Source organism: Acetobacterium sp. KB-1, assembly GCF_003260995.1.
In the GTDB taxonomy this organism is placed as follows: Bacteria; Bacillota; Clostridia; order Eubacteriales; family Eubacteriaceae; genus Acetobacterium; species Acetobacterium carbinolicum.
In genome coordinates this window covers 576,714-692,056 of record NZ_CP030040.1, presented here as the reverse complement: position 1 = coordinate 692,056, position 115,343 = coordinate 576,714, and the positions used below count along the sequence as shown (strand labels likewise).

The following is a 115,343-nucleotide window of genomic DNA, read 5'->3' as shown; positions in this document are numbered from 1 at the left end:
GTTAGCCAATTTACAATCATCTGGTTAGCACTGATTATCAAGGTAACGTTTCCTCCGGATTCGTTGAAATCCTTTTTGAGTTTAGCTAATTCTTCGATAAATCCATGATGTAATTTTTTTTGTTCATCGATGCCCGGATAGTTTATTTTGGTCATATAGGCTTCTTCATCTTTAAAATGTTGTTTGGTATAATCATCAAGAAAATCAAACATCTGAGCAATAACTTCCTTGGATTTTCCGGTTTTTCCGGCTTCAAAAAGTTGATCCGCTTTTTCAAACCAAATTTTATGTTGTGCATCAATGTTTTCTACACCAACTGATAATGCTGGTGTCCATACAATAGCCATAATTGTTCTCCATTCTAAATAAGATTTATTCCATTATAGACTTTTTCTTCTTGACTGACAAGAAAATTTTTAAATTAGCGAATTTGCTGGTGTAAATCGACTCTTAATTCCGACAAAGCGTGGGTATCTCCTATGAAATTCAGTATTTACTTTAGCCGCTGGCTGGGGTAAACTAGTTTAAGGTTTCGCCTGTTAGTCTGTCAGAAAGGCAAGGGGAGAAACAATGAAAACAGGATAGAGGATGTGAAAAATGATTCAAATCACCGAAAAAGAATTTGCCATGTTAACGGAATATATTCATTGTGAATATGGCATCGAGCTAAAGAAAGAAAAACAACTCCTACTTATGGGTCGGCTTCACAAGCTACTTGTCGAGTTGGGGTTTGATAGCTTTACAGACTATTATCATTATTTGATTTCTGATAAAACGGGTGAAGCCAGTTCAGTGTTAATCGATAAGGTTTCAACAAACCATACTTTTTTTATGAGAGAACCAGAGCACTTTGAGTATTTTAAAAATACGGTGCTGCCCAATTTGAAGATAAAAAAAGAAGAACAGAACAACCGCGATATTCGGCTTTGGTGTGCAGCCAGTTCCACGGGCGAAGAGCCCTATACTTTGGCAATGCTTATGGCTGACTATTTTGGATCAAGTGCCCATCACTGGGACAAAAAGCTACTGGCAACGGACATTTCAAATAAGGTATTGGATGTAGCTAAAAAAGGGATCTATGATAAAGAGCGTCTTCAGGTGTTGCCACCTAACTGGAAATTAAGGTATTTCAAGAACTATGATAGCAGTCAAATGGTGGTGGTGGATGAAATCAAAAAAGAAGTCATTTTTCGACGGTTTAACCTGATGACCCCCAACTTTGTTTTTAAGAAGAAATTTGATGTTATATTTTGTAGAAATGTCATGATATATTTTGATCAGACGACAAAGGATCGACTGGTTGAGAAAATGTACAATTATACAGAACCAGGGGGGTATTTATTCATCGGTCACGCAGAATCACTTAATCTTAAACAGACGAATTATAAATTTATTATGCCTGCTGTGTATCAAAAACCGTATTAAGTTTTAGCGGCATAAAAACATGATAATTAACCAGAAGGAGAAATGGCTTAATGGAAGATCTAATAAAAACGGAAACTGGAAATCAGATAAAAAAAAGATATCGTTTAAAAAATCATCTTTTGCCTCAATCGGAAAGGATGGATTGGCCGTCTTATCTGACGATTGACCGGAGTGTCAAGCCAAAAAAGAAAACGGTTTTGGAACTCACGCATGAAGCACTGCTTAAAGTTTATGGTGCATCAGGAGTGTTGGTTGATAAGATCGGGAATATTCGCTATGTTTATGGACATACCGGGCTTTTTCTGGAACCTGCGCAAGGTTATTCCGGTGCAACCAATATTCTGAAAATGGCCCGGCAAAAATTGCGTCGTGATTTAAATAAAACCTTGCATCTGGCAATAACCCGGCAGACGACATCAAGTTCTGCTATTATCCAGATTAAACGAAATGGTGAAACCATGAGTGTCTTAATCCGAGTAATACCGCTTCTAAAAAAGGCGTTAAAGGGACAAGACGATGATTTTTATCTGGTTATTTTTGAAAAAAAAGCGGACCTGAAGGTGGAAACAGAACGGAGTGGTTTTATGCTAGAGAGTGCGAATTCGCAATCTGAACAGCGTCTCTTGACTTTGATCACCGACGAAATCGAAGTGACTAGAACAAAGTTGTCAGATCTAAAGTCAGAGTTTGAAAATACTCAGTTGGAACTGGAAGTTTCCAGAAATAAGTTACATTCAGTTAAGTTAAATATTGATATGGCTGAAACGGAATTACAAACACTACGAAATAAAATAAGTGGCTCTAAGGAGGAACGCCAACTTCTTAGTGATGGACAGCAAAGTTCTATTACTGATAAAGAAGTAGTTGTGTCAGTGCAGCAAACCCAAATCGAGGAGCAACGCCCATTTGGTGAAGAACTGGCCACAATTAAAAATGAATTGTCAATGGCAACTGAGGCATTGGAACAGAAAAAAAACGCATTTGAAAAAATGAATCAAACATTTAAAGCAACGTCGGGTGAACTTTCTTTTATGGAGCGGCAAGAAAAGACTGAATCAGAGAATGGCCCGGATTTGGAGCCAACAACACAGGTCGCAGATATGGCAGAAAATGTCGTCGAACCCGTTTTTCCAAAGACAACAGGTCTAAATTTTGGAAGTGAGTCCGAGCTACTTGATAATAATATTGAAAAAAGTGAATTGCGTTTTAAAGATGCAGCAGAATTTCAGGCGGCTGCAAACCACGGATACCGGCATGACAATGGGATAAAGTCTGTGTACATCCCTGAGGGGGTTGACACAATTAAGCGAAGTATGTTTTATAAATGCACCCAACTGGAGAAGGTCAGCTTTCCTAACTCCCTAAAATTCATTGAAGGATTTGCGTTTTACGGTTGCGAAAAACTTGAAAATATAAATCTCGATACGTGTAAGGTGTTGGAAGTGATTGGAACTTCCACGTTTGAAGGATGCGTATCAATGGCGGAGTTGGGGCTTCCAGACTCACTAATTGAAATTGAAGAAGCCGCGTTTCTTGGTTGCCGAACAATGGAAACGATCGCGTTTCAAGAAAATTGTCAGTTGGAAATATTAGGAAGTCATGTTTTTAAGGATTGTGAAAAATTAAAGCAAATCAGCCTTCCAGATCAAATCAAACACATTGGCATTAGCTGTTTTTATGGCTGTCGAAGTCTAACAAAAGTTCGCCTGCCTAAAGAACTGGAGACGTTGGGAGAGTATGCTTTCTTTGGGTGCGAGGCACTAACTGAGATTGAACAAACAAACAAACAATTACTCAAGCAACCTGGTTTTTCAGTCGGATTACCTGAAGGTATCAAGATCTTATAAACTGAGCGTCGCGAATTTTTGCATATTTCTAAGATCGAGATACCTCAAATCCGCCAGACAGAATTTTTACTGGTAAAAGATTAATAAAATATAACAGAAAAAAGTAGAATCTGATACATGGAAATGTTACAATTATAAAGTGTACCCTGCTTAGTCGGGATACAAATTGATTGAATCTAAGATTAAAATAATTTTGGAGGTTGAGGCTTAGTGAGTAAAAATATGAGCGTAGTTAATATTGATACAATGAATGAAGATAATCGAAAAAAGCTTGAAGAACAATCATTTGAAGAGGCTGTGCTAGCTTTGACTGAAAAGTTGGAGCTGGCAAATAGTCTGCTGAAGACCATTCTCGAAACCACTCATGATTTTCTGGTGTTTGGACTGGATCGGGAATACCGATACTTGAGTTTCAATAATCGACATAAAGCAATGGCGAAGGAACAATGGGGGGCTGACATCACCATTGGCACAAGAATTTTAGACATCATCGATAACTCTGAAGAACGTGAGAATTTAAAGGCTTTTTTTGATCGGGTTCTGGCAGGTGAACAATTTTCATCTCTTGAAGAATACGTGGGTGAAAATGAAAGTGTAGTTATGGGGAAAAATCATTGGGCTCCAATCAAAAAGAGCAATGGTGAGATTATCGGTATTGTTTGTTTTATTCAGGATGTGACAGAAAACAAGAATTTCATAAAAGATATGCTAAATGAAAAAAATAGTCTGGATCAGGATATGGAATCACTTTCTTTTTATGACCAACTAACTGGCGTATACAATCGTAGATTCTATGAAAAAGAACTTGAGCGAATGGATAATAATCAGTATTACCCACTATCAATCATTTTTATGAACATTAATGGGATGTCCAAAGTCAATAATGAGTATGGTCACGCAGTAGGCGATATTCTAATGAGAAAAGCGGTTCAGGTGCTTAAATACGGTGTTCGGGGAGATGATGTTGTTGCCCGTTACGAAGGTGATGAATTTGTTGTATTGATGCCACGAACTGAAGGTGCTAAGGTTGAACGAGCGTTAGAACGATTTAAAAAGAATATGGATGAGGTTAAAGTTCAATCCATAAAATTATCGGTTTCCTTTGGATTTTATACTAAGTATGATGAGATCGACAATATTGAAGATGTAATAAAAACCGCACAAAGACAACTGGAAAGACAAAAATCGATAGATTATATTTAACTAAGTTGATGTTCTGTCAAGATAAAATGAATAAAGCAATATGCTGTTAATAAGATTAAATCACAACTGCGCGCGCCGCCCCCTTGGCTGATGCGCGCTTTTTTTGCAAAAAAAAGATACAGTCATTGAAGTAATGAAATAAACATGATTATTGATTGCTGATATTGATTATTTTAAATCGCTAGGTTAAAATAGTAGCAACTCATTAAAAATGGTACAAGGACAAGATTTGCTATAAGAATAACAATAAATGATTTAGTCCTTTGATACTTTGATAGATCGCGAAAAAACTCTGAAATGTTAGAGAGGGATAATATGAGCCAGGAAATCGGTACTTTGTTACGAGATCTGATTAAAGAAAAGAATGTGACTAATTTTTCACTTGCTAAAGAGATTGGTGTAGATCGCTCAACATTTCAGCATTTTTTATCCGGAAGGCGAAAACTAAATTTAGAAGACCTTCGAAAGATAATGATCGCTCTAAACTTAAACAAGGATAAAAAAAAGCAGTTATACGCACTCTATGAGAAAGAATATGATGATCATGAAAATATGATAAACAGTCATGATATTTTTTCTCTATACAGTGAAATCAATAATCAGATTATTCAGGAAAAAAGCTGGATAGAATCGGAGGAGTTTCTGGTAAAGAACCAACTAACTTCTGAAAAAGCTCGGATTATCAAGGGACAGCTAAAAATTGAAGGAATCATCCGCAGCTGTTTTATGGAAGAAATGGAAAGACGAACAGATGGCAATGTGATTATGTCGATAAATTTTAAACATTATTTTCTCTATGAATTGATCATACGCGCAAGTAGGCAAAATAAAGGCGGACAAGTACAAAATATCATTCCTTTAGTTAATAAAAAGAATCTTGGTAATAATCTTGATATTTTAAAAAGGGTTCTTATATTAAAAAGCCTTGAAAACATTGATTATGAGCCTTATTATTTTTATTCCGGAACTAAAATTTATGATGATATCAGCATTATTGTTCCTAATTATTTTATCACGTCTAAACAGGTGATTACCATTGATCGGGATTTCGAAAGTGCCATCATTTATGAAGACCTGGAAATAATTGATTATTACCGAAGAAAAGCTCGATTCATTCTCAGTAAATGTACATCGTTTGCTAAAAAAGAATTGTTGGAGTGGACAGATTGCCTGTTGCCTTCCTTTGAGAAAATTAAAAAAAATAATACTACAGAGAAATACATCGCTTTTGATCAGCTAGAACATCTCCTTGACAAAACGCTCAAGCAAGGTAATAAAGATGACAGCGTTAATCAATTCAAATTTCAGGAAAAAGGCGGTGCCAACTTTTCTGATTATTTTGTGCTGAGAAATGGCCTGATTTCTGGTGCTGGAAATCTAAGCATCCGTTATCTGGTCAATGATGAACAGGTCGAATTTATTCTGATTAATGAGAGGAACAAGAGTATTCTGAAACTCATCATCAATGAAATAGGAATAGTGACTATTTTTAGAGAGTTTTTTAATTACCTTCCACGCAGCGTCCATGTCTGTTCTAAAGCGGAAATTAAAAACAGTCTGCACAATATCCGTAGTGTTACTAATAATTTAGAGAATAATTAATCAGGACTTGACAAGACAATACAATCAATGTAAAATACTCAACATAGAGTATAGGAGGTGTACGAATTGACACGCGTGCTTGTTTTGGGACTACTTGATGTACAACCGATGTCTGGCTATGATATTCAGCAGATGCTGCGAATATCTGATGCAGAACGTTGGGGTGGTGTGCTTATTGGCTCCATTTATCACGCTTTAAAGAAAATGGAAAAGGAAGGGCTGGTCGCTGTTGAAAGCATTGAACAAACTGGACATCGGCAAAAGGCGATTTACAAAATAACCGTAACGGGAAGAGAACATTTAGCCCAATTGGTGGAAAACACTTTGGAGAACTCATCCGTTAGTTATCCATCAACCATCTACTCCGGTTTGTCGTTCATTGAAAAAATACCCCGCGAAAAAGCTTTGGCAGCACTTAATAATCAATTAGTCGCGTTGAAAAAAGAATATGATGCACTTGAGAGTGGGTACCGTCTCAAAAATATCGCCATGCATCAGAATATACCCCCAATGACGAAACTGATCTTTGACAATATGTATGCGATTGTCAACCAACAAAGATCTTTTGTTGAAAATGCCATAAAATTACTGGAAGCCCAGGAAATAAACAAGTAAAAATTTCTCCCTCATGTAGAGGGAGAAAAAAATAGCCGCATACTCAATAGAGAGTATACAAAGTTAAGTAAGGAGAGAATGATGAATTTGATTGAAGGAAAAAAATTGTTTAAAAGTTTTAAAAGCAAAAAGGTTATTCAGGGAATTGATTTCGAAATCAAGCAAGGTGAAATTTTAGCTCTGGTTGGCCCCAATGGGGTGGGGAAATCAACTACAATCGCCATGTTGCTGGGTATATTACCACCTGATGCAGGTTCAATATCTTATTGGCGAGATGATTATAAAGCGTATATTGGCACCCAACTTCAAAGCACCCCTTTTTTTGAGGGATACTCTGCAGAGGAAAACCTCAGACTATTCGGAGCTTTGTATCACACTAATCTGAGTGATGAGGAAATGAAAAATAAACTGGTTGACTGTCATTTAGAGGATACTGGAAAAACCCCGGCAGTTAAGCTCTCCATCGGTCAACAGAAAAGGCTGGCCATCGGTGTTACTACAGTTCATCACCCTGAATTGATCGTTTTGGATGAACCGACTGCCGGGTTGGATCCCCGCTCACGGTACGAAATAAAGGAAATGATTCATGGCTTGGCAAAGAATAACCAATCTGTGCTTTTTTCTTCTCATGATATGGAGGAAGTGGAAAAATTAGCGGATCGTCTGATTTTTATGAACCATGGAAAAATAATGGATCAGGGAAAGCCAGAAGAGTTGATCAAAAAACACCAGGTTAATAATTTGGAAATGCTTTATTTAAAACTTACTGAAAAGAATTAAGGAGAAAAAAATGAATACAATCTTCAACCTTTCGCTCAAATCTGCAGCACGTGAACCGTTTTTACTGTTTTGGTCTATTCTTTTGCCAATTGGTGGAATGCTTATATTAGGTTCACTCGTCGGTAACATCGACTATTCTATTAGAATCACAACCGGTATGATGGCGATGGGTATTTTATTTTACTCTTTTACTACTACGGTGTTTTCACTGCTTAGCCAAAGAAGACGAGGTGTTTATCAATTATTGAAAGTAACACCTATGCCCTTATCCCGTTATGTCATCAGTGTTTCAGGAGCCTGGACGCTGGTTTTAATGATCTGCGCGATGCTGGTTTTGTTTGTTGGTACCGCCTTCTTTCATCTTGACCTAAGAATTCTCAATGTGATAAAGATGGGGATAATCTGCATGTTAGGTGCAATTGGGTATATTTTTCTAAGTTTCTTTGTCTCCGGGCTATGTAAAACTGATGCGCAAACTAGTATTGTCTCTAATCTAATTACGATGCCCTTGTTGCTAGGTAGTGACGCTTTCTATTCGTTGGATGCTACGCCAGCTTGGGTCAAAACGATCGTTTTAGTGAATCCCTATCAGTGGTTACTTAATGGACTTCGCAGTGGGCTTCTTGGAAACAATCGAGATTGGCTTATTAGTGTGATGGTATTAAGCGCTTTTCTTGGTATTTCCTTATTTTTGGCAGTGAAATCACTTAAAGTAGTAGAAAATTAATAATATTTAAGAAACTTCGAAAACTCTTGACGGTTTTAAATTGCGCGGTATAATAATAGCGTACAATTAAATAACGCAAAGGAGAAATGATATGATATATGATTTTACAGTAAAAGACACCACTGGTGTGGATGTATCAATGAAAGATTATAAAGGTAAAGTTTTGTTGATCGTGAATACAGCCACGGGATGCGGTCTTACTCCGCAATATGAGGGCCTCCAGGATCTTTATGATAAATATAAGGAACAAGGTTTTGAAATTCTTGATTTTCCTTGTAATCAATTTGCAAACCAGGCTCCAGGTACCGATGGTGAAATAAAAAGTTTTTGCGAAACACGTTTTGGCGTAACATTTAAAATTTTTCACAAAATAGACGTTAATGGAGAAAACGCTGATCCACTTTTTACCTACCTAAAGAAGGAAAAAGGTGGGATGCTGGGTTCAAATATTAAATGGAATTTCACTAAGTTTTTAATTAATAAAAAGGGAGATGTGGTTAAACGATTTGCCCCAACTGACACTCCTGAAAAAATTGAAAATGACATTAAGAAATTGCTAGGAGAATAGTCTTTCACTAGAAAAATTGCCTGCAATGAAATTGTGAGGTATAATGAACTAACTAACTTTTCAAAGGAGTGATTGACTTGGATAATGAACAACTTAAACTGGAAAACCAATTGTGCTTTCCACTATACGCCACCGCTAAAGAGGTGGTGAAACGCTATAAACCCTATTTAGAAGAAATAGGCTTGACCTATACCCAATACATTGCCATGATGGTCTTGTGGGAACACAAAACGATCAATGTTAAAACCTTGGGAGAATATTTATATCTTGATTCAGGGACATTAACACCGTTACTTAAACGATTGGAATCAGCTGGTTTGATTGAGCGAAATCGAGATTCGAATGATGAGCGCAATGTTATCATTAAGCTGACTCCGGAAGGAGCAAAACTAAAAGAGTCGGCCAGTGAGATTCCGGAGAAAATCAAGCAATGTCTGCCAATCACAGAAGAAGAAGCAATGACTTTGTATCGATTACTATACAAAATACTCAAAAATAAGTAATATTTATAATGTGTATATAAAAATGTCCAGTTGTTAAGACTGGATATTTTTGTGCTTTTATTTTATGATTATCGAGATAATTAGAAAATAACTAAACTATTCTCTTGATTAAGGTATTAGAATGTGTTAATGTGTAACCAATTAGCAACTAAAAGCGGATAGTGAATATTTCACGGTAATGATACCAACGATATTCAATTGGATACCGGTAGCACACACATTGATACCGTGGACGATTCACAAATCAATACTGGCTATTCATGGAATGATACTGCTGCCTTATAATGTATATCAGGGAATAAATATCCAATATTCCTTAATACATTATAAAGGAGGACATAAATATGTCCAGAAAAATTGCCGTGAAGCTCATTATGGAATTGCGTGCTAATGGGCTTTCGCAATCATCAATCGCACGCAGCCGACACATGTCAAAAACTTCTGTTAATGAAGTTTTCCGTATTGCTGAAGAACAGCATCTTTCTTATGATGAGATCAAAGACCGGTCTTCAGACGAAGTCTATCATCTGTTCTTTCCGCATAAACATGCTGAAGAAACCGTTTATGCGCTGCCGGATTATGACTATGTTCATAATGAGTTGACCAAAGTGGGCGTCACCCTCAAAATTCTCTGGCAAGAGTATCGGGATCAATGCACTGCCACGTCACATCTCAACGTTGGTTATACGAAATTCTGTAATGGTTATCGCGATGAAGTGGCGCGTAAAAAGCTAACCAATCATCTGACCCATAAGCCGGGTGTGATCGCCGAAGTTGACTGGAGTGGCAAAACCCAAAAGCTGATTGACCAGGTGACCGGTGATGAGATAAAAGTTTATCTCTTTGTTGGCACCTTGCCTTACAGCCAGTATACCTATGTTGAACCATGTTTAGATATGAAACAAAATACCTGGCTCAATTGTCATGTGCACATGTATGAATACTTTGGTGGTTCAACGGTTCGCACGGTTTGTGATAATCTCAAGACGGGTGTTGTTACGCATCCCAGGGAAGGTGACATCATTCTCACTGAAGCTTATGAAGCTTTGGGTGATCACTATTGCACGGCTATTATGCCCGCCCCGGTGCGAAAACCAAAAGCAAAGGCTTCGGTTGAAGGCAGCGTTGGTAAACTCGCCACGGCGGTGATTGCCAAACTTCGAAATAATGTCTACTACACCCTTGCCGACTTGAGAGTCGATGTCCTGGCGGCTCTCAAAGTGTTTAATGACCGGCCTTTCCAGAAACGGCAAGGCAGTCGTACTGAAATCCACGACACCATTGAGCGCACCTGTTTGAGACCATTACCGGTGCATCCCTATGAGCCAGTTACCTGGTTTTACAACAATAAAATCTATTCGGATTGTCATATCGTTTTTGAAAAGAATCATTATTCCTGTCCTTATCAGTTTGCGGGTAAAAAAGCCGATTTACGTGTCGGTGATTCATTTATTGAGATTTATTGCCACAATGAGCGGATTGCCAGTCATCATCGTTTCCCATACTATACCATTGATGGTTGGTCGACTCATGATGAAGATTTGCCTGAAAGTTTTAAACAGGCGGAATGGAATCAGGAACGTTTTATGAAAGAAGCACAGAGCATCGGTGCTTCAACTTTGGCGGTGATTCAGCTGATTTTCGAAAATACCCGGCTCCCGGAAAGAGCTTTTAATCCGTCAAAGTCGGTACTGAAACTGGCTAAAAAATATTCGGCGGTACGGCTTGAAAATGCCTGCGAAATGGCCCTCAAAACGCTTCGTTCGCCGAGATACTGTCAATACCGTTTTAAAACTTCCCAAAATAAACGGTAAAAATTACCCATTAGCATCGTTCGATTCGTTTTCATATAGGCTGACATCATAAAAGCCAGCCTTTTTCTTTTCCCTAATCCGATAGCTGTCACCTTTGATATTGATCGTTGTGGAATGATGCAGCAGTCGATCCAGGATCGCCGTTGCAACGACATTATTTCCGAACACATCACCCCAACTACCGTAGGACTTGTTGGAAGTCAGAATGATTGAGCCTTTTTCATAGCGATTGGAAACAATCTGAAAAAAGTAATGAGCCACTTCATCATCCATGGCCGCATAGCCAACTTCATCAATAATCAGGATATTGGGTTTATTCAGTGTTTTAAGTTTGCGATGAATGCGCCCGGAAACAATATTTTCCTGAATCATTGAAATCAGTTCATGTGCACTGARAAAATAAGCAGTATAGCCACTTTTGATCGCACAAACCGCCAGACCTACGGCCAGATGAGTTTTGCCAACGCCGGGCGGGCCCAAAAACACGACATTTTCGGAACGTTCCACAAAGGCGAGCGTTTTCAGTTCATTTACCTTACGCTGATTGGCACTGGGCTGGAAATCAAAGTCAAATGAATCGATGGCCTTGATATAGGGAAATTTTGCAAGTTTCAAGTTCGTCGTAGTTGTCCGTTCTCTTTTTGCATCAATTTCTGCCCAAAGCAGCTTGTCCAGAAACTCCAAATAGGATATACTATCCTTGGAAGCTTCTTCAGCATGGTGGTCATAAACGGCGGCCATATGCGTGAGATTCAGACGATCAAAAGCTTCCTTCAGGTGATGGGTTACCATATGGTCACCTCACTGRCTAAARAATMATAGACTGCGAGCGGTCTTTGATGCACTTTGGGCGATTGATCTGGAATCATAAGCGGTGCTTTGCGGGCTTYGGCKKTAYGGTTTTGACTGTTCAATCCTTSAAARTGCYTTTTCATTTTTTGAACCTGATGTTTTTGAGCCGGTTTCCGGTAACCTTCAATCAAAGCACCAGTTTCATCATAGATTTCAATCGTTCCATTTCTCAGATCCCGCACACCGACACGGTGACCAACAAAGCGRAAKGGAACGGAAAAATAATTGGACTGATAACTGATCATACAATCATTCATGACCTTCCTGCTGACCAGATCCACAGAAAGAAACGGTTCGGTATTAACGGGTTTCAGCTGTTCTTCCTTCAGTCTATCACGGGGAATTTTGTGAATTGTCTGATGAAGCCTGACGTTACATTTCGTATCCAGCCAGAGTCGAGCCTGTTCATTGAGGTCAGTTAGATCGGAAAAGCTTTTGACTCTGGGCCAGAAGTTGCCGCGTACATATCGGACCCCGCGTTCCACCTTGCCCTYRRAACGGGGCAGATAAGGCCGATGCCGAACCGGAATAAAATGGTGATGCTCGGCAAATCGCAAAAACCGCTGATTCCATTTATCGTTGCCGGTTTTGTGACTGTGGGCAACAACAGTTTTCATATTGTCATACAGAATGCTCTCTGTTACACCACCAAAATAGGCAAATGCCCGTTCATGGCAACCGATTAATGTGTCAAATTTCGAACTCTCCGTAAACTCAAGATAATAATTTCTGGAATGCCCTAAAACCATGATGAAGGCATACAATTTTTTGAGCTTTCCATCGGGCATCGTGACAACGAATTCTCCCCAGTCAACCTGGGCCTGTTTGCCAGGGGGCGTTTCATAGCGGATTGATGCTTTGGCTAACACTTTTTCGCGATATGGTTTCATGAATTCCCGAAGAATCGTCATTTTCCCCTGGTACCCGTCGGCTGCAATTTCATCAAAAATCACAGCGGCATTGACACAGCCTTCRTTCATTCGTTCCAGGATATAATCTTTAAACGGATCAAGCTTTCCTTGCCGARACTGACGTTTCCGATATGCTGGCGGTTCGTTGTGCTTAAGCCAGTTGCTGACCGTTTTTCGATCAACACCCATTTCTCTGGAAATCTGCATGATTGACATTCCCTTGTTCTTTAAACATTTGATCATGTAATACTCCTCAATTGTAATCATTCGGTTGTCCTCCTTATCTTTAAGAAGAAACATACCGTGTTTTTGGGGAATTTTCAACCGTTTATTATGGGTATTTTAACACCGATTTTGACAATACAAACATCTCGAACCGATATTAGCCGCTGGCGAAGATATCCTTTATGCCAAAGACCGGGATGCCGCTCATCAAGCTGAAACAGCGAGTACCACCGGTTTTATCCGTGGGGCATCTTACTACGGCGGTTACGACAATGATTAATGACGAAACCCGACGCAAACTCCGCGAAATTCAGCTTGAGGAAATGATTCAGGTGATTGACAGACAGGCCAAAGATACGATTTATGCCACCCTCTCTTTTGACGAACGCATGAAAATGATTGTTGATTATGTTTATCAGGAAAAGCACAACAAGCGTGTTGCAAGCCTTATAAAACGGGCTCGATTCAGAATTCCGAATGCCGCCATTCAGGATGTTTTCTTTGCTGAACGACATCTTGATAAAGATCTGATTCTGGAAATTGCTACCGGTACTTTTATCAGCAACAATCAGAATATCATCATTTGCGGGTTCACTGGCTCGGGAAAGTCGTATCTGGCTTGTTCCATTGGAAAAGAAGCCTGTAAACAGGGCATTCGCACCCGGTATATTCGCTTGCCCGACCTTCTGATGGAATACGGCGAAGCAAAGAACCAGCCGAATGGGCAAAGCAGGGAACTCAAAAAATATACGAACTATCCCTTATTGATCCTTGATGAATGGCTAATTACTGATCTTTCTGATGATGAACTCCATTTTCTTTTTGAACTGGTCGAACGCCGTTATGACAACGGTGCTACCATTTTCTGCACGCAGTATAAGATCGAGGAGTGGCATGCTCGTCTCGGTGGTGGTGTTCTGGCTGATTCTATTATGGATCGCATTATACATGGTGCTCACATTGTCAGCTCAGGCAGTATAAATATGCGTGATTTTGTATTAAACCTTTAATGAACCCATTTTAGGGAATGCCGGTATTACCGGTATCATTTTGTGAACCAATGGTATCATCTCAAGTACTGCCAGTATCATTAGCGTGTACTGGCGGTACTCTTAGCGTGAAATAATCAGATAGTAGATATAAATATTAACACAAGGAGAAATTATCATGGAAATGGACTTAAAAGACCACGAGATAACAGCAGATATTCTTAAAGCACTAGGCCATCCAGTGCGGCTTTGCATTACAAAAGGACTGATTGCAAATGGACGATGTAATGTTTCTTATATGGAAGAATGTCTTGAAGTATCTCAGTCAGGTGTTTCTCAGCATTTGTCAAAATTGAAGAATGCGGGAATTGTTAAAGGCTTCCGAACGGGTAATGAAATTTATTATGAAGTCATCAGTAAACCGGCAAAAAATATTATTCAAGCATTGTATGGAGAAGATTTATAGTCTGCGGCAGGATCAGGGTAATTAAACAAATAAATTAAAAAACGAAGTGTTCAAGAACCACTTATCTTCTAACAGGATTGTCTAAAGACAATGGTGTGTAAGTTTAAGATAATGATTAAGTGAACACTTTTTTATTAAAAAAATCAAAAGAAGTTTGACAATTTGGAATAATCATACTATAATTAAAACACAAATTATTAGTTAGGAGTTATTCTTAATCATGAAAAGTAAAAAAATACAAATGTATACAGACATGATCCGTAACGTAGGTTTAAAAGCCACACCACAACGAATTAGTGTGTTAAAGATGTTGTCAGAAATGACATCTCATCCCAGTGCAGATATGTTGATGGATGCCCTTGAAAACCAAGGATATGTAATGTCAGTAGGAACAATTTATAATATATTGGAAACATTCTCAGAAAAAGGCCTGATTCTAAAATTGAAGGATAATCAGGAAGTGATGCGTTTTGATGCAAACACACAGTTTCATGTACATATATACAACAAGGAAAACAATGGTATCTGCGATTACTATGACCCCGAACTAGAAATTCTGCTAGCAGATTATTTTAAGAATAAGTTGCCGGAAGATGTTTCTCTGAATCGCATGGAAGTATCGCTTTTTGCTTGAGATTATTTCAAGTTGCTTTTATATGCAATCAAAAAAGAATAAATTTTTACATCTAGAAAGCCTGATGCCAAAACATCAGGCTTTTGAATTTTTTGAGATTATTCAGAATGACAAATATTTATCATGAATGATTATTGACAAGTATTTATTCCAGTTCTATAATTTAGACATGATCTTAATAGGAATGATTCTTTTAAAGATATTATTTAATTTAAGATCAGTTGTTTATACAAATATCTAAAGAATAAATTATTGGAGGGTTTCATATGAATTCAAATTTTAGCTGTAAAACCTGTGCAAGTGCTGATCAAAAGCTGGAGACGTTTATTTCCAATCTCAGCGTCGACACATCCCATCACCGGATGGAAGGACAAAGTGTCAAATGTGGCTTCGGTCTACAGGGAATCTGTTGCCGTCTCTGTTCTAATGGACCATGTCGAATCACACCCGACGGACCAAAAGGCGTTTGTGGTGCCACCGCCGATACCATAGTTGCCAGAAACTTTTTGAGAGCAGTTTCTGCTGGTTCCGGATGTTATATTCATATTGTCGAAAATACTGCGCTGATGCTCAAGAAGACTGCAGCTAGCAAAGGGGTATTAAAAGGCAAGTTGGCGTTAGCGAAGCTGGCAGATATATTTGAAGTGGATGAAGCTGATGAATATGCTCGTGCCGAAAAAATTGCCGATATGGTCTTAGCTGATTTATATAAACCCGACTACATAAAAATGGAACTGGTTGAAAAAATGGCCTATAAACCACGTTTCGATCGTTGGAAAGAACTGGGGATACTACCGGGGGGAGCGAAATCCGAAGTATTTGCCGGTGTTGTTAAAACATCCACCAATTTAAATTCGGACCCCGTCGATATGTATCTGAATTGTTTAAAATTAGGTATTTCTACTGGTCTTTATGGTTTAACGCTGACCAATCTGCTAAATGACGTGATGCTTGGGGAACCTTCCATCCGTCTGGCGCCAGTGGGTTTACGGGTTATTGATACCGATTATATTAATATCATGATCACTGGCCATCAGCATTCCTTATTTTCATACTTACAAGATCGATTGATTCAGGATGATGTCATAAAAAAAGCTAAAGCAGTGGGTGCCAAAGGGTTTAAATTGGTCGGATGTACCTGTGTTGGTCAGGACCTGCAGTTGCGTGGTGAGCATTATCAAGAAGTCTTTAACGGTCATGCCGGTAATAATTTTACCAGCGAAGCGATTCTAGCCACTGGCGCGATTGATGCGGTATTATCAGAGTTTAATTGTACCTTGCCGGGGATCGAACCGATCTGTGATGAATTAAAAATCAAGCAGATCTGTCTTGATGATGTTGCGAAAAAAGCTAATGCCGAAATGAAACCTTTTATTTTTGAAGAAAAAGAAACCCAGAGCAATGAGATCATTGATTTAGTGATCGCTGCCTATCAGGCTAGACGAGGAGTTATTACTCTGAACATGGCTGCTGACCACGGAAACGATGATACTTTAACTGGTGTCAGTGAGGGTTCCCTTAAATCATTCCTGGGAGGAACCTGGAAACCACTCATCGACCTAATTGTCAAAGGTGAAATAAAAGGGATTGCTGGTGTTGTAGGCTGTTCAAGTTTAACTGCTGGCGGCCATGATGTGCTGACAGTTAACCTGGTCAAAGAATTGATTGCTAAAGATATTCTGGTTTTATCAGCGGGCTGTTCATCTGGTGGGTTAGAAAATGTTGGCTTGATGTCACCTTCAGCGGCATCTCTGGCTGGACCAAAACTGCGAGCTGTCTGTGAAAGTTTAGGGATTCCGCCAGTCTTAAACTTCGGTCCATGTCTGGCAATTGGCCGTCTAGAACTTGTTGCCACTGAACTGGCTGAAGCCATCGGAGTTGATTTACCGCAATTACCACTGGTTTTATCAGCACCACAATGGTTAGAAGAACAAGCTCTGGCCGATGGTGCCTTTGGTTTAGCGCTGGGACTACCGCTTCATTTAGGATTGCCACCGTTTGTTACCGGAAGCCCAGTGGCGGTTCAGGTGTTCACCCAGGATATGCTGAATTTGACCGGCGGACAACTGATCATTGATGACAATGCTAAATCAGCAGCCGAAACGCTCGATGCGATCATTGAAAAGAAACGCAAGGAATTAAACATCTAAGGAGGTGTAATCTATGAAACGAATCATCATTGATCGCGACAAATGCGATGGTTGTCTTAACTGCAACATCGCCTGTATCAGTGCCCATGAGGAAGGTAGTAATTTTTACACCGTAAACATGCAAAGTCCTGATGCTGAGACCCGTAATTTTATTAAGTTTGACACCCAAAAGGGATATCTGCCAATTTTCTGCCGACACTGTGATGAGCCGGAATGTGTGCTGTCCTGTATGAGCGGCGCCCTGGAAAAAGATCCCGTAACCGGACATGTACAGTATGATGAAAGCAAATGTGCGGCTTGCTATATGTGCGTGATGAACTGTCCCTATGGCGTTTTAAAGCCAGATAGTAAAACCCGAACCAAGGTCATTAAATGTGATTTCTGTGACGATAAACCGGACGGACCCAGCTGTGTCAAAGCCTGTCCCAAGAAAGCCATCGAAGTGAAAGAGGTAAGCCTATGAAAATCGTTATTATCGGCGCCAGCGCAGCCGGAATCAGTGCAGCTAAAACAATCAAAGCCTCAGAACCAGTTACCGAAGTGGTGATTATTTCTAAAGAAGACAGCGTTCACTCACGTTGTATGCTTCATAAATTTTTGGGTCATGAAAGAGATGCCAAAGGGATCAGTTTTATTGCTGAAGACTTCTTTGAAAAAAATGGGATAACCTGGCTTAGTAACACCACCGTGATTGGGCTGGATGCTCAGAAAAAGACGGTAAAAACCCATGACAATCGGGATATCAACTATGACAAGCTGCTAATTGCCACCGGAGCTTCCTATTTCATCCCACCGATCCCGGGACTCCGGGAGTCAAAAAACGTCTATGGGTTTCGTGATTTAAAAGATGCCCAGTTGTTAGATAGCGAGTGTAATACAGCTCGAAATGCCGTCGTTATCGGTGCTGGTCTGGTTGGTATGGACGCCGCAGTAGCGTTGCTCGCGCGGGGTTTGAAGGTAACCGTTATCGAAATGACGCAGTCTGTGATGAGTTTACAGCTTGATCAAAAATCGGCCGAGGCGTACCAACAGCTGTTTGAAAAAAACGGGACTGAGTTTGTTTTAGCGGATAAGGTGGTTTCAGTCGATGTTGACGAGGTTGGTCGGGGAAAAACCATCCATCTTGCCAGCGGAAAAGCGATTCCTGCTGATGTCATTGTTATTGCGGCCGGAGTACGACCTGCTTTTAACTTTACCGAGGGATCTGGTATTACAACTGACCATGCCATTTTAGTAGGGGATGATCTTAAGACGAATATCGACGATATTTATGCCGCCGGAGATGTCACCGGAATTGCCGGGATCTGGCCTAATGCCATGAAACAGGGACGGATTGCCGCAATCAACATGCTGGGTGAAAAACTCTTGTATGAAGATCGCTATGCCCTTAAAAATACAGTTAATTTCTTTGGGCTCACGACCCTATCCCTGGGAAACATCAACCCGGAGGTCGAAGAAAATTGCGATATCTTCATACGGGAAGACCGCAATAATTACCAGAAAATTGTCATGAAAAAGGGCGTCGTTCAGGGGGTCATAATCCAGGGAAATATCGGCGGAACAGGATTCTGGCAATACCTGATTAAGAATAAAATTGATGTTTCCAGTAAAAACAAAGATGTCTTTGATTTGAGCTATGCCGATTTTTATGGTCTAGACCAGAGTACTGGGGAATATAACTACGCTGTTTAAAGACACAGTTCTCAAATATCTTAAGATATTTGAGAACTGCTTTTCATTTTATTTCTTTTGGTGTATACTACATTGAAGTAAAAATTATAAGAAATATTTGGAGGAAATAATGTCAGAAACAGCAAATCCGATTGTAAAAATTGAAATGGAAAATGGCCAGACTATGGAAGTGGAACTCTATCCCGAAGTTGCTCCAATAACTGTTGAAAACTTTTTAACCTTAGTCAATGATGGCTTCTATAATGGATTGATCTTTCATCGGGTCATTCCTGGCTTTATGATTCAAGGCGGATGCCCTCAGGGCAGTGGTATGGGTGGTCCGGGACACACGATTAAAGGTGAATTTTCTGGCAATGGTGTCGTGAATGATCTGAAGCATGTGAAAGGCGTAATATCAATGGCTCGTTCCGGGATGCCAGATTCTGCCGGCTCCCAGTTTTTTATCATGGTCGATGATGCACCATTTTTAGATGGTCAATATGCGGCTTTCGGTAGGGTGATTTCGGGAATAGAAACAGCGGACGCGATCGTTGTGGTTGATCGGGATCGATCAGATAAACCGCGTGAAGATCAGGTAATTAAGAAAATTGAAGTTGTATCCTAAATTATATTTTGAAATCATTCTGTTTTTATGATAAAATAAAATAAAAAGGATGTGAGCGCAATGGCAAAGTATTGTCCAAAATGTTATGCCGGTATCGGTGCAGATGATGCAGTGTGTAGTAATTGTGGAAATGTGTTGAAGGAAAATACCAGTGAGATAGAAGATTTCACGGCAGGTGTTTTCGATAATGAAAATATTTCTCAGGATGTTACCGGAAAAGAAATTCCTGGTGAAATCTCAAATGAAGAAATCTTATCTCACGAAATTGTCGAGGATGAAATCATTGCTGATGGTATTGTTGAGGAAGAAATCATTGTCTCGGAAACGATCATAACCACTCCAGATCCTGCTCAGACCTCGTCACAATATCAGGCTCCACCGGAACGTCAGGCGGCCCCGGAAAATTCCGAAGTGCCCATGACCCTGGGTGACTGGATGCTGACGCTGCTGTTGCTGTACATACCAATCGTCAATATTGTGATGCTGATTATCTGGAGTGTTGATTCCAAAACTAGTACCACAAAAAAACACTTTGCTTGGGCAACCTTGATCTTTATGGGAATTGGCATTGTTCTTGCCATCATTTTTTCTAGCATTGTGGTGGCCATTGTTGCTTCAATGATGCAATCCATGTACTATTATTAAAACTTATCCCGATCAAACAAAAGAACCGTCAACTGGCGGTTCTTTTGTTTGTATTAATATAAGGTGGGGATCAGTAATCAACTGGATCTTCCACGCAGCCAATAATGGCGTTTTTAAATGCTTCACAAGCGGTTCGGCAATTGGATTGGGTACCGGTGAGGATGGCACCGCTCAGATTTGAATTAGTCGGGGGACTAAAAAATTTCACAACTTCCACATCGGCAACCGTTAAGGCTTCATCGATACCGACAATCCCTTCAAGAGCTGGGGCAAAGAGGAACGCAATGGATGATCCGATTGGCAGGTCATAGGTTTTTGAAAAATACTTGCCGATTTTGGGTACCAGCTGGGCATAAATTAGGTTGCTGTCATCGTCATTGACGCTGTAGACGCTGGCCTTGTTTTCGGCATAGTCCCGGATATAACGAAGTCCGCTTTCTACGTCAGACACGGTGGGTCCGGTGATGACACCAAAAACCTGACCATCATTAATTCCAGCACCGGACCCGTAAAGGGTTTTAATGTATACAACATCGACATTCGAGGTTTTGGTGGCTTCATCGGCAGCGCAATAGCCGACACCATCGTATTGGGTGGTAAAAATGCCAATATCAATGCAACCCTCCGGTAAATCAAACTCTTCCAACATGATGTCTTCAACAGCGGTTAGCATTTTACTATAAACAAGTTCGCATTTAATTCGATCTCCAGTCATGGCATCATCTCCTTTTTTGAATTTTATACAAATTTTTACTGATGATTCATAATATCATTATTTTGGCTCTGGGTAAATAAAAAAAAAGCAGAACAATGGGTAGTTTATCTGCTTTTTTCTGGTTTGCTCGTGTTTTTAAATAATTATTCGGAATGGGTTTCAATCGCGCCATATTTACGAAAGCGTTGGTAACGGTGTTCCGTCAATTGTTCAGGAACAAGAGCCTGATATTTTTGAAAGCTTTTATATAAACCGATCTTCAGTTCTCGATAGACGTTTTTAAAATCTCGATGGTTTTCAGAAATAATTTTATCAACAACCTGGAGCTCATACAAATCCTGAGCGGTTAGTTTTAGACACTTTGCTGCTTCTTTTGATTTTGAGGCATCCTTCCAGAGAATAGTGGCACAGCCTTCTGGAGAGATCACTGAATAAATGGCATTTTCCAGCATCCAGACCTCATCAGCCACACCTAAAGCCAGAGCACCGCCACTACCACCTTCGCCAATTACAATGGACAGGATTGGTACCGTAAGGCTCATCATTTCCATCAGATTTTTAGCAATAGCATGCCCTTGCCCTCGTTCTTCAGCACCGATGCCACAAAATGCGCCAGAGGTATCGATCAGACAGACAATTGGACGATTGAATTTCTCCGCCAGCTTCATCTGCCGCAGAGCTTTTCGGTAGCCTTCGGGATGGGAAGATCCGAAATTTCGCTTGACCCGTGATTTAGTATTTTTTCCCCGTTCCTGGGCAATAACGGTAACCGGCAAGTCCATCAGAAATCCCAGGCCGGTAATCATCGCGGGATCATCACCAAAACAGCGGTCGCCGTGCAGTTCGATAAAATCGGTGAACAGATTATCGATGAAATCCTGACCAGTGGGACGGCTTTTCTTCCGGGCTAGTGCGACACGTTTATATGCTTCCATTTTTATTACCGCCTTTGGGGTTTTCGTGAAGGATCAATAGCCGCTTCACCGTTTCTTTTTGGATACTACGGGGTACAATCGCATCTACAAATCCTTTTTCAAGTAAAAATTCAGCCCGCTGAAATCCTTTTGGTAACCGCTGCCGTATGGTTTGTTCAATAACCCGGGGACCGGCAAAGGCAATCAAAGCTTCGGGTTCGGCCAAAATAATATCACCTTCCATGGCAAAACTGGCAGTAACACCACCGGTGGTCGGGTCGGTGAGGATGGTAAGATAGAGCAGACCGGCATCACTGTGACGTTTGACCGCACCGCTGGTCTTAGCCATCTGCATCAGGGCCAACATCCCTTCCTGCATTCGGGCCCCACCGGAAACGGTATAGCCAAGCACCGGAAGACAATGCGAACGGGCATATTCAAAGATCAGGGTGATTTTTTCACCCACCACCTGCCCCATGCTCCCCATCATAAAGGTGGCTTCCATCACAAATAGAGCCACCTCCCGATTGTCTATTTTTCCAGTTCCAATGATAACGCCTTCATTTTCGTGACTGAACAGGGTAGCCTGCTCCAGCTTTTCATCGTATCCGGGAAATTCCAGTCGATTGAATGAGGATAACTCATGATGCTGTTCGACAAAAGTATCCGGATCAACAATCATATTTAGGCGTTGTCTGGCATTGATGCGAAAATGGTGACCGCATTTGGGGCAGACGTGGAAGTTATTTTCTAAATCTGACGTGAAGCTCAATTGTTTACAGGATGGACAGCTTCGGCACAGTTCCGAAGGAATGGCCGGGTCTGTTTTACGTTTGATCCGATGCTGGGCTTCAAGTTCATTCTTGGGTTTTTTAAATAGACTTTTACTTAGCATTTAAAACCTCCATTTCTATTCGGATAAGGGTTTACCGAATTCATTTTCCATAAAATCTGTATAATAGTCGCCCTTAATAAATAAGGGATGACTGAGAATATCTAATTGTACCTGGCTGGTGTGGTCGATCCCTTCAATCACCAGCTCGCACAAGGCGGCCTTCATTTTCCGGATCGTCAGCTCACGGGTTTTGGAATGGACAATCAGCTTGCCAACCATGGAATCGTAATACGGAGGAATCGAATAGCCTTGATAGAGTAGGGTATCAAAACGAACCCAGGGTCCTCCGGGAACATGCAGAAATTCAATGGTTCCGCAGTTGGGTCTAAAATCCAGTAGCGGATTTTCAGCATTGATTCGGCATTCGATGGCATGACCATGAATGTACACATCTTGCTGAGAAAATGTCAGCGGCAATCCAGCGGCAATCCGGATCTGCCATTTGACAATATCTACTCCAGTAACCATTTCAGTAATTGGATGTTCAACCTGCAATCGGGTGTTCATTTCCATAAAATAAAAATGGCCGTGCATATCCATTAAAAATTCGATGGTACCGGCATTTTCATAACCTATGGCCAGCGCGGCCTGACGGGAAACGTCCATCATAGCAGTGCGAATTTCCGGAGTCAGTGATGGTGAAGGACTTTCTTCCAGTAATTTCTGATTTTTGCGTTGAATGGAGCATTCCCGTTCGCCTAAGGCAACAACATGTTGATGCTGATCACAAAGCAATTGAATTTCGATATGCTTTACCCGGGTTAAAAACTTTTCCAGATAAACCCCATCGTCATTAAAAGCGTTTTGCGCTTCTTGTCTGGCCAGGGAATACTCATTTAAAAAATTTTCCGATCGTTCGACCAAACGGATCCCCTTGCCACCACCGCCAGAACGGGCTTTGACTAGCAGGGGATAGCCAATTTCATCAGCTCTTTGATGCGCCTCATCCGGATCGTTTAAAATATCGGTACCGGGAACAATTGGTACTCCAGCAGCGGCCATGGTAGCGCGGGCCTGATCTTTGTCGCCCATTTTCTGAATGATTTCCCAGTTTGGTCCAACAAAAGCGATACCGCATTGGGTGCACAAACGAGCGAACTTGGGGTTTTCTGAAAGCAGTCCGTAGCCGGGATGGATGGCTTCCGCTCCGGTTAATACCGCTGCCGATAAAATTGCCGAAATGTTCAGATAAGAGTCTGAGACTGCCGCCGGTCCAATACAAATACTTTCATCGGCTAGGCTCACATGCAGACTATTTTCATCGGCGGGGTGGAAAAGACTGCAACGGTGGCGACACCCATTTCTTTACAGGCACGGATAATCCGCAGCGCAATTTCGCCCCGGTTAGCTATGAGGATCTTAGAAAACACGGCTTTCCTCCTTACTCAATCAGGGCAAAAGAGAATTCTCCTACCACTGCGATCTTGCCATTCACTGAACCGGAACCGCTGGCAAAATAAAAAGGCGGTTTGGATCTCGTAATGGTGCAGGTGATTTCAATGGTATCACCGGGAAAGACCTTTTCTTTGAATTTTACCTTATTCAAACTGGTAAAGTAGGGCGTCTTATTGGCACCACCCAGGTCTGCCAGTAAGACGCAGCTGGTCTGGGCAATAATTTCGCAAAGAATAACACCGGGCACTACCGGATTGCCGGGAAAATGTCCCTGCAAAAAAAACTCGTCGCCGGTTACGGTGTAGCGCCCAGTGGCGGTGGTGTTATCTATTTTCTCAGCCTCGTCAATCAGGAGCATGGGCTCCCGGTGTGGCAGGATCTTTTTTAATTCATCACGTTTCATTCTGATTTCCTTCTGAAATTTTATAAAAATTCCGTTTAGTAATTTTTTAGACCGTTAACAAAATTTAGCCGTACCGATCATGATCGGTACGGTCAGATTAACAATTGGTCGGTACGGAGCTAGTAACTCTGTCTAAAATCTAGTCTTCAACGATGCGATAGAGCACCTGACCGAATTCAACGACTTGGCCGTTGCCGACGCATACTTCCATAATGGTTCCGGGAGTTTCGGCGGTAATTTCGTTCATCAGCTTCATCGCTTCAATAATACACAGGGTATCGCCTTCGGAAAAGCTCTGCCCCTTGGTCACATAAGCTGGTTTATCCGGCTGACTGCTTTGGTAAAAGACACCAACCATGGGGGATTTTATTTCTTTCCAATGGGCAGTATCAGTGATATCAATGGCATCGGCTGCCACGGGCTGGGTATGATGGGGCAGTGGCTCCATTGCCGCCATCCGGGTTTCCTGATAGGTAATCTCAGATGGTTGCATCGAACCGATTTCCCGTTTTATTTCGATTTTCAGGTTTCCCTGATCAAGGACCAGACTGGTGAGTTTTTCTTCAGACATGATTCTTGCCAGCGCCTGAAGTGTTTCTATATTTAATTCCATCTCTTATTCTCCTGCATATCTAACAAATGCCAGACAACCATTGTGACCACCAAAACCAAGGGAGATCGATAGAGCAATATCACTCTGGACGTCTCGTTTTTCATTGTTGACATAATCCAGATCACAATCTGGATCAGCTTCCTGATAACCAATGGTGGGGGGAATAATGCCATCTCTCAAGGCCATCACTGAAGCGATCGCTTCAATGGCACCCGCTGCCCCCAACATATGGCCAGTCATTGATTTGGTGGAGCTGACCAGCGTTCGATTGAGATGTTCACCCAGGGCATTTTTAATGGCAATGGTTTCTGATTTATCGTTAAGTGGGGTGCTGGTACCATGAGCGTTTACATAAATCTGAGATTGCTCAAATTTAATGCCCGAACTGACCGCCTCCGCCATAGCCAGGCTGATGGCTCGGGTGCCACCGATGGCGTCGGGATGGGGGGCAGTAATGTGATAGGCATCGCAGGTATTCCCGTAGCCGACAACTTCGCCGTAAATTTTCGCGCCGCGGTTCAGGGCGGATTCCAGATCTTCTAATACCAGTGCACCAGCGCCTTCACCCATAACAAAACCGCTACGGTTTTTGTCAAAGGGAATGGAGGCCCGGGTGGGATCGTTAACGGTAGTCAAAGCCGTTAAATTAGTAAAGCCGGCCACCGACAAAGGAGAAATACTGGCTTCAGTGCCGCCGGCAATAATGGCATCGGCATAACCGTGCTTAATACTTCGAAATGCTTCTCCAATGGAATGGGTACCCGTGGCACAAGCTGTAACAATCGGTAGACAGGGTCCCTGGGCATTATAGCGAATGGCGATGGTTCCCGCGGCGATATTTGAAATCATCATTGGGATGAAAAAAGGCGAAATCCGGCCAGGGCCTTTGGTATCCATTTTATGGCATTCATCAATAAAGGTGTGAATACCGCCGATGCCAGAACCCATATAAACACCCAGTCGGGTGGGGTCCACATACGCCTGGACACCACTGTCTTCCATTGCCTGGACAGCTGCGCCAATGCCGTATTGGGTAAATAGGTCAGTTTTTCGGATTTCATTCTTTTTAATATAGTCAAGGGGTTCAAAATCATGAACCTCACCTGCAATTTTCACTTTTAGGTCGGTGGTATCAAATTTCTTAATAAAGTCAATGCCGCATCTTCCGTTTTTAAGGTTTTCCCAAAAACGTTCTACAGTGCTACCCACTGGAGAAACAGCACCACATCCTGTTATAACAACTCGTCGATTCATTGATTACTCCTAAATATAGAGACCGCCATCAACTTTAATGACTTCTCCTGTAATATAGCCTGATAAATCGCTACTTAAATAAACGCAGAGATTGGCAATATCATCTGCCTGTCCCAAACGTTTTAAGGGAATTTGTTTAATAATCTCTTCTTTAATTTCGGGTTTTAATTCTTTGGTCATATCAGTGTCGATAAAACCTGGAGCAATGGCATTACAGGTGACTCCCCGCATGGCCATTTCTTTAGCAGTGGACTTGGTCAGACCGATAAGACCGGCTTTGGCAGCGGCGTAATTGCATTGGCCCACATTGCCCATTAAGCCTGAAACTGAGGAGATATTGATAATTCGACCTTTGCGCTGCTTGAGCAGGTAAGTGCCGACGTGCTTGGTCATGTTGAAGGCACCTTTTAAATTGGTGTTAATGACACTATCAAAATCAGTTTCCTTCATGGCGATTAACAGCTTGTCATTAGTAATTCCAGCATTATTCACCAGGATATCTAATCCATCAAAATCCTTAATAACCTGGGCAACCAGTTCTTTAGTGGCGTTAAAATCGGACACGTCACATTGATAGCTTTTGGCCTGCACACCCAAAGCCTGCAGTTCATTGATGGTCAGTAGCGCATTAGTTTGGCTACCACGGTACATAATGGCCACATTTCCATGGGCCTGGGCAATTTTAAGGGCGATGGCCCGTCCAATTCCTTTTGCACCACCTGTAATGAGTGCAGTTTTTCCTGTTAACATACAAAAGACCATTCCTTTCCGGCATTCTTTGCTTCGAGATAATCGGTTAGTACCGTTTCAACATGATAATAGAGGACTGATTTGTCAATTTTTTTTAAGAATCCACCCAGGGTTTTGCCGGGACCGCATTCAATAAAGGTGGTAAATCCGTCTGCGATCATGTTGCGCATCGTTTGTTCCCACAATACGGGATGATTGATTTGATGAAGAATATAATCACGGATCTCCACTGGAGATTCAGGATAGGGTTTAGCATAAGCGTTGGAATAAAGGGGAATGGAACCCGCTGAAAATGTCAATTCATAGATCTTTTTTTCCAGCAGCTTGGTTGCATAGGTCATAAAAGGGGAGTGGAAACCGCCAGATATAGTCAAGGGGATACCCCGACCGCCCAGTTCTTTCGCACGGATTAAAAACGCTTCCTGATCATCCCGAAGCATGGCGACAACCAGCTGCCCAGGGCAATTGTAATTAACCGGGTAGCATTGGCTGAATTCTTTGCAGAGTGCTTCCACCGTGGCATTATCAAGTTTTAAAACGGCCACCATGGACGCCGGTGTCATCTGAGACGCTTCATCCATAGCTTGACCACGCTTTTTAACAAACTTTAATCCATCTGCCATAGACAAGACGCCGGAGGCTACCAGACCGCTTACCTCTCCCAGTGAGAAGCCAGCGATCCCCTGAACTTCGACCCCAACACATTTTAAAGCCGTCAGTGCCGCCAGCTCCACTGCAAAAATACAAGGCTGGGTATTCAGGGTTTGATTGAGCGCTTTCGCAGGCCCTTCAAAGCAAAGTGTCGAGGTGCCCGGATGAACGGCATCAACCTGGTCAAAAATTTCCCGTGCGCATTGGCTAAGTTCATAAAGGGGTTTGCCCATTCCGACAAACTGTGAACCTTGACCGGGGAAGAGCAGTGCTATTTTACCCATTTTGTTCCTCCTTTTAAAACTGTTTCTGTTTCATCAGCCAGTGTTAAAATGATTTCCTTCACGCTTTGTTTTTCTTTAATCATTCCTGCAATCTGACCAGCCATGAAGCAACCTTTTAGAGAATCACCTTCCTGAGCGGCAATGCGAAGCGCACCCCGACCGTATTCTTCCAGAACTTCTGGCGGCGTCGTAGGATCATTTTCCGCTTTAATGAAGTCTTTAGAAAAGGTTGTTTTTAGAGAACGAACCGGATGACCCAATGACCGGCCGCTAAGGGTGGTATCAATATCTTTGGCTTTAATAATTTTATCTTTATAATTTTCATGGATGTTGGTTTCGTGGGCGACTAAAAAACGGGTGCCCAACTGAACCCCTAATGCTCCCAGCATTAACGCGGCGGCGATGCCCCGACCATCGCCAATGCCGCCGGCAGCAATGACCGGAATCGAAACCACGTCACAGACCTGGGGAATTAAGGGTAGGGTAGACATCTCGCCGACGTGTCCACCGGATTCGCCGCCTTCGGCAATGACCGCTGTGGCTCCAGCCCGTTCAGAAAAGCGGGCCAATCCGGTGGAAGGTACCACCGGAATAACTTTGATACCGGCTTCAATCCATAGCTTCATGAATTTACCTGGATTTCCGGCACCGGTTGTGACAACCGGAACCTTTTCGTCAATCAGAACCTGTGCAATTTTATCCACATGGGGATTCATCAGCATAACATTGACCCCAAAAGGTTTATCAGTCAGGCTTTTGGCCTTTTTAATTTCACTGCGTAGCCAATTCTCATCGGCGTTCATTGACGAAATAATCCCTAAACCACCTGCATTTGACACGGCAGCCGCAAGCTGAGCATCGGATATCCACGCCATTCCTCCCTGAAGAATGGGAAATTCAATGTTTAAAAGATCGCAGAGTGGTGTTTTTATCATACTATTTCACCTAAACGATTGCTTTTTCAATCAGCGTTACCACATCACCAATGGTCTTAATTTCGCCATCCATTTCAATGCTGGTATCAAAGGCTTCTTCAATTTCCATGACTAGCTCCACGGTATCCAGAGAATCCAGTTCCAGTTCTTCGAATGTTGAAGCTACTGTAACGGCTAAATCTTGTTCATCTTTGTAATTCCGTAAAATTTCCACTACTTTTTCTAATACCATTTGATTAATCCTCCTAAGATTATAAATAAATTTTTGATTGAGATCCCGTACCGACCAATTATTAATCTGTCGCATACAACATGATGTAACAATTGCCGGTACTATTTAAGAATTTAAGCTGAAGTCATTTTTAGTTATAATTTTACTAACAATACTACGCCATATAATGATCAGCCCATTCGATAACGCAGGCACCGGTTGTCAGACCTCCGCCGAAGGCGGTTAAGGCAATCCGGGTGCCGGGTTTAAAGGTGTTACTGCGGTTAAGTTCATCCAGCACCAGTGGGATGCTGGCGGCTGAGGTATTACCACAACCATTGACTCGCAGAACAAATTTATCCATTGGCAGTTTTAGGCGTTTGGCCGCTCCTTCGATAATCCGCAGGTTCGCTTGATGGGGAATGATGTAATCCAGATCGGCCAGTTCGATGCCGGCGGCTTTTGCCACTGAGCGTAAGTCACTGCAGATGGCAGCTACCGCAAAGCGATAAACTTCCGGCCCGTCCATCAGCAGATAGGGGGCTGGGTTGGTCTGGTTTTGGGTCAGGGGATGATTACCCTTAGGCCAGGGAATACTTAAGGCATGCTGATTTCCGACGGCGGTCAGCTGAATGGCTCTTAAGCTATTCCCGCTGGCCAGCACAGCGGCACCGGCACCGTCTCCGAAAAGTACAGCAGTAGCCCGATCTTGCCAGTCCACCAGCTTGGACATGGCGTCCACCGCAATGACCAGAATTTTTTGGTCATTATTCCGGGAAAAATAAGCGTCAGCCACATCAAGTCCATAGACAAAGCCGGAGCAAGCGGCATTGAGATCAAAGCTGGGGCAGGTTGCACCCAATTTTTCCTGAATCAAGCAGGCCAGGGAAGGGGTGACGGTATCACCGCCAAGGGTGGGGCAGATAATTAGATCAAGTTCTGCTGGTTTGATTTGGGCATTATCCAGGGCATTCACACTGGCTTCCAGAGCGATGTCTAAAATGGATTCTGCCACACAAATGTGTCGTGATTCGATGCCAGTTCTTGAAACGATCCATTCATTAGATGTATTAAGAAACTGGGCGAGGTCTTCATTGGTCTGAATTGTTCTTGGCAATGCAGAACCGGTTCCGATAATTGTAAAGGACATTTGTTCCTCCAAGCATCAAGGCTCAGACGTTTCATTTTCGTCAGATAATCTTGATAATTTATTTTTGAAAAAACCGTTTAATTTTTCCATACCGTGAATTAATACTTCTTTTTCGGCAACAGTCATTTCACTAGAAATATCTTTCACCATTTTTACATGAAAATACTGATGGATTTTATCGATCCGTAAACCCTTATCGGTAAGTCGAACGTATACAACCCGTCCATCGGTATTACTCTTTTCTTTCTTTACATACCCTTTTTTAACCAATTTATTTATCGCCACCGTTACAGAAGGGAGGGTAATATTAAGACTTTGGGCAAGATCACTAATGGTTTTTCCATCATTTTTGTTTTTTCCCACATGCTCAATCAGATGCATTTCATTGATTGATAAATCAATATTCGTAGATTGCTTGAGTAAATTTTCTTCAAATTTTAAAATAGTATTGAATGTATCGACCAAAACGGCGTTGAGTTGGGAAGAAAAAGAGTCCAAGGGATCACCTCCATTATCGTTAGATTGTCTAACTAATTATAGCGCTAAAAAAGTATTTGTCAAGAAAAGTTCAGATATTAACTTTTTTCTTAGGGCATATTAAGACTTATAAGATCGCTAAAAAAATGACTAAAGACCAGATTAGTGACTTAATTCTTTTGTCAATTCGTCAATTAAGGCTTCCACAGTTGTGATTTCAGTGATTTTATATGCATTAGCCCCGGAAAAAACATAGCCATTCTCCAGATCACCCTGTTTTCCGGCAATCAGAGCAAGGGCAATACAGTAGGGAGCCGTTTTATAATCGCATGATTTTATGCAATTAATGGGACAATTAACAGGATGTCGCAGCCCTGCTTTAACCTCTTCCAGAAAGTGGTTATGAATTGCCCGGCCTGGCAAACCGGCGGGACTAACGATGATTTCAATATCGGATTGTTTGGCTTTGACAAGCGCTTCTTTAAAAACCGGGGAGGCATCACATTCTTTAGTCGCCACGAATCGAGAACCAATTTGTGCGGCATCGGCACCAGCTTCCAGGGTATCCCGGACATCAGTGGCTGAGGTAATACCGCCACCGGCAATTAATGGGATTTGCCGCCCAACCAAATCTTCATAAGGTTTGATTTCTTCAAGCACGCCGGGAATCAGCGAGGGCAAGGCCTGTTGGGCCAGTCGTTCTGGGACGAGATCTTCAGGTTTAAAGCCTAAATGACCACCAGCCAAGGGGCCTTCCAGGACAATGGCATCTGGAGCAACTTCATAGTGACGCCACCAGTGTTTTAAAATCAGTTTGGCCACCCGTTTAGATGAAATAATTGGAGCAATTTTAGTTAAGGAATCGCGGGTCAGTTCTGGAAGGGTTAAAGGTAGACCCGCTCCGGCAAAAACAATGTCATAACCAGTTTGGACAGCATCTTTAACCAGTTGCTCGTATTGGGTTAAAGCCACCATAATATTTATCCCAATGGGGCGATTGCCAGATATTTCTTTGGCACGTTTAAAGTGGTCCTCCATGGCCTGTCGGTTGGCCGCTTTAGGATTTTTCTGGTAATTGGGGTAATTACTGCCCATTTCTACAGCAGAGACGACCCCGAGGCCACCAAATTTTGAGACGTATCCAGCCAACTTGGAAAGGGAAATACCAATCCCCATACCACCTTGGACAATGGGCTTTGAAAATTCGAGATTTCCAATATTAAATTGAGTTTTCAAAAAAAACCTCCTCTGCAATTTTTCTTGCAATTGGAGGTTATCATAGCATATCGGGAATTAATCTGTAAAGAAAAAGCTAAATCTCAGTCAGTTTTTCTGGATTTTTAGGTTTTGTTTTAAGAAATAGTTTCTTAAGAAAAGACCACTTGGTTTCAGCGGTAAGGATCCCCAAAAAAATCACTAGGCAGCCTAAGAACATCGTCAACGTAAACGTATCTCCAAGGATAATAATTGATAGAATACTTCCAAAAACGGCTTCCAGACTGAGGATAATAGCGGCATGAGTGGAATTGGTATATTTCTGAGCCACCGTTTGTCCCAAAAAGGCCAGAAAGGTACAGAATATCCCCAGATACAAGCCATTTAAAAGACCGGGCACAGGTATGTCTAGGGTAAACTCGCCCGAAATAAAAACGTAACCCAAAGAGACCACAGCAGCAAAGCAAAGTTGAATCACAGTCAGGGCAATGGGGTCATGCTGTTTTGAGTAAATGCCCACCACCACAATGTGACAGGCAAATAAAAAGGCACATAGCAACGTCAAAACATCCCCGGGATTAAAAGAAAAACCAACAGAAAAATCCATCGTCAGCAGGGCCAGACCTATCAGCATCGTAAAGGCTGCCACAAAATTGTAGTAATCAGGCCGTTGTTTTTTTACCGCCCAATAAATAAAGGGGACCATGATGACATTGGTGGCCGTCAGAAAAGCTTGCTTACCGGCGAGCATATATTGTAGTCCAATCATCTGGGCGGCAAAGGCGGTGAACAGAAAGAAGCCTATCATACAACCGGCCTTAATGGTTTCTTTAGAGATTTTTCTCAAATTTTTTCGAAAGATAAATCCGGATAGAAGGGCCGCTACCGTAAACCTGACCGCCATTAGCATTATCGGTGACATTGAACCAAGGGCGTTTTTCGAAGCGACAAAACCACTGCCCCAAACAAATGCCACGGCCACAAGACTAAGATCAGCGAAAAGAGATTTTTTTTTAGTTTTTTCCATGGTGACTTCCTTTCTCAGGTACTTTATTAATTATAACTAAAAAGATAGCGCTTGGCAAAAAAATTTGGTTTCCCTGATTAAAATGAGTTATAATAGAGAAAAGTTTAAAATTACATAAGGAAGAAAAAATGAAACTTATACTGGTAAGACATGTAGAAACATATGGAAACGTGGAGCATCGCCTCAACGGCCACACCGAATCAGACTATACTCCTCGGGGCGAGGCGATGAAGGTATTGTTGGTAGAAGAACTGATCGCCCTGAATGAGAAACTGTCATTTGACAAAATTTATGCTAGTCCAACCTCACGGGCTTTGAAAATTGCTCAGGCAGTAGGTCAATCCACGGGTAAGGAGATTCAGGTGGATCATCGTCTCCGGGAGTTCAACTTTGGCATTTTCGAAGGCAAAACTCGGGATGAGTGCATTGAAATCTTCCAGACCGAATGGGATCAATGGATGTCGAGTTATATAGATTATGCTGTCCCTGAGGGTCAGAGCCAGCGGGAATATCATGATCTTTGCGCTGAATTTTTAGCAGAATTGAATGAAGGCGAAACAGTTTTAATGGTTGCCCATGGTGGAACCATTCACGGGATGCTCACCAATATGCTAAATTTACCGCTTGACTGTAAATGGCATTTTGACATTAAATTAGGAAGTATTACGATAATTGACTTTAACCATGGTTTCGGTATGCTCTCTCACATGACAACCCCACCTTATGATGAGTTGATCCCTGACCAGACGCCATTGACAGATGCTAAAAAATCTGCCATGCGATCAGCTGCAAGAGAAGAAGCGAAAGCGAAAGCGGCCACTAAAAAGAAATGAAACCGGAGAGGAAATAATATGCTCGTAGTCGCTTATGATAATCGCAGTGAGTTTGAAATTACAGACATCATCCTGGAAGAAATTGAAGACGCTATGATGCGGACACTCCTTGATCAAGAAATTGGAGTAGAGTGCGAAGTGAGTTTTTCATTTGTCAATACCACCGAAATAAAGGATCTAAACAGAGACTATCGGGGCAAAGATACGATTACCGATGTGCTGTCCTTTCCCATGCATGAGGATTTCATCCTTCATCGCGAAGCAATCATTAAGGATAATCCTTTTCTGCCTTTGCTGCTTGGAGATATTGTCATCTGTATCCAGCAGGCCGAAGCTCAAGCCAAGGAGTACGGAAACAGCCTAACCCGGGAGCTTTCTTATTTATCGGTGCATAGTGTTCTACACCTGTTGGGCTATGACCATATGGAGGAGGACGAAAAATCCGAAATGAGACGCATCGAAAAGGAAATTATGGGTGACGACTAGATTACCCGTCCAACCTGAAACGTGTCGTCGTGTTTTATCCAAACAGTAAAAATCAGGAGGTGGGAGAGATTAGAAGAAAGTTAAAAAAGAGTTTTTCTTTTGCCGTTGAAGGTATTCTCTATACCCTTAAAACCCAGCCCAACATGCGGATTCACTTTGGTGTTGGATTTATCACCATTGCCTTTGGTTTTGTTTTTCAAATTGAAAGCTATGAATGGCTGTCATTAGTGATTATGATTGGATTTGTTTTTATCCTGGAGATCATCAATACAGCTATCGAAACCCTGGTGGATCTTTATACTGAGGAATACCATCATCTGGCCAAAGTTGCCAAGGATACAGCTGCAGGGGCTGTTATGGTGGCCGCAATTATGTCGGTTTGTGTGGGGCTGATTATCTTTTTACCAAAAATTATCAATTGGTTTTTTTAGCCAAAGAAAGAATGTGAACAATGAACGAAAACTTTAAATCCGGATTTATCAGCATCGTCGGTCGCCCAAATGTGGGGAAATCGACCTTGCTTAATAATATAATGGGAGAAAAGCTGGTGATTACCTCAGCTAAACCACAAACGACCCGAAATGCTATCCGTTGCATTTATACCGATGAACAGGCCCAGATGGTTTTTATTGATACCCCGGGGATGCACCGACCCAAAAACCGGTTAGGTGACTACATGCAAAAAGCCGCGGAAAATACTGTATCCGATGTGGATGTGGTTTTATATCTGGTCGAGCCGGAAACAAAAATCGGACCTGGGGATCAGTATATTCTGGAAAAACTAAAAGCCAGTAAGACACCGGTTATCTTAGTGATCAATAAAATTGATCTACTTCCCAAAGAGGATGTTTTAATCACCATTGCGGCTTATCAAAAATATGATTTTCTCAACGCAATCATTCCCATTTCCGCGGTTTCGGGAGATGGGGTTAAAGAGCTTTTGAAACTTATTACTGGACTGCTTAGTCCGGGTCCGATGTTTTTCCCGGCCGATATGATCATTGACCAATCAGAGCGTTGGATTGTTCAGGAATTGATCCGCGAAAAACTTCTGAACCTTTTAAATGATGAGGTTCCCCACGGCATTGCGGTGGAAGTTACCACCATGAAACCCCGTAAGGGAAAGGATACCATTGACATTGAAGCCACCATTTTCTGTGAGCGAAAAACTCACAAGGGCATCCTGATCGGCAAAGGTGGCTCCATGCTGACCAAAATTGGTACTCAAGCCCGGAAAGATATTGAGTTTTTTCTGAAATCGCAGATCAATCTACAGTTATGGGTAAAGGTGCGATCCGATTGGCGGGATAAGAATTTTGATTTGAAAGATTTAGGCTATTTTGAATAAATCCTCTAGTTGGGAGAATTATGGCTCTGATTAAAACAAAAGGACTGGTCATTAAAGAACAGCCCTATAAAGAACAGGATAAAATTCTGACCATCTTCACCGAAGATGATGGTAAGATTCAATGTATTGCCCGTGGTGTCCGACGTCAGAAAAGTGGCCTTCTGGCCAGCACCCAGATCTTTGCCTATAGTGAATTTGTTTATTATCCCGGTAAGAATTTTGGCATCATCAATCAGTCCAATTTAATTGAGGCCTTTTATCCATTGCGGAATGATCTGACTAAAATGGCCTTGGCTTCTTATTTACTGGATCTGATGTATAATGCCTATGAATTTTTTCAGAAAAGCCCGGAAATTTTAAAACTACTCCTTCACGTATTGTTTTATATATCAGCTGGAACAGCAAAAAACGACCTGGTTCTGGTGGGCGCCTTTCAAATGAAACTAGTTAGTTATTTAGGCTACCGCCCAGGTCTAAAAACATGTATGATGTGTCAGAATGATCAAGATTTAAGCCTCTTCAGCATTGAAAACAATGGGGTCATTTGCAGTGACTGTCAGGAACCAACCGAGGGATACCTCTATAAGCTGAGCCCCACGATGTTAAAACTACTCCGGGATTTTTTAGGACAGCCGATCAAACAGCTAAAAGATCGGGAAGTAAGCACCGTCGAGGTGATAAAAATAAATGATCTGTTGGATCATTATATCGGTTACTGCATTGGAAAATCTTCCAAAGCTTATGCCTTTTATAAAACCATGCTCACCCCTCTGAATTAAAAAAATACGTTAACAAATTAAAAAGATTGGAGATAAATATGAAAATTGCAATGACTATGAATGGAAAAGAACTGGAGTCATCGGTTGCTTCTGAATTTGATACCAGCCAGTATTTATTGGTGGTCCGACGGTCAGAGACTGCGATCGAGTCAATTGAAAAAATTGAGGATTTAACAGCAGAGCAGCTGGCTCAAAGAATCATTGATTTGAACTGTGAAGGAATTATCACTGGTAACTTCAAAAGTCAATCGGCCTTTGATCTTTTGGCTGACGCTTGCTTGACCCGGTTTCTTGGAGCCGGTCATTCCGGTTGGGAAGTCCTGGAATTGATGAAGAAACGGACCTTGCCGTTGCTTAGAAATTTCGAAGGTACCGAAGGATGTGCCGGTGAGCACCACTAAATGTTTAGCGTAGAAATGTTATGACAAGGGATTCTGGAGCCTGAAAAGTGTCTAAATGCAACGGAAGAAGGATGACGATATGGACAGATATCTCACTACGATCCAGAGGTTGTAGAGAGCTTAGCTGAAATATTAAAAAAAGTGATACAGAAAGTGATATAGGAATAAATTAAGTTATAAGGAGACTATTATGGGAAATTACAAAATGGCACATACGATGATTCGGGTATTGGATTTGGAACGATCTTTAGCGTTTTACAAAGAAGCACTAGGATTTGAGGAAGTGAAGCGACGGGACGAACCAACTTATGAATTCACCTTGGTGTTTTTAGGGGATGGCCGTTCTAACAGCCATCAGTTGGAACTGACCTTTAACTATGGGCAAGCACTCCCTTATGATTTGGGGACGGCCTATGGTCATTTAGCGGTGCTCGTTGATGATCTTGAGGCGTCTTTTGCAACTCACGAAGCAAAGGGCTATAAGCCAACACCGCTAAAAGGACTGAGTGGCGATGGGAAACCCCGTTATTATTTTATAACTGATCCGGATGGTTATAAAATTGAGATTATTCGGAATTAAATAATCATTGTGGGAGCTGATTGAAGATACGCTCTATTACTATATTTTTGATTATGAATTAATTAAGAAATATTGTATTCAGAAATGCTTAAGTCCCAAAGAAGCTGTCGTAATCAATAAAGAAGAAAAATCACTTAAACCTATTGCCTAAAATAAGTCAAAATGTCTAAGAAATTCTTACGCGGCTACTGTTAAACGTATGATCGAAGATCCCTTGAGAAGGCATTGATAATATTTTGTCGCGCATTTTTTATATTTGCTGAAAAGTTTAATTTTTTCGTTCGCATTACAATAGACTTTCCAGTAACCGCAATGTTTACAGTTTTTTCCTTCGTTTTGGATAAAGCCTTCTACATCTTCAAAAGGATAGCTCAAGAACAAGCCAATTTCATGGGGGAAATCTGCTGAGTCGTGAATGCGTTCTGATAAAAATGCCAAACACGATTCAAGATCCCCTGTTGGATAGCCAATTTTGTTTAAAAAACGTTCGACTTTGGGACATGAGAGGTCACGGTTAAGTCTATTTTTACGGTAGACGTACAGAAGAACACGATTTCGATTGGTTTTTAATCGTTCAAAATAAACTCCACGAGCATTCAAAGTATTGTTCCAATTGGTGATTTGATTAATCAACTGATCGTGATCATCGAAAGAATAGCTAAATAAATTCCCAGTTTTGATTCCAGCTAGAGTTGGAGAGCAGTGTCGGATAATTTCTTCCTCAAAAGTACTCATTGTTACACTCCGCGGGATATCGTTTTTAAATGGCACTTGTCCCGTTTTTCGCACACAGAACAGTGCTCATCTAAAATGCTACGTAATGCAGATAAGCTACTTGTATGCGATCGAGCGAGCGGCAAGTTAAGTCTTTTCGCTTCAAAGGTCGCACAGTTAACCATTTTATGAGAGACGGTTCCAGTAAATAATACGATTAGATCAGGAACTCCGATTTTCTTTTTCAGGGCACCCTGCATTTGAGTGAATACCTTGGCACGGCAGTTATACTCTTTACATAGGTCTTTATATTGATAAATCATACGATCATTTCCGCCAATGATAACAATGCTCATAAGATAACCTCCAGTTTAAATATATGTTAGATGTTGCTAACATAATCAAAATGTAACACAGTCTGCTTTCTGTGTCAAATACTTAATTATTTATTAAGTATTTTTTAGAGGGAATACAACAAGGCGAACAAATGTATTTATGTAAAAATTATAACTATAAAATCATCTCTGAGGTTAGCGTGTTTTTTTTTTCGATGGCTTAAGTATTTGCAGCATTAAAAATTAACATTTCTAAAGAATGGCAATAATATTAGATTATCATAATAAAAGATAATATTGATAACTATATAACAATTAGATGCAACATAATTTAAGGATAATCGAATGAATGTTGAGAAACATCGACGAACATAATGAATTCGTATCTTTATGTTTAGTATGACAAATAAAAAATAATGTGCAAAATATTACTCTTTAATATGCTCGGTATTTAAAATATAGCAAATAATTCTCTTGACATATCAAATACAATGAACTATCATGATCTCAATAGAATATTTAGCAAACTTATCGAAAGGTAAGGACGCAAAGCTTTAGGGTCTAAGTAATTTTTTATATGACAGCCAGTTGCAAGATAACATCATTATATGGTGTATTTAGTGCAACGTGTCAGAGCGTTGTTTTTTTATTCTAGTTTTCTCCTGTTGGACAATTTAATATTCGGCAAACTTACCGAAAGGTGAGGACGCAAAGCTATAGGGTCTAAATAATTTTTTATATGACAGCCAGTTGCAGATTTTAGGTGTATTTAATTCGCCTTTAGTGCAACGCGTAAATCGTTGCTTTTTTATTACCAAAAATTACTGGAGGTGAGCTGATGAACCAATTTGCAATAACTGTACTGGTTTTATTAACCGGAGCTGTCGTTGGCGCTTTGATGGAAAAATCTTCTGTATACTTGATCAAGCAAAGAGTTAATATTCTGAAGCACCCTCAATTTTCAGGCAGTGTTTCAAAAACAATCTTTTGGGCGATAATGAATGCATTTGTTTGGTTAGTCTTTGTAAAACTGAATGGACTTGAAGCAAAAACACTGGAATATATGATGCTCTTTTCAATCTGTATCATTCTTTCGGTAGTAGACATCAGCATAAAAAAAATCCCCAACGAACTGGTATTAATGACCATCTTCGTCGGTGGAGCCTTTGTCATAACAAGGTAACCCATTACAAGTATCGGGATGAATATTTTTGGTTTAGTGATTGGTTTTATTATTTTCTTCTTACCAGCAATGATCGGAAAGGGTGCTGGTTGGGGAGACGTAAAATATGCAGCGGCAGTTGGTTTTTGTTTAGGGGTATATGGCATTATATCGGCAATTATGATTATGACATTCTTTTTGATGATCTACACAATTTATCTGATTATCAGAAGAAAAGGTAATTTAAAATCAAAGGTTGCCTTGGGACCGTTTATGGCATCCGGTTTTGTCTCAGTTTTAGTTATAAATCTTATAAATGCAAACGATCATCTATTTGAATTTGGAATGTTATTTTAAGGATTGAAAATAAATGTTAACGATTACGAAATTTAATCAACAATTATTAAGGGAGAAAAAAGAAATGAAAAATGCATTGTCAAGGATAATTAGAACAGAGGACGGACAGGGGCTGGTTGAATATGGACTAATCATAACGGGGATCGCACTAGCTGCTATTGCTGCCATCTGGTTATTAGGACCACAAATCGGCCAAATGTTTACTGACATCGGCACTCAATTAGCAGCATGACAGAACTTATTAGTTAGACTAATAAATAATATATTAAAAGGAGAAAATAAAATGAAAAGCGTATTTGTACGAATGATGAAAGAAGAAGATGGACAGGGTTTGGTTGAATATGGATTAATCATTGCCGGGATCGCATTAGCCGCAATTGCCGCAATTTGGTTGTTAGGACCACAGATTGGTCAATTCTTTACGGATATTGGAACTCAGTTGGCACTTTAGAAAAAGCAATAGTGCACACAACTGACAAAACGAACACAAAAAAATTAAAAGGAGAACTAAAATGAAAAATTTGTTTACAAACATGATGAGGGAAGAAGATGGACAGGGTTTGGTTGAATATGGATTAATCATTGCCGGGATCGCCTTGGCAGCCATTGCTGCTATCTGGTTATTAGGACCACAAATTGGCCAATTCTTTACGGATATTGGAACCCAATTAGCATTATAAAATCTATTGGTAGTTATTGCGTTTGCGGTGAAGAAACTAGTGGCATATTGGCAACGTCAGAGTAGAGATTTCTGTCAGACGTAATCAATATGCCTTTTTTAATGAATTCAACAATTGACATAGGTTGGGTTCAAAAGGACTTAATAATAAGATCATTTTTATAAATGATCGGGGAGGGAAAATGTTTGCAAACATAATCAAAAAAATAAAAAAAGAAGACGGACAGGCCATTGTTGAGCTTGCATTAACCTTGCCAATTTTGATTATGATTTTGTGTGGAATCATCGATTTTGGTTGGTTGTTTATGAACCAGAATAGTATTGATTATGCCTCCCGAGAGGGTGCACGCTATGCGATCGTTAATTCAACCAGTAAAACAGCAATTGAAGAGCATATCCGGACGATTGCTCCGGAGAACATTGCCAGTACAGTTGATATCGACATTACTTTTACGAATGTCTCAAACCCTCGTCTTGGAGATGTGGTAATTGAGATTAGCGATGATATTGCTATTCTAACACCAATTGTCGGTGTTTTCGTCCAGGGTGAAACCATGAATCTTTCTTCATCCTGTACCATGAAGGTAGAGTAAATGAAAAAATTAATCGAAGTTTTCAATAAATACCGACCTTTTAAAAGGATAGAAAATGAAGAACATGGCGACGCATTGATTATTGTAGCCGTATCGATGGTTTTTATATTTGGAATATTGGCATTGGTGATCGATCTGGGATTGGCCTATTTAAGCACCGGGGAACAGCAAAAAGCGGCCGATGCGGCGGTGTATTCAGCGGGACGGTTGCTACCCATTGAAACCGGCAATACGGTAAAGGTCAATCAGATAAAAAATAGTGCCGTTGATTATACCAGCCTGAATGGATTTGAAGATTTAACGCAAGACGATATTGTTTTAGGTAAAATCAGCAATGGCCAATACACGGAAATACGGGTAACCGTTGATAACACTGTCCCCATGTATTTTGCCAAAATATTTGGGATTGACTATCTTGATCTTTCAAGAAGTGCTGTCGCAAAACTTTCTCCGGTCATCCGAACCAGTGGGGTTGCCCCCATTGGTTTGACCAAAGAAGAAATGGATGCCCGAATTGCCAGCAACAACCTGACTCATGTTACCTTAAAATATGGCATCCAAAGCGGCTCAACCTCATTCTTTGGTGCCCTGGATCTTGATGGACAAGGGGGCGGAGCCAGCGACTATCGAATCTGGATTACCCAGGGTTATGCTGGCGAAATCAGCGTAGGTGACGTGCTGTTGGAAGAAAGTGGAAATATGGTGGGTCCCACCTATCAGGGCTTTGAGGAACGGTATGCATCCTGTACCCATTTTGGAGCTCTCAGTGGCGGTGATGGCTGTACCACAGAGAACTTTGAGGCGTCTTGTCCGAGAATTGTCAAGGTTCCCGTTTATTCCTTTGGCGTCGATAAAAAAACAGTGGTGGTGGAGGGCTTTGCCGCATTTCTTCTGGAAAACCAGACGAATGATGGTTATATTACTGGATCATTCTTAAATATGGTATCAAATGGCGCCTCTTCGGGAAGCAATGTCGGGGAAGGCACAGAAGGAGATTTTGGATTATATAATTTGATCCTGTCAGAATAATTATTAATTAAATTATGGGTATATATTAATATAAACCATTAATCAGTCGAATGGAGAAATTTATGAAAAAACTCATCATAATCGCCTTGATTGTATCATTGATTACCGGATTTGCCGTTTTTCAGTTTGCTACTTCGCTGGAAAAAGGAAAGAACCAGGAAACTCAAGCGGTTGTTTTAGCGATAAAGACGATTCCCAAAGGCACCGTTATTGAAAAAGAAATGCTAAAAACCGCAGAGATTCCCGTTGAAATGGTGCATCAATTGGCAATTGCCAATCTGGAAGATGTTTTAGGCCGGATTACCAAAGAAAACATTGAAGCCAATGAACAGATTCTGACAACTCGGTTAAGCGATACCAACCAGGAAAACAATAATCTGTCTTATTCCATTGAACCAAATTATCGGGGAATAACGATCCTGGTTGATGAAGAAAAGGGTGTGGGTGGTTATTTAACAAAAGGTGATCGTGTCGATCTTGTTACCATCTGGATAAAAAATGATAAAACAATTGTTTCTGAGTATGTCGTCGAAAACATTGAAATTTTGAAGATTGGACCAAGCAGCGCAGGCGATAGCGGCGGGGAGTACACCTCGGTTACGGTTTCTGTTCCGGCAAGCGACGTAGAAAAAATAACCTATGCGCTATCAATTGATCAAACGCCTAAATATCTCCTGGTTCTAAGATCCCCAGTTGACAACACAATTTTAGGCCCGCGACCCTTTATACCGTAACATTTTAATAAACCGACCGAAAACTTGCTAAATAGTTAAAGAATGAAATGGGGTGAACCGATGGAAAAGATAAAAGTAATGATTGTCGGAAACAATGACAATCGGATCTATGAAATTAAGAGCCTGCTACGAAACGACACGCTCGCATTTATCGGGTTTTCAAAGTTGGATGAAAATGCTCTGGAAAAATCTATTAGTTTAAAACCCCATGTGATGATTATTCAGTGCGAGAACGACTACAAAGCGGCCATTAATTTGGCTGAAAAGATCTATATTAAAATTCCCGGTTGTGCAGTAATCCTGTTATGTGACAGTTTTGATGTGAGTATGATTGAAAAAGTCATGCTGGCTGGCATAAGAAAAGTACTGCAGTTCCCGATTGATACCGAGACATTGGCAGAAAATATTGAATTAGCCCACTACATGGAAAAATCCCGGATGGAAAATTCTGATATTGCCGCATCAAATAACATGCAATCCCGGATCATCACGGTATTTGGTGCGAAAGGCGGGATTGGCAGAACGACGCTCACGGTAAATTTAGCCGTCTCACTGGCAAAAATGGGCAAGAAAGTAGCAATTATTGATGCCGATCTTCAATTTGGGGATGTCAATGTTTATTTTGATATTGACCCGAAGGATACTATTTCTGAATTATCCCAGGGTAATGATGCCGGGGACATTGATGCCATTAAGCGGATGATGGCTTTGCATTTTTCGGGGGTCAGCATTATCTGCGCACCAAAGAGTCCAGAGTATGCCGAATATGTGACGCCAAAAAATATCGAAACCATGATCAGCACGATGCGACCCTTTTATGATTATATTCTGATTGATACAGCCCCGGTGTTTAGTGACATTACCATGACTGCTTTTGAGAATTCAAACCTGATCCTATTGATTTCGGTTCAGGATATCTCAACTTTGCGCAATACCAAAATCACCCTCAATATTCTTGAGTCGCTGCAGCAGAAAGAAAAAACAGAATTAGTGATCAACCGTCTAACAAAGGGACTGATCAGTTTAAAAGATATGCAACGGGTTTTAAATGAGTCGGTTAAAAATACCATTACTTTTGATTTTAAGACGGCGACGACCGCTCATAACAAGGGAATTCCGATTGTTTTGGACGCGCCAAAATCAGAAGTCGGCAAAGATCTTAAAAAACTTGCTAATTATGTCGTTAATACCATTGACCATCGGGTCAGTTAATAAGAATCAATAGATGAGGTAAAAAATGGGACTTTTGGAAAGAATGGAACAACAACGGCTGGGAGAAAAAGACAAGGCCCAGGAAGAAGGAAAACAGGAAGTTTTTCATGTTGACATTCATCAGGATCTGAAGAACAGAGTTCATCAGGAAGTGATTAATGAAATCAACAGTAACAAGGTTGAAAAGGTCGGCAAAGAAAATGCCATTGAAATATTAAGAATCCTGGAAAATGTCATGACCGTTGAAGCGGAGAATGTCAACCGGCTCGATCGCAGCCGCATTACGGAAGAATTACTTAATGAGATTATTGGTTATGGCCCGCTTGAGGTTCTTTTAAATGATCCTGACATTACCGAAATTATGGTTAACGGATATAATCGGGTGTACATTGAAAAAAATGGTAAGATTCAGCTTTCTCAGGTCGTTTTTAAAGACAATCAGCATGTTATGAATGTCATTGACCGGATTGTCTCGTCGGTGGGCCGGCACATTGATGAATCAAGCCCGATGGTAGATGCCCGGCTGCAAGACGGTTCCCGGGTAAATGTGGTGATTCCGCCGCTTTCGTTGGTGGGACCAGTCATCACAATTCGAAAATTCTCAAAAAAACCGATCACCACCGATCAATTGCTGGGTTATGGTTCGATCTCAAAAAAAATGTTATCGTTTTTGGAAGCCTGTGTCAAAGGCAAACTGAATATCATTGTTTCGGGCGGAACCGGCAGCGGGAAAACAACGATGCTGAATGTTCTATCCAGTTTTATCCCTGATAACGAACGGATTATCACCATTGAAGACTCGGCTGAACTGCGGTTGATCCAGGATCATGTCATCACGCTAGAAAGCCGCCCCTCCAACCTGGAAGGAAGAGGCAAGATATCGATTCGGGAATTGGTTGTTAATGCCCTCCGAATGCGGCCGGACCGAATCATTGTTGGGGAAGTCCGATCAGCGGAAACAATTGATATGCTTCAGGCTATGAACACCGGGCATGATGGTTCCCTGACCACGATCCATGCGAACACCCCGCGGGATTCGCTGTCGCGTATTGAGACCATGGTTTTAATGTCAGGAATGGATCTGCCCTTACGGGCAATCCGGGATCAGACAACCTCGGCCATTGACATCATTATCCAGCAATCGCGGCTCCGCGATGGAACCCGAAAGGTAGTCAATATTACCGAAGTCACTGGATTAGAGGGGGATGTAATTGTCATGCAGGACATTTTCAGCTATGAAATGACAGGACAATTGGACACCGATGGAAAATTTAAGGGCCGGTTTAAGAGCATGGGAATAAAACCCCGATGCTTAGAAAAAATTGCTCACAATGGTGTCATGATCAACGATGACTGGTTTATTGAATAAAGAAACGTTAACGAGGTAATACAATGAATGCGATAATAGTCACCTTGCTAATTATGATCACAATTTTCTTTCTGGTATTGCTGTTACTGTACGCCATATCTGCCGATCAGCGTCAGATGCAAAAGCGATTTGAGGCAATGACAAGCGAGGGAAATTCAGATTTAGAAAATTTGAAAAAAGTTAAAAGAAATCGCGACAAGTCCAAACACAAGGTTCTTAAAAAACTGGGAAACGACTTGTCGATGTCGGGAATTCTGATCAGGCCATCAGAATTTCTGCTATTCTGGCTTGTCTTGACCGTTGTTCCCTCAACCCTGCTGTTTATGCTGGGTGCTAATATCATTTTTGTAATTATCGTATTGGTTTTTGGATTATTAGCCCCACCCTTATATGTCAACAAAAAAAGAGCGAAACGGGTCGAATTGTTTGAACAGCAGCTAATTGATGCCATCAGCATTATGAGCAGTTGTTTGAAGGCCGGACTCACTTTTCAACAGGCCCTGGTCAGTATTTCAACGGAAATGCCAAATCCGATTTCGGAAGAATTTGGCCGGGTTGTCAAGGAATTAAAGTTGGGAAGCTCGATTGAAACCGCTTTAACCCGGCTGTCAGATAAAATAGGCAGCCAGAACTTTATGATGATTGTTTCAGCGATTCTTATTCAGCGCCAAACCGGGGGTAATCTTTCGGAAATCTTGACAAATATTTCGGGTACCATCAAGGAGCGGTTTAAAATAAAAAATGAGATAAAAGTACTGACTGCCACAGCCAGAACCTCCGGTCTTGTGGTTGGCTTAATGCCGGTGGTGATTATTCTGGTCTTTATGCTTTTCAATCCTGATTATGTGACCATATTCTTTGAATCCAATCTTGGTATCGCGATGGTTATCGTTGCCATGGTTCTGGAGCTGATCGGGTACCTGTTAATCCGAAAAATTGTCAATATCAAATTCTAAGCATTAAGTCAAATGATAAAATTATGATTGAAATGAGGTGGCATTCAATGATGTTTTTAGCAATAAGCGTTTCGGCCCTGCTTTTTGTGCTGATTCTGATTATTTTTTATAATAAAGCAAGCATCGCTGATACCAAAAAGAAAAGACTAAATTCGATTAAAAAAAGAACTAAAAATGATTTCGATGATGAGTTTGAGAAGCCTTTTTTTCAACGGGTTATTCTGCCGGTCTATCAATCGCTAATCAAGAAAATATCATCACTATTTCCCCAAAAAAGCGGTGCAACTAATAAAAAAACGGAAACAAACCTGAAGCTTGCCGGTTTGCAACTTGCCGTTAATGAATATAATGCCATTCGGATTGTCGTTTTTGGAGGCTTTTTTATTGGGGCGTTTATTGTGACCTTATTTACCCGCTGGAATATCGCAAACGAATTGTTATTTGTTTTTGTTAGTATGCTGTTAGGGGTCGTTTTACCGGTGATTTTTTTAAAACTCAAAATTAAGAAACGTCAAGGTGCCATTTCTAACGAATTACCGGATATAATGGATATTTTATGTGTCACCATGGAAGCTGGGCTGGGTTTTGATTCAGCCTTAATTAAAATTGGTGAACGTTTAAGTGGGGTACTGGTGGTGGAGTTAAATATTGTCCATACCGAAATCAACTTTGGAAAGCCGCGAAAAGATGCGCTAAAGAGTCTGGCTGATCGTAATTCGGTTGAAGAATTAAAGACCTTTGTGGGCTCAATTATTCAGGCTGAACAATTAGGGATCCCGATTAATCATGTACTCAAGGCCCAGTCGGAAGAATTGCGGATAAAAAGAAGGCAACGCGCCGAAGAAAAAGCAATGAAAGCACCGGTAAAAATGATGATTCCACTGGTATTTTTCGTGCTCCCGGTTTTGTTTATCGTTCTTTTGGGACCTACGATTTTACAGCTTGTTAAACAGTTTGCTTAAAGGGTATAATAGATGAAAAATTGTAGCATTTTAAATAATGATAAGGTGTTATGTGATGAGGTGAAAGTAGCGGATCGTTTTATTACCCGATTGATCGGTTTATTAAGAACAGCGGGATTGGCTGAAAACCAGGGACTGCTACTAAAAAAATGCAATCAGGTTCATACCTTTGGAATGAAATTTCCGATTGATGTGATATTTCTGTCAAAGGACGGAGATATACTGCATATGGAACAGGAAATGAACCCGGGAAAAGTTAGTCCCCATATCAAAAAAGCATATTGGATCTTGGAGCTGAAGTCTGGTTCCTGTAAGCACTATTCATTAGAAATCAATCAGCGTCTCGTTGTCAAACAGTAATTTAGAAAGGTATGATGAATCATGGCAAAAAAATCCGAACAACTAACCTTAGATGAACTCAGAGATAAGTCCGTAAAATCGAAAACTAAATTATCTTTTGGAAAAGAAATGGGCGGATACAATAAGAAGCAAGTAACGGAGTATATTGACAATTTAAGTGAAAATTTAAGCAGTGCTGAGGAATCCTTCAATAATCGGCTTGAAGAATATGCAGCCATGATAACGATGTTAAAACAGGAGCGTGATCAATATGGCGAAATGTATAATCTCTGCAAAAGTTCAAAAAGTGAAATGTCAAATCAGATTGACGAACTAAAAAGAGAAAATGTGGAATTGAGTCAGTTAATCAGTGAACTGAGCGTCAATCAAAACCCGCAGCAATCTGAACCTTTCAATACAGATCCCAGAGAATCACAAAAGCAACTTGAGGAATACCTAAGTTATGAACAGGAAAGCCAGGAAATGAAGGCTCAATTAGATCAATTGAAAACAATGGTGCGTGAGTTGAATAATGAGCTTGAAACTTATGTAAAAGAAAATCTGACTGGGAATGATTTGGGAAGCGCTTTTGTTGAGCAAAAACAGGAAGCTAAATCTATCTTACAAAGTCAGTACGACGATATTCTTCGGGAGAGAAGTGTACTAATGACTGAAAACAATCATTTAGTAGCAGAGAAAAATAAACTGGCTGATACGGTAGATGCTTTAAATGAGCACATAAAAACTGCCAGTCAGAAATGTGCAGCTAGAATTCAGGCATTAAATTCAAATGAATTTATAAAAAATCACCGGGAAAACCTCGTTCAGTTGACACTAAATATGAATAATTCATTGCAGCTGATCAAAGCTGAAGAAGATGATCTGGAAACGCTTAATAAGTTTATGCTAGACGAGAATAATCAGGTACTAAAATAAAAATATACAGGTGTGATTAAATAATTGCTTGGTATAGAATCAAATTAAAATTTAGGAATATAAATAACCGCTTCTGCTTGATTTGTCGCTGATTCTGTATTAGTATGGTGTCAACGCTAAAAAAAGGAGTTGAAGTAATGAGTTTTGAAATTGTAACGGACTCTTCTGCTAATTTGCCAGATGAATTAATCAATCAATATAACCTGCATATATTATCCCTTTTATACCGAATCGGTGAAGAAGAATATGAGAGTTACGTTAAAGGGCAACGAACGGACTTAACGGATTTTTATAAACGGATGAGAAATAAAGAAGTCATCACAACCTCTTGCATGAGTTCAGGCACCTGTCGCGATTTATTTGAGCGTATTCTCAGCCAAGGTAGCGATCTTCTTTATATCGGGTTTTCATCTGCCCTCAGTGCAACCTATCAAACTGGTAGTCAGGTGCTGGAGGAAATGAAAAAAGAGTATCCGAATGCTAAAATTTTGTCGGTCGATACCCTGGGTGCATCCCTTGGTGAGGGCCTGTTAGTAACCCATGCCGCAAAACTTCGAGAAGACGGACAGTCAATTGATTCGGTTTATAATTGGCTCATTGAGAACCGATTGCATCTTTGTCACTGGTTTACTGTGGACGATTTATTTTTTTTGATGCGTGGGGGACGAGTGTCAGCCTCAAGTGCAATCATGGGGACGGTGCTCAGCATTAAACCGGTCATGCACATGGATGATTATGGTCGCTTGATTCCGATATCTAAGGTACGGGGCCGAAAGAATTCTCTTCGTGTGCTTTTGGAACAGATGGAAAAAACCGCCATTGATCCCAAAAGACAGACCATTTATATTTCTCACGGGGATTGTCTGGAAGATGCCCTCTATCTGGCTGATAAAATAAAACAGAAATTTGGTACAGAAGATATTCTGGTTCACCTGATTGAACCAGTCATTGGTGCCCATTGCGGCCCGGGGACAGTCGCCCTGTTTTTTATTGGTACCGAACGATAAGATCATTTACCGATTGAAACAAACCAACAGCCTGATGTTTACATCAGGTTTTATTTTACAATCAAAGTGCTTTCAATGATCAAAATATAAAAAATCGTTTAACCAACTCCAAAAAGGTTATAAAGATAATAAAGTTATTTGCGTGGTGGATTATTTTTTAATTATGGAGGGTTGATATGTTTGATAAAATAATTGTTGTTTCTGAGGTTTCTAATGCATCTTCAGAAATGGTGGAGTTTATTCGAAGTTTGAGGTCTCTTGGTGCAAAGGAATGTTTGCTCTTACAATGTTTTAACCCTCAGGATGTTGACGCCGGTGTTAATTCCTATTTAAGATCGATCTTTGATGAAAATCTAAAGCAACAATCAGCGATTTTAATTGAACAGGGATTTACCGTTAAAACACAGATTATTTCCGGTAATATCAAGCATGAAATCAATCAGATTGCGGAGGAAGATCAATATTCTTTGATCGTTGTTGGTGCCGAGAAGCACTCAATTGTCAGTTCCCTGTTTTTGGGGGGAATTGCGTATAATATTTTATATGGTGCCGTAAAGCCAATTTTGGTCATTCGTGATAATAATGGAAAGCAAACACCGGAGGACAATTTTAACCTGATACGCCATGTTTTGTTTCCCACAGATTTTTCTAAAAATGCCGATGTCGCATTTGAACAAGTCAAGGAGATGGTAAGAAACGGTCTTAAAAAAGTAACGATATTCCATATCCAAGATGAATCGAAAATTAACCCCTATCTTTTGCATCGCTTGGTTGAGTTTAACGAAATTGATCATGATCGTCTTCAAAAGCTTAAGGATGAGCTGTTGACGCTGAATAACGTTAGCGTTGATATACAAATACGTTTCGGATCCCCTACTTCAGAAATCATTAAACTACTCAATGAAGAAAAAATTCCTTTGATCGTTATGGGAACTCAGGGACGGGGGTTTATCAAAGAGATATTTTTAGGCAGTGTCAGTCATAATATCGTCCGTCACGCCTCAGCGTCCGTCCTTTTAATACCAGGAAATCGGGAATGATAAATGCGATAATAAAATAACAAAACGAATAAACAGTTGGGCTCATCCACTAAACAGGAATCCATCTGTTAATTTGTTTGAATAAATAATACTTGAATTTTCATACGTTGCCAAATATAATGAAAGACAAAGTTTATACTACAGGAGGAATAAATGAAAAGAAAAAGTTATGTACTGATTGCAATTGTATTAGGAATTTCACTGTTTTTATCGGGATGTGGAAGTAACTCTGCCAACACTGAAGATCCATTGGCTGATGGGGTTTTGACCGCCGGAACAAACGATATGTATTTACCCCTGGAGTTCCGAGATGAAAATAATGAGCTTGTCGGCTTCGATATTGACCTGGGCCAAGCTTTAGCTGATGAACTTGGGGTCGAAATCGAGTGGATTCCAACTGCATGGGATGGAATTTTCAATGGTCTTAATGCAAACCAGTATGACATTGTTTTATCGGGGACCAGTATTACTGACGAACGACTAGCGGGATTTAATATGACCGACCCTTATCTTACCAATGGGATTGTAATTGTATCACGCAAGGATGCAACCCCAGCTGAAACGCCAAAAGATTTGGCCGGAAAAACGGTTGGTGTTCAAATTGAAACCACTGCCGATTATGCGGCCGAAGCTTTAAAAACCCAGGAAAATGTAGAATATACTGTGAATAAATATGATGCGATGCTTGATGCCTTCGCTGCTCTTGAAGGAAAACAGATTGATAATATTATGACAGATATTAGTGTTGCTCAGTTTTACACCACTTTAAAACCTGAGATCTACGCTATTTCCTCTGATGTTTTGTCAAATGAACCAATCGGTATTACTGTTCGAAAAGCGGATACTGCATTCAACGAACAATTAAACACAGCTTTAGACACCTTAAGACAAAATGGAAAACTAACTGAGATATCAATGAAATGGTTTGGAGAAGATGTTACTAAGAACATTGATACAAATTTAAAAGTGATTGAGTAATCAAAAAAATTAAACTTTAGAACCCGGCGCTGAGATCTGATCTCCAGTGCCGTTTTTTGTTTGTTAAGGGTTTTATTTGTCATCATAATTGTGGTAGTATAAAGAATAACTAATTTGAAGGGAAATGTGAGTCGTGGAAGATTTAATTTATTGGCTATGGTTTATGGGTGTTGAAAAACTGTCTATCAAACAAAAAAATATGCTACTGGAACAATTTACATCTCCTGAAGTAATTTTTTCATTAAGCCCTGAAATTCTTTTAAAGACACGAATCGTGGACCAGAAGACGGTAGATTATTTTTGTCAGATCAGAACGCTCGAAAAAGCCAAGCACGATTTGTCATATATGAAGAAAAACAACATTGTGCTAATTCCACGTTGTCATCCGGGATTTCCGGAATCGCTGTTGAATCTTTATATGCCACCTTTAGGCCTGTATGCCAGGGGCGATCTATCCTTATTGAATGCCCCATTATCGATTGGGATTATCGGCTCCCGGAATCCCACTGTCGCAGGTGAAAAATACGCCAAATTATTCGCTTCGTCGCTTTCATCCCGTGGCGTTACAATCGTCAGCGGTTTAGCCACTGGTATTGATGGTAAGAGTCATTGGAGCAGTGTCAATGAACTGGGGAGCACCATCGGGGTATTAGGCACTGGTATCGATATCTGCTATCCTCGGGTTAACAAAAAACTCTTTGAGCTAATGGCAGAGAAAGCGCTCGTTATTTCAGAGTTTAATTTAGGCGAGAAGCCACTACCTTACCATTTTCCGCAGCGCAATCGGATCATCAGCGGGCTTTCTCAGGGCATACTGGTGATTGAAGCCAGAAAGAAAAGTGGCTCATTGATTACAGTCAACCATGCTTTAGAGCAAGGTAAAAACATCTATGTGATTCCAGGGGAGATCTGTGGAACGAGTTGGGCAGGTGGAAATCAGTTACTCAAAGAGGGGGCAAAACTCGTTACTGAGCCGAATGATATTCTCGAGGATTACATTGTTTTTGATCAAGCCGAGAAAAAAAACAATTTCAATAACCAGTCGTCAGGATTAACAATGGCAACGCCTGAGGAGCAGTTGATTCTAGACCTTATTAAAAAAGGGTATCAGACGATTGATGCGCTGGTAGCTTGTTCAGATTTACCGGTCAACCGCGTGAATAGTGTATTGACGATGATGGAAATAGAAGAAATTATTCTGATAAAATATGGAAATATTGTGTTAATTTAAGGACAATGGGTTATATTCGAATGCATAGGTTTTGTATATAGTAGAATTATTTGCTATAATATGGCTATTTTAGAGAATACACATCACAATATTAAGAAAGAAGGAGGTAGTCAATGAGTAAAACCTTAGTTATCGTTGAGTCACCGGCAAAAGCTAAAACGATTAAAAAATATTTACCAAAAGGATTTGAAGTTGAAGCTACTATGGGACATGTAATCGACCTGCCCAAAAGTCGGATTGGTATTAATATAGAAGAAGATTTTAAACCAGAGTATATTAAAATACGGGGCAAGGCCCAATTGTTAAAAAGTTTAAAAACCGCTGCCAAAAAAGCAGATCTGGTCTATCTTGCTACTGACCCTGATCGTGAAGGGGAGGCTATTTCGTGGCATATGGCTAATTTTCTTGAAATTGATTTAGATACGAAATGTCGGATTGAGTTTCATGAAATTACTAAGAAGGCTGTCAATGCTGCCATTGAAAACAAAAGAACGATTGATATTGATCTAGTTAATTCGCAGCAAGCGCGACGGATCCTTGATCGATTGGTTGGTTATTCACTTAGTCCATTTTTATGGAAAAAGGTCAAGAAGGGATTGAGTGGCGGTCGCGTTCAATCAGTTGTCACCCGGATTATCGTCGATCGGGAAGAGGAAATCGCTGCATTTATTCCGGAGGAATACTGGAATCTGGAGCTGCTCTTAAAAAAACACGATGATGACAAATCATTTGTTTCAAAATTTTACTCCGAAGACGGTAAGAAGAAGACCATCACCAATGCCGAAGATGCTATCCGTTTGGAAAAAGTTGTAGAAGAAAATGAAAGTGTAGTTAGCAACGTCAAAAAGAGAACGCGCTATCAAAAACCACCCCTGCCTTTTACTACCAGTACGCTTCAGCAGGAAGCATACAAGGTGCTTGGTTTTACAACCCAACGGACCATGCGTCTGGCTCAGCAACTATATGAAGGTGTAGACATAAAAGGCAGCGGATTGACAGGTCTGATTACCTATTTACGAACTGATTCAACCCGAATAGCGGATGAAGCGATTTCTGAGACTAAAGAATATGTCAGACAGCATTTTGGTGATGATTATTTAGGTAATGAAAAAAAAGTCAGTAAAAAGAAAAATGTACAAGACGCACATGAAGCCATACGTCCATCATCGGTTATGTTAACGCCAGAACAAGCTCGAAATTCATTAGAATCTGATCAATATCGACTATATAAACTCATATGGGAACGACTGCTCTGTAGTCAAATGGCTGATGCCCAGTATTATGTGACTGATGTCGATGTTGCCTGTAGTAATCTAATTTTTAAAACAAAAGGTGAAACCCAAAAGTTTGATGGATTTACCCGGGTTGGTAAAAATGCTGGCAAGAATGATGATAGCATCTTGCCAGAATTAGTCGCAGGTGATGACCTGATTCGACTTAAGACTTCTAGAGAACAAAAATTTACAAAGCCCCCAGCTCGTTACACTGAGGCATCATTAGTTAAAATATTAGAAGAAAAAGGAATTGGTAGGCCTAGCACCTATTCCCCTACCATCGCTACCATTAAAAATCGTGATTATGTGGAAGTTGAAGATAAGCATTTTAAGCCGACAGAACTCGGCATTACGGTTACCCATTTGATGAAAGAATACTTTAGTGATGTGGTAAATATTTCATTTACGGCAGAAATGGAAGATCGTCTTGATTTAGTTTCGGAGGGGGAAACAGACTGGATTGAACTCCTGAAAAACTTTTATAAAAGTTTTGAAAAGGAACTGACTAACGCCCAGGAAAATGCCGAGTCTGTGACAATCGCTGACCCTGAATCTGATGAAGATTGTGAATTATGTGGACGACGGATGGTTATAAAAAAAGGGAAATATGGGCGATTTCTAGCATGTCCGGGTTTTCCGGAATGTAAAAACACGAAACCTTTTTTCGAAAAAACAGGTGGCATTTGTTCTGTCTGTGGAGGCGATATTGTCAAACGAACCTCCAAAACTGGACGAACTTTTTATTCCTGTAGCAATTATCCGGACTGTGACTATATGAATTGGGATTTACCAATCCCAGACAAATGTCCGGTTTGCGGATCAACACTTTTTCAAAAAGGTTTGGGTAAGCGAAAATCGATCTATTGCGATAAAAAAGACTGTGGGTATAAAGCACCAGTGGGGCAATAGCAGCCGATTTGATTAAATAGGAAAGCGAGAAAATAATATGTTTCATGCAACAACCATTGTTGGAATACGCCATAACGGTCAGGTTGCCATTGCGGGAGATGGTCAGGTAACCATGGGCGAAAAAACAATTATGAAAAATAAAGCAACAAAAATCAGACGAATTTACAATGATAAAATCTTAGTGGGGTTTGCCGGCTCAGTTGCTGATGCATTCACTCTCTGTGAGAAATTTGAGCATAAGGTCGAACAGTATAATGGCAATCTGAAACGGTCGGCAGTAGAATTGGCAAAAGAATGGCGTTCGGACAAAATTCTCAGAAAGCTTGAAGCACTGTTAATTGTTATGGACGAAACAGAAACCCTGGTCTTATCAGGAAATGGGGAAGTCATTGAGCCAGATGATGATGTGGCCGCTATCGGTTCTGGCGGATCTTATGCCCTTGCGGCAGCTCGAGCGCTAAAAAACCATTCAAATCTTTGTGCCGAAGAAATGGTTTATGAATCACTGAAAATCGCCTCAGAAATATGTGTGTTCACAAATAATAATATTTCTGTTGAAGTATTATAGAAACGGAAGAGTGATTATGAAAGAATTAACACCTAAAAAAATTGTTACTGAATTAAACCGCTATATTATTGGCCAGGAATCAGCTAAAAAAGCTGTGGCAGTAGCTATCAGAAACCGTTATCGTCGATCACTTCTGCCGATGGATCTGATTGATGAATTTACGCCCAAGAATATTATCTTAATCGGACCTACCGGGGTGGGGAAAACAGAAATTGCCAGAAGAATGGCAAAACTGGTAAAAGCGCCGTTTATCAAGGTTGAAGCTACAAAATTTACCGAAGTCGGCTATGTCGGTCGCGATGTCGAATCCATGGTTCGCGATCTTGTCACGACATCGATCAGAAATGTTCAACAGGAAAAAATGAAAGAGGTATATGCTGAAGCCCAAAAGAATGCCAATAAAATCATTCTTGATACGCTGGTTCCTTCAAAAAAAATTAAAGAAACCTTAAAAACACCCTTTGACATTTTTATGAAACCTTCGCCATCTACGGCACCCACACAATCCGAATTGGAAGTCGATGGCGAAAAGGAAAAAACAAAAAAAGAAAAACGTGAAGCTTTGTCAAAAGAATTAGAAGCGGGCCAGTTAGAAGACCAGATCATCGAAATTGAAGTAGATGACGATGGATCGAAGACCATTGGTGTTATGCAGGGCATGAACAATGATAGTATGTCTTTTAATATGAATGATATCCTGGGTGATTTTATGCCCCAGAAGAAAAAGAAGAAGAACGTGAAAATTTCCGAGGCCCGAAAAATACTGATCAATCAGGAAGCCCAGAAACTTATCGATATGGATCAGGTTAATGAATTGGGTGTCAAGGATGCCGAACAGAATGGCATCATATTTATTGACGAAATTGACAAAATTATCGGAAATAGTAATAATCATGGACCGGATGTTTCAAGAGAAGGCGTCCAGCGTGATATCCTACCGATTGTTGAGGGAAGCACCGTCAATACAAAATATGGTCCGATTAAAACGGATTTTATTTTATTTATTGGGGCTGGGGCCTTTCATGTTTCAAAGATATCAGACATGATTCCTGAGCTTCAGGGTCGTTTTCCCATTAGTGTCCATCTTGACAGCTTGACAGAAGAAGACTTTATCCAGATTCTAACCCATACTGAAAATTCAGTAATTAAGCAATATCAGGAACTCATACGAACAGAGGATGTCAATCTTATTTTTGAGGAGGACGCAGTTAAACATATTGCCAAGATTGCTTATCTTCAAAATGAAGATGATGAAAATATTGGTGCCCGGCGACTGCATACGGTTATGGAAAAACTATTGGAAGAAATATCTTTCTATGCTTCAGATTATGAACAGGACGATTTTAAAATTGACATGAACTATGTTGAAAGTGTGTTCAATATATCTGACAAACGGGAAAATTACCAAAAATATTTACTTTGAATAAAAAAACTTACTCAAAATAAAACTTGCTCAATTTGAATGATTGTGCTATTATATTTGGGTATGTATTACACACATTCTCTGAGAGACATCAGGTGCCTGTTTTAAGGTCGATGTTCTTGATTGATGAGGATGGAGGAAAAACCAAGGAGGAATAAATTATGGCATGTGTTTCAATGAAGCAATTATTAGAAGCAGGGGTGCATTTTGGACACCAGACACGACGATGGAATCCGAAAATGGCTCCGTATATTTTCACAGAAAGAAATGGTATTTATATCATTGATTTACAACAAACTGTGAAGAGAATCGAAAAAGCTTATAACTTTGTCAAAGAGCTGGCTGAAAACGGAGAAGAAATTCTTTTTGTCGGTACAAAAAAACAAGCTCAGACCAGTATTGAACGAGAAGCAAAGCGCAGTGGAAGCTACTGTGTTAATCATCGGTGGTTAGGTGGAACCTTAACAAACTTTGGTACCATCAGCAAACGAATTGACCGATTAAATGAACTCGAACAAATGGAAGAAGATGGTACTTATGCACTTCTACCTAAAAAAGAAGTTATTAAACTAAAACGTCAACGTGAAAAATTACAAAAATTCCTGGGTGGCATCAAAGATATGAAGGGTGTTCCAGGAGCTATTTTTGTTATTGATACTAAAAAAGAAAGAATTGCTATCGCAGAAGCTAAAAAACTAGGTATTCCAATTATTGGAATTGTCGATACAAACTGTGATCCTGATGAAATTGACTACATCATTCCTGGTAATGATGATGCGATCCGCGCAGTTGCTTTAATCCTTTCTGTTATTTCAGATGCAATTATTGAAGGACGTCAGGGCGAGCAAGTCGAAGAAGAAATTGTTGTAGCGCCAGTAGCAGCTCCAGTTGTCGAAGAAGTTGTCGTCGAAGTTGAAGTTGTTGAAGAAGTTGCTGTAGTTACCGAAGTAGAATAATTTATAATTACGATCAGGAGGAAAAAAGTGGACGCAAAATTAGTAAAAGAATTAAGAGCTAAAAGCGGTGCCGGTATGATGGACTGCAAAAAAGCCTTAGTTGAAACAGATGGAAATATCGAAGACGCGATGATCTTTTTAAGAGAAAAAGGACTGGCAGCAACCAACAAAAAAGCGGGTCGTGTTGCCGCGGAAGGTATCGTTGAGTCATATATTCACATGGGTGGAAAAATCGGCGTTCTTGTGGAAGTGAACTGCGAAACTGATTTCGTTGCAAAAAATGAAGGATTTAAAACCTTTGTTAAAGACGTAGCGATGCACATTGCAGCTGCCAACCCACTATATGTGACCAAAGAAGAAGTGCCTAGCGATGAAATTGAAAAAGAAAAAGAAATTCTTCGCGCTCAAGCTTTAAATGAAGGTAAACCAGAAAAGATCGTTGATAAAATGGTAGAAGGTCGTGTCAGTAAGTATTATAAAGAAATCTGTCTTTTGGAACAACCTTTTGTTAAAAATCCGGACCTGACGATTGAAGATCTGGTTAAGGAACAAATCATGACTATCGGCGAAAATGTTAAAATCAGACGATTTGCCCGATTCCAGATGGGTGAAGGTTTAGAGAAAAAAGAAGAAAATTTTGCCGAAGAAGTAGCGAAGCAATTAAACGCATAAACGCTTAAAAAGAACACATTCGTGTTCTTTTTTTACCGTTGATAAGATTGTAAATTGTAGACAGTTACGATATAATATAGAAAATGAAGGGGGGAGTCTTTTTGGAACCGAAATACAAACGTGTCATCATAAAATTAAGCGGTGAAGCATTAGCAGGCAACGCTGGTCATGGTATCGATACTCCAACGGTACAATCAATATGCTGCCAGATCAAAGAAGTTTTTGAGTTGGGAGTTGAAATTGCCATTGTTGTGGGCGGCGGTAATTTTTGGCGGGGACGAAGTGGTGAAGGTATGGATAAATCCACCGCAGACTACATGGGAATGCTTGCCACCTGCATTAATGCGCTTGGTTTACAAGATGTTCTGGAAGAAATGGAAGTACCTGTGCGTGTTCAGACAGCTATCGAAATGAAGCAAATTGCAGAGCCTTATATCCGCAGAAAAGCAGTTCGTCATCTCGAAAAAAGAAGAGTTGTCATTTTTGCCTGTGGCACCGGAAATCCCTTTTTCACAACCGACACAACCGCAGCACTGAGAGCGGCTGAAATTGATGCTGAAATAATTCTTCTTGCGAAAAGCATAGATGCAGTATACGATTCTGACCCGCTGGTTAACCCTGATGCAATACGCTATTCTGAATTATCATACATTGATGTGCTTAATCAAGGTCTGAAGGTTATGGATTCGACAGCAACTTCCTTATGTATGGATAATCACATTCCTATTCTAGTGTTTGGTTTAAATGAACCGAAAAATATTTTACGTGCGATCATGGGCGAAAAAATCGGAACAATTATTCAGGAGGTGTAGAAGATGGTAAATGAGATTAAAGCAACAGCAAATGAAAAAATGGATAAGGCACTAAAAAACCTTAATGAGAGTCTTGGCAGCTTACGGGCAGGACGGGCAAATCCGCGGATTCTTGATAAGGTAATGGTAGATTATTATGGTTCGCCCACGGGTTTAAATCAATTAGCAAATATAAGTACCCCTGAAGCGAGAATGATCGTTGTTCAACCTTATGATGCTACGGCTATCCCAGCTATTGAAAAAGGTATTTTAAAGTCAGATTTAGGTTTTAATCCTTCAAATGATGGAAAGATCATTCGATTGCTAATTCCCCAATTAACTGAAGAACGGCGAAAAGAACTTGTTAAGCTGGTAAAAAAATACGGTGAAGAGTGTAAGGTTGCGATGCGAAATATCCGCAGACACGCCATTCAAGAATTGAAAGACGGTCAAAAAGAAGGACTGATCACCGAAGATGATTTAAAACAAGGTGAAAAAGAAATTCAGAAGGTAACGGACGACGAGATTAAAAACATTGAAACCATTCTAAAAGAAAAAGAAGCAGAAATTTTAGAAGTTTAAGTGTTTTTCGGGATATGATTTATTTAATTGTTTATTCAATTATATAGTATTTCATTAAGAGTGGGGAGACCCACTCTTAACTATTTTTCGAGTAGGCATCAATAATGATTAAAAATATAAAAAATCGTCCCTAAATGATTTAGAATAAAAATAAATGAAAAGGAATAAGTATGAAAAAAGTATCGAAAGAGTTCTTCTTGGAAGAATTAACTGCACCAGCGGTAGAATCGCTTGGTTATGAATTAACAGATCTGACTTTTGATAAAAAGGGAAAAGACTGGTGTCTAACCCTTTTTATTGATTCCGAAAATGGAATTTCATTAGACGATTGTGAAATAGTCAGCCGACAAATCAGTGAATTGCTCGACGAAAAGGATCCCATTGAACAAAGTTATTTTTTGGAAGTATCTTCACCAGGTATGGATCGACCTTTAAAAAAAGAAAAACATTTTCTGGCAAATCTTAATAAGAAAATTGCCATCCACCTTTTCGCCCCACTAGATGGAAAAAAAGACATCGAGGGGATCTTAAAATCATATAATAATGAGCAATTAACCCTTGAATTGGAAACAGGTGAAATGCTGACACTGGACAATAGTAAAATCGCGAAAGCAAATCGGTTGGATGAGTTGAATTTCAAACCTCTTCCATCAGCTGAATAATACGGAAGGCGGAGAAAATCAATATGAATCAGGAGTTTATACGTGCTCTGGATGTAATTCAAGAAGAAAAATCGATTGATAAAGAAGAACTAATTCAAGCAATTGAAGCTGCCATTACCACAGCATACAAAAAAAATTATGGTAACTCCCATAACGTTGAGATTAATATTGACCGGGAAAATGGTGATATTCAGGTATTTGCATTAAAAGAAATTGTTGAAGTTCCCGAAAATGATCACAGTCAGATTTCTTTGGAAAAAGCCCGTGAAGTTGACAGCAACTATGCTGTTGGTGATTTTTTCAGAAAAGAAGTCAGACCCAGAGATTTTGGACGAATTGCCGCTCAAAATGCTAAACAACTTATCATTCAACGAATTAAAGAAGCTGAGCGCAATATCATCTATGATGATTATCTCAAGCGACAAGATGAAGTACTAACTGGCATTATCAAACGGATTGAAAAGAGTATCGTTTATGTTGAGGTTGGAAAACTTGAGGCGGTGATGCTGCCTTCAGAGCAGACAACCGGAGAGAAATATACACTGAATCAGCGACTAAAAGTTTACCTGCTGATGGTCAAGAAAACAACCAAGGGTCCACAGGTAAATGTATCCCGGACCCATCCGGGCTTGGTGAAACGCTTGTTTGAATCTGAAGTTCCTGAAATATTCGACGGCATTGTCGATATTGTATCCATTTCCAGAGAAGCAGGTTCCAGAACAAAGGTAGCGGTCAAAGCTAATGACCCAAGCATTGATCCGGTTGGTTCCTGTGTGGGGCAAAAAGGGGTTCGGGTGCAGAATATTATCAATGAGCTCCAGGGCGAGAAAATCGATGTGATTAAATGGAGTGATAATATCGAAGAGTATTTATCCAATGCCTTGAGTCCCGCTAAAGTGGTCGAAATTATAGCAAATAAAGAAGATAAAACAGCAATTGCTATTGTCGATGATTACCAGTTATCGCTGGCTATTGGAAAAGAAGGACAGAATGTCCGACTGGCAGCTAAACTAACCGGCTGGAAAATTGATATCAAGAGTAAAATCGATTATGTGAATCAACATAAAGTTCCTCAAGAAGAAAACCGAGAATTAGATGATATATTACTAGAACTAAAAGAAGAGTTGGAATCTGCTGAAGAATTGGAAGTTTTAGATGGATCAATTGTAGATCAAGAGCCCATACTTGAAGATACTTCAGATCTTGAAAACTAAAGGTTTAATCAATAATATAGCTTTTTTATGCTATAATACTTAGATGAACAATGTCGGGGAGGTACAATGAAAAAAATTCCACAGAGAACCTGTGTTATCTGCCATTTGAAATTTGATAAACGCGACTTATTTAGGATCGTATCAGATAAATCTGGAGAAATTTTTTTTGATCCCACTGGTAAAGCAAATGGACGTGGTGCCTATGTGTGCAAGTCCGAAGCATGTGTGGATCAATTCCTGAACAAAAATTACCTGGAACGGGCATTTAAAAGAAAAGTAGAAAGTGATGTTGTCGAGACTGTTCGGCAGCAACTGTCAGAGAAAAAACAAATGAAATAATTAAATATTGAAGGGAGGAATAATATGTCAAAATTAAGAGTATACGATTTAGCAAAAAAATATAATATTCCCAGTAAAGATTTCGTAGCTATTTTAAATAAGCACAATATTCCTGTAAAAAACCATATGAGCGCCCTGACTGATCAACAAATTACTGAATTTGAAAAGAAATTCGATAAAGATAAGTATCTAGCAGAGCGAGAACCAGAGAAGAAAAAAGAATCGGTCAAGACTGCTGAGACTGCAAAAACGAGTCAGGTTACCCCAAAAACAAGTACGGATATAAAAAAACAGCCTAAATCAACAAAACCACCACAAAAAAACCAACAAAAAACAGGGGGCAATGTGCCGAAAAGAACAGACGATAAAAAAAGACCCGTTTCAAGCAATCAGAGTCAGCAACCAAAGGTCAGAGACCATAGTAAAAAAGAAAAGACTGCTAGAAGTGTTTACAAACGAATTAAAGATGAAAAAAAGAAATCCGTTCAGTTAAATCAGACATTTGAAATACCTGAGATTTTAACCGTTGGTGAGCTAGCCGATATTCTTGAAATAAGTGCTACCGAAGTCATTAAAACTTTAATGCTCGCAGGTACCATGGTCAGCATTAATCAGGAAATTGATTTTGAAACAGCTGCGATCGTTGCAGCAGAGTTAGGTTTTGAAGTTGAGGCGATTAAAATTGAAGATGTCGTTTCTAAAATTCTGGAAGAATACGATGAAGAAGAAAGTGATAATCTGATTCCTCGACCACCGGTTGTAACCGTCATGGGACATGTTGATCACGGTAAAACATCACTTCTTGATCGAATCCGCAAAGCAAATGTTATCGCCGGCGAAGCTGGTGGTATCACTCAACACATCGGTGCTTACACGGTTAATATTAAAAACCATGCCATTACTGTGATCGATACGCCGGGACATGAGGCATTTACGGCAATGCGGTCTCGAGGGGCGCAAATCACAGATATCGCGGTCCTGGTCGTAGCAGCCGACGATGGCGTTATGCCTCAAACGGTTGAAGCGATCAACCATGCCAAGGCTGCTGGAGTTCCCATCCTGGTTGCCATCAATAAAATTGACAAACCTGGAGCTGATCCAGAGCGGGTTAAACAGGAATTGACCAAATACCACCTTGTTGTTGAAGAATGGGGCGGCGAAACCATAGCCGTTAACGTTTCTGCAAAAACCGGCGAAGGTATAGAATCCTTGTTAGAAATGATTATCATGATGTCTGAAATGGAAGAATTGACTGCAGATCCTGGTCGTGAAGCGAGAGGAAGTGTCATTGAATCCCAGATAAAGCGTGGAAAAGGTTCGGTTGCAACCTTACTTGTTCAACAGGGAACCTTACATGTTGGTGATTCTATTATCTCAGGAACTACTCACGGTAAGATCCGAACAATGATTGATGATAAGGGTAAGCGACTAAAGAAAGCCGGTCCATCCACACCAGTAGAAATATCGGGCCTTTCTGATATTCCAGCGGCGGGGGACGATTTTATCGTGCTTGAGAATGAAAAAGAAGCCCGTCAATTGGCTGAAAAGCGGAAAGAAATGCAAAAAGGCGAACGCCAGCGACGTTCTAATATTTCTCTTGACGATTTGTTTAGTCAGATTCAGGACGGCAATATTCAGGATGTTAATGTTATTATTAAAGCCGACGTTCAGGGTTCCATTGAAGCCATTAAACAATCACTGGAAAAACTGGATAATGAAGCGGTTCGGATTAATATTATCCATGGTGCTGTCGGCGCTATCAACGAAACGGATGTAATGTTAGCGGCCACCTCAAACGCGATTGTCATTGGCTTTAATGTCAGACCAGATAAAAATGCTGTGAAACTGGCTGAAACAGAAGAAGTGGACATTCGCCTCTATCGAGTTATTTATGATGCCGTTGAGGATATTAAAAAGGCTATGGAAGGCATGCTGGCTCCTGAATTCCGAGAAAAGGTCATGGGGAATGCTGAAATACGAGAAGTATTTAAAATCCCAAGCATTGGGACTATTGCCGGCTGTTACATTACCGAAGGAAAAATTAACCGAAATGATGAAATCCGCATTATCCGCGATGGAATTGTTGTCCTGGAGGGAAAAATCGCCTCATTAAAACGATTTAAAGATGATGTTAAGGAAGTTAGCACCGGATATGAATGTGGAATTGGTATCGAAAAATACAACGATTTAAAAGTTGGCGATAACATTGAAGCATTTACGATGGAAAAAATTGAAAGATAAGTGAACGCCTATCTTTCCGTGAAGGAGATAAACATAATGGCATCTCATCGAAATGAAAAAATTAATGGTTTAATTCAAAGAGAATTGAGTTTGATCATTATACACAAATTGAAAGACACTCGTATCAAAGACAGTAATGTGAGCATCACCAGGGTTAAAGCTGCCTCAGACTTAAAGACCGCAACCGTTTATGTCAGTATATTTGGAGATGAAGCTCAGAAAAAGATCGTTCTCGAATTACTAAATAATGCCAGGAGTTTTCTCAGATCGAGCTTGGGACAGGTAATTACGGTTCATTCCGTACCTTCCCTGAGCTTTGAAATTGACAACTCCATTGAATATGGTATGCATATTGAATCGATTTTAAAAAGTTTGAAGGACAATAAAGAAGCGAAGGACTCGAATGAAGAAGATTCCTGATGAAATATTAAATTGCTTACGGGACAATCAATCCTTTTTAATTCTGCTGCACCAAAAACCGGATGGCGATGCAATTGGCTCAGCAGTCGCGATGGGAAAGGGCTTGAAGCAACTAAATAAAACCGTTGATTATTATATTGAGCTTCCTCTTGAAGACAAACTCGTTTTCTTTGACGAAGTTCAGTGTTTTAACCGGTCCTTACAAGATCGTTATGATGTCATAATAATTTTAGACTGTTCCAGCCCTAGTTTTGCCTTTTTGCCTGCTGAAATGCCGGTTACTAAAACAAAACTGGTTATTGATCATCATACGAGTAATGCCCATTATGGTGATCTTAACTTTGTTGAAATTACCGGAGCGACCGCAGAAATTGTTTTTCGAATTTTAAAGGGCTTACATGTGGTATTTGATGAAGAAATGGCTGATGCAGTTTTTACTGGCATTACAACAGATACCGGAAGCTTTCAATTTTCCAATGTAACTGTAGATACCCATTTAATTGCCAGTGAATTATATGGCATCAAAAATAATTATGCCCATCTTTCTAAAAGACTTCATACACAGAAAAATATTGATCAGATGAAAATGACCGGGGCTGCCATTCATTCATTAGAAATCTTGGATAGTATGCCCATTGCTATGATGATCTTAAATCATGATACAATTTCGAAGTTTGGCGGTACAATAAATATTACTGACGATGTTGCTAATTTGGGGCAGAATACGATTGGGGTTTCAATAACAGCACTTTTAAAAGAAATTGATCTGGGCGAGTATCGGGTTTCTTTGCGTGCTAAATACCCCTATGATATTCATGAAGTGGCTTTAAAATACGGTGGCGGAGGGCATGAACGAGCAGCAGGCTTTAATTTTAGTGGTGACATTAATGAACTCAAGCATGATCTGATGGCAGTTTATGAGAGTCAAAATGGAGAAAATTAAAAGTTATAGTGGCTATCTTAATGTCTACAAAGAAAAAGGGATGACTTCTCATGATGTAGTCTTTAAAGCGCGCAAGATTTTAAAAACTAAAAAAATCGGTCATACCGGAACCCTGGATCCTGATGCCCAGGGTGTTCTTGTTTTATGTGTCGGCCAAGCCACCAAAATGGTTGAATATATCACCGATTATGAAAAGGTTTATGAAGCGGAAGTTATCTTGGGAATAGAAACTGATACCTGTGATCTATCAGGGACGGTTATCAGTGAAAACCATCGACGGATCAATCGCGATGATTTTGAGCGTATTTTGAACAAATTCATCGGTGATATACGCCAGAAACCGCCTATCTATTCAGCTATTCGGGTGAATGGAAAAAAACTGTATCACTATGCCAGAAATGGCGAATCGGTGGAAATACCGGAACGGGACATTCATATTGCGAAGATCAGTTTACTCAAATTCAGTGCTGATACCCAAAAAGCCAGAATTATGGTAACCTGTTCCAAGGGTACCTATATTCGTTCCCTGTGCCGTGATATTGGGAGCGCTCTGGGGACCTTGGGATGTATGGGAAATCTGATTCGTCATCGAGTTGGTCGTTTCAGCATTAATGATGCGGTAACCTTGGCTGAAATAGAAGAAATAAACAATCGAAATCAGAATGAACTTTTTTTCTATCCGCTGGAGTATTCTCTTGAACGTTATCAATTGGTACGGGCAACGGAGCAAGGTCGTAAGTTCCTACTCAATGGAAATAAGCTTTTTCAATGGAATGTTCATGAAGCTCTCGATGATTTTTACCCTGGGGAAACCCTGCGCTTATATGATGGTGACCAACTTATCGGTATGGGCAGATATCATGTAAATGAAGAAGGAAACTATATTAAACCGACAAAACTACTGTGAGGTAAATAATGACGATAGAAACTTATCATGGAGAAGAAATTGTTTTAGCACTGGGCTTTTTTGACGGCGTTCATCTAGGGCACCGGGCATTGCTTGAAGAAACTAAAAAAATAGGTCAGCGATTCGGCTTTAAAACTGGGGTTATGACCTTTAAAGAACATCCCCTCGAATTAATTTTTCCTAATTACACGCCCTGGCTGATTACATCTAACGAAGAAAAAGAATCCATGATTCGGAATTATGGTGTTGATTTTGTTTTTATGAATCCTTTCACCGAAACGCTGATGAAGTTAACCCCAGAGAAATTTATTACTGACTATTTGCTAAAAAAGTATAATGTCAAAGTTATTGTTGTCGGTTTCAATTATAATTTTGGTTATAAGGGTGCAGGGACAACACGGACATTAAATGAGTTAGGAAAAAAATATGGATTTGAAGTTGAAATTCTTCCTCCCTTTGTCATCAATACCCATTCAGTAAGTTCAACCTTCATTCGTGAACTGATCAGCTGTGGTCAGGTGGATGAGGTTAAAACCTTTCTGGGCCGAAATTATGCATTAAGCGGAACCGTTGTAAAAGGGAAGGGGCTTGGCCACCAATTTGGCATTCCAACTGCAAATATAAAACTCAGTAAGAAATTAATTTTACCGAGCACTGGGGTTTACTATACTCAGGTATATTATAAAGGAAAATGTTTAAACGGGTTAACTAACTTGGGGTTTAATCCGACCTTTGAAAAGCATCCATTTACGATTGAAACTTATATTTATGATTTTGATGAGGACATCTATAATCAGGTGATAACCATTGAATTCAAGGAAAAAATTAGAGATGAAATAAAATTTGAATCGATTGATGATTTAATCACGCAGATTAAAATGGATATTGACACGATCAGAAAAAGATTCATTGAATAATATATTTACAACGATAAATACTTATGATATACTCATTAAGTTATTACCGTTCACTTAGTTTTTTGAAGCTCCTACAAAATACTCGGTTTACGGCTAAATTAAAAAACAAGGAGATTTTAAATGATTAGTAAAGAATTAAAAGCACAGGTCGTCGAAGACTACAAGACACATGAAGGTGACACTGGTTCCCCAGAGGTTCAAGTTGCACTATTAACTGAACGAATCAATGATCTTAATGGACATCTTCAAATTCATAAAAAAGATCATCACTCACGACGCGGTCTACTGAAACTGGTAGGACAGCGACGACGATTATTAACTTATCTTAAAAACAAAGATATCAATCGATATCGAGAACTAATCCAAAGATTAGGCTTAAGAAAATAATTTAGGGCGGAGTATTCCGCCCTTTTTTTTTACCTGAAGGTTATCAATCCAAATGCGGATCCCGATACCCTTATGATTGCACCTTACACCAGAGGGTGTAAAAGCACCACTTCTGGGGAATTATAAGAGAAAGCGAGAAAAAAATGAATATTTTTGAAACTGAAATTGCCGGACGACCACTCCGCGTGGAAATTGGCGAGGTTGCACTGCTTGCAAAAGGTGCAGCTATGATTAGATATGGAAAAACAGAAGTTTTAGCTGTTGTTTCAGCGGCTAAAAAACCCCGAGAAGGGATGGATTTTTTCCCATTAAGTTGCGACTATGAAGAAAAACAATATTCTGTCGGGAAATTTCCTGGCGGCTTTATAAAGCGTGAAGGTCGCCCAACAGAAAGAGCTATTTTAAATTGTCGACTGATGGATCGCCCGATCCGTCCACTCTTTCCTAAAGGCTTTAGAAATGAAGTTCAGGTCATTGCGACAGTTATGTCTGTCGATCAGGATAATGCTCCAGAAATAGCGGCCATGATTGGAGCTTCCATCGTTTTATCGATTTCTGATTTGCCCTTTAATGGACCAATTGGCTCGGTTGCTATCGGTCTTGTTGACGAAAAATTTATTGTCAATCCAAATGAAGAACAACGGGCTATTAGTGATCTTAACCTGATTGTATCAGGAACCAAAGATGCAATTATGATGGTTGAGTCATCATCTAATGAGATTTCTGAAACAGCAATGCTTGAAGCCATTTTATTGGCTCATGAAGAAATAAAGAAAATTGTTGCTTTTCAGGAAGAAATTATTGCGGCTGTTGGTAAGACAAAGGCTGATTATCCAATTTTTGCACCATCTGAAGAAATCAAAGCTGAAATTGTGGCTTTTCTTGGTGATCAATTAAGTGATGCTGTTAAAACACCTGACAAAATGGAACGACTTGACAATATTGAAAAAATAAAAGAGCTTGTAAAAGATCATTTCTTAGAAATTTATCCTAATCAGAAGATCGAAATTGATGATGTGATTAGTTCACTCGTTAAAAAAGAAATTCGTCGCATGATTCTTGAAGACCGTATTCGTCCAGATAATCGAAAAATGGATGAAATTCGCCAGATCACAGCTAAGATAGACTTTTTGGAAAGACCCCATGGTTCTGGATTATTTACCCGAGGTGAAACTCAGGTACTTTCGGTTGTAACTCTGGGTGTTCTTGGTGATGTGCAAAAACTGGATGGCCTGTCAAATGAAGAGTCTAAGCGTTATATCCACCATTATAACTTCCCATCATACAGTGTTGGGGAAGCCCGACCATCACGTGGCCCAGGCCGTCGTGAAATTGGGCATGGTGCATTGGCTGAACGGGCGTTAATTCCGGTCCTGCCATCTGAAGATGAATTTCCATATGCTATTCGGGTGGTTTCTGAAGTACTAAGTTCAAATGGTTCAACCTCCCAGGCTAGTGTTTGCGGCAGTTCGCTTTCATTAATGGCTGCTGGTGTTCCGCTTAAAGCACCCGTTGCTGGTATTGCGATGGGTTTGGTTAAAGAAGATGATAAATTAGCCATTCTTTCTGATATTCAGGGAATGGAAGACTTCCTTGGCGATATGGATTTTAAAGTGGCCGGAACAGCCGATGGTATTACAGCCATCCAAATGGATATTAAAATAGATGGCATCAACAAACAAATTTTGACTGAAGCCCTGGAACAAGCTAGAATTGGTCGACTCCATATCCTTGGCATCATGAATGAAGAAATCGCCGAATCACGCAAAGATTTATCACCCTATGCTCCACGGATTATTATTTTCCAAATTAAACCGGATAAAATCCGCGATGTTATCGGTTCTGGCGGCAAGGTCATTAACAAGATTATTGATGACACCGGAGTAAAAATTGATATCGAAGATGATGGCCGAATCTTCATTGCTTCAGTAGATACCGAATCTGGTAATCGAGCCAAAGAAATTATTGAAAACATCGTCAGAGAAGTTGAAGTTGGTGAAGTTTTAACCGGAAAAGTTGTCCGGATCATGAATTTTGGTGCTTTTGTATCTCTACCAGGTGGTAAAGACGGTTTAGTTCATATTTCTAAATTAGCCAATGAACGGGTCAACGCTGTTGAAGATGTTGTGAAAATTGGCGACGAAGTGACGGTTAAGGTTATGGAAATCGACGGACAGGGCCGTATTAACCTTTCACGAAAAGCAATGCTGCCAAAGGAATAAAGATGATCAAGAATTATTCGATTAAAATACTGAATCAATCTCAATATCCGTTACCAGAATATCAAACGGTTGGTTCTTCTGGAGTCGATTTGAGGGCAAATCTTAATTCGAAAATGATTATCATGCCCCATAAGGTTTATCAAATACCAACCGGTATTTTTTTAGAAATGCCCATTGGTGTTGAAGCACAGATTCGTGCTAGAAGCGGTTTGTCGCTTAAACATGGTTTATCTCTGGTCAACGGCGTCGGTACCATTGATGCTGATTATCGTGGCGAAATTAAGATAATTCTGATAAACTTACTTGATAAACCTTATCAGTTGGAACCAGGAGAGCGAATTGCCCAAATGGTTTTCGCTGAGTATGTCAAGGCAGATTTTGTTGAGGTTTTCAGTGCGGAAGAATTGGCCGCCAGTGAGCGTGGTCATGGTGGTTTTGGACATTCCGGAAAATAGACGCTGCGGATCTCATTAAAATAAGCTAAAGTCGTGAAACTTCATTGATTGCTGCACCGCTTTCCAATCTTATCTTATAACATAATCAAAAGGTGCAGGTTTACCTGCACCTTTTTTATCATTATATCGTTTAATATAAATTCGAGGAGACCAATGGCAATAAATAAAAACAACACAAAAAAAACGAATCAGAACAAATCAAATAAACGTAAAACAAAGAAGAAACCAGCAGCAAAAACGGTGAAGCGTTTTTCTATCAGTAATATGGCAGTCGGGATCTTTTTAATACTACTGGGTATTTTCTCTATTTATGCATATATCGACTTTAATGCTGGGATGGTTGGTAACTTTGTCAGCCAGGCCTTCAGTTATTGTTTTGGGGCCCTCACAATTTTTATGTCGATCTTCATTTTTGTCCTTGGGGTTGTGCTGTGTCTTAATAAAATTGAGGAATGGCGGACCACATTTGTCTTAGTCTTTTTGCTACTTGTGAATTTTATGATCGGATTTACTGTTAATGCCCCGAATCTGATGGACTATAGCATCCCGGAACTGTTTAGTTTAGCCCTGTATGGCCAATATGGTGGTATCATCGGTATTCTCCTGGCAATGCTTTTTGTTAAATTATTTGCAGTGAAAGGTACGCTGCTGTTAGTTATGATAAGCTCGGCAATTATATTAATTTTTATTTTCAGAAACAGTCTAAAAAAATATTTAAACCTGATCAAGGATAAAAAAGAAAATTCTCCTCCGATCAAAGATCGCCTGAAAGACCGGATTGATATAATCCGGGACAAACAACGAATCAAAAAAGAGGTTAAAGCCACTAAGGAACGTACTTCTGAAACTACACTGATACCAATGGTGGGCGATTATGATGACAATGCGCCGTTGTTTGAACCCTATCAGATCAATGAGTCTAATCAGCTCCATCAGGTCTCTGAGAAACCATTGTTTGAACCGGTAACTGGACCTCCTACAAAAAAGAAAGCTAAACAGGATCCTTTTGGTTTTATTGAAGAAGATGCAGATGAAAAAGAAACTCCAATGAAGATTCATGAAAATTTCTTGAAACCACCAAATTTTGAGGATTTTGGCCCCCCTAAAAATGAATTGAATAAAGATGCAAGTAAAAATTTAAATAAAGAAACAAAAGCTGACGATGAAACGAAAGTTTTGGATTTATCAGCAGTTAATTTCGAAACAGAACCTGAGGAATATACCTTTCCTTCTTTATCACTTTTAAACCCTCCAGCTGCTAAAAAGAAATCAAAAAAAGACGATGTTATTAAGAAAGCTAAAATCATCGAGGAAACATTGAAAAATTTTGGGGTCAAAGCTAAAATCGTCGAGGTCAATGTAGGCCCAAGTATTACCCGTTTTGAATTGCAACTTGATCCAGGGGTCAAAGTCAATAAATTCGTTAATCTGTCCAGTGATCTAGCCCTCAGCCTTGCCACCTCAGATATTCGTATTGAAGCGCCGATACCCGGGAAAGCAGCTGTTGGCATTGAAGTGCCTAATGATGTTTCTGAAATTGTTGGCCTGCGTGAAATTATTGAAACACCGCAGTTTATTAACAGCAAGAGTCCGTTAACCTTCGCATTAGGTAAAACCCTTTCAGGCGAAAACATTATCGGTGATATTGGGAAAATGCCTCATATGCTAATTGCTGGAGCGACAGGATCCGGTAAAAGTGTCTGTATTAACAGTATTATTGTTAGTCTGATCTTTAAGTCATCGCCTGAAGAATTACGATTTATAATGATCGATCCCAAAATGGTGGAATTGAATCAGTATAACAGCATTCCCCATCTGCTGATTCCAGTGGTGACAGATCCCAAAAAAGCATCCTATGCTCTCAATTGGGGATTAAAAGAAATGACCGATCGTTATATGCTCTTCAAAGAAGCGGGAGTTCGGGATATTGAAGGGTATAACGAGCTGATGACCAAATCGGGAGAAAAAAAATTACCTCGAATTGTTATCGTCATCGATGAGTTGGCCGACTTAATGATCACCTCACCAAAAGAATGTGAAAATGCCATCTGTCGGATTGCCCAATTAGCAAGAGCCTGCGGTATTCACCTGATCATCGCAACGCAACGGCCTTCAGTCGATGTTATTACCGGCTTGATTAAAGCCAATATTCCATCGCGGATTGCCTTTTCAGTGGCATCAAACACGGATTCCCGGACAATTCTTGACACCGGTGGGGCTGAGAAGCTCCTTGGTAAAGGGGATATGCTCTATTTTCCGGTTGGCCAATCGAAGCCGACCCGCGTGCAATGTACCTACGTATCTGATTCTGAGATAAACGCGGTGATTGATACTGTCAAGATTAAAAAGGGACTGCAGTATGATACCTCCATCGAGGAAGCTATTTCCCAGGAACCTGAGGAAAAAACACAAAGCCGAGAAGGAGACGTCTTACTGGAAGATGCCCTAAATATTGCCTTTGAATACAACCAATTGTCCACTTCGATGCTCCAGCGAAAACTACAGGTTGGTTACGCCCGAGCAGGTCGAATTATTGATGATCTTGAGGATCGTGGAATCATTTCCGGTCCCAATGGTAGCAAAGCCCGGAAAATTCTAATTACAGAAGATGAATTTAAAAAAAGAGAGTAGGTAACTATGAAGACTATTCACATGACGACTTTGGGATGTGACAAAAATACCATTGACTCAGAAATGATGCTAGGCTTAATTGAAGAAAAAAAATATAGTATTGTCACTGATCCCAAAAAGGCTGAGATTATTATTGTCAATACCTGTTGTTTTATCCAATCGGCAAAGGAGCAATCGATTGATTACATTCTGGAATATGTCGATTATAAAAATTCGGGCTTGTGTCAACGACTAATTGTTGCTGGCTGCATGGCAGAACGTTACCACGAAGAGCTTGCAGCAGAAATTCCTGAGATTGACGGATTTTTAGGGGTTGGTCATTTTGACAATATACTGGAATTAATCACTTATTTGGAAATCACATCAGACCCTGATTATTTGGATCCGATCGGTAATGAAGAAAAAAGAATTGAGACGCAATTTTTTGGTGATATTGACAAAGACATCATTGAAGCCCGGCGTTATATCAAGGAAGGTACAGTTTCGACTTTTGTGCGCATCAGCGAGGGATGCGACCATGGCTGTACCTATTGCGTCATCCCTAAAATAAGAGGTAAATACCGCAGTCGTCGCAGCCTGAATATTTTTGAGGAACTACAATACCTCCAGGAACGTGGCATCAAAGAGATAATTCTAATCGGACAAGACATTGCACCATACGGAAAAGATCTCGATGAAGATTTAGACTTACCAAACCTACTTAAAAAAATTGCCAGTCAGTTCGAGTTTACTTGGATTCGGATGATGTATCTCTACCCGGAAGGCATCACTGATAAATTGTTAGCTGTTGTCAAACAACATCCATCGATCAGCCCGTATTTCGATATTCCACTTCAGCATCTAAATGATATGGTTTTAAAACGAATGGGTAGAAAGATGACCTTTGAACAGACAGCTGATTTGATTAGTAAAATCCGCAAGACACTACCAGAAGCTGTCGTGAGAACCTCAATTATTACTGGCTTTCCAGGTGAGACCTCTGAGCAGCATGCTGAGCTGATTAATAAAATAAAAATGTTGCCTTTTGATCATTTAGGGGTATTTAAATATTCACAGGAAGAAAATACACCGGCTGCGAAATTTGAAAATCAAATTCCTGAAGATGAAAAAGAAAAACGCTATAATGAAATCATGATCACTCAGCAGTCTATTTCGCATGCCCAAAAGCAGCGTTTTATTGGCAAAATCCTAAAAGTATTGATCGAAGGGGTGGACGAGGATACTTACTTTGGTCGTTTTTATGGGGATGCTCCAGAAATAGATGGAACTGTTTTTGTCGACAGTCACAATACTCCCTTAACAATCGGAAATTTCTATTCCGTTAAGATAGTCAATGCTTTAGAATATGATTTGATAGGAGATATTGAAAATGAATTTACCAAATAAGATTACCGTTGTCAGAATGGCCATGATTCCTTTTTTCATCGCAGCGTTACTAATCGAATTTCCATACCATCAGCCCCTTGCAGCCGCCTTATTTATTATTGCAGCGTTAACCGACAGCCTGGATGGCTATCTTGCCAGAAGCCGTAACCTGGTGACTGATTTCGGGAAATTTATGGACCCGCTGGCGGATAAATTGCTGGTTTGTTCAGCACTGATTTGTTTTGTCCAGTTGGGATCCGTTCCAGCCTGGATGGTGATTATTATCATTGCTCGTGAGTTTGCCATCACGGGTTTACGATCTTTGGCTGCGGCTGATGGAATTATCATTGCAGCCAGTAAATGGGGGAAAGCTAAAACGATTTCCCAAATGATTGCCATCATCCTGATTCTTTTTGGTAATTGGCCATTTTCGCTGATAAATATTCCGGCAGCTACGATTATGATGTATATTGCCACCATTCTTACCTTATATTCCGGCATTGATTACCTTATTCTAAACAAAAAAGTATTTCGTTCAATGTAATAAACGAAACCTGTAGTAATTTTACTATGTAATAATAAGATATGGCTTTGAAAGGAAACAAATAATGAAATGTGAATTGATTTCTGTCGGTACGGAGCTTTTAGTTGGTGATACCCTTAATACGAATGTCCAATACTTATCTCGAGAACTGTCCCTTTTGGGTATCCGAGTTTATTTTCATACCACTGTTGGCGATAATCCAAATCGTTTGGAGGAAGCGGTAAGAATTGCTTTTAACCGAAGTGATCTGATCATTACAACGGGTGGACTGGGACCAACCCAAGATGATTTAACCAAAGAAGTCATTGCTAAACTCTTCAAAAGAGAGCTTATTCAGGACGAAAAAACCAAAGAAGATTTGCTGCAATATTTTGCAAATCGTGAATTTACCATGACGCCTAATAATCTCAAGCAGACTTTCATCCCGGAAACCGCTGAGATTCTATTTAATCCCTGTGGAACCGCTCCGGGGATCCTCTTAAAAGAACAGGGCCGAGTGATTATTATGCTACCGGGACCGCCACGAGAAATGACTCGGGTTTTTGAAGACGCTGTCTTACCCCTTTTAAAACAGGACAATCAACAGTTGGTGATCTCCCGTTATTATAATTTATCAGACATCGGGGAGTCAGCGACAGAAGACCGTCTGCTGGATCTCATTGATGCCCAAGTCAATCCAACCATTGCCACCTATGCCAAGATGGGCGAAGTGTTGGTTCGCATTACTGCAAATGGCCGTGATGAAAATGAAGTAAATACATTACTTGATCATTATCAGGAGATTATGCTTTCTCGTTTTAAAGAAAATATTTTTTCATTTTCAAAGGAATCTCTTCAGGAAACAGTATGCAAATTATTATTGGAAAAAAGAATCAGCGTGGCTACGGCCGAATCCTGTACTGGCGGCTTAATTGCCTCCCAACTTACCGAGTATCCAGGTATTTCGATGGTATTTGGAACTGGACTTGTGACCTATTCAAATGAAGCAAAAATTAATCTGCTAGGGGTAAAAAAAGAAACCCTAGACACCTATGGGGCGGTTAGTGCTGAAACTGCAAGAGAAATGTGTGAAAACTTACAAAAGATTTCACAATCGATGCTTAGTGTTTCGGTTACCGGCATTGCTGGCCCTGAAGGGGGTAGCGAAAAAAAACCGGTAGGACTTGTATATATCGGGGTGTGTTTTAATGAATTAACCGATGTCTATCACTATCACTTTAATGGTGAAAGAAAAGTAGTCCAACAAAAAACTGCCAATAAAGTCTTTCACTTGATTAGAAAAACCATAGTTGACAAATCCAAATAAAATAGATATAATAAAAAAAGAACAAGAACGAATGTTCTAATAAAGAATAGGATGGTTGCAAATGGCTGAAAAATCGAAAACAAATAATGAAGAATTAACAGATAAACAAAAAGCGTTGGATGCGGCGTTAAAAAACATTGAAAGAAGTTTTGGCAAAGGTGCTGTGATGCGTCTAGGCGATGATGCCGCCAAATTAAATGTCGAAGTGATTTCTACATCATCTATCGGTTTGGATATGGCACTGGGTGTCGGCGGCGTTCCCCGGGGACGTGTTGTGGAAATCTATGGACCTGAATCTTCAGGTAAAACGACTATTGCGTTGCACATTATTGCAGAAGCGCAAAAAGCTGGTGGAAATGCAGCTTTCGTTGATGCGGAGCATGCTTTAGATCCCACTTATGCAAAAGCTTTAGGGGTTGATATTGATAATCTCCTAGTTGCGCAGCCTGATACCGGTGAACAAGCTATGGAAATTGTTGAAGCCCTGGTAAGAAGTAACGCTATTGATGTAGTGGTTATTGACTCTGTTGCGGCTTTGGTACCCCGAGCCGAAATCGATGGTGAAATGGGGGATTCCCATATGGGGCTTCAGGCGCGACTGATGTCTCAAGCCTTAAGAAAACTGACCGGTGTGATAAAAAAATCAAATACGACAACGATTTTTATTAATCAGTTACGTGAAAAAATTGGGGTAATGTTTGGTAATCCGGAAACAACCACTGGCGGAAAAGCGCTTAAATTTTATGCTTCGGTACGAATCGATGTGCGCCGGATTGAATCCCTTAAAAAGGGCACCGAAATTGTTGGTAACCGGACCCGGGCTAAAATTGTAAAAAACAAAATTGCGCCACCGTTTAAACAGGCAGAATTTGACATCATGTATGGCAAAGGCATCTCAAAAGAAGGTGATCTTTTGGATGTAGGAGTGGACTTTGGTATTGTCGATAAGTCTGGATCCTGGTTTTCTTATAATGAACAACGATTGGGACAGGGCCGTGATAATTCAAAAGAATACCTAATGGCCAATCCTGAAGTTGCTAATACCATTGAAAAAGAAATACGTGAAAAAAATGCACTTAGTAAGATTGTTGCTGAACCTGAAGACATCGAAGAAAACTTGATGGCTAATGACGATATTGAATAAAATAATGAATTAATCAGGAAAACCATTCAAAAAAGAACCTTTTCGAGGTTCTTTTTTTGAATTATTAAAAATAACCCCTTTGAGTGGCCTTTGTTTCTTGACACTATTTTCAAAAGAGTATAAAATATAGATCATGATGAGTAGATTAGAAACATAGCAAATAGTTTATAAGGAGGTGAAAATTATAGACATACTAACAATTATTTTATTCATTGGTATTATCGCAGCGTTTGGAGTTGGTTATTTTGTGCGCAAGAATATTGCCGAAGGCAAGATAAGGAATGCTGAATTGACCGCAACAACGATTGTGAATGATGCCGTAAAAGAAGGAGAAACTTTAAAAAAGGAAATTCTTTTTGACGCTAAGGAAGAATCCTTAAAATTAAAAGAATCACTTGAAAAAGATAACCGAGAACGCAGAGCCGAGCTTCAGAAACTTGAAAATCGACTTATTCAAAAAGAAGAGAATCTTGAGAAAAAACTAACAAATTTAGAACGCAATGAAGATGCCCTCACCAAAAGAGGCAAAGAAATTGAAAAGAAAAAAGAAAAAGTGGATAGCTTATATGATGAGCAGGTTAAGGAACTTGAACGTATATCCGGTCTTACTTATGACGAAGCAAAAGAAATTCTGCTTGAAGATATCAGTAAGGATACACGACGAGAAGCTGCAATTATGATCCGTCAAATCGAAGTTGAATCAAAGGCTGTTGCTGATAAAAAAGCGAAAGAACTCATTTCACAGTCCATTCAACGTTGTGCAGCAGATCATGTGGCAGAACAAACCATAACGGTTGTCAACTTACCAAATGACGAGATGAAGGGCCGTATTATTGGTCGAGAAGGTCGAAATATCCGAACATTAGAAACACTAACAGGAATTGACCTGATCATTGATGACACCCCAGAAGCCGTCATTCTTTCCGGTTTTGATCCCATCCGCCGGGAAGTTGCCAGACTGTCCTTAGAAAAACTAATTATTGATGGTCGAATTCATCCCGCCAGAATCGAAGAGATGGTAAAGAAATCACAAAAAGAAGTAGAAAATCATATCAAAGAAGTTGGGGAACAAGCTTGTTTTGATACTGGAATTCATGGCCTGCATCCTGAGATCGTAAGACTGTTGGGAAGACTAAAATACAGAACCAGTTATGGTCAAAATGTATTAAAGCATTCCATTGAAGTATCCCATTTGGCTGGCATTATGGCGGCTGAATTGGATGGTAACATCAAGGTCGCTAAACGAGCAGGATTATTACACGATATTGGAAAAGCTATTGATCATGAGGTCGAAGGACCCCATGTTGAAATTGGAGTCAATGTATTAAAAAAATACAAAGAAAATAAAAATGTCATTCATGCTGTAGAAGCTCATCATGGTGATGTTGAAGCACGAACAATGGAAGCAGTTCTTGTTCAGTCCGCAGACGCCATTTCAGCAGCACGTCCTGGTGCAAGAAGAGAAACACTCGTTTCTTATATCCAAAGATTACAGGAGCTTGAAACCATTGCCATGTCATTTGAAGGCGTTGAGAAGTCATATGCTATTCAAGCTGGACGTGAAGTAAGAATTATGGTAAAACCAAATGAAGTTGACGATGACGAGATGATTTTACTATCACGTGATATTGCTAAGAAAATTGAAGCAGAAATGGAATATCCCGGGAACATTAAGGTTAATCTAATTCGCGAAACAAGAGCAAGCGACTACGCTAAATAGTCAAAAAGGGGAGATGATCTCCCCTTTTTTTAATCAGTTTTCTTAACCAGCGAGAAGGAATTATTTATGAATATATTAATACTCGGTGATGTCTACGGCAGACCCGGACGAAATATTTTAAAAGAAAAATTGCCCCAATTGATCACGGAGCATCAGATTGATTTTACCATTGTCAATGGCGAAAATGCTTCCGGTGGAAATGGACTCTCGACAAAAAATGCCAAAGAAATGTTAAGCTTACCCATTGATGTTATCACCATGGGTAATCATGTCTGGCAGCAAAAAGAATTGTTGGAAACAATCGCTGATTTTCCACAAATTATCCGGCCTCTGAATTATCCAGATCCGTGCCCCGGTAAAGGTTATGATTTTTTCACTTGTGAATTAAAAAATGGTGGCTCTAAAACAATCTGTGTTATCAATCTATCTGGACAGATCTTTATGCCCAATCTTAACTGCCCTTTTAATACCATGGCGCCTTTAATAGGAACATTAAAAAGCTCCGCTGATCTGGTCCTGATTGATTTTCACGCGGAAGCAACCTCAGAAAAAATTGCCTTTGGCTATTTTATGGACAGCTGGGCAACAGCGGTGTATGGAACCCATACCCATGTTCAAACCGCCGATGAACGAATTCTAGAAGGTGGAACTGCCTATATCACTGATATTGGCATGACCGGACCCATTGATGGGGTTATTGGCGTTGATCGCCAGATTATAATTGACACGATGCTAACTAAAAGACCCAGCCGGTTTGTTACCGCAACTGGAAATGTTCAAATCAATGGAATTATCCTGGCAATCGATGAAATTGAAAACAAGGTGAGTAAAATCACGCGATTATATGAAACCTACAAGACCGATAAGTAAGAGACGGATTCTTTCGAATTCTTGCTCTTGTAGAATTTGTGATCTAATTGAAAGGAATGGAAATTATTATGAAAGCATATTATGAAAACCCGTTAATTGAACGTTATTCGTCAAAGGAAGTCCTCCATATTTTCTCAGCTGACAATAAGTTTCAAAACTGGAGGAAATTATGGGTCGCTTTGGCAGAAGCAGAACGCGATCTGGGTCTTAATATTACCGAAGAACAGATTGCTGAGCTAAAGTCCAATATCACCAACATTGATTATGAACTCGCGGCTAAAAAGGAAAAAGAACTGCGACATGATGTCATGGCGCATGTTCACACCTATGGTGCCCAATGCCCTAAAGCAAAAGGAATCATCCATCTTGGTGCGACCAGCGCTTATGTCGGCGATAATACGGACATCATTGTTTATACCGAAGGACTGCGGCATGTTCGAAAACAACTGCTTAATCTGATCAACCATCTTTCTGTCTTTGCGGCTAAGCATAAAGATTTACCAACATTAGGTTTTACCCATTTTCAGCCTGCTCAATTAACTACGGTCGGTAAACGGGCATGTTTATGGATTCAGGATTTATTAATGGACTTATCGGATCTTGATCACATCATTAGTAATGTTAAACTGCTAGGGGTTAAAGGTACTACTGGTACTCAGGCAAGTTTTATGGAGCTTTTTGATAATGATCATCAAAAAGTTAAAAAGCTCGACGATTTGGTCGCTGATAAAATGGGTTTTAAAAAGTCTTTTGCCGTTAGCGGTCAGACCTATTCTCGAAAATTTGATTCGCAGGTGCTAAATGTCTTAAGCGGCATTGCTCAGACACTGACAAAATTTGCCACAGATATCCGACTGCTCCAGAATTTAAAAGAGGTAGAAGAGCCCTTTGAAAAAAATCAGATCGGTTCATCAGCAATGGCATACAAACGAAACCCGATGCGGTCAGAACGGATCTGTTCTCTAGCTCGCTATATTATCGTGAATTCTCTTAATCCGGCTTTGACTGCTTCGGCGCAATGGTTTGAACGGACTTTGGATGATTCGGCCAATAAGCGAATCAGTATCCCCGAAGGATTTTTAGCCACCGACGCTATTCTGACGATTGCCATGAATGTATCCGAAAATTTAGTTGTTTATCCCAAAGTTATCCTTCAGCACATCAATGCAGAACTACCTTTTATGGTCACCGAAAATATTATTATGGAAGGTGTAAAACGAGGCGGTGATCGACAGGAACTTCATGAAAAAATCAGAGTCCTCTCGATGGAAGCAGGTCATACTGTTAAAGTCGAAGGAAAAGCCAATGACTTAATTGAACGAATTCTGAAGGATCCGTCGTTTAATTTAAAAGCTGAAGATGTTGATGCCCTTTTAGACCCAATCCTTTACGTCGGTAGAGCACCTCAGCAGGTAGACGACTTTATTAATGAAGAAGTGAGCCCAATCTTGAGAACCAATCAGGAATTGCTTGATTTAAATAAGATCGATTTAAAAGTATAAATATTTGATAAATATATTGACAAGTATCCCACCAGCATTTATAATATAGTAGTTGCTGTTGTAGGGGTATAGCTCAGTTGGTAGAGCAGTGGTCTCCAAAACCACGTGCCTGAGGTTCGAGTCCTCATACCCCTGCCATATTTATTGATTTTTAACTCCGACTCATATGAGTCGGAGTTTTTACTTTTTGACGAATGATAAGTTTCAATCATTATTCGAAAAACCAAAAAAACAAACAATCATTAATGAAGATTTGAATTTTAAAATACTATAAATAATGCAAGTTGAAAAATAAATCTTTCATATTTTAGTATATATTGGTACAATCTATGTATTAGTATATATTGGTACAATCTATGTATTAGTATATATTGGTACAATCTATGTATTCAGGCATAAAAAAAGGTGTTATTAAAAAAAGTCTTTCAAAAGTACATAAAAAAATAATTAATTAACTTTATTTGAATCATATTTTATTGTATAATTATATAAAATGAGTGAGATAAAGGAGATAGAAGATGAATCATATTTTTTCGGAAATTACCCCTGAGATTATAGAATATAGCGATTTATGCGTAAAAAATAGTTACATTGAACCATCATTATATAAAAAACATCAAGTTAATCGTGGTTTGAGGGATTTAGATGGAAATGGTGTCTTAACCGGATTAACTGAAATCTCTGAAATTCAAGCCTATGTTTTTGAAGATGGTAAGAAAATTGGTACTGAAGGAAAACTTTTCTATCGCGGCGTTGATGTTGAAGAACTTGTAGCTGGTTTTGTTAAAGAAAAGCGTTTTGGTTTTGAAGAAATTGTCTATCTATTACTTTTTGGCGATCAGCCGAATCAGAATGAACTTAAAAATTTCACCAAGGTACTTGGTAATTATCGAAGCTTACCAACCAGTTTTGTCCGCGATATTATCATGAAAGCCCCCAGTTCAGACATGATGAACACTCTAGCCAGAAGTGTTTTGACACTTTTCTCTTATGATGATAATGCCAGCGATGTTTCTATTCCTAACGTTTTAAGACAATCCCTGGAGTTGATCGCCTTATTTCCCATGTTGGCGGTATACGGATATCAAACCTATAAACACTATCATGATGATCAGAGTCTATTTATTCATCAGCCCCAGCCTGAGCTGTCAACAGCGGAAAATATTCTCTATATCCTTCGATCCGACAGCAAGTATACTGAGCTCGAAGCACGAATACTTGATATTGCTTTGGTACTCCATGCCGAACATGGTGGGGGGAATAACTCAACCTTCACCACCCATGTAGTGTCTTCCTCCGGCACCGATACCTATTCGGTTATTGCCGCTTCATTGGGTTCGTTAAAAGGCCCAAAACATGGTGGCGCCAATATCAAAGTCGTCGAAATGTTTGAAGATATGAAAAAAACACTAGCTGATTGGACCGACGAAAAACAAGTACGACAATATCTGGTGGATCTTCTTCATAAGCGAGCCTTTGACAATGCCGGTTTGATTTACGGAATGGGTCATGCCATCTATTCAGTATCCGATCCGCGAGCAAATGTATTCAAAGGCTATGTTCGAAGTCTTTCAGAGGAAAAGGGACTACATGATGAATTTGAACTCTATTCAATGGTTGAACGATTAGCTCCAGAAGTTATTGGTGAGGAGCGAAAAATTTACAAAGGTGTTAGTGCTAATGTTGATTTTTATAGCGGCTTTGTTTATAGTATGCTGGGATTACCCCTTGAACTCTTTACTCCAATTTTTGCAATCGCCAGAATTGCTGGTTGGAGTGCTCACCGACTTGAAGAGCTCATTAACGCTGGTAAAATTATACGACCGGCATATAAGAATGTTAGCGAACGTCGTGCTTATGAACCATTAGGCGAACGAAAATAGATTCCTTAATTAAAAAGTCGTCGTTTTTCGGAGTATAAAAATATCTAGGCGTTTTTCATAGTCTTCCTGATCTGTTCATGCTAGAATAGATCAGGAAGTTTTTGTATTCGTTCTATTATTTCATCGTTTCTAGTGGAAGTTGGATTTTGCTCTGACAATACCGTTCAATGATCGTTCGTGAAGCAATTGTAACAAAATTGTTTCTTTATTATGTGTTTAAATTAGTGTATAATGTTACATATGAAAAATGAGGTTAAGATGTTCGATAATTTTAATGATATTGGTGAATCAGTAAAACTCGGCGTTAAGAATACCCTTGTCATCGCAGCTGCCGAAGAAGGCGAATTATTAAAAGCCCTTTCTACAGCAAACGAATTATATTTGAATCGGGTAATTCTTGTCGGCAATCAAAAAATGATTGAAGAAATTAGCATTAATGAAAGAATCGATGTCAAAAATATGGAAATCATCGATGTCCCAGATCGTGTGACCGCTTGTGAAAAATCGGTGGCTTTGGTGCGTCAGGGACAGGCTGATTTTATTATGAAGGGACTTGTCGACACATCCATTTTTTTAAAAGCTGTCATTAGTAAAACCGGTGGTCTGACGACCGGACGACTCCTGAGTAGTATAATGATGATCAGAATTTCCTCCTATCACAAGTTTCTCGTTTTATCTGATGGTGGAATGATTATTGCCCCCGATTTAAATAAGAAAAAAGGGATCATCACCAACGCCGTTGATTTTTCCAGACTGCTGGGTATGCAGCACATCAAGGTTGGTTGCCTTGCAGCTAAAGAAAAGATTAATCCTAAAATGCCTGCTACTGTCGATGGTGCAGCATTAAAAGAGTTATCTCTACACCACTATTTTGGTGAAGATGTTCTGGTTGAAGGTCCCATCGCGATGGATTTGTTGATCTCAAAAAAAGCTGCGCAGATAAAAGGTTATGTATCGGAAGTGGCGGGAGATGTGGATGTTATTGTTATGCCAGACATTGAAACTGGCAATGCAATCATAAAAGTAATGACTCATCTGGGTAATGCCCAGTTGGGAGGGATCGTGATGGGTGCCTGTGCACCCATTATTTTAACGTCCCGATCGGATTCTTATGAAAATAAACTAAATTCCATTATTCTGGGGGCATTTTTAACCCAGGAAATGGATGATTGTCACCAAATATGAGAGGAGCATTAAAAAAGAAATGAAGCTATTATTAACTGGAAATGAAGCCATCGCAAGAGGGGCCTGGGAGGCTGGGGTAAAGTTTGCCACAGCCTATCCGGGAACACCAAGTACCGAAATATTAGAAAATGTGGCTACTTATAAGGAAATTGTGTCTGAATGGGCCCCCAATGAAAAGGTCGCTCTGGAAGCAGCAGCCGGTGCATCTATCGGTGGCATCAGAAGTTTATGTGCCATGAAACACGTGGGTGTTAATGTTGCCACCGATCCCCTGTTTACTTTTGCTTATCTGGGGGTTAATGCTGGAGCAGTTCTCGTTACCGCTGACGAACCAGGGATGCATTCTTCTCAGAATGAACAGGATAACCGCAATTATGCTCGCCATGCAAAAGTCTGTATGTTTGAGCCTTCTGATAGTCAGGAAGCTAAAGATATGCTCAAAGAAGCTTATGCTGTCAGCGAAACTTATGACATGCCGGTCTTATTCAGAATGACAACCCGGGTTTGTCACTCTAAGTCAATTGTTTCTTGTAGCGACCGGGAAGAAGTGATGGATAAACCTTATGAAAAGGATATCCGGAAATATTGCCCGTTACCAGCATTTGCCCGAGGTATGCAGGTTAAGCTGGCTGATAATTTCAAACGTCTGGAAGCTTATTCTAATACCACGCCATTTAATTACAGTGAGGATAATCATTCTGACATTGGTGTAATTGGATCCGGGGTGGCCTATCGTTATGCCAAAGAAGTGTTCGGGAATACCGTTTCATATTTAAAAATTGGTTTTAGTTATCCACTACCAATGGAAAAAATTGCGGCCTTCGCCAAAGGAAAAAAGACCCTTTATATATTTGAAGAAAACGATCCGATCATGGAAAAAGAAATCAAAGCAGCCGGAATTGACTGCATCGGTAAAGAAAAATTGCCCGTCATGGGTGAGCTGACTCCTGATCGCGTCCGTAAAGCCCTTTTAGACGAGACTGTTCAAATTATTGAGCCCAATCCAGAATTGGTATTACCACGACCCCCGGCACTGTGCGCCGGATGTCCGCATCGCGGCGTTTTTTATGAGTTAGGCCGACGAAAAGATCTAATGATCTTCAGCGATATTGGCTGTTACTCGTTAGGACTGATGGCCCCCTATAATGCTACTGATGCGATGATTTGTATGGGTGCCAGCATCAGTGCTGGTCACGGTGTTCAAAAAGCCTTTGACATCAAAGGCGATCATTCAAAAAAAGTGGTATCAATTCTTGGTGATTCAACCTTTTTCCATTCGGGAATAACCAGTTTGATGGATGTCACCTATAATAAAAGTAATACTCTAACCATTATTCTCGATAACCGTATTACCGGTATGACTGGTCACCAACAGAATCCCGGAACTGGTTATGATTTAATGGGCGAAGCAGCACCGATGATTGACATTGAAGCGATGGTAAAAGCCTGTGGCGTAAAAAACCTGATCTCTATCGATCCCAATAATCTTCAGATTGTTGAAGAAGCCATTGAATGGGGACTAAATACTGATGGTCCTGCTGTTATTATTACCCGTTGGCCCTGTGTTCTGAAAAAATTCTCTGGCCAGGATAATGAAGAGTTCCCAATGGCCTTTAAGAAAGTTTGTTCCGTCGATGTTGATAAATGCATCGGCTGCAAAAAATGCCTGAAGTCCGGTTGTCCGGCATTGGCTTTTGATCGAGCCAATAAAAAATCGGGTATTCTAAAAGAAAGCTGTGTAGGCTGTGGTGTTTGTGCACAGATCTGTCCCAAACAAGCCATTACAGTAGAGGTGAGATAGAGATGGAAACAAAAAATATCGTATTAGTGGGAGTCGGCGGTCAAGGAACAATTTTAGCCGCTAAGCTTTTAACAACAGGATTAATGGAAGCCGGTTTTGATGTAAAGATGAGTGAAATCCATGGTATGAGTCAGCGCGGCGGCTCGGTTTCTTCATTGGTTCGTTATGGCGATGATGTCCAATCTCCGGTAATTGAAATCGGCAGTGCCGATATCGTCGTTGCCTTTGAAAAAATGGAAGGTCTGAGATCGCTGGAGTACCTCAAACCGACCGGCAAAATGATTGTCAATGACACCGAGATCTTTCCGCTTTCTGTCATCATTGGAGCGAACACTTATCCTGACAATATTTTAAATGAAATAGAAAAAAAGGTTAGTTTACGAGTGATGTCGGCAACAAAAATGGCAGAAGAACTCGGTAATTCAAAGGTAATGAATGTGATTTTGCTTGGTTCCATTATAAAATCGATGGGTTTAACCGATATTGATTGGGAGACGATCATTGCTCAAAATGTGAAAGAACAGTTTAAAGATCTTAATATCAAAGCCCTGCACGCAGGGATGGATGCTGTATAGAATGAAAAAAGACGATTCGAATTATAAGTTTTTTCAGCATACCTCCTGTGAGTACTTTCCTTGCCATAAGGTTGATGATTTAGAGGATTTTAATTGTCTGTTTTGTTATTGCCCGCTGTACGCCTTGGGTAACAACTGTGGTGGTCATTTTAGTTATACCGATAAGGGGATTAAAAACTGTAGTAAATGCAGCTTTCCACATCATCGCGAGCATTATGATGCGGTGTTGGAGAAATTAGGGCTGCTAATTGAACAACTCAGAACAACAAAAATATAATAGGTTAAAGGGGTAGAAAAATGTCGATAGTAATTGGAATTGTTTTTATTGTTGCAGCTTATTTAATCGGGAATCTAAATTTCGCTTATATTCTGGTAAAATTTTTAAAAAATGAAGATGTACGTAACTACGGCAGTGGCAATGCAGGAACAACAAATGTGCTTCGGGTGATGGGTAAAAATGTGGCTATTCCGGTGTTTCTTCTCGACGCATTAAAAGGCTGCCTGGTGATCGTTGTTGGTCGATATGCCTTAAGCCTAAACGAGATCTTTCTAATTTTGGGTGGGATTGCCGTTGTCGCCGGTCATAACTGGCCAGCTTTTCTTCAATTTCGCGGCGGAAAAGGTACTGCAACATCGTTAGGTGTTTTTCTTACCTATGATTGGGAAGTAGCTCTGATTGCCATTATGATTGGACTAATCATTTTGGCAATATGGAAAATGGTTTCCCTTACCTCGATGGTGGGCATGACCATGCTACCGGTTTTTACCCTGCTTCTAGGAAGAACTGTTACAGAAGTTATTTTCGCGATTGTATTATGTCTGTTTAGCATTTTTCAACATCGTAAAAATATTGGACGGATCATCCAGGGACGAGAAAGCAAAATTGGACAAAAAGTTAAAATGAAAAATTAGCTTTTTAGCACTCTATTTAACTACTATTTTAAAAGGCTCTGAGATGGGCCTTTTTACTTGCTTAAAGCGAGCGTTTAAAATCAATCTTTAAAAACATAAAAATACATTGTTAAACACTACATCTATGTTTATAATTAGAGTTGCAACCCAATATCATGTATATAATTTAGGAGGAAGAAATAAATTGAATCAAATAAATCAGCTGTTTAAACGAGTATTTACGAAAGAACTGGAAAATTCAAATAAAACTGTTTATGATCTGTTTCAGTGGCAAACTGTCGACGTTGTGTTAAAAAACTATCAAACTGGTGAAACCATTTATGAAATGAAAGATCTGGAATTTCCAGAACACTATTCTCAAAATGCTTGTAATATTATCGCAACAAAATACTTTAGAAGAAAAGGTGTTCCCAACCAATTCGGTTATGAACACAGCATGCGTGAAATTGCCGATCGTCTAGTCGGTTTCTGGACGGATGCCATTAAAGAAGAAGGACTAATCGATACGGATGAGGAATGGCAAATTTATTACGATGAACTGGTATATGCCTTCCTGATGCAGATGTGGGCCCCTAACTCACCTCAGTGGTTTAACACTGGTCTGATGCGAAGTTATCAAATTGCCGGTTCCAAGGATGATTTGTATTATTATGACGAAAAAGCCGAACAGGTGCTTGAATCAGAAGATCGATACACAAGAACTCAGGCTAGCGCCTGTTTTATCCTATCAATTGAAGACCGACTTCTTGGTGATCACTCTATTTCGGAGCACTATGTCAGTGAAACCAAATTATTTAAAGGTGGTTCTGGTGTTGGGACTAACTTCTCCAGCCTCAGAGCTGCTAATGAAGGCCTTACCAGTGGCGGGCAGTCATCGGGGATGATGAGTTTTCTCCAGGGACTGGATCGCAATGCCGGGGCCATTAAATCTGGGGGGACAACTAGGCGGGCGGCTAAAATGGTTATCGTTGACATTGATCATCCGGAAATTGATAATTTTATTAACTGGAAGGTAAAAGAAGAGCAAAAGGTCCGGGCACTGGGAAAAATGGGTTACGAGATATCCATGGATGGTGAAGCTTATCAGACTGTCAGTGGTCAAAACAGCAATAACTCAGTCCGTCTCAACGCTGAATTTATGGAAGCTGTTTTAAACCTGAAAAATGAACCAGATCATAAAATGAAACTCAAAGGCCGAGTTGATGATAAGGTTGATCGAGAAGTGCCCGTTAAGGAATTATGGAATCATCTTAATCAAGCCACCTGGGAATGTGCTGACCCAGGCATTCAATTTGATGATGTTTTTAATGCTTGGCATACATGCCCAGGGGGCGAAAATGGTAAAATCAACGAAAAAAACAACCGAATTAATGCTACCAATCCTTGTTCGGAGTACGCCTTTTTAGATGATACGGCTTGTAATTTAGCATCGATTAACATCTTCAAATTTTATAATCAGGAAGATAACAGCTTTTCACTTGATCACTACATTCACTTGGTTGGATTAATCCAATGCGCTTTGGAAGGTTCCATATACCACGGACAATTCCCAACCAAAGATGTTGCTCGAAAAAGTTATCTGTTTCGAACCACTGGTCTCGGCATCGCCAATGCAGCATCCTTGCTTTTAGCCATGGGATTTCCCTATGATTCAGCAGAAAGTCGTAATCTGATCGCCGCGATCACAGGTATCATGACCGGGACCTCCTACTATGTTTCGGGACTGATGGCGGGGAAAATTGGTGCTTTTCCAAAATATGAAATCAACGAACCCTATATGAAACGGGTCATTCGCAACCACAGTCGTGTTGCTGGCAGCCGAACTGACAGCTATGAAGAATTGCATTATGATCCGATTAAGATTAACCATGAGCTGCTACAAAAAATCGGCTTTAAAGATATCAGCAATCAATTAAAAAGAGCCTGGAAACTAGCGGAAGAAGCCGGTGATGCCTATGGCTATCGAAACGCCCAGGTGTCCGTCATCGCACCAACTGGAACCATTTCGTTTGCTATGGACTGCGGCGCTACATCGATAGAACCTTTTTATAATCATGTGGTTTTTAAAAAACTGATCGGCGGCGGGTCCATGGAGATTGTCAATCCAGTTATGGAAATGGCGCTTTATAATCTCGGTTACAGTGAAAAAGAAATCAGCGAAATCCTGACTTACTTACTTGAAAAAGACAGCCATGGCTATTTTTTACATGAAGGCGTAGCCGGTGCTCCTTATATCAAACCCGAACATTTGCCTGTTTTTGATAGTGCCAACACCATTTCACCAATGGGTCACGTCTTAATGGTCTCTGCCATCACCCCAATGATCAGTGGTTCAGTTTCTAAAACGGTAAATTTACCTAATGATGCATCAGTGGAAGATGTCGAGAATATCCATCTACTGGCTTATCGGACGGGGACCAAGGCAATAGCCATTTATCGAGATGCCTGCAAAGCTTCTCAGCCGTTAAGCTCGGGAATGGCAGACGATCGTGACAAGGCACTCGACGACTACTCTTATGCTGAGCTGCTTGCACTGGTAAAAGAAGGATCAACAAAAGCTCTGAACCGAGTCCGGCCCGAAGGCATGCGGCTCAGTCGAACCCATGCGGCAAAAATCGGCGATATCGAGCTCTATATTACCATCGGTTTTTATGAAGATGGTGGCATCGCTGAAATATTTGTCTCTACTGACAAAGAAGGAACGGTCGTCAAAGGATTACTGGCATCCTTATCCAAATCGATATCCAACATGCTTCAATACCATATCCCGCCCGATCAAATTTCTAAGATGCTCAGAGGGCAAAAATATGAACCATCTGGTTTTGTATCTCGCCATCCTTACATCAAATTTGCTTCATCAATTTCTGATTTGATTAGCAAAGTGATTGATATTGAACATGGTGATTTTTCAAACTGCCAGGTTAAACCCAAAAATTTTACTCTGATGAATAAGCAAAACATGGTAAAAAGCATCAGTGCTGATAATCCCATCCAGGATTACAATAAAGATGTAGCCAGCGAGGTATTATACGGAGAAACCTGCAGTCATTGTGGCAGTGACCGGATGATGCGCAATGGAACTTGCAAATTATGTCTGGACTGCGGGACAACCACAGGATGCAGTTAAGAATAAAAAAGATTTTGATGTTTTCCCATTGTTTGATATAATAATTAACTAGGATACACACCTTAGGAGATTTAGATGCGAGAAAAGATTAAAAATGCAACAACAATAGTAGTTAAAATGGGAACAACCTCAGTAACCCACGCTAATGGAACCCTGGATCTCCGAAAATTGGAAATCTTGGCTAGGGTTTTGACCGATCTTGAGAATAGTGGTAAGAAAATGGTGCTCGTCTCGTCTGGCGCCATCGGTGCCGGAATGAACCGGATGAAGCTGAAAGAGCGACCGAAAACCCTCAAAGAAAAGCAGGCTGCCGCTTCGGTGGGACAAGGCTTACTGATGCGTGTCTATCATAAATTATTTGATGAATATCACCAGACTGTGGGACAAATTTTACTGACAAAAGATGTTTTCAGCCACTCAATCAAGCGAAATAATGCTATGAATACCTTCAACGCCCTGATAGAAGGAGGAATCATCCCTATTGTCAATGAGAATGACTGTATTGCTACAGACGAAATCCAGGAAGAATGTTTTGGGGATAATGATATCCTTTCAGCAATGACAGCTGACCTGGTGGATGCTGACCTATTGATAATTTTGTCCGATGTGGCTGGTCTCTACGATGACAATCCGGTACTTAATAAAGAGGCCCAACTAATCAGAACAGTTCATCATGTCGATGGCCAAATTATGAAAAGCGCCGGAAGTAGCACCTCATGTCTGGGCACTGGAGGGATGATTACTAAACTTGGGGCAGCAAAATATGCCACTGATTGCGGTATCGATGTGATCATCGCTTCTGGTGAAGATTGTAAAACCCTTTATGATATTTTGGATGGCAAAGAGATAGGGACCATTTTCTTAAGTGATTAAAAAGTAACGCAAATCAATTTTAAATATGGAGGATTCTTATGTTAAAGAAAATATTCGTCGGATTTTCTGCCGTAGTTGCGGGAATGTTAATGGTTTTTGGTGGAATTTATTTTGTTGAAAAAAGAAAAGAAGAAGCAATGGGTGGAAAACTGATGCGGGTAAATTATAAATTCACTAAAGAATTCGAAGAATAAGGTTTGTCATGTCGAAAGTATTTATTTTTACAGCGTCGACCGGTGCTGGTCATAATTTGGCTGCTCAGTCGTTAAAAGAATCCCTGGACGAGGCTGGCTATCAAACGGAGGTTTATGATGCGTTTAAAGAGACGAATATCACCCTCGATCGTCTGATTACCAAAGGCTACCAGCAAATTGTGGTAAATGTACCCAAGCTCTACGAGCAAATGTACAATCAGTTCAATAATATGAATCGTTTCCAGCAGGGGATTTTTCAGGCTCTGACAAAGGTCATGAACCCTGATATTGTGCCACTGATCAATTCTGGAAAACCGGATTTAATCATTACCACTCATCCGTTCGTTACCAATGTATTAGGTACACTAAAAGAACATCACGCTTTTGATGTACCGGTGTTGTCCATCGTTACGGATTATAAGATTCATACCCTTTATCTGAAAAAAATGATTGACGCTTATGTTGTTGGCAGCGATTATACGAAACAGACGATGGTTGACAAAGGTGTTGCTGAAGAGATCATTTATCCCTATGGCATCCCGATACGGCAAACCTTTTTAAAAAACAACCATCTTGAACGTAAGGAGACCGCCAATGTGGCAGGCACGATCTTACTCATGGCCGGCAGTTTGGGCAGCAAACAAATGGAGAAAGCCTTTTCATCCTTGCTGAAGGTAAAAGAAAAAATCCGAATTATCGTTGTCTGTGGAAATAATGAAAAGATTGAAAAAGATATTAAAAATCTTTATGCCCAGGAAACAGATGATCAAAAAATCGTTGAAATTCACGGGTTTGTGAACAACGTGTCCGAGTTGATGGATGAGTCCGATGCTATCATTTCTAAGCCCGGGGGGCTTACTACAACGGAAGCGATTGTTAAAAACATCCCCATGATTATTCCGTTTTATTATCCTGGACAGGAAGAAGAGAACGCCGATTATCTTGTTGATGGGGGAATGGCCATCAAAGTAGATAAGATCAAAGATTTGACCTCGATGGTTGATTTTTTGTTTGAAAATAAATATATTATTAAGCGAATGTCAGAAAATATGTCAGAGGAAGCGCAAAAACGATCGATGAGTAAAACAATCGAACTCTGTAGAAACCTGATCGCCGATTATACTACTCGAAAGTCACTCACTGAGCCGCAACAGGATTCCTACAAAATCAAGGAAATAGAAGACCATTAAGAAGAGCAGGAGCAAAAATGAAAAAAGAAATGTCAAAAACTTATAATCCGAAGGAAGTCGAAGATCAAACCTATACCCGTTGGCAGGAAAAGGGATACTTCAAACCAGAGGTCAATCCTGACGGCAAGCCCTTTACCATTGTGATGCCCCCTCCAAACATAACTGGACAACTCCATATGGGCCATGCCTTTGATGGCACCCTCCAGGATGTTTTAACCCGATATAAACGGATGGATGGTTATTCAGCGTTGTGGTTACCAGGAACAGACCATGCCAGTATTGCTACTGAAGTTAAAGTCGTGGATAAACTCCGGCAAGAAGAAGGCAAAACTAAACAGGAAATTGGTCGAGAAGCTTATTTGGAGCGAGCGTGGGACTGGGCGTTGACCTACAAAACTCGAATTACCGACCAGCTAAAGAAACTGGGAGCATCTTGCGACTGGAGCCGGGAACGCTTTACTATGGATGAAGGCTGTAGTCAGGCGGTTAATGAAGCCTTTGTCAATCTTTATGAAAAAGGACTGATCTATAAGGGCAGCCGGATTATCAACTGGTGCACTACCTGTAAAACAGCACTATCTGAAGCTGAGGTTGAATACGCTGAACAACAGGGCCATTTATGGCACATCCGTTACCCGCTAACCGATGGTGATGGCTATTTGGTGGTTGCCACTACCCGTCCTGAAACGATGTTGGGGGACAGTGGGGTAGCTGTTCATCCGGAAGATGAGCGCTATCAACACTTGATCGGTAAAACCGTAAGTTTGCCATTACTCAATAAAGAAATCATCATTGTCGCTGATGACTATGTGGATATGAGCTTTGGAACCGGGGTAGTTAAAATGACGCCGGCGCATGACCCCAACGATTATGAGGTGGGACTCCGTCATCATCTGGAGCAAATTCGGGTACTTAACGATGATGGTACAATGAATGAGCTGGCCGGAAAATATGCCGGAATGGATCGCTATGACTGTCGCAAGGCGGTCGTCGAAGATCTAAAAGATTTGGGCCTGCTAGAAAAAATAGAAGAACATCAGCATAATGTTGGCGAGTGTTACCGTTGCTCAACAACTGTGGAAACCATGACTTCTGAGCAATGGTTTGTCAAAATGGAGCCGCTGGCGGGTCCGGCCCTAGATGCGGTACGCCACCACGAGACCGATTTCATTCCCGAGCGGTTTAATAAAATCTATTATAATTGGTTGGAAAACATCCGAGATTGGTGTATTTCCCGACAATTGTGGTGGGGACATCGCATTCCCGCCTATTATTGTGACGATTGTGGGGAGATGATGGTTTCTAAAGAAGCCCCTGAAAGCTGTCCCAAGTGTGGTTGCACCCAGCTTAGTCAGGATGAAGACGTCCTGGATACCTGGTTCAGTTCCGGCCTATGGCCGTTCTCAACCCTGGGCTGGCCGGAAAACACTGAGGATTTGAAAAAGTTCTATCCGACCACGGTGCTGGTCACCGGTTATGATATTATCTTTTTCTGGGTCGCCCGGATGATTTTTATGGGCCTCTTCGAAATGGGCGAAACACCCTTTAAAGATGTTTATATCCACGGTCTGGTGCGGGATTCGCAAGGCCGCAAAATGAGCAAGTCCTTGGGTAACGGCATCGATCCGCTGGAACTGATCGAAACCTACAGCGCTGATGCGCTGCGTTTTACCATCATCACTGGTAATTCCGCCGGCAACGATATCCGCTGGCAGGATGAAAAGGTGGAATCCAGCCGTAATTTCTTAAACAAGATCTGGAACGCTGCCCGCTTTGTTTTAATGAATCTTGATGAAGATATTATGGATAAAAAAGAGACCGCCATCGCCAATCTAGAAAACACTGATAAATGGATTCTCAGTCGGATGAACACCATCGTTACTGAAGTCAACCATAATATGACCAAGTATGAACTGGGCATCGCTGCTTCAAAAATTTATGATTTCGCCTGGAACGAATACTGTGACTGGTATATCGAGCTGGTGAAGCCACGGTTATATGGCGAGGAAGAGCAGACCAAGATCTCGGCTCAGTACACCCTGCGCGTGGTGTTGGATACGATCCTACGGTTACTCCACCCCTTTACGCCTTTTATTACTGAAGAAATTAACGGCTACCTGCCGGGTACCACCGGTGACATCATGGTGGCCCAGTGGCCCCACTTCAATGAAGCTTACGTCTTCCCGGAAGATGAAAAACAGGTCGAGTTTTTAATGGCTGCGATTCGCAGCATCCGCAACATCCGAGCTGAAATGGATGTACCTAATTCCAAAAAGACCCAGTTATTCCTGATTTCCAATAACCCGAAACACCTGGCCTTGATGGCCGACTCCCTCCATTATTTCCAGAAGCTGGCTTCGGTTTCAACGATTCTGCCGATTACCAAAGCCGATATAAAAGATAACTATGTTTCTGCCGTGGTGGAAGATCTGGAAATTTATATTAACCTTGACGAGTTGGTCGATAAAGAAAAAGAAATCACCCGGCTGGAAACTGAAAAAAAGAAACTCCAGCAGGAAATTGACCGGGTCACCCAGAAGCTGGGAAACAAAGGCTTCACCGATAAAGCGCCGGAAAAGGTGGTCGAAAGTGAACGGGACAAACAGAAAAAATTCCTGGAAACCATGGCAAAAGTCCTGGAACGGCTAGAGTATTTTAAGAAATAATTGACCCCCGCACTGATAATCCTATCAGTGGGATCACAGCTTATTCAAAACCCGGAACACCCTGAAAGATTCAGGCGGTTCCGGGCTTTTTGTGGTTGACCGGCATTCTCAAAGATCAGCTGACCGGGGAAGCCACGGCGATTTTCCACTAGCCCTGAGGGAGCCGGCAGGCCTTGGTTAAAGTGCCTATCACTTAAGCGAATCCGCATACGGTTATAAACGCTTCTAAATGGCGATAAAAGATGCAGTGTTGCGTGATATTGTTTTTTAGTCGATCTTAAAACAGCGGTAAATGATCCGAATGAATGCCTGTGACCAGTGTATTATGATTGACTCTCGGACTTTTTCTGAGCGTGATGCTGATTATCTGACAGCGGTGTCCCCGATTCCTGCCACTCATAAGGTGAAGCTTTTGACTATTATTTTCCCGGCCACATCGATAAAGCGATCAAGGCAAAAATAGCTGACTTAGTGGTGGGGTATGGCATCGGCGTGATCCGCTATCCCAATCAATTATGCTGCCTTCTTCAGATTGGGTTGTGAGCTTCGTTTATTTATTAATTTAACCTGTTTTTTTACCCTGATTTTTAATGGCCAGGGTGATTATTTTGACTAAATTCCGACCGATCCCCATTAGGCAAAACTGGCCATTGATAATGGTTTTTACTAAGTCGGGGGGGTGCATCATCCTCAAATCAGGGCGATTGGATTGGCCGGTGGGTTGATCGATTAAGTGAATAAAAAGAAGATGCGTTGCCTGGAAAGTGAAATTTGCTCTAGTCAGTGACGCGGAAAAAGCGTATAATAAAAAAGATGTGGCAATCCCTAAAGCGCCAAAGCCAACCGCGGAAATTGGGACCATACCAATAATATCAACCATCAAAAAGACGGAGGAACAATGGAAAATACAGGCAAAATCGGGTTTGAAGAAACCCTCTGGAAATCAGCCGATAAACTAAGAGGCAGCATGGATGCCAGCGAATACAAGCACGTGGTCCTGGGGCTGATCTTTTTAAAATATATTTCCGACAAGTTTGAAACCAAATATAAGGAACTCCTGGCCGAAGGGGGAAGGCTTTGAAGAAGACCGGGATGAATACGAAGCCGAGAACATCTTCTGGGTCCCCAAAGAAGCCCGCTGGACCTTTACGCCAAGGATGTCAAAATCGGTCAGTATATCGACGACGCCTGATCCAAATCGAAAAAGAAAACAGCTCCTTAAAAGGGGTGCTGGACAAACGCTACGCTCGACCGGAAATTGACAAACGGCGGCTGGGAGAACTGATTGATCTGATCTCCACCATTAAACTCCATGACAGTGGCGAAAAAGATCTGCTGGGCCGGGTTTATGAATACTTTCTAGGTCAGTTTGCCAGTGTTGAAGGCAAGGGCGGTGGCGAATTCTACACCCCCACCAGCGTCGTCAAAACCCTAGTGGAGATGATCGAACCCTATCAGGGCCGGGCCTATGAAATAATCATGCAGAGATTAATACAATTTAATAAGGTCAATAGTTGTTGTGCATAGGAGTATGCAACCTTGAAAATGGGTATGCAAATGTGGATGTAACTTTATTAAAAAAAGCCAGGTTTTGTGCATTTTTCGTTATTTGGGGTATGTTTTTTATCTAGGTAATTGCGAAATGAAAAAGATTTAGAGCTCAGAGAATTTGGTGGTGAGAAACGGACAGACTTCATGAAGTCAGAAGGGAAACGAACAACAAAGCGAAGAAAATGTTGCAGAAGATGAAAAATAAGCCGCAAAAATTAAAGCTGGGCAAAGAAGATAAAAAGTCCAACTAGGCAACGAGTGGTTTAAGACTGCGTAAGTATTGATGCTGATGAATAGTATCGGAAAAAATTGCAGTAATCAGCTGGGTAATTCCGGCCAACAGCAAATCGGCGTGAAGTGTCTTGGCATTCTGAGTTTTACGGTTGGCAAGACAGAAACTGTCTTTGAAATGATTGATGTATTGTTCAACGACGCCCCGGATTTTATAGATCCGAACCCATTCGAGTGTCCCACGAAGGGTTCCGGGGTAGGCTCGGAGATTTTTTTCAGGATAGATGTAAAACATCTGACCACAGGAAGACGGAGTACAGGGATTTTCACAGAAGCACTGACGTTTGTCTTTCCAGGCTTCCAGTTTGATCCATTTTGTTTTGGGACAGGTGAATTTAAACCGAACAGGCCGTTCTTTCGTTTGGGTCGACCTTCGGATTTCATGGGAAGAGAAGGATCGTTTGGACAACAGGGAATCCCATCTGCATAACCGGGCAATCCGCATCATAGAAAGTGATATCCCGGACAATGCCAAGTCCATTGGTGATGATGCCGAATTTGTAGACGTAACAGAAATGACCATTAATGTAGAGCTGTTTGATTTCCGGGTTGGATTTTGCGTGAGTGGGCATTGAACCGTAAGCAGCCTTATAGGGATCATAGGCGTCATCAAGCTGGTGAGATTTTTTGAATGCCTTGAGTGAGCTGCTTAATAATTATATTGGCAAATTTTGGATTGTTTTCAGTGACGTAAGCTTCAATTCCGGAGGTGTCAAAAATAGTCATCATCGCTTTATCGGCATCAATTTTCTGGCAGATCGGTTCAGTTACATCAACAAGACGATGAAAAAGCGATTGTAAGTCCATCAGGTATGTTTTTTGAAACGATCAGTTGCGATGCATGGGGAACCCGGTTAAAACCGCAGAAATCGCGGAGTTCTCTGGAAAACTTGAGAAAAGTAATCAGGAGTGCATCCGTGGACATGAAAAAAATCCGCTGCAGGATCAGCGCCCAGAGAATCGAACAAAGTTCAAAATCTCGATATCGGCCATGAGCCGAATAGTAATGCTGATAAAATGAATGTGGAATCAACGCATGAAGATTCAGATTCTCTTCCAGTAGTGAAAGAAAGTGATGTTTGTCATATTAAAAAAATGAGTACAATCAGAATAAACTTCAGCCAAAGAAAGCTGTTTTTGTGATAAAATAGTCATGATATAACTCCTTTCAGGTTGATAGATTTGTTTATGAGCAACTCAATTTTATCACAATCTGGTGAGGAGTTATATTTTTTATGTTAAAAATATCCCGTAATTATGCGTGCTGTGGCGTTTTTCAAACGCCAAGGAGGTTGAATATGAAAGGAATCGTACAAAAATATAACACAGACAAAGGATATGGTTTTATCCGTATGGACAATGGCACAAACTTATTTTTTCATATAACAGACGTCACAAATGCGGCATTTGTTTCCCCAGGTGATGCTGTTGAGTTTGATACTGAAATGCGTTCTAAAGGGTTGGCTGCTAAAAATATTGTATTACATGGAAATAACAGGCCAGCATTTATTTCGTTTGGTGATATAAATTTAAAGATCAGCAATATCAAAGATTATGGTCTTGGCCATGATATTGGAGAAGAAGAATATGAGGAAGATGTCCATTTTACGGCGGGTGAAAAAGTAATTTCTGGGTTATTTGGAATTGGTTTATTGGCTGGTGGTTCTTTTGATGGCTTTTCTCTACTTGATACTTCAGATCGAAAAGTTAAACAAAAACGACCTGTAAAGATAAAATACCTTTATGTAACAACATTTCAAAATGATAACTATCGATTCTATAAAAGAGATGTTTCGTTTGATATCAATCAGAAATATCAGGAATTATGTGATCGATTAACTTAATTTATTTGAGCAATTAGTTTTATTATCATTTTTAGCAAGATAAAAGCTAAAAAATAACGTAAATAATTAAAACATTAAAAAGAATTGAAGGTCGAAAAGATTACTTATCCTTTCGGATGATTGATCAGGCTGATTATCTGTCCTATGCAGGATTGTTATTATCGGATGAATGCACCTTGTTGCAATCACGAATATTCTGTTACCCGATGGATGGGAAAAAGCAAGGGCAAGCGGACAATTGATGCGATTGATGATAAGGAATATAGTGGCAACATCATCATGCTTTTAAAAGAAGGTATTTCTTTTGTGAAAAATAATTCTCAAAAAGCATGGAAGATTCAAGGTGCCAAACGCATCGAATTTATTGATTATCCGGAAGATGCAGTAAGAGAAGCGTTGGTTAATGCATTGATTCACCGGGATTATAATATTATCGGAGCAGAAATCCATATTGATATCTATGATGTTCGCATGGAAATTGTGTCGCCAGGTGGCATGTATGACGGGAAAAACATTCAGGAAGTTGACATTAACAGAATCTCATCGATTCGACGAAATCTCGTTTTAGCTGATATATTTAATCGCCTGGATTATATGGAACGACGGGGAAGTGGGTTAAAGCGAATTAAAGAATCGTTTGATGATGAAAATCGGGTAGAATTTTTTTCAAATCAATCCAATTTCTTTGTGAAAATGAAAAAACAAAGAGTTGATGAGAGCGATGATTTTGATGATGAGCGGAAACGAGCGGATAATGAGCAAATTAAACCCGAATGAAAAACTAATCGTCGAATATTTGATGAAAAATGAAAAAATAGTCAATAAAGAGGCAAGTTCATTAACCGGGTTATCTCCGGCTCAGGTAAGGCGGGTGTTTGTCTCATTACAGAAAAAACAAGTTATCGAAGGCATTGGAAAAAGCAGAGCTAGACATTATCAATTGACTAAGCCGGAGATTTTAAAATATCGTTAACAAAAAAAGGGAGACACTATGAGTTTATCCGAAACATTCACCGAGGCCTTTCTGGAAGAGGCCGCCATTGAAATACTCACCACGCTGGGCTACACTTATGCCTTTGGCCCGGATATTTCCCCGGAGGGCGAGCTCCCGGAGCGTCAGGATCACCGCGAGGTCATCCTGAAAGAGCGGGTCCGGGGTGCGCTCTTTCGCATTAACCGAGATTTGCCTCCGGAAGCCCTAGACGAGGCCTACCGCCAGATCATCACCGTTAACAGCCCGATGCTTGTCGAAAACAACCGCCATTTTCATCGACTCTTAACCGAAAGGATGTAGGTCTCCTTTAGTGAAAGTGGCGGCCTATCGGCAGCACAATCCCAGCATCCCGCCTTTTGCCGATTGAAGCGCGGCTACGGCGTCGAGACCATCTACCGGATGTTAAGCAAGGAGTTGGCTTACTGCGAGTTGCACAACGCCCTGACTGACGCCATCGACGAGTTGACAATTATGAAGTTGCTTAATCATGAAATTGGTAAATATGCCTTGGCAAAAATCAGTTATCCGGAGATTTCGGATAACTGCAAATGACCCATTGCCCCAAAATACCCATAACAATGGGGCATCATTTTACATCAAAATCCCAGGAGGACATATGACCTTATTTAGCAAAAGAATTGAAGAACTGATTAGCGAGAGCGGTGAAACCGTTGCGTCCCTGGCCGAAATTGGCGGCATCAATCGCACCACTCTGCAACGAATCAAATCCGGCGAGCGCCTGCCAACCCCAGAGTTTTTCAGCAATCTGGGCCGGGCTTTACGGCTTTCACCGGTTGAGCAGGATGAACTCGCCCAACTGCTGGAAATCGCCCGGGTCGGGGAGACCGTCTCTTACAGCCGTCGCCAGATCTTTGATCTGATTGAAATGATTTCTGAACTCACCGAATATAAGATTCCCTTTTCAAAAGAAGTCAACCGGAAAACCGGCGACCGGGAAAACCAGCCGGCCACCGCGTCCATCGGCATCTGCTCCGATCCCATGGCGGTTTTGAATCTGATTGAAAGCAGCATCAATCAGGAACTTTTTTTCGCCGCCCAACCAGACCTGAAACTGTGCATTCCCCATACTGAAAGCAAGGTGTACGATTACATTTTTCAGCAGATGATGGGCAATAAGAAAAAACTGAACCTCGCGGATGTGTTGGGTTTCCGTCAACAGGCAGCGGCCGACAAACCAGACCAGGCATTGGCGGCGCTTCATCATCTGATCGCCCTGTCCCTACTGGAAAATATCAACTATCGTTCCTGTTATTATTATTTTTCGCCAGAAAGTCCAGCCAACACGCCAGTAACAGCGCTGTTTCCGTATTTTATCCTGACTTCCGAACGGGTCATCACCATTTCAGCTGATTTTAATCAGGCGGTATTATATCAGGATGCGGCCATCATTGACGTGTATCGCACCGAGTTTGATCACCTGGTTGCCAAATCCCAAACCTTTATTGAAGAAAGCACTGATTTGTTTGAGGTCTATACCATGGAACAGATTCGCCAGTTAAAGCATGTGGTCGAGCCCTTGCCCTGTTTTGCCTACTACATGAACCGGGAATTATTGGAAGCAAATATGAATAAAGATTTTCCCTATTATCAAACGCTGCTGGAGGTGGCTGTCAATCATTTTGGCAATATTCAGCGGGAAAACCCCAGCATCATCAATGTGTTTTCGCTAAAAAATCTTGAACAGTTTATGCAGGATGGACGCTTGAACTTTCCTGATGAAGTCTATCATGTTGTCAAACCCGCTGATCGCTTATACCTGGTCCGGTTGGTTCGCGATGATCTGGCCAACAATCGTCGCTCTTATTATGCCATCGATGAAAAGCAGATCTTTATGAATGGCTCCACCGAATTTTCCAATGAGCAGAATCTGATTCGCGTAATTTTACACTACCGCAAAAATAATCAGCTGGTTTTTAAAGTCTTTGAAATTTATGAGCCCAATGTGGTTGCCGCCTTTGATGACTTTTTTACCAATATGACGAACAGCGAGTATGTTTTACCAAAGGAGCAAACCCTGGCCGAACTGGATCGCCTCATGCAGCTGTGTAAAGTGTAGCAGCCTTTGCCACGGACTTTCCGGGGATAAAACCTACCTAGGCGGTCGAAAGCTCCGCTGCCAGCCACCCTTCACTGTGTCCAGGCGATGATTTGCGCATTAACAGAGAAGATATATTTATAGAATTAAACGATTGGAGTACCCGTGACAGATAAGAATAAAAAACCAATGCGAAGGGATTATCAGGCCATTTTTGAAAAAGCCTATGATTTGATGGATGAAACGATCATCGCGGGGAATTGTGGGGAATGTTGTGGTTATCATTGTTGCCGCCGAATTGATGACAAAGGTAAGCGCCTGGGCATGTATCTATTACCCCTTGAATATGAATATATGCAATGTGAGGTCGTGACCGATTACGATCTGCACAGTCAGAAGCACTACACGATGCCCCCTAAAATTAAAAAAATGTATTATATCTATTGCCATCTGGCCCACGGTTGTCTGCGAGACTATCGACCTATCCAATGCCGGACCTACCCCTTTGAACCCCATCTCGAGAACGGAGCCTTCTCACTGGTGATTGAAAAAGAGCAGCTTCATGACTGTCTCCTGATTGAACACCGCTCAGCGTGGCGCCAGGCCTTTATCGATGGTGTTTATAATGGGTGGCTTGAACTGATGAAGATCCCCATCATTTCCTATCACATTGAATATTTTTCAAAAGAGCGAATCGCCGCTAATAACATGATGATACGCTATCCTTCCAATGGATATGATCATCCGATAAAGGAGAACATTATGAACCTACCATGAGTAACTCTAACTATAAAAACATAGACGAATCCTTAGACTTCTATATTAATTACTGTTAAACTAAGATGCAGCCGTTAGAGATCACTGCAGCGACACTTGTTAATCTCAATTTAATTCTTGTCGAAACTGGCTGAACTCAATGATGGGAAAAAATAAATTTGAAAAGAGAGATAAAATGAATAATGAAAAAAAACAATTAGTCAACGATTATGCGATCGAAAATTTCAAAAATGGCTTGAATTGCGCCGAAAGCGTCTACGATGCTTTGATTCGCGCCGGTGTTCTGGATGTTCCTAAAGAAACCGTCGCTATGTGTACCGGCTTTGGCGGGGGAATTGGGCTTTGCGGTGAAACCTGCGGTGCTTTGTCGGCGGCAGTGATGGCAAACAGTGCCGTCCATGGCAGAAAAGATCCCTGGAGTATCGATTCCGATGTTCGAGGCGCCGAAGTCGGAAAAAAATATTACCGTCGTTATAACAATCTTGTCCGGGAGTTTAAAGAAGCTAACGGATGTACAACCTGTCGTAATATCTGTGAGCCTTTTGATGATTGGCATGGAAAAGACAGACGGGTGCATTGTATGAAATTGATTGGTGCAACCGCCCAGTTAGCTTATCACTATCTACAAATTCCACAGGAGGAGGCCTTCGAAATGCCTTACGGTGAAAAAATGGGTGCAACAATACAGAAATAATGCGATCCTTAGCCCCAAAGCAAAGTCATGGATTCAAAGAAAATCCATGACTTTATCAGTGTTTACAAAAATAGGACTTATATAGTTTTGGTTCATTACGACATTACCGAACGATTTCAGTTCTTTTTTGATAGCCGCGGACGACACAAGAAAGGCTGAAACAAATCACAAAATAACCAACTGCTAGTACCGAAAAGATCATAAAGACCTCCGGTGTTGTGGTATATCGTCCCATAACAACAAAACCACTACGGGTATATTCAGGAATCGCAACGACCTGTAAAAATGACGTATCTTTGACAGTCGTAATAACTTGCGATAACAGAGAGGGAATAATACTTTTAAAACATTGAGGGAGAACAATAAATATCAATGTTTGAATTAGCGTAAAGCCCTGGGACTTGGCCGCTTCAAATTGCCCTTCGGCGACTGAATTTAAACCACCACGGACGATTTCAGCAATGACTGCTGAAGTATATAATGTCAATGCCAACCCGCCACGAATGACAATGGTACCATATGGAATCATAAAACAGCACACCAGAATCCAGAGGAGTAGCGGTGTATTTCGAAACATTTCAATATAGACTCCGGCTAACTTACCCAAAAATCGTTTTTCATAGGTTCGGAGCAACGCCAATATGGTGCCGAAAAGAATCGAGATAATAACAACTGATACAGAAAGCGTTAATGTTAACACCATTCCCTTCGCTAAAAACTCGACGTTTGAAGGCGTAAATACATTTGAAAAAACTTCTAGCATGTTACCGCCTCCTCACTTGGATCAAAAGGAATGTGTGTAGTATCCTTGTTTTTGAGGCGTTCTTCGTATTTTCTTGCCCAAGTTGCCAATGGGAAACAGAGCATAAAATATAAGAAACCGGCAAATACATAGGATGGACCATAGTCAAGACTGGATGATGCCCAGGAATCAGCCATATACATGAGATCAAAACCTGATATCATCGCCAGTACTGACGTGTTTTTAATCAGATTGACAGCCTGATTTGTGAGCGGAGGGAGGACGATTTTGATGGTCTGAGGTAGAATAATAAAACGCATATATTGGATATAAGTAAACCCCTGAGACTTTGCAGCTTCAACTTGTCCTACTGAGATTGAGGTAATTCCGGTTTTAACAACCTCAGAAACATAAGCACCATGATAAATACCCACCCCTAAAACACCAATTACAAACACACTTAGCCGTAGTCCGGCAATTGCCAGACCATTGTACATAAAGAAAACCTGTATAACCAGAGGAGTATTTTGAAAGAACTCAACATAAACCCTTGCTAGTCCCCGCATTATTTTATTGTTTGAAGTTGAGATAACGCCAAAAATAACACCCAGAACAAGAGCAAGGACTAAGGCGAGGGCTGCGACCTCAATTGTTCGCAGAAACCCTTCGCCAAACATTTGCCATTCTCCAAACATCTTCTCCCAACGCCATAAGGCAAAAGGATTAGAACTTTTCATTAATAGTTAAGTCCCCATTTTGCGATTAGGCCTTCAATGGTACCATCTTCAAGCCAGCCATTGATGTATCCGTCAACAGCTTCTGTCAGAGCTAGGCTGTCAAGTTTTGATGTAACACCATACTGTTGAGGTGCGAATCGATCTGGTAAAATCATGGTTGAGTCATCAACGTATCCACCAAGGATTGATCCATCAACACAGAAGGCATTGACACGTCCGGAGTCTAATGCCGCCTTGATTTCTGGATAGGTCGCATATTCAGAGAAAGATACAGTAATACCGAGTTCGTCCGCTACTTTTTGAACGGCTTCTTTTGATGTTGCGCTTTGAGCAACACCGATTGCTGCGCCATTCATGTCCGCAAGACCTTTGTAACCAGCATCTTTTTTGACTAACAGGCCAACCGCATCTTCGTAGTAGGGAGTAGAGAAGTTATAAGTTAATTTTCGTTCATCAGTTATCGTAAATGTCGCAATAACGAGATCAACTTCACCATTGTCAAGCAATGGCCCCCGGGTTTTAGCGGTTACTGGAGTTAATTCATAAGCATTTTCATCGCCAAGAATTTCTTTTGCCAGAAGTTTGACAATATCAATTTCAAAACCCTCGATTTCACCGGTAGCGGTATTGCGAAGACCGAAGTTGGGAACGTCTTCTTTAACACCGACTCTTAAAACACCTGCTTTAACAACTGCATCGAGACTGCCATCAGTGGTAGCAGTATCCTTTTTTTCAGTCGAAGATGAACAAGCTGCCAAGGTAAACACCAGGCATAAAATAAACAGAGCAGAGAGTACCTTTTTCATAATCATTTTCCTCCTAATTAATAAAAATTATAATACCTAATATCGTTCTGATATTAGAAATTAACGCAAGATCTTACTGAGAAAAAGTTTCGTTCGCTCCTCCGAAGGATTTTCAAAGAAATGTTCCGGTTTTCCTTCTTCCACAATTCGGCCGTCATCCATAAAGATGACACGATCGGCAACAACACGAGCAAAACCCATTTCATGAGTTACAACCACCATCGTAATATTTTCTTTTGATAGTTTGATCATGACATCAAGCACTTCCTGAACAGTTTCAGGGTCAAGCGCGGAAGTCGGTTCATCAAAAAGGAGAATCTTTCGTTCAGTTGCGAGAGCTCTGGCAATCGCTACACGTTGTTGTTGTCCACCAGATAAAGTTGATGGATACGCATTTTCTTTTTCGCTCAGACCAACGATGGCTAAGTATTTTCGTGCTTTTTCAATAGCTTCTTCTTTTGGAACATGTTGCAATTTTATCGGTGCCAGTGTCAGATTTTCTGACACCGTTTTATGCGGGTACAAATTAAAACTTTGAAATACCATGGCTGATGTCCGGCGAACAAGTTGAATTTTGTTTTTTTGAGTGAGCTCTTCACCATCAATAAAAACATGCCCAGAAGTGGGCGCTTCTAAAAAATTCATACAACGTACGGTAGTACTCTTACCTGAACCTGAGGGACCAATAATAACCAGTTTTTCGCCTTCCGCCACGGTTAGGTTAATATCTTTCAGGACATGATTTGCACCAAAAAATTTATTTACATCTTGAAGTTTAATCAATTATACTTCCTCCAAATCTAATGTCGATAAGCCAAAAAAAGAACTTCCATAAAATATACGCATTGTGATATAGTATATTAGAAGCTCCGTTGCTACATCAGGCATCTTTTAGTAAAATGCCTTTTAACAATAATATTATGAAGAAGAGCTTTTGTCAAGCGTTTTCAAATTTCACGTATAATTAAAAACGTCAATGTTGAAAAGAACTAAGTGAAATTTCATCTCACTTAATGAGTCACAAAATCAGTTTATGAGCATGCTATTTTTAGATTCATGTTGCCTTATAATTGAGCTTAAATTATTTTGAATATATTAGGAAATGAAAATGCATTAACAACTCGGTTTTGGGTATAAACGAGTGTATTCAAATAAGAACCTAAATTAGGGTGAAAAGAGGGCGGTAACATGGGTGAAAAACTAACAACAGTTCAGTACAAAGGCAATTTAAATGAGGTTTATCGAGTTGCTGAAAAAGGAGTCGGAAATGCCTGTCGTGAATATGTAATTCGAACAAAGGATGACGAGGACCCGGTTGAGCTTGCTAGAATTAAGTTTCAAAAAGGGGCTCGACAAGAACCCGGATCTGAAGTCGGAGTGATTGATTCTGATTTACTTGAGATTGTCAGGGATCGTTTAAAGTTGTTCCAGGAAGGTGAGTTTGAATGTACTGAAAATGCGATGGCGTTAGTCCATATTGAAACGGCTATTATGTGGCTAAATCGTCGTGTTGAAGATCGGATCAAACGTGATGTCATTGGAACACACAACAAATAAAAAAAAGGTTGCCCATGGGGGATTACCCCCCTGTGGCGAACCTTTTAATGAGCTAGACTTTAGCACTATCAGGTTAAGAGATTCAATACTGATGAATAAAGATCCTGGGTATTTTTTTTCCAGCGATCGCAGACATCCAGAGCCAGCTTTAAGGTCGGCGCATTCAATGAAATTTCCATTAAAACCATGTTGTTTTCTTGCAATTTCAACTCGATGAGATAATCAGTTTCACCTAATTTCTGATAGTTAGCGGTTACTTTAACTTCTTTAAAAATTTTCTCTCTGTTTTCTTCAAGATAACGGTCGATCATTTCAGTAATATAAATGGGGATTTTTTCATGAAAAACCTTCAATGTTTCCTTGCCCATTGCAGATAAGGTAAGCACTGATTTTTCGTCATAATCTAACACAGAAAGAAATTCATCTTTGATCAGATCATCAATATATAACTGAATATCAAAATAGCCAATCTGTAAGTTTTCAATTATTATCAGAGCGACCTGTTCACGGGTTAACGAAGTTTTGATTTTTTTCAAGACATAGAGTATGATTAGTTTATCCTCAGCCTGCTGCTCAGAATTAAAGATCATCCATATCACCACCTTTATTTTTCTAATGATATTGTAACATAACAATGATATAATTTCCCAATTTCTATGTAAAAAAGAGGAAAAAATGAAAAAAAACAAGTGTAACAATCTCTCCTCACAACAAAAACCTTATAACCAGAGAATTATCCGTCTGGGTCAGGCAATGGGTGCCACTGAAATCGGATTCTCAGATTTATCAATGTTGCCTGTTAAAAAACGAATAGGTTTTAAACGCGGCATTTCCGTTATAATAAAGCTATCAAATGGTATTTTAAACCAGATCGAAGATGAACCCACTCAAACTTATTTCAATCACTATCGGAGTGTTAACCGTCTCATCGATGACATCTGCCTACGAATTCTATTAGAACTGGAAGCCGACGGCTACCCCGGTGTAGCTATTGCCGCATCGCAGTCAGTCTCAGATCCAAAAGATCAATTTACCGGAGCATTTCAGCACAAAACAGCAGCGGTTTTATCTGGTTTAGGGTGGATTGGGCGCAGTGCCTTATTTATTCATCAGCGCTACGGACCCCGCGTGCGCATGGGTACAATTTTAACCAATGCACCTCTAATTGTGGGTGAGCCGGTTACCGAAAGTGCTTGCGGTTCCTGCCGGGCCTGTGTCAAAGCCTGCCCGGCAATGGCCATAGAAGGGCGGATCTGGGAACCTGGAATGCCGCGAAATGAGCTTTATGATGCCTATAGCTGCAGCCAGCATATGAAAGAAGCATTTCACCATATCGGCAGGGGCGTTGTCTGCGGCCTATGTGTCGTGGGGCGTTGTCTGCGGCCTATGTGTCGTGGGGCGTTGTCTGCGGCCTATGTGTCGTTGCCTGTCCCATCGGAAAATAAGAAACTTTCCACTGTTTACTTAGATAAATCATTAAAAGACCGCTTTAATTGGGAAAAATTCTTAAATAGGTTTTTTTTTCTCTGAAAATATTATATAATAGACAAGGAGAACTGCCAGCTGGTTTTGCTAGGCAGTTTTTAAATTGTAAAGAAACAGAGAGATGTGTTGAAAAAATTTATAATAAACGGCGTCGAAAATAATAGCATTCTTGATGAAATGGAAGTTGAGGCGGGGGACATCCTCCTGTCGATCAATGGAATGGCGGTAACTGATATCCTCGATTACCGCTATCTGATTGCCGACGACGCCTTAGTTGTTGAAATAAAAAAACCGGATGGTGAAATCTGGGAACTGGATATTGAGAAAGAATACGAAGAAGATTTAGGTGTTACGTTTCCAGAAGAGATGATTGGAACAAAAACATGCAAGAATAATTGTATCTTCTGTTTTATCGATCAGTTGCCGATTGGCATGAGAGATAGCCTTTATGTAAAAGATGACGATGAGCGTTTGTCATTTTTAACTGGCAATTATATTACCATGACGAATCTTACTCCCGATGAACTGAATCGGATTATTCGCTACCGCATAATGCCTATGAATCTATCCATTCATACCACCAATCCCAATTTAAGGATCAAGATGCTTAAAAACCGTTTCGCCGGAGATGTGATGTCCTATCTAACGACCTTTTATGATAATGGCATCGCGATGAACGGACAAATCGTACTGGTACCGGATTTTAATGATGGTATCGAATTAGAAAAGACGTTGCATGATTTAAAAGCGCTTTATCCCGTTCTTCAATCTGTTTCAGTGGTTCCGGTGGGCCTTTCAAACCATCGCCAAGGCTTAGAAAAACTGCGTCTTTTTAGTCAGGATGATGCACTGAAAACCCTGGATATTATTAACTCCGTTCATGATGAAATGGAAAAAAAATACGATAATGGATTTGTCTATCCCAGCGACGAGTTTTTTTTACTGGCGCAGAGCCCCATTCCCGAAAGCACTTACTATAGCGGATTTCCCCAAATTGAAAACGGGGTAGGAATGATGGCCGATTTTAAAGCCTCCGTTAAAGAAGCATTACAGACGATAAATGTTAGAAAAACTGACTCACCACTTAAAATCACCGCGATAAAAATTGGGATTCTGACCGGAACTGCTGCTTATGATTATCTTGGTAATCTGGTTGATGCGATTAAAACGGAGCTTCCGTCTCTCGATCTGACCGTTTTCCCGATCATCAACCACTTTTTTGGCGAGGCGATTACCGTATCCGGGCTGCTCACCGGTTCGGACATACTGACCCAAATGAAACCCCGGCTTGATAAAAATCCCTATGATTTACTCCTGCTGCCAGAAAATGCCCTGCGCAGCGGTACTTCTACCTTATTAGACGACTGGACCCTGGAAACGCTAGGCGAAGCCCTTAATGTGACCATCCACAGCATTCCGGTTCAGGGTGAAGACTTGCTGCAGGCATTATTAGACAAATAAAAAATGCAAATATAAAATTATTATTAGAAATGAAGTGAGGAAAAAAATGCCAAAGCCTATCGTTGCAGTGGTTGGCCGCCCGAATGTGGGAAAGTCAACCCTGTTTAATAAATTAGTTGGAGAACGAATTGCCATCGTCGAAGATACTCCTGGTGTAACAAGAGATCGGATCATCGCCGACGCCGAATGGCAAAACCACCATTTTACCCTGATTGACACCGGCGGGATCGAACCCCACACCAAAGATGATATTCTATTGCAAATGCGGGTCCAGGCGGAAATCGCCATTGATATGGCCGATCTGATTGTCCTGATGGTAGACGGTCGAGAAGGAATGACCGCCTCAGATTTGGAAGTTGCCAATATGATTAGGAAACATGACAAAGATGTTTTATTAGCTGTAAACAAGGTTGATAGCCAGGGTCTGGAAAACAACGCCTTTGAATTCTATAACCTGGGAATCGGAGAGCCAATGGCGATCTCGGCCGAACAAGGTTTGGGTCTAGGCGATTTTCTGGACGAGATCATTAACCATGTTAAGCATTACTATGACGAAGAAGAAACGGAAGATGAAAGGCTGCGAGTCGCTGTCATCGGTAAACCGAATGTCGGAAAATCGACCCTAATTAACAAGGTGCTGGGCGAAGAGCGGCTGATTGTCAGCGATATTCCAGGGACAACGAGGGATGCCGTAGATACTGGCGTCAGATACGACGGGGAAGACTATGTTTTAATTGATACCGCCGGATTACGTCGAAAGAAAAAAATCTACGAAGACATCGAACGTTACAGTATCGTTAGAGCTATTGCTGCCGTCGAACGGAGTCAGGTTGTACTGGTTCTGATAGACGGATCTCAGGGTGTTACCGAGCAGGATGCAAAAATTGCCGGGATTGCCCATAATCGGTCCAAGCCATCGATTATTATTGTCAATAAATGGGACGCCGTCGAAAAAGACAATAAAACCATGAAAAAGATGGAAGGGGATATTCGGGACGCACTTTCATTTATGGATTATGCGCCAATCATTTTTATCTCAGCCAAAACCGGACAACGACTGGGCAAAATATTTGAAACCATCGAATATGTAAAAGCACAAAGCGCCAAACGGATCACTACTGGTAAGGTCAATGAAGCACTAGCCGAATTTGTCATGATGAAGCAGCCGCCATCAAAACATGGCCGTCGACTAAAATTATACTATGCATCTCAGGTCGCCATTAATCCGCCGACATTTGTGGTGTTTGTCAATGATATGACCTTAGTCCATTTTTCATATCAGCGTTACCTTGAAAACAAGATTCGGGAAACCTTTGATTTCTTTGGAACACCGATTCGATTTTTTGTTCGGGAACGAACGGAATAAGATTAAAAACAGTTATTAATCTGAAGAGCGGGAATTTTGCAGCAGCTATGCAGAATTTTCGTTCTTTTTGGATCTGTAGTTATGGTCAGACCAGCTAAAGAGACTAAAATGTTTTGTCACGAAATGTAAGTTTCGTGACAAAACGAATAAAATGTGATAAACTAAGATCAATCTATTTTAGCCGCCTGGTTACCTTCATGAACTGTTCTGATCTTGTCTTTACGCACTACATAAATACCAAATAAATTTAGGAGTACTTGTCATGACACCCCCAACAAATAAAACTGATCGAATAATTTTAAAAAACGCATTGATTGATGAATTTCTGAATTATGTTTTGACCATTAAAGGTTATTCTGAAAAATCAGCTCAGGCTTACCGTTATGATCTGATCATCTTTTTTCGGTTTATTAAGCGTTATTTTGCGATGGTTCCCCAATCCCTAGACTTTGATGAGATTCCCATCGATGATGTCACGCTTGATGATTTAAAAGCAGTCAACCTGGGTATTCTTTATGCGTTTCTTTCCTATTCAAGTAAGGAGCGGCATAATTCCGACGCCGCCCGTAGCCGAAAGGTATCCTCACTCCGCTCGTTTTTTAATTATCTGTGTAATAAACAAAAATATTTTCTTCCCAACCCCGTGACAGAACTCGAAATGCCCAAGCTACCAGCTCGCCATGCCCGTTATCTGGAATGGGATGAAGCCGTGGATCTATTAAAAGGGATAACCGGTCGTCATAAAGAACGGGATTTTGCCATTGTTACGTTATTTCTTAATTGTGGAATGCGTCTTTCCGAACTCACTCAAATAAAAATAACGGACATCAAAAATGACGCCCTGCGGATCATTGGAAAAGGTAATAAAGAACGTACCGTCTTCTTAAACCATGCCTGTTTGAAAGCGATCAATCGATATCTTTTAGTCCGCCAGGAATCAGACTCCCCCCATTTGTTTCTCAGTCAGCAGAATACTCCTATCAGTAATCGGGCAGTTCAACATCTGGTAAAGAAACATCTGGCCAGTTGTGGACTCAATACGGACGAAATCAGTGTCCATAAGCTCAGACATACAGCGGCAACCCTGATGTTTCGCTATGGCAATGCGGATCTGCGCTCGGTTCAGGAAATTCTGGGACATCAAAATGTTTCAACAACGCAGATCTATACCCATATCAACGAAGAAACCCTTCGCGATACTCTCAATCAAAATCCCTTATCTCAATTTGAAAGTGATGACTAAGAGTATGATTTATAGAAAGAACTTACGTTTGTTTTTATTCTTAGGATATGTTATAATAAGTTATAAAAATTTGGAGGAATGCTAATGTACGAGGATTTAAACAGCAAACAGTTTGCAATATTAAAATTCATTGAAGCTCAAATGCGAGATAAGCGTTATCCCCCATCTGTACGGGAAATATGTGCCGCTGTTAATCTAAAATCGACCTCCACTGCTCACACTTACTTAAAAAAGCTGGAGGAACTGGGTTATATTAAACGGGATGCAACGAAAACCCGGGCCATCGAAGTTCTTCGTCACGATCCTAACGAAACAATATCAAGTTACTTCGATGAAAAAACAGTTGTTTCACTGCCAATTTTAGGTTGTGTAACAGCCGGAGCGCCAATTCTCGCGATTGAGAATATCACCGATGTTTTTCCGTTGCCCTTAGATTTTGCAGGAACAGATAGCGCGTTTATTCTTGAAGTTAAGGGGACCAGCATGATTGATGCCGGCATCCTTGATGGTGATAAAATTATCGTCAGAAAACAGGAAACGGCAAGTAATAGTGAAATTGTTGTGGTCCTTCTGCTTGAAGATAATGAAGCTACGGTAAAACGTATCTTTTATGAAGACACCAATAAAATCAGGCTCCAACCCGAAAATAAGACTATGGACCCCATTATCTGCAATGAAGAAGATATCAAAATTTTAGGTAAGGTTACCGGATTAATGCGTAAATTCTAAACAAAAAAAAGATGTTTTCACATCTTTTTTTTAATTGATAATCTTATTCTAATTTCATTTTGTCTTCAATATTTTTAAAAACGTCTTTTTCAATATGATTTTTGTTTGCTTTTACTAATTCAATCTGGCTTTCAAATAGTTGATTCTGCAAGTCTAAAATCGTTTTACGACTGGTTTCGCTTTCAATTTTACTTTGTCGCAAATGCTCACGGTATTGAGCCAGTAAATCATTTTTTTCGTCTAATTCTTTTTGTAGCAACTCTTTTTCTTCCGCCAGAGTCTCATATTTTCCTTTTTCTGCATCTAATAAGTCATTCGTTTTCTCAAGTTCATCTCGGACTAGTTTAATCTCGCCAATTTCCTTCGCTTTTACTTCTTCACTGGTACGAATTTCTTCTTCTGCAATAAAAAGTCGCTCAGTTATGTTCATACAGCCTAG

General features: G+C 40.5%; 120 protein-coding genes, 1 tRNA gene, 3 pseudogenes and 2 riboswitches (2 of these 126 cut by a window edge). Of the genes and pseudogenes, 96 read left to right on the top strand and 28 right to left on the bottom strand.

Annotated features, from left to right (window positions below; translation table 11 throughout):
• On the bottom strand, positions 1-347 hold the 5' portion of the coding sequence (locus DOZ58_RS03315; protein WP_111887004.1) for a bacteriohemerythrin. It extends 55 nt beyond the left edge of the window; only the first 347 of its 402 coding nucleotides appear in the window; it begins with the start codon at positions 345-347; its stop codon lies off the left edge, out of view.
• Positions 348-597: 250 nt separating this feature from the next.
• Here DOZ58_RS03315 and DOZ58_RS03310 point away from each other — a divergent pair, with 250 nt between their 5' ends.
• The 10 genes from DOZ58_RS03310 to istA (DOZ58_RS03265) all read left to right on the top strand — a co-directional run bounded on the left by DOZ58_RS03310 (position 598) and on the right by istA (DOZ58_RS03265) (position 11,084).
• Entirely contained in the window at positions 598-1,425 is an 828-nt protein-coding gene (locus tag DOZ58_RS03310) for a protein-glutamate O-methyltransferase CheR (protein ID WP_111887003.1), read from the top strand.
• Positions 1,426-1,475: 50 nt separating this feature from the next.
• Positions 1,476-3,272, top strand: a complete 1,797-nt coding sequence (locus DOZ58_RS03305) for a leucine-rich repeat domain-containing protein (RefSeq protein ID WP_111887002.1) — start codon at positions 1,476-1,478, stop codon at positions 3,270-3,272.
• A gap of 210 nt (positions 3,273-3,482) precedes the next feature.
• Positions 3,483-4,475, top strand: coding sequence for a sensor domain-containing diguanylate cyclase (locus DOZ58_RS03300; protein WP_111887001.1), 993 nt, complete (start codon positions 3,483-3,485; stop codon positions 4,473-4,475).
• A 315-nt stretch (positions 4,476-4,790) separates the two neighbouring features.
• Positions 4,791-6,077 (top strand): helix-turn-helix domain-containing protein, encoded by a 1,287-nt coding sequence (locus DOZ58_RS03295; protein WP_162624397.1) that lies wholly within the window; start codon positions 4,791-4,793, stop codon positions 6,075-6,077.
• 75 nt (positions 6,078-6,152) lie between these two features.
• Complete coding sequence (locus tag DOZ58_RS03290) at positions 6,153-6,692, top strand: PadR family transcriptional regulator (protein WP_371414203.1); 540 nt, start codon at positions 6,153-6,155, stop codon at positions 6,690-6,692.
• 78 nt (positions 6,693-6,770) lie between these two features.
• Positions 6,771-7,472: an ABC transporter ATP-binding protein gene (locus DOZ58_RS03285; RefSeq protein WP_371414189.1), complete on the top strand. Its 702-nt coding sequence runs from the start codon at positions 6,771-6,773 to the stop codon at positions 7,470-7,472.
• A 10-nt stretch (positions 7,473-7,482) separates the two neighbouring features.
• On the top strand, positions 7,483-8,199 hold the full coding sequence (locus DOZ58_RS03280; RefSeq protein ID WP_111886997.1) for an ABC transporter permease: 717 nt from the start codon (positions 7,483-7,485) through the stop codon (positions 8,197-8,199).
• Between the two features lie 91 nt (positions 8,200-8,290).
• A complete protein-coding gene (locus DOZ58_RS03275) occupies positions 8,291-8,767 on the top strand; it encodes a glutathione peroxidase (protein WP_111886996.1) in 477 nt (158 codons plus the stop codon).
• A 77-nt stretch (positions 8,768-8,844) separates the two neighbouring features.
• Entirely contained in the window at positions 8,845-9,270 is a 426-nt protein-coding gene (locus DOZ58_RS03270) for a MarR family winged helix-turn-helix transcriptional regulator (RefSeq protein ID WP_111886995.1), read from the top strand.
• A gap of 344 nt (positions 9,271-9,614) precedes the next feature.
• On the top strand, positions 9,615-11,084 hold the full coding sequence (istA, locus tag DOZ58_RS03265) for an IS21 family transposase (RefSeq protein ID WP_111886994.1): 1,470 nt from the start codon (positions 9,615-9,617) through the stop codon (positions 11,082-11,084).
• Between the two features lie 3 nt (positions 11,085-11,087).
• On the opposite strand, the gene istB is transcribed toward istA (DOZ58_RS03265), so the two are convergent.
• Both istB and istA (DOZ58_RS03255) read right to left on the bottom strand, forming a co-directional pair.
• Complete coding sequence (gene istB, locus DOZ58_RS03260) at positions 11,088-11,876, bottom strand: IS21-like element helper ATPase IstB (protein WP_111886993.1); 789 nt, start codon at positions 11,874-11,876, stop codon at positions 11,088-11,090.
• Positions 11,870-13,114 carry an IS21 family transposase gene (istA, locus tag DOZ58_RS03255; RefSeq protein WP_111886992.1) on the bottom strand — a complete coding sequence of 415 codons (1,245 nt, stop codon included), beginning with the start codon at positions 13,112-13,114 and terminating at the stop codon, positions 11,870-11,872. The genes istB and istA (DOZ58_RS03255) overlap by 7 nt, the downstream gene beginning before the upstream one ends.
• Positions 13,115-13,254: 140 nt before the next feature.
• On the opposite strand from istA (DOZ58_RS03255), the gene DOZ58_RS03250 reads away from it, so the two are divergent.
• The 8 genes from DOZ58_RS03250 to DOZ58_RS18640 all read left to right on the top strand — a co-directional run bounded on the left by DOZ58_RS03250 (position 13,255) and on the right by DOZ58_RS18640 (position 20,252).
• A complete protein-coding gene (locus DOZ58_RS03250) occupies positions 13,255-14,082 on the top strand; it encodes an ATP-binding protein (RefSeq protein WP_242988546.1) in 828 nt (275 codons plus the stop codon).
• A gap of 157 nt (positions 14,083-14,239) precedes the next feature.
• Positions 14,240-14,527 carry a helix-turn-helix transcriptional regulator gene (locus DOZ58_RS03245; RefSeq protein ID WP_111886991.1) on the top strand — a complete coding sequence of 96 codons (288 nt, stop codon included), beginning with the start codon at positions 14,240-14,242 and terminating at the stop codon, positions 14,525-14,527.
• Positions 14,528-14,747: 220 nt separating this feature from the next.
• Positions 14,748-15,161, top strand: coding sequence for a Fur family transcriptional regulator (locus DOZ58_RS03240; RefSeq protein ID WP_111886990.1), 414 nt, complete (start codon positions 14,748-14,750; stop codon positions 15,159-15,161).
• A 266-nt stretch (positions 15,162-15,427) separates the two neighbouring features.
• Positions 15,428-17,311: an anaerobic carbon-monoxide dehydrogenase catalytic subunit gene (gene cooS, locus DOZ58_RS03235; protein ID WP_111886989.1), complete on the top strand. Its 1,884-nt coding sequence runs from the start codon at positions 15,428-15,430 to the stop codon at positions 17,309-17,311.
• A gap of 13 nt (positions 17,312-17,324) precedes the next feature.
• Entirely contained in the window at positions 17,325-17,774 is a 450-nt protein-coding gene (locus tag DOZ58_RS03230; RefSeq protein WP_111886988.1) for a 4Fe-4S dicluster domain-containing protein, read from the top strand.
• Complete coding sequence (locus tag DOZ58_RS03225; RefSeq protein ID WP_111886987.1) at positions 17,771-19,003, top strand: NAD(P)/FAD-dependent oxidoreductase; 1,233 nt, start codon at positions 17,771-17,773, stop codon at positions 19,001-19,003. The genes DOZ58_RS03230 and DOZ58_RS03225 overlap by 4 nt, the downstream gene beginning before the upstream one ends.
• A gap of 109 nt (positions 19,004-19,112) precedes the next feature.
• Complete coding sequence (locus tag DOZ58_RS03220; RefSeq protein WP_111886986.1) at positions 19,113-19,607, top strand: peptidylprolyl isomerase; 495 nt, start codon at positions 19,113-19,115, stop codon at positions 19,605-19,607.
• A gap of 60 nt (positions 19,608-19,667) precedes the next feature.
• Complete coding sequence (locus DOZ58_RS18640) at positions 19,668-20,252, top strand: hypothetical protein (RefSeq protein ID WP_204355463.1); 585 nt, start codon at positions 19,668-19,670, stop codon at positions 20,250-20,252.
• A 70-nt stretch (positions 20,253-20,322) separates the two neighbouring features.
• Here the strand turns inward: DOZ58_RS18640 and eutL are convergent, their stop codons facing one another.
• From eutL to DOZ58_RS03140, 15 genes and pseudogenes are all read right to left on the bottom strand, one after another.
• The gene (gene eutL / locus DOZ58_RS03210; protein ID WP_111886985.1) at positions 20,323-20,967 is read right to left on the bottom strand and encodes an ethanolamine utilization microcompartment protein EutL; all 645 of its coding nucleotides are present in this window, start codon (positions 20,965-20,967) and stop codon (positions 20,323-20,325) included.
• Positions 20,968-21,110: 143 nt separating this feature from the next.
• On the bottom strand, positions 21,111-21,902 hold the full coding sequence (locus tag DOZ58_RS03205; protein WP_111886984.1) for an acetyl-CoA carboxylase carboxyltransferase subunit alpha: 792 nt from the start codon (positions 21,900-21,902) through the stop codon (positions 21,111-21,113).
• The gene (gene accD / locus DOZ58_RS03200; protein WP_111886983.1) at positions 21,889-22,776 is read right to left on the bottom strand and encodes an acetyl-CoA carboxylase, carboxyltransferase subunit beta; all 888 of its coding nucleotides are present in this window, start codon (positions 22,774-22,776) and stop codon (positions 21,889-21,891) included. Before accD ends, DOZ58_RS03205 begins: the two co-directional genes overlap by 14 nt.
• A 15-nt stretch (positions 22,777-22,791) precedes the next feature.
• Positions 22,792-24,146, bottom strand: a pseudogene (gene accC / locus DOZ58_RS03195) (acetyl-CoA carboxylase biotin carboxylase subunit).
• Between the two features lie 11 nt (positions 24,147-24,157).
• On the bottom strand, positions 24,158-24,574 hold the full coding sequence (gene fabZ, locus DOZ58_RS03190) for a 3-hydroxyacyl-ACP dehydratase FabZ (RefSeq protein ID WP_111886982.1): 417 nt from the start codon (positions 24,572-24,574) through the stop codon (positions 24,158-24,160).
• A 139-nt stretch (positions 24,575-24,713) separates the two neighbouring features.
• The gene (accB, locus tag DOZ58_RS03185) at positions 24,714-25,187 is read right to left on the bottom strand and encodes an acetyl-CoA carboxylase biotin carboxyl carrier protein (protein ID WP_111886981.1); all 474 of its coding nucleotides are present in this window, start codon (positions 25,185-25,187) and stop codon (positions 24,714-24,716) included.
• A gap of 3 nt (positions 25,188-25,190) precedes the next feature.
• Positions 25,191-26,441 (bottom strand): beta-ketoacyl-ACP synthase II, encoded by a 1,251-nt coding sequence (gene fabF / locus DOZ58_RS03180; protein ID WP_111886980.1) that lies wholly within the window; start codon positions 26,439-26,441, stop codon positions 25,191-25,193.
• A gap of 9 nt (positions 26,442-26,450) precedes the next feature.
• A complete protein-coding gene (gene fabG, locus DOZ58_RS03175) occupies positions 26,451-27,191 on the bottom strand; it encodes a 3-oxoacyl-[acyl-carrier-protein] reductase (RefSeq protein WP_242988589.1) in 741 nt (246 codons plus the stop codon).
• Entirely contained in the window at positions 27,185-28,126 is a 942-nt protein-coding gene (locus tag DOZ58_RS03170) for an ACP S-malonyltransferase (RefSeq protein WP_111886978.1), read from the bottom strand. Before DOZ58_RS03170 ends, fabG begins: the two co-directional genes overlap by 7 nt.
• Complete coding sequence (locus DOZ58_RS03165) at positions 28,114-29,061, bottom strand: nitronate monooxygenase (RefSeq protein ID WP_111886977.1); 948 nt, start codon at positions 29,059-29,061, stop codon at positions 28,114-28,116. Before DOZ58_RS03165 ends, DOZ58_RS03170 begins: the two co-directional genes overlap by 13 nt.
• Before the next feature lie 10 nt (positions 29,062-29,071).
• Positions 29,072-29,293 (bottom strand): acyl carrier protein, encoded by a 222-nt coding sequence (locus DOZ58_RS03160; protein WP_162624396.1) that lies wholly within the window; start codon positions 29,291-29,293, stop codon positions 29,072-29,074.
• A gap of 154 nt (positions 29,294-29,447) precedes the next feature.
• Positions 29,448-30,422 carry a beta-ketoacyl-ACP synthase III gene (locus DOZ58_RS03155; RefSeq protein WP_111886975.1) on the bottom strand — a complete coding sequence of 325 codons (975 nt, stop codon included), beginning with the start codon at positions 30,420-30,422 and terminating at the stop codon, positions 29,448-29,450.
• Positions 30,423-30,437: 15 nt separating this feature from the next.
• Positions 30,438-30,920 (bottom strand): MarR family winged helix-turn-helix transcriptional regulator, encoded by a 483-nt coding sequence (locus DOZ58_RS03150; protein WP_111886974.1) that lies wholly within the window; start codon positions 30,918-30,920, stop codon positions 30,438-30,440.
• A 141-nt stretch (positions 30,921-31,061) separates the two neighbouring features.
• Positions 31,062-32,135, bottom strand: coding sequence for a nitronate monooxygenase family protein (locus tag DOZ58_RS03145; RefSeq protein WP_111886973.1), 1,074 nt, complete (start codon positions 32,133-32,135; stop codon positions 31,062-31,064).
• A 76-nt stretch (positions 32,136-32,211) separates the two neighbouring features.
• A complete protein-coding gene (locus DOZ58_RS03140) occupies positions 32,212-33,141 on the bottom strand; it encodes a DMT family transporter (protein WP_111886972.1) in 930 nt (309 codons plus the stop codon).
• Positions 33,142-33,269: 128 nt separating this feature from the next.
• On the opposite strand from DOZ58_RS03140, the gene DOZ58_RS03135 reads away from it, so the two are divergent.
• The 7 genes from DOZ58_RS03135 to DOZ58_RS03105 all read left to right on the top strand — a co-directional run bounded on the left by DOZ58_RS03135 (position 33,270) and on the right by DOZ58_RS03105 (position 37,568).
• Positions 33,270-33,974, top strand: a complete 705-nt coding sequence (locus tag DOZ58_RS03135; RefSeq protein ID WP_111886971.1) for a histidine phosphatase family protein — start codon at positions 33,270-33,272, stop codon at positions 33,972-33,974.
• A gap of 18 nt (positions 33,975-33,992) precedes the next feature.
• Positions 33,993-34,460: an rRNA maturation RNase YbeY gene (gene ybeY, locus DOZ58_RS03130; protein WP_111886970.1), complete on the top strand. Its 468-nt coding sequence runs from the start codon at positions 33,993-33,995 to the stop codon at positions 34,458-34,460.
• A 59-nt stretch (positions 34,461-34,519) separates the two neighbouring features.
• Positions 34,520-34,891 carry a diacylglycerol kinase family protein gene (locus DOZ58_RS03125; RefSeq protein ID WP_111889665.1) on the top strand — a complete coding sequence of 124 codons (372 nt, stop codon included), beginning with the start codon at positions 34,520-34,522 and terminating at the stop codon, positions 34,889-34,891.
• 20 nt (positions 34,892-34,911) lie between these two features.
• On the top strand, positions 34,912-35,808 hold the full coding sequence (era, locus tag DOZ58_RS03120) for a GTPase Era (RefSeq protein WP_111886969.1): 897 nt from the start codon (positions 34,912-34,914) through the stop codon (positions 35,806-35,808).
• Positions 35,809-35,828: 20 nt separating this feature from the next.
• A complete protein-coding gene (recO, locus tag DOZ58_RS03115; protein WP_111886968.1) occupies positions 35,829-36,587 on the top strand; it encodes a DNA repair protein RecO in 759 nt (252 codons plus the stop codon).
• A gap of 38 nt (positions 36,588-36,625) precedes the next feature.
• On the top strand, positions 36,626-36,988 hold the full coding sequence (locus tag DOZ58_RS03110) for a NifB/NifX family molybdenum-iron cluster-binding protein (RefSeq protein ID WP_111886967.1): 363 nt from the start codon (positions 36,626-36,628) through the stop codon (positions 36,986-36,988).
• A 190-nt stretch (positions 36,989-37,178) separates the two neighbouring features.
• Positions 37,179-37,568 carry a VOC family protein gene (locus tag DOZ58_RS03105; RefSeq protein ID WP_111886966.1) on the top strand — a complete coding sequence of 130 codons (390 nt, stop codon included), beginning with the start codon at positions 37,179-37,181 and terminating at the stop codon, positions 37,566-37,568.
• Between the two features lie 177 nt (positions 37,569-37,745).
• Here DOZ58_RS03105 and DOZ58_RS03100 read toward each other — a convergent pair whose 3' ends face one another.
• Both DOZ58_RS03100 and DOZ58_RS03095 read right to left on the bottom strand, forming a co-directional pair.
• Positions 37,746-38,303: a DUF3793 family protein gene (locus DOZ58_RS03100; protein ID WP_111886965.1), complete on the bottom strand. Its 558-nt coding sequence runs from the start codon at positions 38,301-38,303 to the stop codon at positions 37,746-37,748.
• Positions 38,304-38,305: 2 nt separating this feature from the next.
• Complete coding sequence (locus DOZ58_RS03095; RefSeq protein ID WP_111886964.1) at positions 38,306-38,638, bottom strand: DUF2325 domain-containing protein; 333 nt, start codon at positions 38,636-38,638, stop codon at positions 38,306-38,308.
• 490 nt (positions 38,639-39,128) lie between these two features.
• A riboswitch (cyclic di-GMP riboswitch) is annotated at positions 39,129-39,213 on the top strand.
• A gap of 77 nt (positions 39,214-39,290) precedes the next feature.
• A riboswitch (cyclic di-GMP riboswitch) is annotated at positions 39,291-39,375 on the top strand.
• Positions 39,376-39,455: 80 nt separating this feature from the next.
• On the opposite strand from DOZ58_RS03095, the gene DOZ58_RS03090 reads away from it, so the two are divergent.
• The 56 genes from DOZ58_RS03090 to DOZ58_RS02815 all read left to right on the top strand — a co-directional run bounded on the left by DOZ58_RS03090 (position 39,456) and on the right by DOZ58_RS02815 (position 96,571).
• Positions 39,456-39,800, top strand: a complete 345-nt coding sequence (locus tag DOZ58_RS03090; RefSeq protein WP_111886963.1) for a hypothetical protein — start codon at positions 39,456-39,458, stop codon at positions 39,798-39,800.
• A gap of 18 nt (positions 39,801-39,818) precedes the next feature.
• Entirely contained in the window at positions 39,819-40,136 is a 318-nt protein-coding gene (locus DOZ58_RS03085) for a hypothetical protein (protein WP_111886962.1), read from the top strand.
• 13 nt (positions 40,137-40,149) lie between these two features.
• The gene (locus DOZ58_RS03080; RefSeq protein ID WP_242988588.1) at positions 40,150-40,368 is read left to right on the top strand and encodes a Flp family type IVb pilin; all 219 of its coding nucleotides are present in this window, start codon (positions 40,150-40,152) and stop codon (positions 40,366-40,368) included.
• A gap of 51 nt (positions 40,369-40,419) precedes the next feature.
• On the top strand, positions 40,420-40,587 hold the full coding sequence (locus tag DOZ58_RS03075; RefSeq protein ID WP_111886961.1) for a Flp family type IVb pilin: 168 nt from the start codon (positions 40,420-40,422) through the stop codon (positions 40,585-40,587).
• A 61-nt stretch (positions 40,588-40,648) separates the two neighbouring features.
• Positions 40,649-40,816 carry a Flp family type IVb pilin gene (locus DOZ58_RS03070; RefSeq protein WP_111886960.1) on the top strand — a complete coding sequence of 56 codons (168 nt, stop codon included), beginning with the start codon at positions 40,649-40,651 and terminating at the stop codon, positions 40,814-40,816.
• A 181-nt stretch (positions 40,817-40,997) separates the two neighbouring features.
• The gene (locus tag DOZ58_RS03065) at positions 40,998-41,408 is read left to right on the top strand and encodes a TadE/TadG family type IV pilus assembly protein (protein ID WP_111886959.1); all 411 of its coding nucleotides are present in this window, start codon (positions 40,998-41,000) and stop codon (positions 41,406-41,408) included.
• Positions 41,409-42,437: a Tad domain-containing protein gene (locus tag DOZ58_RS03060; protein WP_111886958.1), complete on the top strand. Its 1,029-nt coding sequence runs from the start codon at positions 41,409-41,411 to the stop codon at positions 42,435-42,437.
• Positions 42,438-42,499: 62 nt separating this feature from the next.
• Complete coding sequence (cpaB, locus tag DOZ58_RS03055) at positions 42,500-43,171, top strand: Flp pilus assembly protein CpaB (RefSeq protein ID WP_162624395.1); 672 nt, start codon at positions 42,500-42,502, stop codon at positions 43,169-43,171.
• A 60-nt stretch (positions 43,172-43,231) separates the two neighbouring features.
• The gene (locus tag DOZ58_RS19155) at positions 43,232-44,383 is read left to right on the top strand and encodes an AAA family ATPase (protein ID WP_305781828.1); all 1,152 of its coding nucleotides are present in this window, start codon (positions 43,232-43,234) and stop codon (positions 44,381-44,383) included.
• 25 nt (positions 44,384-44,408) lie between these two features.
• A complete protein-coding gene (locus DOZ58_RS03045; protein WP_111886955.1) occupies positions 44,409-45,752 on the top strand; it encodes a CpaF family protein in 1,344 nt (447 codons plus the stop codon).
• 23 nt (positions 45,753-45,775) lie between these two features.
• On the top strand, positions 45,776-46,708 hold the full coding sequence (locus DOZ58_RS03040) for a type II secretion system F family protein (RefSeq protein ID WP_111886954.1): 933 nt from the start codon (positions 45,776-45,778) through the stop codon (positions 46,706-46,708).
• 47 nt (positions 46,709-46,755) lie between these two features.
• Complete coding sequence (locus tag DOZ58_RS03035) at positions 46,756-47,670, top strand: type II secretion system F family protein (RefSeq protein ID WP_162624394.1); 915 nt, start codon at positions 46,756-46,758, stop codon at positions 47,668-47,670.
• A 12-nt stretch (positions 47,671-47,682) separates the two neighbouring features.
• Positions 47,683-48,030: a DUF192 domain-containing protein gene (locus tag DOZ58_RS03030; protein WP_111886952.1), complete on the top strand. Its 348-nt coding sequence runs from the start codon at positions 47,683-47,685 to the stop codon at positions 48,028-48,030.
• Between the two features lie 21 nt (positions 48,031-48,051).
• Positions 48,052-48,945 carry a hypothetical protein gene (locus DOZ58_RS03025; RefSeq protein WP_111886951.1) on the top strand — a complete coding sequence of 298 codons (894 nt, stop codon included), beginning with the start codon at positions 48,052-48,054 and terminating at the stop codon, positions 48,943-48,945.
• Positions 48,946-49,082: 137 nt separating this feature from the next.
• Positions 49,083-49,952, top strand: coding sequence for a DegV family protein (locus DOZ58_RS03020; RefSeq protein ID WP_111886950.1), 870 nt, complete (start codon positions 49,083-49,085; stop codon positions 49,950-49,952).
• 176 nt (positions 49,953-50,128) lie between these two features.
• The gene (locus DOZ58_RS03015) at positions 50,129-50,992 is read left to right on the top strand and encodes a universal stress protein (protein ID WP_111886949.1); all 864 of its coding nucleotides are present in this window, start codon (positions 50,129-50,131) and stop codon (positions 50,990-50,992) included.
• A gap of 153 nt (positions 50,993-51,145) precedes the next feature.
• On the top strand, positions 51,146-51,970 hold the full coding sequence (locus DOZ58_RS03010; RefSeq protein WP_111886948.1) for an ABC transporter substrate-binding protein: 825 nt from the start codon (positions 51,146-51,148) through the stop codon (positions 51,968-51,970).
• A 133-nt stretch (positions 51,971-52,103) separates the two neighbouring features.
• Entirely contained in the window at positions 52,104-53,201 is a 1,098-nt protein-coding gene (dprA, locus tag DOZ58_RS03005) for a DNA-processing protein DprA (protein WP_111886947.1), read from the top strand.
• Between the two features lie 113 nt (positions 53,202-53,314).
• Positions 53,315-55,384 carry a type I DNA topoisomerase gene (topA, locus tag DOZ58_RS03000; RefSeq protein WP_111886946.1) on the top strand — a complete coding sequence of 690 codons (2,070 nt, stop codon included), beginning with the start codon at positions 53,315-53,317 and terminating at the stop codon, positions 55,382-55,384.
• A gap of 37 nt (positions 55,385-55,421) precedes the next feature.
• Positions 55,422-55,952, top strand: coding sequence for an ATP-dependent protease subunit HslV (hslV, locus tag DOZ58_RS02995; RefSeq protein WP_111886945.1), 531 nt, complete (start codon positions 55,422-55,424; stop codon positions 55,950-55,952).
• A gap of 16 nt (positions 55,953-55,968) precedes the next feature.
• Positions 55,969-57,375 (top strand): ATP-dependent protease ATPase subunit HslU, encoded by a 1,407-nt coding sequence (hslU, locus tag DOZ58_RS02990; RefSeq protein WP_111886944.1) that lies wholly within the window; start codon positions 55,969-55,971, stop codon positions 57,373-57,375.
• Between the two features lie 161 nt (positions 57,376-57,536).
• The gene (gene rpsB / locus DOZ58_RS02985; RefSeq protein ID WP_111886943.1) at positions 57,537-58,331 is read left to right on the top strand and encodes a 30S ribosomal protein S2; all 795 of its coding nucleotides are present in this window, start codon (positions 57,537-57,539) and stop codon (positions 58,329-58,331) included.
• Between the two features lie 27 nt (positions 58,332-58,358).
• On the top strand, positions 58,359-59,003 hold the full coding sequence (gene tsf / locus DOZ58_RS02980) for a translation elongation factor Ts (RefSeq protein ID WP_111886942.1): 645 nt from the start codon (positions 58,359-58,361) through the stop codon (positions 59,001-59,003).
• Positions 59,004-59,104: 101 nt separating this feature from the next.
• Positions 59,105-59,815, top strand: a complete 711-nt coding sequence (gene pyrH / locus DOZ58_RS02975) for a UMP kinase (RefSeq protein WP_242988587.1) — start codon at positions 59,105-59,107, stop codon at positions 59,813-59,815.
• Between the two features lie 3 nt (positions 59,816-59,818).
• Positions 59,819-60,376, top strand: a complete 558-nt coding sequence (gene frr, locus DOZ58_RS02970) for a ribosome recycling factor (RefSeq protein ID WP_111886940.1) — start codon at positions 59,819-59,821, stop codon at positions 60,374-60,376.
• A gap of 170 nt (positions 60,377-60,546) precedes the next feature.
• Positions 60,547-61,038, top strand: coding sequence for a ribosome maturation factor RimP (rimP, locus tag DOZ58_RS02965; protein ID WP_111886939.1), 492 nt, complete (start codon positions 60,547-60,549; stop codon positions 61,036-61,038).
• Between the two features lie 23 nt (positions 61,039-61,061).
• Positions 61,062-62,252: a transcription termination factor NusA gene (gene nusA / locus DOZ58_RS02960; protein WP_111886938.1), complete on the top strand. Its 1,191-nt coding sequence runs from the start codon at positions 61,062-61,064 to the stop codon at positions 62,250-62,252.
• A 66-nt stretch (positions 62,253-62,318) separates the two neighbouring features.
• A complete protein-coding gene (rnpM, locus tag DOZ58_RS02955) occupies positions 62,319-62,591 on the top strand; it encodes an RNase P modulator RnpM (protein WP_111886937.1) in 273 nt (90 codons plus the stop codon).
• A gap of 24 nt (positions 62,592-62,615) precedes the next feature.
• Positions 62,616-64,832 carry a translation initiation factor IF-2 gene (gene infB / locus DOZ58_RS02950; RefSeq protein ID WP_111886936.1) on the top strand — a complete coding sequence of 739 codons (2,217 nt, stop codon included), beginning with the start codon at positions 62,616-62,618 and terminating at the stop codon, positions 64,830-64,832.
• A 36-nt stretch (positions 64,833-64,868) separates the two neighbouring features.
• On the top strand, positions 64,869-65,252 hold the full coding sequence (gene rbfA, locus DOZ58_RS02945) for a 30S ribosome-binding factor RbfA (RefSeq protein ID WP_111886935.1): 384 nt from the start codon (positions 64,869-64,871) through the stop codon (positions 65,250-65,252).
• On the top strand, positions 65,236-66,195 hold the full coding sequence (locus tag DOZ58_RS02940) for a bifunctional oligoribonuclease/PAP phosphatase NrnA (RefSeq protein WP_111886934.1): 960 nt from the start codon (positions 65,236-65,238) through the stop codon (positions 66,193-66,195). Before rbfA ends, DOZ58_RS02940 begins: the two co-directional genes overlap by 17 nt.
• Positions 66,182-67,102 (top strand): tRNA pseudouridine(55) synthase TruB, encoded by a 921-nt coding sequence (gene truB / locus DOZ58_RS02935; protein ID WP_111886933.1) that lies wholly within the window; start codon positions 66,182-66,184, stop codon positions 67,100-67,102. The genes DOZ58_RS02940 and truB overlap by 14 nt, the downstream gene beginning before the upstream one ends.
• 8 nt (positions 67,103-67,110) lie before the next feature.
• Entirely contained in the window at positions 67,111-68,019 is a 909-nt protein-coding gene (locus DOZ58_RS02930; RefSeq protein ID WP_111886932.1) for a bifunctional riboflavin kinase/FAD synthetase, read from the top strand.
• Positions 68,020-68,139: 120 nt separating this feature from the next.
• Positions 68,140-68,406, top strand: a complete 267-nt coding sequence (gene rpsO, locus DOZ58_RS02925; protein ID WP_111886931.1) for a 30S ribosomal protein S15 — start codon at positions 68,140-68,142, stop codon at positions 68,404-68,406.
• 143 nt (positions 68,407-68,549) lie between these two features.
• Positions 68,550-70,628: a polyribonucleotide nucleotidyltransferase gene (locus DOZ58_RS02920; protein WP_111886930.1), complete on the top strand. Its 2,079-nt coding sequence runs from the start codon at positions 68,550-68,552 to the stop codon at positions 70,626-70,628.
• A gap of 2 nt (positions 70,629-70,630) precedes the next feature.
• Complete coding sequence (dut, locus tag DOZ58_RS02915) at positions 70,631-71,083, top strand: dUTP diphosphatase (protein WP_111886929.1); 453 nt, start codon at positions 70,631-70,633, stop codon at positions 71,081-71,083.
• Positions 71,084-71,236: 153 nt separating this feature from the next.
• Entirely contained in the window at positions 71,237-73,714 is a 2,478-nt protein-coding gene (locus DOZ58_RS02910; protein WP_111886928.1) for a DNA translocase FtsK, read from the top strand.
• A 6-nt stretch (positions 73,715-73,720) separates the two neighbouring features.
• Positions 73,721-75,100 carry a 30S ribosomal protein S12 methylthiotransferase RimO gene (gene rimO / locus DOZ58_RS02905; RefSeq protein ID WP_111886927.1) on the top strand — a complete coding sequence of 460 codons (1,380 nt, stop codon included), beginning with the start codon at positions 73,721-73,723 and terminating at the stop codon, positions 75,098-75,100.
• Positions 75,084-75,623 (top strand): CDP-diacylglycerol--glycerol-3-phosphate 3-phosphatidyltransferase, encoded by a 540-nt coding sequence (gene pgsA, locus DOZ58_RS02900; protein ID WP_111886926.1) that lies wholly within the window; start codon positions 75,084-75,086, stop codon positions 75,621-75,623. The genes rimO and pgsA overlap by 17 nt, the downstream gene beginning before the upstream one ends.
• Positions 75,624-75,687: 64 nt before the next feature.
• Positions 75,688-76,929: a competence/damage-inducible protein A gene (locus DOZ58_RS02895; protein WP_111886925.1), complete on the top strand. Its 1,242-nt coding sequence runs from the start codon at positions 75,688-75,690 to the stop codon at positions 76,927-76,929.
• A 61-nt stretch (positions 76,930-76,990) separates the two neighbouring features.
• Positions 76,991-78,073 carry a recombinase RecA gene (gene recA, locus DOZ58_RS02890; protein ID WP_111886924.1) on the top strand — a complete coding sequence of 361 codons (1,083 nt, stop codon included), beginning with the start codon at positions 76,991-76,993 and terminating at the stop codon, positions 78,071-78,073.
• Between the two features lie 175 nt (positions 78,074-78,248).
• Positions 78,249-79,793: a ribonuclease Y gene (gene rny / locus DOZ58_RS02885; RefSeq protein WP_111886923.1), complete on the top strand. Its 1,545-nt coding sequence runs from the start codon at positions 78,249-78,251 to the stop codon at positions 79,791-79,793.
• 66 nt (positions 79,794-79,859) lie between these two features.
• A complete protein-coding gene (locus tag DOZ58_RS02880) occupies positions 79,860-80,663 on the top strand; it encodes a TIGR00282 family metallophosphoesterase (RefSeq protein ID WP_111886922.1) in 804 nt (267 codons plus the stop codon).
• 68 nt (positions 80,664-80,731) lie between these two features.
• Positions 80,732-82,165 carry an adenylosuccinate lyase gene (gene purB, locus DOZ58_RS02875; RefSeq protein ID WP_111886921.1) on the top strand — a complete coding sequence of 478 codons (1,434 nt, stop codon included), beginning with the start codon at positions 80,732-80,734 and terminating at the stop codon, positions 82,163-82,165.
• Positions 82,166-82,227: 62 nt separating this feature from the next.
• Positions 82,228-82,303, top strand: a tRNA-Trp gene (locus DOZ58_RS02870).
• A gap of 380 nt (positions 82,304-82,683) precedes the next feature.
• Positions 82,684-84,048: a citrate/2-methylcitrate synthase gene (locus tag DOZ58_RS02865; RefSeq protein WP_111886920.1), complete on the top strand. Its 1,365-nt coding sequence runs from the start codon at positions 82,684-82,686 to the stop codon at positions 84,046-84,048.
• Positions 84,049-84,306: 258 nt separating this feature from the next.
• Positions 84,307-85,233, top strand: a complete 927-nt coding sequence (locus DOZ58_RS02860; RefSeq protein WP_111886919.1) for a phosphate acyltransferase — start codon at positions 84,307-84,309, stop codon at positions 85,231-85,233.
• Positions 85,234-85,252: 19 nt separating this feature from the next.
• Positions 85,253-87,034, top strand: coding sequence for an indolepyruvate ferredoxin oxidoreductase subunit alpha (gene iorA / locus DOZ58_RS02855; RefSeq protein ID WP_111889663.1), 1,782 nt, complete (start codon positions 85,253-85,255; stop codon positions 87,032-87,034).
• A gap of 2 nt (positions 87,035-87,036) precedes the next feature.
• Positions 87,037-87,609: an indolepyruvate oxidoreductase subunit beta gene (locus DOZ58_RS02850; RefSeq protein WP_111886918.1), complete on the top strand. Its 573-nt coding sequence runs from the start codon at positions 87,037-87,039 to the stop codon at positions 87,607-87,609.
• A 1-nt stretch (position 87,610) separates the two neighbouring features.
• On the top strand, positions 87,611-87,886 hold the full coding sequence (locus DOZ58_RS02845; protein WP_111886917.1) for a cysteine-rich small domain-containing protein: 276 nt from the start codon (positions 87,611-87,613) through the stop codon (positions 87,884-87,886).
• A gap of 20 nt (positions 87,887-87,906) precedes the next feature.
• A complete protein-coding gene (gene plsY, locus DOZ58_RS02840) occupies positions 87,907-88,521 on the top strand; it encodes a glycerol-3-phosphate 1-O-acyltransferase PlsY (RefSeq protein WP_111886916.1) in 615 nt (204 codons plus the stop codon).
• 184 nt (positions 88,522-88,705) lie between these two features.
• Positions 88,706-91,648 (top strand): vitamin B12-dependent ribonucleotide reductase, encoded by a 2,943-nt coding sequence (locus tag DOZ58_RS02835; RefSeq protein ID WP_111886915.1) that lies wholly within the window; start codon positions 88,706-88,708, stop codon positions 91,646-91,648.
• Positions 91,649-91,723: 75 nt separating this feature from the next.
• A complete protein-coding gene (gene proB / locus DOZ58_RS02830; protein ID WP_111886914.1) occupies positions 91,724-92,521 on the top strand; it encodes a glutamate 5-kinase in 798 nt (265 codons plus the stop codon).
• A gap of 38 nt (positions 92,522-92,559) precedes the next feature.
• Entirely contained in the window at positions 92,560-92,715 is a 156-nt protein-coding gene (locus DOZ58_RS02825) for a stress-responsive transcriptional regulator PspC (RefSeq protein ID WP_111886913.1), read from the top strand.
• A gap of 8 nt (positions 92,716-92,723) precedes the next feature.
• Complete coding sequence (locus DOZ58_RS02820) at positions 92,724-93,905, top strand: glycosyltransferase (RefSeq protein ID WP_111886912.1); 1,182 nt, start codon at positions 92,724-92,726, stop codon at positions 93,903-93,905.
• Between the two features lie 17 nt (positions 93,906-93,922).
• The gene (locus DOZ58_RS02815) at positions 93,923-96,571 is read left to right on the top strand and encodes a valine--tRNA ligase (protein ID WP_111886911.1); all 2,649 of its coding nucleotides are present in this window, start codon (positions 93,923-93,925) and stop codon (positions 96,569-96,571) included.
• A gap of 562 nt (positions 96,572-97,133) precedes the next feature.
• Here DOZ58_RS02815 and DOZ58_RS18445 read toward each other — a convergent pair.
• Positions 97,134-97,451, bottom strand: coding sequence for a hypothetical protein (locus DOZ58_RS18445; RefSeq protein WP_204355462.1), 318 nt, complete (start codon positions 97,449-97,451; stop codon positions 97,134-97,136).
• An 18-nt stretch (positions 97,452-97,469) separates the two neighbouring features.
• Here DOZ58_RS18445 and DOZ58_RS19215 point away from each other — a divergent pair.
• Positions 97,470-98,044 (top strand): annotated as a pseudogene (locus tag DOZ58_RS19215) (type I restriction-modification system subunit M N-terminal domain-containing protein); the annotation flags it as partial.
• A gap of 396 nt (positions 98,045-98,440) precedes the next feature.
• Here the strand turns inward: DOZ58_RS19215 and DOZ58_RS02805 are convergent.
• Positions 98,441-99,562 (bottom strand): annotated as a pseudogene (locus tag DOZ58_RS02805) (transposase).
• Between the two features lie 149 nt (positions 99,563-99,711).
• Between DOZ58_RS02805 and DOZ58_RS02800 the strand changes: the two are divergent.
• The 8 genes from DOZ58_RS02800 to DOZ58_RS02765 all read left to right on the top strand — a co-directional run bounded on the left by DOZ58_RS02800 (position 99,712) and on the right by DOZ58_RS02765 (position 104,778).
• Positions 99,712-100,257, top strand: coding sequence for a cold-shock protein (locus DOZ58_RS02800; protein ID WP_162624392.1), 546 nt, complete (start codon positions 99,712-99,714; stop codon positions 100,255-100,257).
• 144 nt (positions 100,258-100,401) lie between these two features.
• Positions 100,402-101,034 (top strand): ATP-binding protein, encoded by a 633-nt coding sequence (locus tag DOZ58_RS02795; protein ID WP_111886909.1) that lies wholly within the window; start codon positions 100,402-100,404, stop codon positions 101,032-101,034.
• On the top strand, positions 101,012-101,230 hold the full coding sequence (locus DOZ58_RS02790; protein WP_111886908.1) for a winged helix-turn-helix transcriptional regulator: 219 nt from the start codon (positions 101,012-101,014) through the stop codon (positions 101,228-101,230). Before DOZ58_RS02795 ends, DOZ58_RS02790 begins: the two co-directional genes overlap by 23 nt.
• 18 nt (positions 101,231-101,248) lie before the next feature.
• On the top strand, positions 101,249-101,551 hold the full coding sequence (locus DOZ58_RS02785; protein WP_242988584.1) for a type I restriction endonuclease: 303 nt from the start codon (positions 101,249-101,251) through the stop codon (positions 101,549-101,551).
• A gap of 63 nt (positions 101,552-101,614) precedes the next feature.
• Positions 101,615-101,803 (top strand): hypothetical protein, encoded by a 189-nt coding sequence (locus DOZ58_RS02780; RefSeq protein WP_242988583.1) that lies wholly within the window; start codon positions 101,615-101,617, stop codon positions 101,801-101,803.
• Between the two features lie 64 nt (positions 101,804-101,867).
• Complete coding sequence (locus DOZ58_RS02775; protein ID WP_111886907.1) at positions 101,868-103,328, top strand: helix-turn-helix domain-containing protein; 1,461 nt, start codon at positions 101,868-101,870, stop codon at positions 103,326-103,328.
• Between the two features lie 144 nt (positions 103,329-103,472).
• A complete protein-coding gene (locus DOZ58_RS02770) occupies positions 103,473-104,084 on the top strand; it encodes a hypothetical protein (RefSeq protein ID WP_111886906.1) in 612 nt (203 codons plus the stop codon).
• A 175-nt stretch (positions 104,085-104,259) separates the two neighbouring features.
• The gene (locus DOZ58_RS02765) at positions 104,260-104,778 is read left to right on the top strand and encodes a C-GCAxxG-C-C family protein (RefSeq protein WP_111889662.1); all 519 of its coding nucleotides are present in this window, start codon (positions 104,260-104,262) and stop codon (positions 104,776-104,778) included.
• 103 nt (positions 104,779-104,881) lie between these two features.
• Here DOZ58_RS02765 and DOZ58_RS02760 read toward each other — a convergent pair whose 3' ends face one another.
• Genes DOZ58_RS02760 through DOZ58_RS02745 form a run of 4 tightly spaced genes read right to left on the bottom strand, consistent with a single transcriptional unit; the run spans position 104,882 to position 107,846 of the window.
• Positions 104,882-105,541 carry an amino acid ABC transporter permease gene (locus DOZ58_RS02760; RefSeq protein WP_111886905.1) on the bottom strand — a complete coding sequence of 220 codons (660 nt, stop codon included), beginning with the start codon at positions 105,539-105,541 and terminating at the stop codon, positions 104,882-104,884.
• A complete protein-coding gene (locus tag DOZ58_RS02755; protein ID WP_111886904.1) occupies positions 105,535-106,257 on the bottom strand; it encodes an amino acid ABC transporter permease in 723 nt (240 codons plus the stop codon). Before DOZ58_RS02755 ends, DOZ58_RS02760 begins: the two co-directional genes overlap by 7 nt.
• The gene (locus DOZ58_RS02750; RefSeq protein WP_111886903.1) at positions 106,257-107,069 is read right to left on the bottom strand and encodes a transporter substrate-binding domain-containing protein; all 813 of its coding nucleotides are present in this window, start codon (positions 107,067-107,069) and stop codon (positions 106,257-106,259) included. Before DOZ58_RS02750 ends, DOZ58_RS02755 begins: the two co-directional genes overlap by 1 nt.
• A gap of 54 nt (positions 107,070-107,123) precedes the next feature.
• A complete protein-coding gene (locus DOZ58_RS02745) occupies positions 107,124-107,846 on the bottom strand; it encodes an amino acid ABC transporter ATP-binding protein (protein WP_111886902.1) in 723 nt (240 codons plus the stop codon).
• Positions 107,847-108,251: 405 nt separating this feature from the next.
• Here DOZ58_RS02745 and DOZ58_RS02740 point away from each other — a divergent pair, with 405 nt between their 5' ends.
• Positions 108,252-108,620 (top strand): ABC transporter ATPase, encoded by a 369-nt coding sequence (locus tag DOZ58_RS02740; protein WP_111886901.1) that lies wholly within the window; start codon positions 108,252-108,254, stop codon positions 108,618-108,620.
• Positions 108,621-108,688: 68 nt separating this feature from the next.
• Here the strand turns inward: DOZ58_RS02740 and DOZ58_RS02735 are convergent, their stop codons facing one another.
• Complete coding sequence (locus DOZ58_RS02735) at positions 108,689-109,210, bottom strand: DUF4364 family protein (RefSeq protein WP_111886900.1); 522 nt, start codon at positions 109,208-109,210, stop codon at positions 108,689-108,691.
• Between the two features lie 85 nt (positions 109,211-109,295).
• Between DOZ58_RS02735 and DOZ58_RS02730 the strand changes: the two genes are divergently transcribed.
• The 5 genes from DOZ58_RS02730 to lexA all read left to right on the top strand — a co-directional run bounded on the left by DOZ58_RS02730 (position 109,296) and on the right by lexA (position 114,904).
• Complete coding sequence (locus DOZ58_RS02730) at positions 109,296-110,150, top strand: 4Fe-4S double cluster binding domain-containing protein (protein WP_204355461.1); 855 nt, start codon at positions 109,296-109,298, stop codon at positions 110,148-110,150.
• Between the two features lie 78 nt (positions 110,151-110,228).
• Positions 110,229-111,566 (top strand): DUF512 domain-containing protein, encoded by a 1,338-nt coding sequence (locus DOZ58_RS02725; RefSeq protein WP_111886899.1) that lies wholly within the window; start codon positions 110,229-110,231, stop codon positions 111,564-111,566.
• Positions 111,567-111,612: 46 nt separating this feature from the next.
• Complete coding sequence (der, locus tag DOZ58_RS02720) at positions 111,613-112,932, top strand: ribosome biogenesis GTPase Der (protein ID WP_111886898.1); 1,320 nt, start codon at positions 111,613-111,615, stop codon at positions 112,930-112,932.
• Positions 112,933-113,194: 262 nt separating this feature from the next.
• Positions 113,195-114,175 (top strand): tyrosine recombinase XerC, encoded by a 981-nt coding sequence (locus DOZ58_RS02715; RefSeq protein ID WP_111886897.1) that lies wholly within the window; start codon positions 113,195-113,197, stop codon positions 114,173-114,175.
• An 84-nt stretch (positions 114,176-114,259) separates the two neighbouring features.
• On the top strand, positions 114,260-114,904 hold the full coding sequence (lexA, locus tag DOZ58_RS02710; RefSeq protein ID WP_111886896.1) for a transcriptional repressor LexA: 645 nt from the start codon (positions 114,260-114,262) through the stop codon (positions 114,902-114,904).
• Positions 114,905-114,947: 43 nt separating this feature from the next.
• On the opposite strand, the gene zapA is transcribed toward lexA, so the two are convergent.
• Positions 114,948-115,343, bottom strand: the 3' portion of a protein-coding gene (gene zapA / locus DOZ58_RS02705; protein ID WP_242988582.1) for a cell division protein ZapA. It continues 165 nt past the right edge of the window; only the last 396 of its 561 coding nucleotides appear in the window; its start codon lies beyond the right edge, outside the window; its stop codon occupies positions 114,948-114,950.

What these genes read in the sequence shown, in the direction of transcription:
- DOZ58_RS03310 (WP_111887003.1), top strand. Translation starts at nt 598, where the DNA reads ATGATTCAAATCACCGAAAAAGAATTTGCCATGTTAACGGAATATATT.
- DOZ58_RS03305 (WP_111887002.1), top strand. Translation starts at nt 1,476, where the DNA reads ATGGAAGATCTAATAAAAACGGAAACTGGAAATCAGATAAAAAAAAGA.
- DOZ58_RS03295 (WP_162624397.1), top strand. Translation starts at nt 4,791, where the DNA reads ATGAGCCAGGAAATCGGTACTTTGTTACGAGATCTGATTAAAGAAAAG.
- DOZ58_RS03285 (WP_371414189.1), top strand. Translation starts at nt 6,771, where the DNA reads ATGATGAATTTGATTGAAGGAAAAAAATTGTTTAAAAGTTTTAAAAGC.
- DOZ58_RS03280 (WP_111886997.1), top strand. Translation starts at nt 7,483, where the DNA reads ATGAATACAATCTTCAACCTTTCGCTCAAATCTGCAGCACGTGAACCG.
- DOZ58_RS03275 (WP_111886996.1), top strand. Translation starts at nt 8,291, where the DNA reads ATGATATATGATTTTACAGTAAAAGACACCACTGGTGTGGATGTATCA.
- istA (WP_111886994.1), top strand. Translation starts at nt 9,615, where the DNA reads ATGTCCAGAAAAATTGCCGTGAAGCTCATTATGGAATTGCGTGCTAAT.
- DOZ58_RS03250 (WP_242988546.1), top strand. Translation starts at nt 13,255, where the DNA reads ATGCCAAAGACCGGGATGCCGCTCATCAAGCTGAAACAGCGAGTACCA.
- DOZ58_RS03245 (WP_111886991.1), top strand. Translation starts at nt 14,240, where the DNA reads ATGGAAATGGACTTAAAAGACCACGAGATAACAGCAGATATTCTTAAA.
- DOZ58_RS03240 (WP_111886990.1), top strand. Translation starts at nt 14,748, where the DNA reads ATGAAAAGTAAAAAAATACAAATGTATACAGACATGATCCGTAACGTA.
- cooS (WP_111886989.1), top strand. Translation starts at nt 15,428, where the DNA reads ATGAATTCAAATTTTAGCTGTAAAACCTGTGCAAGTGCTGATCAAAAG.
- DOZ58_RS03230 (WP_111886988.1), top strand. Translation starts at nt 17,325, where the DNA reads ATGAAACGAATCATCATTGATCGCGACAAATGCGATGGTTGTCTTAAC.
- DOZ58_RS03225 (WP_111886987.1), top strand. Translation starts at nt 17,771, where the DNA reads ATGAAAATCGTTATTATCGGCGCCAGCGCAGCCGGAATCAGTGCAGCT.
- DOZ58_RS03220 (WP_111886986.1), top strand. Translation starts at nt 19,113, where the DNA reads ATGTCAGAAACAGCAAATCCGATTGTAAAAATTGAAATGGAAAATGGC.
- DOZ58_RS18640 (WP_204355463.1), top strand. Translation starts at nt 19,668, where the DNA reads ATGGCAAAGTATTGTCCAAAATGTTATGCCGGTATCGGTGCAGATGAT.
- eutL (WP_111886985.1), bottom strand. Translation starts at nt 20,967, where the DNA reads ATGACTGGAGATCGAATTAAATGCGAACTTGTTTATAGTAAAATGCTA.
- DOZ58_RS03205 (WP_111886984.1), bottom strand. Translation starts at nt 21,902, where the DNA reads ATGGAAGCATATAAACGTGTCGCACTAGCCCGGAAGAAAAGCCGTCCC.
- accD (WP_111886983.1), bottom strand. Translation starts at nt 22,776, where the DNA reads ATGCTAAGTAAAAGTCTATTTAAAAAACCCAAGAATGAACTTGAAGCC.
- fabZ (WP_111886982.1), bottom strand. Translation starts at nt 24,574, where the DNA reads ATGAAACGTGATGAATTAAAAAAGATCCTGCCACACCGGGAGCCCATG.
- accB (WP_111886981.1), bottom strand. Translation starts at nt 25,187, where the DNA reads ATGGAATTAAATATAGAAACACTTCAGGCGCTGGCAAGAATCATGTCT.
- fabF (WP_111886980.1), bottom strand. Translation starts at nt 26,441, where the DNA reads ATGAATCGACGAGTTGTTATAACAGGATGTGGTGCTGTTTCTCCAGTG.
- fabG (WP_242988589.1), bottom strand. Translation starts at nt 27,191, where the DNA reads ATGTTAACAGGAAAAACTGCACTCATTACAGGTGGTGCAAAAGGAATT.
- DOZ58_RS03170 (WP_111886978.1), bottom strand. Translation starts at nt 28,126, where the DNA reads ATGGGTAAAATAGCACTGCTCTTCCCCGGTCAAGGTTCACAGTTTGTC.
- DOZ58_RS03165 (WP_111886977.1), bottom strand. Translation starts at nt 29,061, where the DNA reads ATGATAAAAACACCACTCTGCGATCTTTTAAACATTGAATTTCCCATT.
- DOZ58_RS03160 (WP_162624396.1), bottom strand. Translation starts at nt 29,293, where the DNA reads ATGGTATTAGAAAAAGTAGTGGAAATTTTACGGAATTACAAAGATGAA.
- DOZ58_RS03155 (WP_111886975.1), bottom strand. Translation starts at nt 30,422, where the DNA reads ATGTCCTTTACAATTATCGGAACCGGTTCTGCATTGCCAAGAACAATT.
- DOZ58_RS03140 (WP_111886972.1), bottom strand. Translation starts at nt 33,141, where the DNA reads ATGGAAAAAACTAAAAAAAAATCTCTTTTCGCTGATCTTAGTCTTGTG.
- DOZ58_RS03135 (WP_111886971.1), top strand. Translation starts at nt 33,270, where the DNA reads ATGAAACTTATACTGGTAAGACATGTAGAAACATATGGAAACGTGGAG.
- ybeY (WP_111886970.1), top strand. Translation starts at nt 33,993, where the DNA reads ATGCTCGTAGTCGCTTATGATAATCGCAGTGAGTTTGAAATTACAGAC.
- era (WP_111886969.1), top strand. Translation starts at nt 34,912, where the DNA reads ATGAACGAAAACTTTAAATCCGGATTTATCAGCATCGTCGGTCGCCCA.
- recO (WP_111886968.1), top strand. Translation starts at nt 35,829, where the DNA reads ATGGCTCTGATTAAAACAAAAGGACTGGTCATTAAAGAACAGCCCTAT.
- DOZ58_RS03110 (WP_111886967.1), top strand. Translation starts at nt 36,626, where the DNA reads ATGAAAATTGCAATGACTATGAATGGAAAAGAACTGGAGTCATCGGTT.
- DOZ58_RS03105 (WP_111886966.1), top strand. Translation starts at nt 37,179, where the DNA reads ATGGGAAATTACAAAATGGCACATACGATGATTCGGGTATTGGATTTG.
- DOZ58_RS03100 (WP_111886965.1), bottom strand. Translation starts at nt 38,303, where the DNA reads ATGAGTACTTTTGAGGAAGAAATTATCCGACACTGCTCTCCAACTCTA.
- DOZ58_RS03095 (WP_111886964.1), bottom strand. Translation starts at nt 38,638, where the DNA reads ATGAGCATTGTTATCATTGGCGGAAATGATCGTATGATTTATCAATAT.
- DOZ58_RS03090 (WP_111886963.1), top strand. Translation starts at nt 39,456, where the DNA reads ATGAACCAATTTGCAATAACTGTACTGGTTTTATTAACCGGAGCTGTC.
- DOZ58_RS03085 (WP_111886962.1), top strand. Translation starts at nt 39,819, where the DNA reads ATGAATATTTTTGGTTTAGTGATTGGTTTTATTATTTTCTTCTTACCA.
- DOZ58_RS03080 (WP_242988588.1), top strand. Translation starts at nt 40,150, where the DNA reads ATGTTAACGATTACGAAATTTAATCAACAATTATTAAGGGAGAAAAAA.
- DOZ58_RS03075 (WP_111886961.1), top strand. Translation starts at nt 40,420, where the DNA reads ATGAAAAGCGTATTTGTACGAATGATGAAAGAAGAAGATGGACAGGGT.
- DOZ58_RS03070 (WP_111886960.1), top strand. Translation starts at nt 40,649, where the DNA reads ATGAAAAATTTGTTTACAAACATGATGAGGGAAGAAGATGGACAGGGT.
- DOZ58_RS03065 (WP_111886959.1), top strand. Translation starts at nt 40,998, where the DNA reads ATGTTTGCAAACATAATCAAAAAAATAAAAAAAGAAGACGGACAGGCC.
- DOZ58_RS03060 (WP_111886958.1), top strand. Translation starts at nt 41,409, where the DNA reads ATGAAAAAATTAATCGAAGTTTTCAATAAATACCGACCTTTTAAAAGG.
- cpaB (WP_162624395.1), top strand. Translation starts at nt 42,500, where the DNA reads ATGAAAAAACTCATCATAATCGCCTTGATTGTATCATTGATTACCGGA.
- DOZ58_RS19155 (WP_305781828.1), top strand. Translation starts at nt 43,232, where the DNA reads ATGGAAAAGATAAAAGTAATGATTGTCGGAAACAATGACAATCGGATC.
- DOZ58_RS03045 (WP_111886955.1), top strand. Translation starts at nt 44,409, where the DNA reads ATGGGACTTTTGGAAAGAATGGAACAACAACGGCTGGGAGAAAAAGAC.
- DOZ58_RS03040 (WP_111886954.1), top strand. Translation starts at nt 45,776, where the DNA reads ATGAATGCGATAATAGTCACCTTGCTAATTATGATCACAATTTTCTTT.
- DOZ58_RS03035 (WP_162624394.1), top strand. Translation starts at nt 46,756, where the DNA reads ATGATGTTTTTAGCAATAAGCGTTTCGGCCCTGCTTTTTGTGCTGATT.
- DOZ58_RS03030 (WP_111886952.1), top strand. Translation starts at nt 47,683, where the DNA reads ATGAAAAATTGTAGCATTTTAAATAATGATAAGGTGTTATGTGATGAG.
- DOZ58_RS03025 (WP_111886951.1), top strand. Translation starts at nt 48,052, where the DNA reads ATGGCAAAAAAATCCGAACAACTAACCTTAGATGAACTCAGAGATAAG.
- DOZ58_RS03020 (WP_111886950.1), top strand. Translation starts at nt 49,083, where the DNA reads ATGAGTTTTGAAATTGTAACGGACTCTTCTGCTAATTTGCCAGATGAA.
- DOZ58_RS03015 (WP_111886949.1), top strand. Translation starts at nt 50,129, where the DNA reads ATGTTTGATAAAATAATTGTTGTTTCTGAGGTTTCTAATGCATCTTCA.
- DOZ58_RS03010 (WP_111886948.1), top strand. Translation starts at nt 51,146, where the DNA reads ATGAAAAGAAAAAGTTATGTACTGATTGCAATTGTATTAGGAATTTCA.
- topA (WP_111886946.1), top strand. Translation starts at nt 53,315, where the DNA reads ATGAGTAAAACCTTAGTTATCGTTGAGTCACCGGCAAAAGCTAAAACG.
- hslV (WP_111886945.1), top strand. Translation starts at nt 55,422, where the DNA reads ATGTTTCATGCAACAACCATTGTTGGAATACGCCATAACGGTCAGGTT.
- hslU (WP_111886944.1), top strand. Translation starts at nt 55,969, where the DNA reads ATGAAAGAATTAACACCTAAAAAAATTGTTACTGAATTAAACCGCTAT.
- rpsB (WP_111886943.1), top strand. Translation starts at nt 57,537, where the DNA reads ATGGCATGTGTTTCAATGAAGCAATTATTAGAAGCAGGGGTGCATTTT.
- frr (WP_111886940.1), top strand. Translation starts at nt 59,819, where the DNA reads ATGGTAAATGAGATTAAAGCAACAGCAAATGAAAAAATGGATAAGGCA.
- rimP (WP_111886939.1), top strand. Translation starts at nt 60,547, where the DNA reads ATGAAAAAAGTATCGAAAGAGTTCTTCTTGGAAGAATTAACTGCACCA.
- nusA (WP_111886938.1), top strand. Translation starts at nt 61,062, where the DNA reads ATGAATCAGGAGTTTATACGTGCTCTGGATGTAATTCAAGAAGAAAAA.
- rnpM (WP_111886937.1), top strand. Translation starts at nt 62,319, where the DNA reads ATGAAAAAAATTCCACAGAGAACCTGTGTTATCTGCCATTTGAAATTT.
- infB (WP_111886936.1), top strand. Translation starts at nt 62,616, where the DNA reads ATGTCAAAATTAAGAGTATACGATTTAGCAAAAAAATATAATATTCCC.
- rbfA (WP_111886935.1), top strand. Translation starts at nt 64,869, where the DNA reads ATGGCATCTCATCGAAATGAAAAAATTAATGGTTTAATTCAAAGAGAA.
- DOZ58_RS02940 (WP_111886934.1), top strand. Translation starts at nt 65,236, where the DNA reads ATGAAGAAGATTCCTGATGAAATATTAAATTGCTTACGGGACAATCAA.
- truB (WP_111886933.1), top strand. Translation starts at nt 66,182, where the DNA reads ATGGAGAAAATTAAAAGTTATAGTGGCTATCTTAATGTCTACAAAGAA.
- DOZ58_RS02930 (WP_111886932.1), top strand. Translation starts at nt 67,111, where the DNA reads ATGACGATAGAAACTTATCATGGAGAAGAAATTGTTTTAGCACTGGGC.
- rpsO (WP_111886931.1), top strand. Translation starts at nt 68,140, where the DNA reads ATGATTAGTAAAGAATTAAAAGCACAGGTCGTCGAAGACTACAAGACA.
- DOZ58_RS02920 (WP_111886930.1), top strand. Translation starts at nt 68,550, where the DNA reads ATGAATATTTTTGAAACTGAAATTGCCGGACGACCACTCCGCGTGGAA.
- dut (WP_111886929.1), top strand. Translation starts at nt 70,631, where the DNA reads ATGATCAAGAATTATTCGATTAAAATACTGAATCAATCTCAATATCCG.
- DOZ58_RS02910 (WP_111886928.1), top strand. Translation starts at nt 71,237, where the DNA reads ATGGCAATAAATAAAAACAACACAAAAAAAACGAATCAGAACAAATCA.
- rimO (WP_111886927.1), top strand. Translation starts at nt 73,721, where the DNA reads ATGAAGACTATTCACATGACGACTTTGGGATGTGACAAAAATACCATT.
- pgsA (WP_111886926.1), top strand. Translation starts at nt 75,084, where the DNA reads ATGAATTTACCAAATAAGATTACCGTTGTCAGAATGGCCATGATTCCT.
- DOZ58_RS02895 (WP_111886925.1), top strand. Translation starts at nt 75,688, where the DNA reads ATGAAATGTGAATTGATTTCTGTCGGTACGGAGCTTTTAGTTGGTGAT.
- recA (WP_111886924.1), top strand. Translation starts at nt 76,991, where the DNA reads ATGGCTGAAAAATCGAAAACAAATAATGAAGAATTAACAGATAAACAA.
- DOZ58_RS02880 (WP_111886922.1), top strand. Translation starts at nt 79,860, where the DNA reads ATGAATATATTAATACTCGGTGATGTCTACGGCAGACCCGGACGAAAT.
- purB (WP_111886921.1), top strand. Translation starts at nt 80,732, where the DNA reads ATGAAAGCATATTATGAAAACCCGTTAATTGAACGTTATTCGTCAAAG.
- DOZ58_RS02865 (WP_111886920.1), top strand. Translation starts at nt 82,684, where the DNA reads ATGAATCATATTTTTTCGGAAATTACCCCTGAGATTATAGAATATAGC.
- DOZ58_RS02860 (WP_111886919.1), top strand. Translation starts at nt 84,307, where the DNA reads ATGTTCGATAATTTTAATGATATTGGTGAATCAGTAAAACTCGGCGTT.
- iorA (WP_111889663.1), top strand. Translation starts at nt 85,253, where the DNA reads ATGAAGCTATTATTAACTGGAAATGAAGCCATCGCAAGAGGGGCCTGG.
- DOZ58_RS02850 (WP_111886918.1), top strand. Translation starts at nt 87,037, where the DNA reads ATGGAAACAAAAAATATCGTATTAGTGGGAGTCGGCGGTCAAGGAACA.
- DOZ58_RS02845 (WP_111886917.1), top strand. Translation starts at nt 87,611, where the DNA reads ATGAAAAAAGACGATTCGAATTATAAGTTTTTTCAGCATACCTCCTGT.
- plsY (WP_111886916.1), top strand. Translation starts at nt 87,907, where the DNA reads ATGTCGATAGTAATTGGAATTGTTTTTATTGTTGCAGCTTATTTAATC.
- proB (WP_111886914.1), top strand. Translation starts at nt 91,724, where the DNA reads ATGCGAGAAAAGATTAAAAATGCAACAACAATAGTAGTTAAAATGGGA.
- DOZ58_RS02825 (WP_111886913.1), top strand. Translation starts at nt 92,560, where the DNA reads ATGTTAAAGAAAATATTCGTCGGATTTTCTGCCGTAGTTGCGGGAATG.
- DOZ58_RS02820 (WP_111886912.1), top strand. Translation starts at nt 92,724, where the DNA reads ATGTCGAAAGTATTTATTTTTACAGCGTCGACCGGTGCTGGTCATAAT.
- DOZ58_RS02815 (WP_111886911.1), top strand. Translation starts at nt 93,923, where the DNA reads ATGAAAAAAGAAATGTCAAAAACTTATAATCCGAAGGAAGTCGAAGAT.
- DOZ58_RS18445 (WP_204355462.1), bottom strand. Translation starts at nt 97,451, where the DNA reads ATGGTTGATATTATTGGTATGGTCCCAATTTCCGCGGTTGGCTTTGGC.
- DOZ58_RS02800 (WP_162624392.1), top strand. Translation starts at nt 99,712, where the DNA reads ATGAAAGGAATCGTACAAAAATATAACACAGACAAAGGATATGGTTTT.
- DOZ58_RS02795 (WP_111886909.1), top strand. Translation starts at nt 100,402, where the DNA reads ATGCAGGATTGTTATTATCGGATGAATGCACCTTGTTGCAATCACGAA.
- DOZ58_RS02790 (WP_111886908.1), top strand. Translation starts at nt 101,012, where the DNA reads ATGAGCAAATTAAACCCGAATGAAAAACTAATCGTCGAATATTTGATG.
- DOZ58_RS02785 (WP_242988584.1), top strand. Translation starts at nt 101,249, where the DNA reads ATGAGTTTATCCGAAACATTCACCGAGGCCTTTCTGGAAGAGGCCGCC.
- DOZ58_RS02775 (WP_111886907.1), top strand. Translation starts at nt 101,868, where the DNA reads ATGACCTTATTTAGCAAAAGAATTGAAGAACTGATTAGCGAGAGCGGT.
- DOZ58_RS02765 (WP_111889662.1), top strand. Translation starts at nt 104,260, where the DNA reads ATGAATAATGAAAAAAAACAATTAGTCAACGATTATGCGATCGAAAAT.
- DOZ58_RS02760 (WP_111886905.1), bottom strand. Translation starts at nt 105,541, where the DNA reads ATGCTAGAAGTTTTTTCAAATGTATTTACGCCTTCAAACGTCGAGTTT.
- DOZ58_RS02755 (WP_111886904.1), bottom strand. Translation starts at nt 106,257, where the DNA reads ATGAAAAGTTCTAATCCTTTTGCCTTATGGCGTTGGGAGAAGATGTTT.
- DOZ58_RS02750 (WP_111886903.1), bottom strand. Translation starts at nt 107,069, where the DNA reads ATGATTATGAAAAAGGTACTCTCTGCTCTGTTTATTTTATGCCTGGTG.
- DOZ58_RS02740 (WP_111886901.1), top strand. Translation starts at nt 108,252, where the DNA reads ATGGGTGAAAAACTAACAACAGTTCAGTACAAAGGCAATTTAAATGAG.
- DOZ58_RS02735 (WP_111886900.1), bottom strand. Translation starts at nt 109,210, where the DNA reads ATGATCTTTAATTCTGAGCAGCAGGCTGAGGATAAACTAATCATACTC.
- DOZ58_RS02730 (WP_204355461.1), top strand. Translation starts at nt 109,296, where the DNA reads ATGAAAAAAAACAAGTGTAACAATCTCTCCTCACAACAAAAACCTTAT.
- der (WP_111886898.1), top strand. Translation starts at nt 111,613, where the DNA reads ATGCCAAAGCCTATCGTTGCAGTGGTTGGCCGCCCGAATGTGGGAAAG.
- DOZ58_RS02715 (WP_111886897.1), top strand. Translation starts at nt 113,195, where the DNA reads ATGACACCCCCAACAAATAAAACTGATCGAATAATTTTAAAAAACGCA.
- lexA (WP_111886896.1), top strand. Translation starts at nt 114,260, where the DNA reads ATGTACGAGGATTTAAACAGCAAACAGTTTGCAATATTAAAATTCATT.